Source organism: Pseudomonas sp. HLS-6, assembly GCF_002753995.1.
Taxonomy (GTDB): domain Bacteria; phylum Pseudomonadota; class Gammaproteobacteria; order Pseudomonadales; family Pseudomonadaceae; genus Aquipseudomonas; species Aquipseudomonas defluvii.
Map to the genome: position 1 here is coordinate 57,672 of NZ_CP024478.1, position 113,385 is coordinate 171,056.

Consider the following 113,385-nt stretch of genomic DNA (forward strand, 5'->3'; position numbering starts at 1 on the left):
TGGCAGCAACCTGCTGAAGCGCTTGTCCGCTAACCATGTACCGTCGTTCGCGCTGGTCGTGAGCGGCGTGATGCCGGCGTGTATTGTCTGCCTTGGCCTGTTCATGGCCGATGCCGTGGCAACCATCGTCGGCTTCGCCGCCATTGGCATCTATGTGGCGTTCCAGTTGATTGTGATCGCTGCACTGATCGCCCGTGGCAAGGGCTGGCGCCCGAGCGGCCAGTTCAGCCTCGGTGGCTGGGGGCTGTTGGTGAACATCGCCGCGCTGATCTACGGTGTTGGCGCCATCATCAATATGGTCTGGCCGCGCAGTCCTGATGCGGCCTGGTACATCAACTACTCGATGATTCTGACCACGGTGGTGGTGATGGGCGCAGGCTTCCTCTACATGCTGCTGGCCAAGCCCTATGACAAAGGTACGGCCCCGGCCGGCGACGCCTGGAAGTTCTCCAAGCCTCTGCCCAAGGCCGCTAACGTTGCTGGCGTACCAGTGCGTTAAGCCAACGCCTTTATCAAACCTCCCTACTCATGCTGCCCCCCTTCTCCTTTCAGGGAGAAGGGGCTAAGGCTACCGAAGGACTGAATCATGCAAACCAAACTCCTGATCAACGGCCAACTTGTTGTTGGCGAAGGCCCCAGCATCGCCGTGCTCAACCCGTCCTTGGGGACCGCTCTGGTGGAAATCCCTGAGGCCAGCGCGGCCCAGGTCGATGCTGCCGTGCGCGCCGCCGATGATGCCTTTGCGCTGTGGTCTCAGACTTCGCCGAAGGACCGTTCCACCCTGTTGCTCAAGCTCGCCGATGCCATTGACGCCCATGCCGAGGAACTTGCCCGCCTGGAGTCGCAGAACTGCGGTAAACCCTTCACCGCCGCCTTGAACGACGAGCTGCCGGCCATCGCCGACGTGTTTCGCTTTTTCGCCGGCGCCAGCCGCTGCATGAGCGGTTCGGCAGCAGGCGAGTACCTGCCCGGTCACACCTCCATGATTCGCCGCGACCCGGTGGGCGTGGTTGCCTCCATCGCGCCGTGGAACTACCCGCTGATGATGGCTGCCTGGAAGCTGGGCCCCGCCCTGGCCGCCGGCAACACGGTGGTGCTCAAACCCTCGGAACAGACGCCGTTGACCGCGCTGAAGCTCGCTGAGTTCATCGCCGACATTTTCCCCGCTGGCGTGGTGAACATGGTGTTCGGCCGTGGTCCGAGCGTTGGCGAGCCGCTGGTCACCCACCCTAGGGTGCGTATGGTTTCGCTGACTGGCTCGGTCGCCACCGGCTCGCGGATCATCAGTAGCACTGCCGATAGTGTGAAACGCATGCACATGGAGCTGGGCGGCAAGGCGCCGGTCATCATCTTCGATGATGCTGATATCGACGCCGCCGTAGAAGGCATCCGTACATTCGGCTTCTACAATGCCGGCCAGGACTGCACCGCCGCCTGCCGCATTTATGCACAGAAAGGTATCTACGAGCAGTTCGTGGCCAAGCTTGGCGAAGCGGTGGGCAGCATCCAGCCGGGCCTGCAGGACGACCCGGCCACCGAACTCGGCCCGCTGATTACCGAGCAGCACCTGGAGCGCGTCGAAGGCTTTGTCCAGCGCGCCAGCGCCTTGCCGCACATTCAGGTGGTCACCGGTGGTCATCGCGTCGAAGGCCCTGGCTTCTTCTTTCAACCCACCGTGCTTGCGGGCGCTCGCCAAGACGATGAAATCGTCCGTCGCGAGGTGTTCGGCCCCGTGGTTTCGGTCACGGTGTTCGATGATGAAGAGCAAGTGCTGGGTTGGGCCAACGATTCGGACTACGGTCTGGCTTCGTCGGTCTGGACGTCGGATGTCGGTCGCGCCCATCGCCTGTCTGCGCGCCTGCAATATGGCTGCACCTGGGTGAATACGCATTTCATGCTGACCAGTGAAATGCCTCACGGTGGGGTCAAGCACTCTGGCTACGGTAAGGACATGTCCATGTATGGGCTGGAGGACTACACCGCTGTACGCCATGTGATGTTCAAGCACTGATTGAACTGGTGGTGTCGATAGTGGCCAGCAATGAGGTTGCTGGCCGCTTTCCTTCGTAATTCCGATCTGGAGTGAAGATCATGCAAACAGCATTATCGAGTGCCTGGCATGTTCTCTTGGCCCTCTGGGCTGACCAAGCATTGGTGGCCTGCTGACCATGATGTTGGCCGTGACAAGCAACATGGCGGCGTGCTGCACATTGCCGCCGCTTTCCTCTTTGGCGTAATGCGACCTCTGCAAAATACCCTGTGTTCAAACCGTTTTGGGGCAGGTTGTAGATACGAGGGCGGTCGTCGCGAAGCGATTGTTCCATTTCGCTAAAGAATGCTTTGCCAACATTGGCATTTATCTAAAAGTTCAGCGGAATAGACTGTACACAGCTTCCAAACAAAGCCGCGAAACGCAGACTCCAAAGGGTGTAAGCAAACGACCCTGCCACGTTTCGCAGAGCCTTCAGCCTTACCGATTCCGACTGAAGACGTAGATCGTTTGCATCGTTGGGACACTGTAAAAATGAAACTGTTTACCGCTCTGGTTACCACTGCTTGTGTAATGATCGGCACTCAAATGGCATTCGCTGCCGAAGCACCTGCAGTAGAGCAATACACGTACGGTAGCCACCCTGATATTGCCCACGTGATCCACCAGGATCGTATCCCTGATGTGTGTGGTGTGGTGCAGATGAAAATGACCTACGAAGACCACCAGGGTCAGGTACACACCATGCAGTACGCTGCAATGGGTAACGGTTGCTTTGACAACTAATCGAGTCCCCCGCAAACCCTGAGTTGTTTGCGTGCAAGCAGGATCAAAAAACGCCCCGGTTCAAGGGGCGTTTTTTACTTCGTCAGGAAAACCAAAACGTCCTCGGGTGTGCAGCGATGACGGCTATTACTTCTGGTTCATCCATTCGGTATTAAAGTCTCGCGAGTAAAAGAAACCCAGCGCCCGTGGCTTTTTGTCGCCCTGACCCAGGACGATGAACAGTGACGAGGCATAGGGTGGTTTTTCAGGGGCATGCACATTCAAGTGCTTTTCTATTTCCCGAATGCAATCGCTGTGTGTAACCAGAATCAGGTTGTGTCCCGGGCGCTTAGTTTCAAGCGCGGTCTTAAGCATGATGCCTTTGCAGGCGGCGAGCCACTGCTGCGGCTCGACATCATGGTTAAACATGAAGTTCGCGGTTTGCCGGGTTCTTGTCAGGGGGCTGGTAAAGATATCAGCCTGGTCCAGGCCGAGTGTTTGATAATGCTTGCCCAACTTTACGGCGATGTCTTTACCGCGTTTGGTGATGCCATCTGGGGCATCCAGGCACGGCGCACTGGACAGGTCGCAGCGTTCCGCATGGCGAATCACGACAATAGCGTCACCACTGGCCCATGCCGATTTTAGCGGGGCCAGTTGTGCAGCGTTGCTCTGGGCAAGATTGGTCAGCCGGGGGGTTCTGAATAGAAAGTACGAACCGACAATTACGAGCACGACTGCAAGTACAGTGATAAGCACGTTTCTTGCGCGCTGGTTCGACCCTGTGAAAGACAACGACATAAAGCGGGACCCCATCAAGAGCTAGGCAGATTCAGCCAAGATCTTGCCCGAGGGACCGTGAAGAAACTGTTGTCTCGGCAACTGAAAATCAAGGAATGGTGTTATTGATTTTCTCGCACAGGGTTAAGGGCCGGCATGCCCGGCGCGGCTCACAGCCCCAACTCGCGCAAGCGCCGATACAGTGTTCGCTCACTCATTCCCAACTGTTGGGCCAATTCACTGCGCGAACCTTCAAAGGCTTGGAGTGCTTGTGCCAGTTGGCCAAGGTGATCCTTTTTCCGTCGCTGCGATTGCCCTGCCGTGGCATTGTCAGGTTTCACATCGTCGGGTAAGTGCTCTGCCCTGATGAGGCCATCGTCGGCAAACAAGCGAGCGCGTTCGAGGATGTTTCTCAGCTCGCGAATGTTCCCCGGGTAGGTGTGCAGGCTGAGCCAGTGCATGGCCTGCGGATCTACCCGCGGTGCCTGGGCGCCGGCCATGCGTTGCAACAGGCTGTCGATCAACAGCGGCAGGTCTTCGACCCGCTCGCGCAATGACGGCAGGCGGATCGGAAAGGCACTGATCCGGTAGTAGAGGTCTTCACGGAAGGTGCCGTTGGCAACCATTTCCTTGAGGGGTTTGTGAGTGGCCGAGATCAGGCGGAAGTCCGAGTGAACAGTACGCAGGCTGCCCACCGGGCGGAAGCTGCCTGACTCGATCAGACGCAACAGCTTCACTTGCATTGCCAGTGGTACTTCACCGATCTCATCGAGAAACAGGGTACCGCCATGTGCGGCTTCCGCCAGACCGATCTTGCGTTGCAGAGCGCCGGTAAAGGCGCCCTTTTCATAGCCGAACAGCTCGCTTTCGAACAGTGATTCGGTCAGGCCGGTGCAGTCAACGACCACCAGCGGGCCGTTGGCGCGTGGGCCACTCAGATGCAGCGCACGTGCGAACAGCTCTTTGCCCGTGCCGGACTCACCTTGCAGCAGTACCGGAATCTGTGACGGTGCCGCACGTTGCAGGCTGGCCAGTGCCTGCTTGAACGCTGGCGCCCGGCCAACCAGGCCATGTTGCTGGGGTTGAGCCGAGGCCACGGTGATGCTGGTCAGGCGCTCGACGAACGCGACCACCTCACCCTGCTCATCGAGGATCGGCCGTAGTTCCACATCGACATGTTCCGGACCACGCGGCGTGTGGTGAATATGCAGCATCCGCTCGGGCACACGGCTTTCTCTCGCCTTGCGCATCGGGCAATGCTCGCCGGCCTGATCGCAGGGTACGGCGTAGTGATGGGAGACCTGGTGGCACTTCGCGCCAAGGGTTGATTGGCCTTCTACGCCGAACTGACGTTGGTACGCACTGTTGGCAGCAAGGATGTTGTAGTGAGTATCCAGCACGATGGTGGGCTGAGGGTCATGTTCGAGGTATGACACCAGCGCCTGAACGGCGGGGATTTTCGGGGCAACGGTAATCAACTGAGACATGGCGACACCTGGGCAATCACACCAAGAGCTTACCCGAAGGCGACGAAGACTGCCAAAAACTGCCAGGTACTGCCACGTCACTGCCAAATGGCGCGGCAGTCTGTTCGCTGAGGTACAGCCGGGCCCTGTAAACGCGGGGGCTACGCCTTTCCCGACCGATGGCACATATCTTGATGACAGCCCTGCGACTGCCAGCTATGCCTTACGTTGGCATCAATGGATTTATCGGGAGAAGGTCATGATCATTGGCGGCAACCTGTATGTGGAAGCACTGTTCGACAGCGCGACCTGGACCATCAGTTATCTGGTGATGGATCGCGACAGCGGACACTGTGCACTGATCGACAGTGTGCTGGACTACGATCCCAAGTCTGGCCGTACCGATACGTGCTCGGCGGACAAACTGATTGCGCGGGTGACCGAGTTGGGTGCCAAGGTGCAATGGATTCTGGAAACCCATGTGCATGCTGATCACCTGTCGGCGGCGGCGTACCTGAAAGAGAAGCTCGGTGGGCAGGTCGCCATTGGCAGCCATATCACCCAAGTGCAGAAAGTCTTCGGTGCGCTGTTCAATGCCGATAGTCGATTCGCCCGTGACGGCAGTCAGTTCGACGTGCTCTTTGAGGACGGTAGCGAATTCCTGATTGGCGGCTTACGTGCGCGGGCCATGCATACCCCAGGTCATACCCCGGCCTGCATGACGTATATCGTTGAAGCCGGCGGTGAAATTGCAGCGTTCGTCGGCGATACCTTGTTCATGCCTGACTACGGCACTGCTCGGTGTGATTTCCCCGGTGCAGACGCAGGCACGTTGTACCGCTCGATCAAGCGCATCCTTGCCCTGCCTGACCATACCCGGCTGTTCATGTGCCACGACTACCTGCCAGGCGGTCGCGAGCTGCGTTACATGACCACGGTCGCCGAGCAGCGGGAGAACAACATTCATGTGCATGCAGGTATCAGTGAAGAGGCGTTCGTGGCGATGCGCAAAGCCCGCGACGCGACCCTGGAGATGCCGGTGCTGATCCTGCCCTCGGTGCAGGTCAACATGCGCAGCGGTCAGCTGCCCGAGCCTGAAGACAACGGCGTGCGCTACTTGAAGATCCCGCTCAACGCCATCTGATTCCGGCGCGACAGAATTATTATTTAGGAAACACTGCCATGCTTGCTCAATCATCTTCAACGCCGCCTGCCTGTGCGCACCACAAAGTTCTGATCATAGGTGCCGGCGCAGCAGGCCTTGCCACTGCCTCCAGCCTGATGGCACGCGATTCGTCCCTCGATGTGGCAATCATTGATCCGGCCGAGGTTCATTACTACCAACCTGGCTGGACGCTGGTCGGTGCTGGCGTGTTCCAGCCCAAGAGCACGGTGCGTAGTATGGCCTCGGCTATTCCCAAGGGTGTGACCTGGATCAAGGGTGCCGCACAGTTCTTCGACCCTCAGGCGCAGACGGTGCAGTTGGAGGATGGTCGGCTGATCAGTTATGCACAACTGGTTGTCTGTCCGGGCCTCAAGCTTGACTGGGATGCGATTGAAGGCCTGAGTGAAACCTTGGGGCGCAATGGTGTGACCTCCAACTACCGTTATGACCTGGCGCCTTACACCTGGCAGCTGGTTCAGCAGTTGGAGAAAGGCAAGGCCCTGTTCACCCAGCCACCGATGCCGATCAAGTGTGCTGGCGCACCGCAGAAGGCCCTGTACCTGTCGTGCGATCATTGGTTGCGCAGCGGCCGTCTGGGCAATATCCAGGCACGGTTCTTCAATGCCGGTGCGGTGTTGTTCGGGGTGGCCGACTACGTGCCTGCGCTGATGGAGTACATCGACAAGTATGCGGTCGATCTGAACTACGCCCATCGTCTGGTAGCGGTGGATGGGCCGGCGAAGCAGGCAACCTTTGTGCGCTCCCTGCCTGATGGCAGCAGCGAAACCCTGGTTCAGCCATTCGATATGCTGCATGTGGTGCCCCCGCAAGTGCCGCCGACGTTCATACGTAACAGCCCCTTGTCGGACGCAGCGGGTTGGATCGATGTCGATCCGGCAACCCTGCGCCACCGTCGTTTTGCCAATATCCATGGCCTTGGCGATGCCACCAACACCACGAATGCCAAGACCGCCGCCGCTGCGCGCAAGCAGGCCCCTGTGGTTGCCAATAACGTACTGGTCGCGTTGGGGCGCCTGGCGGATGTCGTGCATTACGACGGATACGGCTCCTGCCCGTTGACCGTGGAGCGCGGCAAGATCGTGTTGGCCGAGTTCACCTATGGCGGCAAGGTTGCCCCAAGCTTCCCTCGTTGGCTGCTTGATGGGCGTAAGCCGACCCGCCTGGCCTGGCTATTGAAGGAGCGTATCCTGCCGCCGCTGTACTGGCGTTGCATGCTCAAAGGCCGTGAGTGGATGGCCAAGCCGTTACCCGCGCCACGTGAGGCCCATCAGTGATCGAGCATGAATTTCTGGGGGCCGGCCTGGGCGCGGTCATTGGGGCCATTCTTGCGCTGACCGGTGCTGGTGGTGGCATTCTTGCCGTGCCGCTTCTGGTGTTCGGTTTGGGCTTGTCGATGGCCGAAGCTGCGCCCGTTGGCTTGCTGGCGGTGGGCCTGGCCGCAGGCGTTGGTGCAGTGCTGGGTTTGCGCCAGGGTGTGGTGCGCTACCGTGCAGCGCTGTTCGTCGCTTCGCTGGGGTTGCTCACGGCGCCACTGGGCTTGCTGCTGGCGCATCGGCTACCCAACGCGCCGTTGGCGTTGGCCTTTGCCGTGGTGCTGATCTATGTCTGCGTGCGGATGTTGCTCAAGGCGCGGCATGAACTGAAAGGGGGGGGTGGATCGCTGCCGCGTGATATTCAGCCCTGTGTCCTGAACCCTCTGCAGGGGCGCCTGCGGTGGACGTTGCCCTGTGCCCGTGCGCTGGCCTTCACGGGCCTGCTCTCCGGGCTACTGTCGGGTTTGCTGGGGGTGGGCGGTGGCTTTGTAATCATCCCGGCCTTGAGCCGCTACACCAACCTGGAGATGAGGAGCATTGTCGCCACTTCACTGGCGGTGATTGCCCTGGTGTCTGTTGGCAGTGTGGTGAGTGCCAGCCTGGCTGGCGTGATGCATTGGAGCGTTGGCCTGCCCTTTGCCATTGGCGCGGTGGTCGGTTTGGTCATCGTCCGGCAGTTTGCACACAAAGTCGCCGGGCCTCGACTTCAGCAGGTGTTTGCTCTGGTCGGCATTGCCGCCGCCCTGCTGCTCATGGTCAAGACCCTGGGCGCCTGATACGGCGCCCTACTCGGCCAGCAAGGCGCTCTGCTCTTCGGCGCAGAGTGCCAGCAGGTAGTCCCAAACCACTCTCAAGCGTACCGACTTGTGCAGCTCGCGACGGGTGCAGATCCAGTAACTGCGCTGGATGGTTTCGCTGGGCAGCACGCGTACCAGCCCCGGGTCGTGACGGGCCATGTAGTTGGGCAGCACAGCGATACCCAACCCCGCCCGTGCAGCTTGATGTTGAGCGATCACACTGGTGCTGCGGAAAACCACATTCGGAGCTCGACAGAAGCTGTTGAGAAACAGCAGCTCCTGGCTGAACAGCAGGTCGTCTACATAACCAATCCAGTTATGCCGAGCCAGGTCTTCGCGGCAGTTCAAAAGCGGCGCCTGTGCCAGGTAATCAGGGCTGGCATACAGCGCCAGGCGGTAATCGGTGAGCTTGCGGGTGATCAGCAGGTCGGCATTGGGGCGTTCCAGGTGAATGCTGATTTCGGCTTCGCGGTTGAGGATGCTGACGAAGCGTGGCACGGCCACCAACTCCACCTCCAGCCCCGGATAGCGCTCGAACAGGCCAGCCATACGTGGGGTGAAGAACATGATGCCGATGCCTTCGGTGACGCCTAGGCGAATCTTGCCCAGCGGCGTCATGGCCTGGGTAATTTCTTCCTGGGCCAGCAGGGCAACGTTTTCCATGGCTTCGGCGTGCTTGAGCAGGGCCTGGCCGGACGGGGTCAGTTCGTAGCCTTGGGCATGTTGCACGAACAAGGGGGTGCCCAGGCTTTGTTCGATGCTTTCAATATGCCGGGCCACCGTGCTGTGGGTAGTGTTGAGGCGCTTGGCGGCGGTCAGTAGCCGGCCACTGCGCTGCAACTCGAGAAAAAACCGCAGATCATTCCAGTCGAACATGCTTTTCCTTGTGAATCAGGTATTCACGTGCGTTGTTCTAAAACGCACAGCACTTGAGCGAAATCTAACGTTTTCATCTCGAAATTAATCAATAACATGGACCGGGACAAGAATAATAAATAGGCGCGAGGTCCCTCATGGCATCAGCCGATCATTCCTACGACTATGTCATCGTCGGCGCTGGCCCTGCCGGCTGTCTCCTGGCCAATCGGCTTTCTGCCGATCCGGGTTGCCGGGTGCTGCTGCTGGAAGCTGGGGGGCGCGATAACTATCCGTGGATTCACATCCCTGTCGGTTACCTCTATTGCATTGGTAACCCGCGCACCGACTGGTGCTTCAAGACCCAGGCTCAACCCGGTTTGCAAGGCCGCAGCCTGGGCTATCCACGTGGCAAGGTACTGGGCGGCTGTTCCTCGATCAACGGCATGATCTACATGCGTGGCCAGGCTCAGGACTATGACCGCTGGGCTGAGGCAGGCAACCCCGGCTGGGCCTGGAAGGATGTCTTGCCACTGTTCAAAACCAGCGAAAAGCATTTTGCCGGTGCCAGCGACGTGCATGGTGCTGACGGTGAGTGGCGAGTCGAGCAACAGCGTTATTCCTGGGCGATTCTCGACGCGTTTCGCGAAGCGGCGGCCCAGAGCGGCATTGCCAGCGTGAGTGATTTCAACGGCGGCGATAACCAAGGTTGTGGATATTTTCAGGTCAACCAGCGCTCCGGTGTGCGTTGGAATGCATCAAAAGCTTTTCTGCGGCCGGTTCAGGCGCGGGCCAACCTGACCGTACTGACCGATGTTCTGGTCGACAACCTGGTACTGGAAGACGGGCGTGCTACGGCAGTCAATGCTCGCTGGCAGGGCCACTGGCAACGCTTTACGGCGCGCCGAGAGATCGTTCTGTGTGCTGGCGCGGTCGGCTCTCCAGGCATTCTCCAACGTTCCGGCATCGGTCCTCGGGCCTTGCTCGAACGCTTGGGCATTGCTGTGCGGCACGAACTTCCAGGGGTTGGCGGCAACCTGCAGGATCACCTGCAGTTGCGCCTGATCTACCAAGTCAGCAATGTCCGAACCCTGAATCAGGTCGCCAACAGCCTGTGGGGCAAGGTCGGCATGGGCTTGCGCTACCTGTACGACCGTAGCGGGCCATTGGCGATGGCGCCGAGCCAATTGGGGGCCTTCGTGCGCTCCGGGCCGGAGCAGGCCAGCGCCAACCTGCAGTATCACGTGCAGCCGTTGTCGCTGGAGCGTTTTGGGGAGCCGCTGCATCGCTTCCCGGCCTTCACTGCATCGGTCTGTAACCTGCGCCCGGCCAGCCGTGGCCGGGTCGACATCGGTTCGGCAGATCCAGCAGCCGCACCAACCATCGATCCCAATTACCTCAGTGACCCGCAGGACCTAAAGGTTGCCGCCCAGGCCATCCGCCTCACCCGGCAGATCGTGCAGGCACCTGCTCTGGCGCCTTTCCAGCCGCGGGAATACCTGCCGGGTTCGGCGTTGCAGACCGAGGAACAGCTGTACGAAGCGGCCGGCAAGATCGGTACCACCATCTTTCATCCGGTCGGTACGTGCCGTATGGGCAGCGGGCCGCTGGATGTAGTGGATGCTCAATTGCGTGTACACGGCGTATCCGGCCTGCGTATCGCCGATGCGTCGATCATGCCGCAGATTGTTTCGGGCAATACCTGCTCGCCGACCCTGATGATCGCCGAGAAGGCGGCACAGCTGATACTCAACAATGCGGTAAGCCCAAGGGGGACCGTTACAGCGGCAGTCGTTACACCCTGATCTGACAGGGTGATGTGGTAAACGGAGCGCCGGATGCAGTCGCCCGGCACCGACAGTGGAACAACAACAATAATCACTGTGGCCTCAAGGCCGAGGACAACAACGATGTCGGACTACATCCAAGAGCGTGGCGCGGCAACGGTGGTTAATAGCCGCCGGGAAGAACGCAAGATCATCTTTGCGTCATCCCTCGGGACGGTTTTCGAGTGGTATGACTTTTTCCTCTATGGCGCCCTGGCGGCCGTCATCAGCAAGCAGTTCTTTGCCGGGGTCAACGACACCACAGCGTTTATCTTCGCCTTGATGGCCTTTGCTGCCGGTTTCCTGGTACGCCCATTCGGGGCGCTGGTGTTCGGCCGCCTGGGTGACATGATCGGGCGCAAGTACACCTTCCTGGTGACCATTGTGCTGATGGGCCTGTCGACCTTTGCCGTCGGCTTGTTGCCGACCTATGCGAGCATTGGCATTGCCGCACCGATCATTCTGGTGGTGTTGCGCATGCTTCAGGGGTTGGCGCTTGGTGGTGAGTATGGCGGCGCCGCGACCTATGTTGCCGAGCACGCCCCGCCCGGCAAGCGTGGTTTCCATACCGGCTTCATCCAGTCCACAGCCACCCTGGGGTTGCTGTTGTCCCTGCTGGTGGTGTTGGCCAGCCGTTACGTCAGTGGTGATCAGTTCGAAGTCTGGGGCTGGCGCCTGCCGTTCCTGCTGTCGATTGTGCTGCTGGCGATCTCCACCTGGATTCGCATGAGCATGCAAGAATCGCCGGCCTTCGTGAAAATGAAGGCTCAGGGCAAAACCAGCCGTGCGCCGATTCGCGAGTCCTTCGGTTCCTGGGAAAACCTCAAGGTGGTCTTCACCGCGCTGTTCAGTATCAATGCCGGGCAGGCCGTGACGTTCTACACCGCGCAGTTCTATGTGCTGTTTTTCCTGACCCAGATGCTCAAGATGGACCCTGGCCAGGCCAACACCTTGTTGATCATCAGCGTGGTCATCGGTGCGCCGTTCTTCGTCTTCTTTGGCTGGCTGTCGGACCGGGTCGGGCGCAAGCCGATCCTGATGACAGGCCTGCTGCTGGCCACCCTGCTCTACTTTCCGTTGTTCAAAGCCCTGAGCCATTACGCCAACCCGCAGATCGACGCAGCCAGCCGCCAGGCGCCGATTGTGGTCATTGCCGATCCACAAGGCTGTACCTTCCAGTTCGATCCGGTGGGCAAGGCGCGTTTCGACAGCCAATGCGACAAGGTCAAGACGTTCCTGGTCAAGCAGGGCCTGCCATACAGTTCCGAGACGGCAGCCGCTGGCAGCCCTGTGGTCGTGTCCATTGGCGATCAGCAAATCAGTGGTTTCGATGAAGCGGCGATGCGTGCAGCCATCGACAAGGCAGGTTACCCGGCCAAGGCAGATGCGGCTTCGGTGAACCAGCCGATGGTGGTTTTGCTGATCGTGGTGATGATCCTGATTGCGACCATGACCTATGGCCCGCTGGCGGCGGTGATGGTCGAGCTGTTCCCGACCCGCATTCGCTACACCTCGATGTCGCTGCCTTACCACATTGGCAACGGTTGGTTTGGTGGCTTCCTGCCGACGGTGTCATTCGCCTTGGTGGTGTACACCGGCGATATCTTCTATGGCCTCTGGTACCCGGTGTTTATTACCGGCATCAGCCTGGTGGTGGGGCTGTTCTGCTTGAAAGAAACCCGCGACGTGGACATCGACAAGGTCTGATCTGATGGCATAAAAAAAACCGGCGTAAACGCCGGTTTTTTTATGCCGTGAAAAAACTTATGCACGATTTTCAGAAAACAGTCATACAGAGAAATAAGTATTTAAATTAAGCACTTAGCTCATCGTAGTGGTGATTTATCAAAATACTGTACACAAGTTATCCACAGATCGTCAGTGTGTGCTCTGGGCTTCATTTTGCGCCACGGGCGGCAGGGAGCCCATGTCGCGTTGGGTCTGCTCGTTCCAGGCTGCTGCGCGGTCATTGAGCTCGGCGATAGCCCGTGGCCCGGTGCCTTCGGCCCACATTGGCGCACCGATGACGACCTCGATGGTGCCGGGCAATTTACCCCAGCCTTCCTTGGGCCAGTACTTGCCAGCGTTGTGGGCGATCGGCAGCACCGGCAGCCCGGCATTTACCGCCAAGGCGGTACCGCCACGGGAGAACTTGCCGATGGTGCCAAATGGCACACGGGTGCCTTCCGGGAAAATCAGAACCCAGATGTTTTGCTTGAGCAGCTTGTCCCCTTCGCTGGCGACCTGTTTCAACGCGGCCTTGGGGTTGTCGCGATCAATGGCAATGGGCTTGAGCATGGCCATCGCCCAGCCAAAGAACGGTACATAAAGCAGTTCGCGCTTGAGCACCTGGCTCAAGGGCTGGAAATAGGCGGAGAGGAAAAAGGTCTCCCAGGTGCTCTGGTGATTGGAAAGAATCACACAGGGCTGTTCAGGAATGTTCTCAGCCCCGGTTACCTTGAACCGTATACCGAGAAAAACCCGAACCAGAAGCAGTGCGAAACGGCACCAATACACGTTGATGAAACGGTATCGGGCGCGGAACGACAGGAACGGCGCAATAAAAAAGCTCAGGGTGCACCAGAGCAAGGAGCTGGTACCCAACAGCAGGTAAAAAAGAAAGATTCTGATCGCCTGCAGGATCGACATAGCGGCATGTACCGTTGCGGGCTCGCCCGCCTGTTGGAGTGCACCGGGGGAACGCTCGTCGCAGAACCACTACTGCGGTCCTGGAGGCGACGAATATTCGGCGGCGCTCTACGTGTGGATAAGTGCTCTGGCGACGGCCGCCAGATCCTCGAAAACCAAGGTGCCTGCTGGTAGCCCTTTGCTCAGGGTCCGTTCACCCTTTCCGGTTTTTACCAGAACGGGTTGTGCATCGACGGCCAGCGCAGCTTCCAAGTCACCCTTGCTGTCACCGACAAACCAAAGTCCGGCCAATTCCACGGCATAGTGCGCAGCAATGGTCTTGAGCATACCCGGCTTCGGCTTGCGACAATCGCAACCGTCATCCGGGCCGTGCGGACAATGGACTATCAGGCCGACCTCGCCACCCTGCTCGGCCACCAGGCCGCGCAAGCGTTCATGCATGGCGTCGAGGGTGGCCGTGGGGTAGTAGCCGCGTGCGATGCCGGACTGGTTGGTGGCGACTGCCACCGTCCAGCCGGCTTTGCTCAACTGCGCGATCGCTTCGATCGAGCCGGGGATCGGTATCCACTCCTCCACCGACTTGATGTACGCGTCGGAGTCCTCGTTGATCACCCCGTCCCGATCGATAATCAGCAGTTTCAAGGCTTACCCCAGCAGCGAGATGTCAGCTACGCCCAGGAACAGACCGCGCAGGCGGCTGAGCAAGGCATAACGGTTGGCCCGCACTTTGGCGTCTTCGGCGTTGACCATCACTGCCTCGAAGAAGGCATCGACCGGTTCACGCAGGGCTGCCAGACGTGCCAGCGACTCGCTGTACTGACGCGCTGCGGCCATTGGCTGCACCGCTTGATCGGCTTGCTGAATCGCCGAGTACAGGGAGAACTCGTTGGCGTTGTCGAAGTACTTCGGCTCGACGTGGTGGGCAACCGTGCCTTCGGCTTTGCTCAGCAGGTTGGAAACCCGCTTGTTCACGGCGGCCAGGGCTTCGGCTTCCGGCAGCTTGCGGAAGGCCTGAACAGCTTGCACGCGCTGGTCGAAGTCCAGTGCGGAACCGGGCTTCAATGCACGGACCGACAGGTAGGTGGCGACGTCGATGCCTTCGTCTTCGTAACGTGCACGCAGGCGGTCGAAGATGAACTCCAGCACCTGATCGGCCAGGCCAGCGGCTTTGACCGTGTGGCCGAACTGGGCCACGGCGAAGGCCACGGCATCGTTCAGGTCCAGGTCCAGCTGCTTCTCGATCAGGATACGCAGCACACCCAGTGCGGCCCGGCGCAGGGCATAGGGGTCCTTGCTGCCGGTTGGCAGCATGCCGATACCGAAGATACCAACCAGGGTGTCGAGCTTGTCGGCGATGGCCACGGCTGCGCCGGTCAGGGTCGACGGCAACTCGGCACCTGCGCCGCGCGGCATGTACTGTTCGTTCAGGGCCAGGGCGACATCTTCCGGCTCACCGTCGTTCAGTGCGTAGTAGTAACCGGCTACGCCTTGCATCTCGGGGAACTCGCCGACCATCTCGGTGGCCAGGTCGCACTTGGACAACAGGCCGGCACGGGCGGCACGCTTGGCATCGCCACCGATGTGCGGGGCGATGAAGGCGGCCAGCTTGGCTACGCGCTCGGCTTTGTCGAAGACACTGCCCAGTTGGGCTTGGAAGACGACGTTCTGCAGGCGCAGGTTGAAGCTTTCCAGGGACTGTTTCTTGTCTTGCTTGAAGAAGAACTCGGCGTCGGTCAGGCGTGGGCGCACGACTTTCTCGTTACCCTGGATGATCTGCTTCGGATCACGGCTCTCGACGTTGGCCACGGTGATGAAGCGCGGCAGCAGCTTGCCGTCGATGTCCAGCAGGCAGAAGTACTTCTGGTTGTCCTGCATGGTGGTGATCAGGGCTTCCTGTGGCACTTCGAGGAAGCGTTCCTCGAACGAGCAGACCAGCGGCACAGGCCATTCAACCAGCGCGGTCACTTCGTCGAGCAGTGCCGGTGGCACGATCGCGGTGCCTTCCTGTTGCATCGCCAGCTCAGCGGTACGTTTGCTGATCAGCTCACGGCGCTCGGCGAAGTCGGCCAGTACGTAGGCCTTGCGCAGGTCTTCCTGGTAGCTGGCCGGCGAGCTGATGCGTACGTTTTCCGGGTGGTGGAAACGGTGGCCTCGGGATTCACGGCCGGCTTTCTGGGCAAGGATGGTGCAATCGACCACTTCATCGCCCAGCAGCATGACCAGCCACTGGGTTGGACGGACGAACTCTTCCTTGCGCGCGCCCCAACGCATGCGCTTGGGAATCGGCAGGTCGTTCAGCGAGTCTTCAACGATGGTCGGCAGCAGGCTGGCGGTGGCCTTGCCCGGAATGTGCTGGGAGAAGCGCAGCTTGGCGCCGCTCTGGTCGATTTGCGCCAGCTCTACGCCGCACTTCTTGGCGAAGCCCAGGGCCGCCTGGGTCGGGTTGCCTTCGGCATCGAACGCGGCCTGGCGCGGTGGGCCATCGACATTGATGCTGCGGTCAGGCTGCTGGGTATCGAGTTGACGGATCAATACCGCCAGGCGACGTGGCGCGGCGAACACGACCTTGTCGCTGTAGTTCAGGCCGGCAGCTTGCAGGCCTTTTTCGATACCGGCGAGGAAAGCGTCGCCCAGGGCGCTCAGGGCCTTGGGTGGCAGTTCTTCGGTGCCCAGTTCAACCAGGAAATCTTGAGCACTCATTGTGCAGCCTCCAGCTTAGCCAACACTTCATCACGCAATTCAGGGGATGCCATCGGGAAGCCCAGCTTGGCGCGGGCTTGCAGGTAGCTTTGTGCCACGGCCCGGGCCAGGGTCCGTACACGCAGGATGTAACGCTGACGCTCGGTTACCGAGATGGCGCGGCGGGCGTCGAGCAGGTTGAAGGTATGCGATGCCTTGAGAACCATTTCATAGGTTGGCAGCGGCAGTTCCAGCTCGATCAGGCGGTTGGCTTCGCTTTCGTAGAAGTCGAACAGCTCGAACAGCTTCTCGACGTTGGCGTGTTCGAAGTTGTAGGTCGACTGCTCCACTTCGTTCTGATGGAACACGTCGCCGTAGGTCACCTTGCCGAACGGGCCGTCGGTCCAGACCAGGTCGTAGACCGAGTCGACACCCTGCAGGTACATCGCCAGACGCTCCAGGCCATAGGTGATCTCACCGGTGACCGGGAAGCACTCGATACCGCCCACTTGCTGGAAGTAGGTGAACTGGGTGACTTCCATGCCGTTGAGCCAGATTTCCCAGCCCAGACCCCAGGCGCCGAGGGTCGGCGATTCCCAGTTGTCTTCAACGAAGCGAATGTCGTGGACCAGTGGGTCAAGACCGATGGCCTTCAGCGAGCCCAGGTACAGTTCCTGGAAGTTCGCCGGGTTCGGCTTGAGCACCACCTGGAATTGGTAGTAGTGCTGCAGGCGGTTAGGGTTTTCGCCATAACGGCCGTCAGCCGGGCGACGGCTTGGCTGTACATAGGCGGCGTTCCAGGTTTCCGGGCCGACGGCGCGCAGGAACGTGGCGGTATGGAAAGTGCCGGCGCCTACTTCCATATCGTAGGGCTGAAGTACCACACAACCTTGCTCGGCCCAGTAGTTCTGCAGGGCGAGAATCAAGTCTTGGAAGGTACGCACGGCTGGCGTAGGCTGGCTCACGAAATTCACCTGTTTCTAGGGCTGCGAATATAAAGAGCGGGAGTATAACCCGATTCTTGCGGGCCTCTACCTCTGGAGCCTTATGCCACGCTGCTTTTGGTGTACCGACGATCCACTTTATCAGGCCTATCACGACCTGGAGTGGGGTGTTCCGCTGCGAGATCCCGGCCGGTTGTTTGAAATGCTGCTGCTTGAAGGCTTTCAGGCAGGGCTTTCGTGGATCACCGTATTGAAGAAGCGAGAGCGCTACCGGCAGGTGCTGTTTGGCTTCGATCCACAGCGACTGGCACAGATGAGCGACGACGAAATCGAGGAGCGCCTGCTTGATCCGGGCATCATTCGCAACCGTCTGAAGCTTAATGCCGCCCGGCGCAATGCCCGGGCCTGGCTTGAACTGGAAAACCCGGCCGACTGGCTCTGGTCGTTCGTCGGCGGTGAGCCGAAGATCAATCATTTCAGCCAGCGCAGTGAGGTGCCCGCAGTGACTGTCGAGGCCCAGGCCATGAGCAAGGCACTGCGGAAAGCCGGGTTCACCTTTGTCGGGCCCACCATCTGTTACGCCTTCATGCAGGCCACGGGCATGGTCATGGATCACACCATCGATTGTGATCGCTACGCCGCCTTGCTGCGCTGAGGGGTACAATGCCCGGCTTGCAGAAGGAGGAACCTGCCTGTGGATAAATTCAAGGGCGCCTTGATGGTCGGGGTGCTGCGGTTGTTTGCCAAGCTGCCATGGGGCGCAGTGCAACGGGTCGGCGCGGCAATCGGCTGGATCATGTGGAAGCTGCCGAACAGCTCGCGCAATGTCGTGCGCATCAACCTGGCCAAGTGTTTTCCGGAGATGGACGCCGCCGAGCGCGAGCGGCTGGTAGGCCGCACGCTGATGGACATCGGCAAGTCGTTCACCGAGAGCGCCTGTGCCTGGATCTGGCCAGCCAAGCGCTCGCTGGCGCTGGTGCGTGAGGTCGAAGGGCTTGAGGTGCTGGAAAAAGCCCTGGCGTCGGGCAAGGGGGTTGTCGGTATCACCAGCCACCTGGGCAACTGGGAAGTGCTCAACCACTTCTACTGCAGCCAGTGCAAACCGATCATTTTCTACCGTCCGCCCAAACTCAAGGCTGTCGATGACCTGCTGCGTGAACAGCGTGTGCAGTTGGGTAACCGTGTCGCGGCGTCGACCAAGGAAGGCATCCTCAGCATCATCAAGGAAGTGCGCAAGGGCGGTCAGGTGGGGATTCCTGCCGACCCTGAGCCAGCCGAATCGGCAGGCATATTCGTACCGTTTTTCGCCACCCAGGCGCTGACCAGCAAGTTCGTGCCGAACATGCTGGCCGGTGGCAAAGCCGTAGGGGTGTTCCTGCATGCGCTGCGCCTGCCGGACGGTTCCGGTTTCAAGGTCATCCTCGAGGCAGCGCCTGAGGCCATGTACAGCGAAGACACTGAAACCTCGGCTGCGGCGATGAGCCAGGTAATCGAGCGTTATGTGCGGGCCTACCCGAGCCAGTACATGTGGAGCATGAAGCGCTTCAAGAAGCGCCCAGCAGGCGAATCACGCTGGTATTGAGGTTGCGTCGCTGGCAAGGTCGGCCCCCGCAGGTGCCGGCCTTGCCTGCGACAAACACGCCTCAGTGTTGCGCTTTGTCGAGCTTTTTCAGAAACACCGTCATCTCTTTTTCCGCCTGCTTGTCGCCATGCGCCTTTGCTGCGTCCAGGCCTTGCTGCCAGGCCTGGCGTGCCGCTGTCAGGTCGCCCTGCGCCTGATGTGCCTTGCCCAGCAGCTTCCACGCCGCGGAATACTTCGGATCGAAATCTATACAGCGTTGCAGGTGTACAGCGGCTTCGGCAGCGTTGCCCTCATCCAGCCAGGATTTGCCCAGACCGAAGCGCAACAGGGCGTTATCCACACCCTTGGCGAGCATTTTTTCCAGTGATTCGCGCATCTGCCGTTCCTCTTAGAAGAAGCTCAAGCCAACGTGGAAGAGTTTCTCGACGTCACGGATGTACTTTTTATCCACAACAAAGAGGATCACCCGGTCACCGGCTTCGATCACGGTGTCGTCGTGGGCGATCAGCACTTCCTCGTCGCGGATGATCGCGCCGATGGTGGTGCCCGGTGGCAGTGCGATGTCTTCGATGGCCTTGCCGATGACCTTGCTCGATTTCGAGTCGCCATGAGCGATGGCCTCGATGGCCTCGGCCGCCCCTCGGCGCAGCGAGTGGACGCTGACGATGTCGCCTCGACGTACGTGGGCCAGCAAGGTACCGATCGTCGCCAGTTGCGGGCTGATGGCGATGTCGATTTCGCCACCTTGCACCAGGTCGACATAGGCCGGGTTGTTGATGATGGTCATCACCTTGCGCGCACCAAGGCGCTTGGCCAGCAGCGAAGACATGATGTTGGCTTCGTCGTCGTTGGTCAGGGCCAGGAAAATGTCGGCTTCGGCGATATTCTCTTCGACCATCAGGTCGCGGTCCGAGGCGCTGCCTTGCAGGACCACTGTGCTGTCCAGAGTGTCGGACAGGTAGCGGCAGCGTGCCGGGTTCATTTCGATGATCTTGACCTGGTAGCGGCTTTCTATGGCCTCCGCCAGGCGCTCACCGATCTGCCCACCACCGGCGATGACCACCCGCTTGTTGGTTTCGTCGATACGCCGCAGCTCGCCCATCACGGCGCGGATGTGCGCCTTGGCGGCGATGAAGAACACTTCGTCGTCGGCCTCGATCACGGTGTCGCCCTGGGGCAGGATTGGCCGGTCACGGCGGAAGATCGCCGCAACGCGAGTATCCACATTCGGCATGTGCGCACGGATCTGGCGCAGTTGCTGGCCCACCAGCGGGCCACCGTAATAGGCCTTGACCGCCACCAGTTGGGCTTTGCCCTCGGCGAAGTCGATCACCTGCAAGGCACCTGGGTGTTCGATCAGGCGCTTGATGTAGTGGGTCACCACCTGTTCGGGGCTGATCAACACATCGACCGGAATGGCCTCGTTATTGAACAGGCCGGCACGGGTCAGGTAGGCCGACTCGCGTACCCGGGCGATTTTGGTCGGGGTATGGAACAGGGTGTAGGCGACCTGACAGGCGACCATGTTGGTCTCGTCACTGTTGGTCACCGCAACCAGCATGTCGGCATCGTCGGCACCGGCCTGACGCAGGACCGTCGGGAACGAACCCCGGCCCTGGACCGTGCGGATATCCAGGCGGTCGCCGAGGTCGCGCAGGCGATCACCATCGGTATCGACCACGGTGATGTCGTTGGCTTCGCTGGCCAGGTGTTCGGCCAGCGTACCGCCAACCTGCCCCGCACCCAGGATGATGATCTTCATCCGCTACTCCCTTTCCATTGTCGTTATCCGCGAGCCGCGGCGATCTTGATCAGCTTGGCGTAATAGAAACCGTCGTGCCCACCCTCTTGCGCCAGCAGCTGGCGACCATGAGGTTGACGCAGCCCAGCGGCAGTCGCCAGGTCCAGCTCGCGGGCACCTGGCGTGCGGGCGAGGAAGGCGTCGATTACTTCCGTGTTTTCCGTTGGCAAACTCGAACAGGTGGCGTAGAGCAGGATCCCGCCGACCTCCAGGGTTGGCCACAGGGCATCGAGCAGTTCGCCCTGCAGGCTGGCCAGGGCCGGAATGTCCTCGGCCTGACGGGTCAGCTTGATGTCCGGGTGGCGGCGGATGACCCCGGTTGCCGAGCAGGGGGCGTCGAGCAGGATGCGCTGGAAGCCCTTGCCGTCCCACCAACTGGCGGTATCCCGTGCGTCGCAGGCGATCAATTGTGCGTCAAGGCCCAGACGGTCAAGGTTTTCCCGTACGCGCGTCAGGCGTTTGGCCTCCAGGTCAATGGCGACCACTTGTTGCAGCCCGGCCTCTGCTTCGAGCAGGTGACAGGTTTTTCCGCCCGGGGCGCAGCAAGCATCCAGCACCCGTTGCCCAGGGGCCAGGTCCATCAGGTCGGCGGCCAGTTGCGCGGCTTCGTCCTGAACGCTGATCCAGCCTTGGTCGAAGCCAGGCAGGTTGCGCACGTCGCTGGCCTCGGCCAGAACGATGCCATCGCGGCTGTACTGACACGGCGCGGCCTGAATACCGGTCTCGGCAAGCAACTGCAGGTAGGCGTCGCGGCTGTGATGACGACGATTCACCCGCAGGATCATCGGAGGGTGCGCGTTGTTGGCGGCGCAGATCGCTTCCCATTGCTCTGGCCAGAAGGCCTTGAGCGACTTCTGCAGCCAGCGCGGGTGGGCGGTACGCACCACCGGGTCGCGCTCCAATGCGCTCAGCAACTCATTGCCTTCACGCTGGGCCCGGCGCAGTACAGCGTTGAGCAGGGCCTTGGCCCAGGGCTTTTTCAGTTTGTCGGCACAGCCAACGGTCTCGCCGATGGCCGCATGCGCGGGGGTACGGGTGTAGAGCAGTTGATACAGACCGACCAGCAACAATGCCTGTACATCGGCATCGGCACTCTTGAAGGGTTTTTGCAGCAACTGTTCGGCCAGCGCCGACAAGCGCGGCTGCCAGCGGGCAGTACCGAAGGCCAGGTCCTGGGTCAGGCCGCGATCACGCGCCTCGACTTTATCCAGTTGTGCCGGGAGCGAGCTGTTCAACGATGCCTTGCCGCTGAGAACGGCGGCCAGGGCACGGGCAGCGGCCAGACGCGGGTTCATTGGCCCAGCACCGTGCCGACGGCGAATTTCTCGCGACGGCTGTTGAACAGGTCGCTGAAGTTCAGCGCTTTGCCCCCGGGCAGTTGCAGGCGGGTCAGGCACAGCGCCTGATCAGCACAGGCGACCACCAGGCCGTCTTTGCTCGCGCTGATGATCTCGCCGGGTTGACCATGGCCTTCAGCCAGGCTTGCCGCGAGCACTTTCACGGCTTCGCCGCTCAGGGTGCTGTGGCACACGGGCCAGGGGTTGAAGGCACGGATCAGGCGTTCCAGCTCAACCGCAGGCCGGTTCCAGTCCAGGCGTGCTTCGTCCTTGTTCAGCTTGTGTGCATAGGTGGCCAGTGCATCGTCCTGCACTTCGCCCTGTAGCGTGCCGTCGGCGAGGCCGGCAATGGCTTGCAGGACGGCGGGCGGGCCCATTTCGGCGAGGCGGTCGTGCAGGCTGCCACCGGTATCGGTGGCACTGATCGGCGTGCTGACCTTGAGCAGCATCGGCCCGGTGTCCAGGCCTGCCTCCATGCGCATGACGGTCACGCCGCTTTCCGGGTCGCCTGCTTCCACGGCCCGTTGGATCGGCGCCGCACCGCGCCAGCGCGGCAGCAAGGAGGCGTGGCTGTTGATGCAACCCAGGCGCGGAATATCCAGCACGACCTGCGGCAGGATCAAACCGTACGCCACCACTACCATCAGGTCCGGTTGCAGCGCGGCCAGTTCGGCCTGGGCGTCGGCATCGCGCAGGGTCGGCGGCTGCAACACAGGGATACCGTGCTGCGCGGCCAATTGTTTGACCGGGCTGGGCATCAGTTTTTGTCCGCGCCCGGCGGGACGGTCCGGCTGGGTGTAGACCGCGACGATGTCGTAGGGGCTGTCGAGCAGGGCTTTGAGGTGTTCGGCGGCAAACTCAGGAGTGCCCGCGAAGACGATGCGCATGGAGTTCTCGCTTAAAAAAGAAAAAGGCTTGCCGGAGCAAGCCTTCTGGATGAGGGGATCAAGCTTGCTGGCGGTGAAGTTTTTCCAGTTTTTTCTTGATCCGGTCGCGTTTCAGGGTCGACAGGTAATCGACGAACAGCTTGCCGTTGAGGTGATCGCACTCATGTTGAATGCACACGGCCAGGAGGTCTTCGGCGATCAGTTCAAACGGTTGGCCATCACGGTCCAGGGCCTTGACCCGGACGCGCAGTGGGCGGTCGACGTTCTCGTAGAAGCCCGGCACCGACAAACAGCCTTCCTGGTACTGGCCCATGTCGTCGGTGAGCATTTCCAGCTCGGGGTTAATGAACACCCGAGGTTCGCTGCGGTCTTCGCTCAGGTCCATGACCACGATGCGCTTGTGTACGTTGACCTGGGTTGCGGCCAAGCCGATACCCGGCGCTTCGTACATGGTTTCAAACATGTCGTCGACCAGCTGGCGTACGGCGTCGTCAACTTCCGTTACCGGTTTGGCAATGGTGCGAAGACGCGGGTCAGGGAATTCGAGGATGTTCAGAATGGCCATAAGCGTATGAGCTGCACTGTGCGAAGTAATACAAACATGAATGCACATAATAAAGGGATTCGACGCGTTCGGCACCTGTGAAAAGGTCAGCTAACGTTTAGCAGCCACCCCCATGCATCGGCCCGGTGAGCGGAGCGGTGTTGACTGACGCACATGTTGTCAATCGATTATCAACAGAGTTATCCACAGCTTGTTGTTGGCTTCGCCGGGCCTCTGAATCAAGGATGATCAGATGATGTGCAATGATTTTTCGACCTGCCCACCCGCCGAACTGGAGGCGCGGCTGCGCTTGCATCGGCTGCCGGAGCTCGGGCCTCGGCGTTTCCGTAAACTGATCGAAGCCTTTGGTAGTGCTTCGGCAGCGCTCAGCGCACCGGCTGCCGCCTGGCGTCCGCTGGGCGTGCCAGCCACCGCAGTGGAGGCGCGGCGCAGCCCGGAGATCCGTGATGGTGCGGCGGCCGCAATGGCCTGGCTAGAGCGCCCAGGCCAGCATTTGCTGATGTGGGACGCCGCCACCTACCCGGCCTTGCTGGCCGAACTGGACGATGCCCCGCCGCTGCTGTTCGTGGCCGGTGACCCGGCCATTCTGGAGAAACCACAGTTGGCCATCGTCGGCAGTCGGCGTGCATCGCCCCCCGCCCTGGCGACAGCGGCGGCGTTTTCCCGCTGCCTGGCACAGGCCGGTTTTGTCGTCACCAGTGGTTTGGCGGCGGGCATTGATGGTGTGGCTCACCAGGCCGCGCTGGACGTCGGTGGACAGACAATCGGGGTGGTCGGAACCGGGCTGCAAAAATGTTATCCACAGCGCCATCGAGCGCTGGCGGCGGCAATGGCGGAGCGCGGTAGCGCGGTGGTGTCAGAGTTTCCGCTGGACGCCGGACCCGTCGCCGGAAATTTTCCCCGGCGCAACCGCATCATCAGCGGCTTGTCGCTGGGTGTGCTGGTGGTTGAGGCCAGCCTGGCCAGTGGTTCGTTGATCACAGCGCGTCTGGCGGCTGAGCAAGGGCGAGAGGTCTATGCCATCCCGGGGTCCATCCATCATCCGGGTGCCAAGGGCTGCCATCAATTGATCCGCGATGGCGCGCTGCTGGTCGAGCGCATTGAGCACATACTGGAAACCCTGAGTGGGTGGCAGAACCTGCCGGTGACCCAGCCAGTGTTGCAGGTACCGTCCAACCCGCTGCTGGCGCTGCTCCTGGCCGCGCCGCAAAGCAGCGAAAGCCTGGCGCACACTAGTGGTTGGCCGTTGTCGCGTGTCTTGGCGGCACTGACTGAACTTGAGCTGGCCGGGCAGGTTTGTAATGAAGCAGGCCGTTGGTTTGCTCGGCCGGGCTAAGTACACTGCTCGTCAGCCTTTTAGCGGAGTGACAGCAATGGTGAGCAATTGGCGCGTGCAACAAGCTGCACGCGAGATTCGGGCGGGTGCGGTGATTGCCTATCCCACCGAAGCCGTCTGGGGTCTGGGCTGTGATCCCTGGAACGAGGAAGCGGTTGATCGGTTACTGGCGATCAAGTCGCGTTCGGTAGACAAGGGGTTGATCCTGATCGCCGACAATATTCGCCAGTTCGATTTTCTGTTCGAGGATTTTCCGGAAACCTGGCTCGACCGCATGGGCAGTACCTGGCCGGGTCCGAACACCTGGTTGGTGCCGCATCAGGGAATGCTCCCGGAGTGGATCACCGGCATGCACGACACCGTCGCCCTGCGTGTCAGCGATCACCCGGTGGTGCGTGACCTGTGTGCGCTGGTCGGGCCGCTGGTGTCGACCTCGGCCAACCCTCAGGGGCGGCCTGCAGCCCGCACGCGGCTGCGGGTTGAGCAGTACTTCCATGGCCAGTTGGATCTGGTGCTTGGTGGTGCCTTGGGCGGTCGCAAGAACCCGAGTGTGATTCGCGACCTGATGACCGGCGATGTTGTCCGACCGGGCTGAGGAGCGCTAAACCGCCCTTGCCAGCGATTCGCGCGCCGTGCAGGAACAGGCACGGCGCTGCGGTTATCGCCGGCAAGGCGGGTGCCTACCGGGTGGTGTCAAGGCAACAGTACCGTGGACCCCACTGTCCGTCGTGCCGACAGCTCGGTTTGGGCCTTGGCCGCTTCGCTCAACGGGTAGCGTTGCTGGATATCCACCGTCAGTTTGCCACTGGCGATCATCCCGAACAGTTCATCGGCCATTGCTTGCGTGTTGGCTGGGGTGTTGGCGTAGCCTGCCAGCGTTGGTCGGGTGACATACAGCGAGCCTTTCTGCGCCAGAATGCCCAGGTTCACGCCGCTGACCGCCCCGGAGGCATTGCCGAAGCTGACCATCAGGCCACGGGGGGCCAGGCAGTCGAGAGACGTCAGCCAGGTATCCTGACCAACGCCGTCATAAACCACCGGGCATTTCTTGCCATCGGTCAGCTCCAGAACCCGTTGCACGACGTCTTCATGGCTGTAGTCGATGGTCGCCCAGGCACCCAGCGCCTTGGCCCGTTCGGCTTTTTCCGCCGAGCTCACGGTACCGATCAGCTTGACCCCAAGGGCCTTGGCCCATTGGCAGGCGAGCGAGCCGACACCGCCGGCGGCGGCGTGGAACAGAATGGTCTGGCCCGGTTGCACGGCGTAGGTTTGGCGTAGCAGGTACTGCACGGTCAGGCCCTTGAGCATCACGGCTGCGGCCTGCTCAAAGCTGATGGCGTCTGGCAGTTTCACCAGGTTGGCCGCTGGCAGCACATGCACCTCGCTGTAGGCGCCCAGCGGGCCGACAGCATAGGCCACGCGGTCGCCGACCTTGAAATGCTCGACGCCCTCGCCAACGGCCTCAACTACGCCTGCCCCTTCCGTGCCCAGGCCCGAAGGCAGTGAGGGCGGTGCATAGAGGCCGCTGCGGAAGTAGGTATCGATGAAGTTCAGGCCAACGGCCTGGTTGCGCACGCTGACCTGCTGTGGTCCGGGTGCCTGTGGCTCGTAATCGACCCACTGCAGGACCTCTGGACCTCCATGCTGGCTGAACTGGATACGCTTGGCCATCTGCTCTCTCCTGTATTGATCCTGGGGAAAGCTGCTATCGGACTCCGTTGCTTGATCGCCGTCAACTGCGGCAGGCCCATGGCCGGTGGTATGCTACGCGCCGAATTTGCCTTAGCCCGTTTCCAGGTGACCTGATGACTAGCCGCACCGAGGCCGTGAAAGCCTACCTGCTTGACCTGCAAGACCGGATTTGTACTGCCCTTGAGAACGAAGACGGCGGTACACGGTTCGTCGAGGACAGCTGGACGCGTGAAGCGGGCGGTGGCGGGCGAACCCGGGTCATCAGCGATGGCAAGGTAATCGAGAAAGGTGGGGTGAACTTCTCCCATGTGTTCGGCAGCGGTTTGCCGCCTTCGGCCAGTGCCCATCGGCCAGAACTGGCGGGGCGTGGCTTTGAAGCGCTGGGTGTGTCGCTGGTGATCCACCCACACAACCCGCATGTACCGACTTCTCACGCCAATGTGCGCTTTTTCATCGCCGAGAAAGAAGGCGAGGAAGCGGTCTGGTGGTTCGGTGGTGGTTTTGACCTGACGCCGTACTACGCCAACGAAGAAGATTGCGTGCATTGGCACCGGGTCGCCGAGCAAGCCTGCGCGCCGTTTGGCGCTGACGTTTACCCGCGTTACAAAGCCTGGTGTGATCGCTATTTCCACCTCAAGCATCGTAATGAGCCTCGCGGCATCGGCGGCCTGTTCTTCGACGACCTGAATGCATGGGACTTCGACACCTGCTTCGCCTTCATGCGGGCTATCGGCGATGCCTACGTCGAGGCTTATCTGCCCATCGTGCAGCGCCGCAAGGCTCAGCCATACACGGCACAGCAGCGTGAATTCCAGGAGTTCCGCCGTGGCCGTTATGTGGAGTTCAACCTGGTCTATGACCGTGGCACCCTGTTCGGCTTGCAGTCGGGTGGGCGTACCGAGTCGATCCTGATGTCGCTGCCGCCGCAGGTTCGCTGGGGCTACGACTGGAAGCCTGAACCTGGCAGCGAGGAAGCACGCTTGACCGAGTACTTCCTGCAGGATCGCGACTGGCTTGGCGAGGCTGCCAAAGCTGGTCATTGAGCCGCGTTGTGGATAACTCGCAGTGGATAACTTGCCCGAGCCTCGGGCCTGACTCAGGAATCGCGTGAATGGACCAGTATGTCGTCTTCGGCAACCCGATTGGCCACAGCAAGTCGCCTTTGATCCACCGGCTGTTTGCCGACCAGACCGGCGAGCACTTGGAATACAGCACCTTGCTTGCGCCGCTGGACGACTTCAGTAACTGTGCTCTGGGCTTCTTCAAGCAGGGGCGTGGGGCCAATGTCACCGTGCCGTTCAAGGAAGAAGCCTTCCGAATGGTCGATAGCCTGACCCCGCGGGCACGCCGGGCTGGTGCGGTGAACACCTTGAGCAAACTGGCTGATGACAGCCTGCAGGGTGACAACACCGACGGTGCCGGGCTGGTCCGTGACCTGACCGTGAATGCCGGTGTACAACTGACGGGCAAGCGCATTTTGCTGCTCGGCGCCGGTGGCGCCGTGCGTGGTGTGCTGGAACCGTTGTTGGCGCACAACCCGGCGTCGCTGGTGATTGCCAACCGTACGGTGGAAAAGGCCGAACAACTGGCGCGTGAGTTCGCTGACCTGGGCCCGGTGGCTGCCAGTGGGTTTACTTGGCTGAAAGAGCCGGTCGACCTGATCATCAATGCCACCTCGGCCAGCCTGGCCGGTGAGGTTCCGCCGATTGACGCCAGCCTGATCCAGCCGGGGCATACAGTGTGCTACGACATGATGTATGGCAAGGAACCGACCCCGTTCTGCCGCTGGGCCAGCGAACAGGGCGCGGCGCAGGTGCTGGACGGCTTGGGTATGCTCGTTGAGCAGGCCGCCGAAGCGTTTTTCATCTGGCGTGGTGTGCACCCTGATACTGCGCCTGTCCTCGACGAGTTGCGCCGTCAGCTGGCGCGCGGCTAATCCTCGAAACGAATGGGGCAGTGCGCTGCCCCTTCCAGCTTGTACAACTCTTCAACCACTTGCGGTCGCGCGCGACGCAGGGTCAGGCTGCCGCCCTGCCGACGCAGGCGGCGGGCTTCGCGGTGCAGCATCTCCACTCCGGAATAGTCGATGAAGTTGATCTGTCGGGCATCGATCACCACCCTCGGGCCTTGGCAGCGTTGCAGGCGCACCTGCAGGTAATGGCTGGCGCCGAAGAAAATCGACCCGCCGACCCGCAGGATATCCACATCACCTTCCCGGCTGTGCTGGACACTAGGCTGCGATGTGCGCTTGAGGTAGAAGAACAGCGATACCAGTACGCCGGCATAGATAGCGGTCTGCAACTCCAGCAGCAGCGTGGCGGCGCAGGTCACTGCCATCACCAGGAATTCCGCCCGGCTGACGCGGAACAGCGCCCGAATCGCCCGGTGGTCAATCAGTCCCCAGCAAATCAGCAGAATACTGCCGGCCATGGCCGGTAGCGGAATGTGGGCGATCAGCGTGGCACCGGTCACGGCGAACAGCGCGACCCACAGCGCGGAAAACACCCCGGCCAACGGCGAGCGGGCACCTGCTTCCAGGCTCAATCCCGAGCGGGTGAAAGAGCCTGAGGACAGGTAACCGGAGAAGAACGCCCCGCCCATGTTCGACAGGCCCTGAGCACGGATTTCCTGATTGACGTCGATCAGTTGCTCCGAGCGTGCTGACAAGGCACGGGCAATCGACAGGCTCGTCACCAGACCGAGCATCCCCACCGCCACGGCACCGGGCAGCAGTCGCAGCAGCAGTTCCAGGTCCCATAGCGGCAGTGGGCTCAAGGGTGGTAGTTGGCCGACGAAACCCTGTACCCGCGCTACCTGACCGAAGACGGAGGGCCATAACGCGCACAGCAGGCTGGCGCTGGTCAGGCTGATCAGCAGGCCCGGCCAGCGCGGTCGCAGCTGCCTCAGGGCAATGCCTAGCAGCAGCGTACCCAGGCCTAGGGCGAGTGAACGCAGGTCGGCGTTTTTCGCATGCTCAAGCAGGCCCTGCAGGGCTTTCAAGGCCGTTGTCTGGCTGGGCAGGTCCAGCCCCAGAAGGCTTGGCAGTTGCCCTAAGGCAATGACCACGGCGGCGCCGAGGGTAAAGCCGAGTACCACAGGCAGGGAGACAAAATTGACCAGCGCACCGAACCTGAGCATGCCCAGCAACCACTGAAACACGCCGGCGAGGAACGTCAGTAGCAGGATAAGCGTGATGTAATCGCTGCTGCCCGCACTGGCCAAAGGGTTGACACTGGCATACAGCACGACCGATATCGCCGCGGTGGGCCCACAGATCAGGTGCCAGGATGAACCCCACAGGCATGCGATCAGTACAGGGACGATGGCTGCATATAGGCCGTACTCGGCGGGCAGTCCAGCGATCAGGGCATACGCAATGGATTGCGGCAGGGCGAGGATTGCCCCGCTCAGGCCCACGTGCAGGTCGCGACCGACGCTGGCACGGGTCTGCCGAGGTAGCCAGGAAAGGAAAGGCAGGAGTGTGTGGCGGTCGGGCCAGGCCATGGGGTTCTCGGTCGGCTGAGCAGTACACAGGGTGCGATTTCCTGCGCGGTGGTGCAAGCCGTTCCTGAGCGGGCGGGTTATAGTTGTGAACGTTCTTTGGGGTCAGGAGTTCGTGTGCAAAGAATCAAGGGCTATCATGCCCATGTCTATTACGATGCCAGCACCATGGCGCAGGCCCGGGCGCTGTGCGAGGAAGCTTCGCAGCTGTTTCCGGTGACGATGGGGCGGATGCATCAGCAACCGGTGGGGCCGCACCCGGACTGGAGTTGCCAGTTGGCGTTTGGTCCGGAAGTGGTTGGCGTAGTGCTGCCTTGGCTAGCGTTGTACCGCAACGGGCTGGTGGTGTTCCTGCACCCGCTGACCGGTGACGAATTGGCCGATCATCGTGATCATGGGATCTGGATGGGGGCGGTGCGACCGCTCGACCTGTCGATCTTCAGCCAAGCCTAAGGTGTCGCAAGCAAGCCCCCACACAAGGTGCAGGAGCAGGCTTGCCTGCGATTGATACTTAGGCCTTGCGCGCTGCCCGCACACCTTCGGCCAGTGCCGAGCACAGCTCCAGCACATCGCCTACGGCTTGTTCAGCACTGGTTGCGTGGGCAATCTTGTCTACCAGTGCCGAGCCTACCACCACGCCGTCTGCGAGACGGGCAATGGCCGCCGCCTGCTCGGGTGTGCGGATACCGAAGCCAACGCTGATTGGCAGGTCGGTATGCCGACGCAGGCGCTCGATGGCGCTGCTGACCTGATCGGTGGTGGCAGAGCCGGCACCGGTCACACCGGCAACCGAGACGTAGTAGACAAAGCCCGAGCTGCGCTCGAGCACGCGTGGCAAACGCGCATCGTCGGTGGTCGGAGTGGTCAGGCGAATGAAGTCGATCCCGGCGGTTTGGGCCGGGGTCGCCAGTTCGGCATCATGCTCTGGCGGCAGGTCAACGATGATCAGGCCATCGACGCCGGCTTCCTTGGCGTCTGCGACGAAGGCTTCGACACCAAAACGGTGGATCGGGTTGTAGTAGCCCATCAGGACGATGGGCGTGGTGCTGTCGTCGACGCGGAACTCGCGCACCATCTGCAGGGTTTTCGCCAGGGTCTGACCAGCGTCCAAGGCACGCAGGGTGGCCAGTTGGATCGCCACACCATCGGCCATCGGGTCGGTGAAGGGCATGCCCAGTTCGATCACGTCGGCGCCAGCGGCGGGCAGGCCCTTGAGGATCGCCAGCGAGGCATCGTAGCCTGGGTCGCCTGCGGTGACGAAGGTGACCAGTGCCGCACGGCCTTCGGCCTTGAGCGTGGCAAAACGTTGTTCAAGACGGCTCATGCCTGCTTCTCCTGCTGTGCGGTCGCGGCCATATGGCTCATTACGGTTTGCATGTCTTTGTCGCCGCGCCCGGACAGGCACACCACCATCAGGTGATCCTTGGGCAGGGTCGGTGCGCGTTTGATTGCTTCAGCCAGGGCGTGGGCGGTCTCCAGCGCCGGGATGATGCCTTCCAGGCGGCAGGTGGTGTGGAACGCCGCCAAGGCTTCGTCATCGGTGATGCTGACGTACTCGACGCGCTTCACTTCGTGCAGGTAAGCGTGTTCCGGACCGATGCCCGGGTAGTCGAGGCCCGCAGAAATCGAGTGGGCGTCGGTGATCTGGCCGTCCGCGTCCTGCAACAGGTAGGTACGGTTGCCGTGCAATACGCCCGGTACACCACCGTTGAGGCTGGCCGCGTGTTTGTCGGTGTCGACGCCATGGCCACCGGCTTCGACGCCGATGATCTGTACGCTGGCGTCATCGAGGAAGTCGTGGAACAGGCCCATGGCGTTCGAGCCACCGCCAACACAGGCGATCAGGCTGTCTGGCAGGCGACCTTCCTTGGCGTTCATCTGTTCACGGGTTTCCTTGCCGATGATCGACTGGAAGTCACGGACCATGGCGGGGTACGGGTGCGGACCTGCAACAGTGCCAATCAGGTAGAAGGTTTCATCAACGTTGGTCACCCAGTCACGCAGGGCTTCGTTCATCGCGTCCTTGAGCGTACCGGTGCCGGCAGTGACCGGGACGATCTCGGCGCCCAGCAGCTTCATGCGGAACACGTTGGCTTGCTGGCGTTCGATGTCGGTGGCGCCCATGTAGATCACGCAAGGCAGGCCAAAGCGTGCCGCTACGGTGGCGGTGGCCACGCCGTGCATGCCGGCGCCGGTTTCAGCGATCAGGCGCTTTTTGCCCATGCGCTTGGCCAGCAGTACCTGGCCGATGCAGTTGTTGATCTTGTGCGCGCCGGTGTGGTTGAGCTCTTCGCGCTTGAAGTAGATCTTCGCGCCGCCGCAGTGCTCGGTCAGGCGTTCTGCGAAGTACAGCGGGTTCGGGCGACCGATGTAATCGCGCTGGAAGTAGGCCAGTTCTTTGATGAACGCCGGGTCGGCCTTGGCAGCTTCATATTCTTTGGCCAGGTCAAGCACCAGTGGCATCAGGGTTTCAGCGACGTAACGGCCGCCGAAATCGCCAAACAGGCCGTTGGCATCAGGGCCGCTGCGGTAGTGGGTCTGGGTCATGAGTCGCTCCAAGGCGTTATCTAGACTGGGATTGGCTCTACTCTAACCACGACACGCGCATCTGAAAACCGATAAGATCGCCATAACCTGTCAGGAAAACTCACAAATCAAATGGCCCACGACTTGCCTCCGTTGAACGCCTTGCGGGCGTTCGAAGCGACCGCCCGGCTGAACAGCGTCAGCCAGGCTGCCGAGCAGCTGCACGTTACCCATGGCGCGGTTAGCCGTCAGCTCAAGGTGTTGGAGGAGCACTTGGGGGTGAGCCTTTTCGTCAAGGATGGGCGTGGCATTAAACTCACAGATGCCGGGGTGCGGCTACGGGATGCCAGTAGCGATGCGTTCGAGCGCCTGCGTGCCGTGTGCGCCGAATTAAGCCGCGACAGTGCCGAGGCGCCCTTCGTTCTGGGCTGTTCGGGCAGCCTGTTGGCGCGTTGGTTCATACCGCGGTTGGGCCGCTTGAAGGCCGACCTGCCGGAATTGCGGCTGCACCTGTCTGCGGGCGAAGGTGACCTTGATCCGCGTCGCCCGGGCCTGGATGCCCTTCTGGTGTTCGCGGAACCGCCGTGGCCAGCCGACATGCAGGTACATGTGTTGGCCGAGGAACGTATCGGCCCGGTGCTTAGCCCGCATTGCAGCGGCTTTGCGCGTTTGCAGCAGGCGCCGGCCAGCGCCTTGTTGGGTGAAGCGTTGCTGCAAACCACCTCGCGCCCACAGGCGTGGCCCAGTTGGGCTCGGCAGCAGGGGCTCGACCCGCAGGCGTTGAGGTATGGGCAGGACTTCGAGCACCTGTATTACCTGCTGGAGGCGGCTGTCGCAGGCCTTGGCGTTGCCATTGCGCCACAACCCCTGGTAGCCGATGACCTGCGTGCCGGGCGTCTGGCTGCGCCGTGGGGCTTTTGTCAGACCCAGGCCGCGTTGGTGCTATGGGTGCCACGCCGCGCCGCCGATGGGCGTGCCGAACAGCTTGCCGGTTGGCTGCGTGCTGAACTGGCACAGCAGGTCGTGCGATAGCCGGGCCTGTTCGGCAGGTAAATCCGTGTGGCGCTGCTAGGCTCTGGAGTCAGGCTAGTCAGGAGAAACGCCATGTCCGATCATCACACCTACAAGAAAATAGAGCTTGTCGGCTCATCCCCCAACAGCATCGAAGAGGCCATCAACAATGCGCTGGCCGAGGCTGGCAAGAGTATTCAGCACCTGGAGTGGTTCGAGGTGGTGGACACCCGTGGGCATATCAAGGACAACAAGGCCGCGCACTTTCAAGTGACGCTCAAGGTGGGCTTTCGGATTGCCAACAGTTGATGCGTCCTGATGCCACAGTGCTGGCTTGAACGCGCAGCTTGGGGTAAATAGGTAATGATGCCGGGCAGCGTCCGGTACCCGTTTCTTTTTGATCTGAACAAGGAATGCGATCGATGAAGAAGGTGGTGATGGCTTTCGGTTTGATGATGCTCGCCGGAACGGCGTTGGCAGCCGGCAAACCGTGCGAAGCGTTGAAAAGCGAGATCGACGCGAAGCTCAAGGCGAAAGGTGTTTCCGGTTATTCGCTGGAGATCGTTGCCAAAGGCGCCGCTGCGGGTGGAAAAGTCGTAGGTACCTGCGAGGGCGGTACCAAGGAAATCGTCTACAAACGCGGTTAAGCCAGTAAGCGTCGGCTCCCGCGGTTTATACCTGCGCAGGAGCCGGCGTTGCCACGCGAATGTCAGGATACCGTTATCGGTCGCCCAGCACCGTCTGCGCCAACAACTCGTAAGACCGTATCCGGTCAGCATGCTCATACAGGTCGCAGGTGAAGATCAGCTCATCGGCCTGGGTCTGCTCCAGCAATACCTCCAGTTTGGCGCGGATTTTCTCCGGCCCACCGACCATTGCCAGCCCAAGGAAACTGCCCACCGCTTCGCGCTCGTGAGGCAACCAGAGGCCGTCCATTGACGCTACCGGTGGGCGTTGCATCAGGCTTTGCCCGCGCATCAACGCCAGGATGCGCTGGTACACCGAGGTGGCCAGGTAGTCGGCCTGCTCGTCGGTATCGGCGGCGACCAGCGGTACGCCGAGCATCACGTAAGGTTTTTCGAGCACCGCAGAGGGCTGGAAATGGTTGCGATACACGCGAATCGCCTCGTGCATGTAGCGGGGGGCGAAATGCGAGGCGAAGGCGTAGGGCAAGCCACGCTGACCGGCTAGCTGGGCGCTGAACAGGCTTGATCCGAGCAGCCAGATCGGCACCTCGGTGCCATAGCCAGGCACGGCGATCACTTTTTGATCAGCCGTACGTGGGCCCAGGTAGCGCACCAGTTCGGCGACATCCTCTGGGAAGTCGTCGGCACTGCCGGAGCGCTCACGGCGCAGGGCACGGGCTGTCAGTTGATCGGAGCCTGGCGCACGCCCCAGGCCCAGGTCGATACGGCCTGGATAGAGGCTGGCCAGGGTGCCGAACTGTTCGGCAATCACCAGTGGCGCGTGGTTTGGCAGCATGACGCCACCGGCACCGACGCGGATCGTCGAGGTGCCTCCCGCCAGGTAACTGAGCAGTACCGCCGTGGCCGAACTGGCAATGCCGTCCATGTTGTGGTGTTCGGCGACCCAAAAGCGGTTATAGCCGAATCTCTCGACGTTACGCGCAAGATCGAGGGAGTTTCTCAGGGCTTGTGCCGGGCCACCGTCCTGGCGTACTGGCACCAGGTCGAGTGTGGAAATCTTGATATCGGCAAGTCGCTTCATGGGCTGTTGGGGCTCCTGGGCAGTCGTTTGGCCGGCGTCGAGCGACGACCCTGCTGGCTCTGTATGGGCATATTCCAGAGATTCAATGCCCGCCTATGAAATCGAGCTGAACTTGCTTGCCGTATCGGCCTCTGAAAGCAGACAAGGCGCGAACCTTCGTGCCACCACCCAGGAGTAGTCCCATGATTCGTTTTGCATTTACTGTACTGGGCATGCTGATGGCATCGGCAGTACTGGCTGCGCCCAAGCCTTGTGAGGAACTCAAGGCCGAAATCGAGGCCAAGATCCAGGCGCGTGGCGTCACCTCCTATACCCTGGAAATCGTCCCCAATAACGAAGTCCACGACCAGAACATGGTGGTGGGTAGTTGCGATGGCGGAACCCGAAAGATCATTTACCAGAAGAATGATCGCTAGGTCTCAAGGAATGCAGTGCACGTCTCGCTCCTCCGCGAGTACCTTGCGGTCGGCGTCGTACAGCCACGCATTGGGGGTCATGCTCAGTGCGCGGGCTTCCAGGCGGTAACGTTGGCCTGCTTGAAAATTATCGTAGCGAACGGTGAGGTAGCAGGTTCTTTCGACCGGTTCGCTGGTGAAACCGCCGGCATAAACCTCGTAGTCGAAGCGCACGATCAACTCGTGGGGCCCTGGCGGTACCTGGAAGTAGCGACCATCGATCAGGCGTGTGCCGTCCAGACGATCAGCCATGACCAGTCGGCCAGGGGTAATAGTGTAGAGGTCGACCCAGGCCTGCTTGGTATCGATGGGGGGCAAGGGATTGCTGCAGGCGGCCAAGGTACTGACGGTGAGCAACATCAGCGGCTGGCGCATGATGGTCTCCAATGGCAGGTTTCAAAGTTCAAGCATAGCGCCATTAGGCACTTCAGGTGCGTTGACAGCCTGCCGGTAGCCCCTTGCCAACCACCCGATGTTGCTCATCATAGAGTTTCACCCAGGGGTTCAAGCCGGTACTCCCCGCCTTTAGCTGGTAGCGCTGACCGGCATTGAAGTCCTTGTATTTCACATTCAGCTGGCAATCGCGCCACAGCGGCTCGCTGACCGGGCCGATGTTACCGGGCGCGACCGGGAACTGATAACGCACCGTCAGCTCATGGCTGCCGGGGGAGACTTCAAAGTAGCGTTTGTCGGCCCAGCTACGCTCGTCCACTTCTACCGCATGCAGTGACTCGTCCGGATGGGGTGTCAGGTCGATCCAGGCCTGGTTGGGGTCGGGTGCGGGAAGGCCTGCGCAACCGGACAGAATCAGCAGGCTGCAGGCAACAAACATCGTACGCATGGCAAAACTCCGGGTTGGCAGGATAGTCTTGGGGCGACAAGGACTTGAGCGGGACGCCTGGCGTCATGATTCGACTGATTTTTTTGCTGCGCTCAGGTCTCCGGGTACTCGACCGCAGCAGCCGACTGTTGGTTCCCCTGTCAGCGCTTTTGCTGCTCAGCGGTTGTTCCAGCCTCGGTTACTACAGCCAGTTGGCCAGCGGCCAGTGGCACCTGCTGCAAGCCCGCGAGCCTGTGGCCGAGATCATCGCCGACCCCGCGCGCGATGCGACCTTGCGCAAGCATCTGGCGCAGGCAGAGCAGGCCCGGGCCTTCGCCAGTACGCAACTGAAGCTGCCGGACAACCGCAGTTATCGGGTGTACGCCGATATTGGTCGGCCGTTTGTGGTGTGGAACGTGTTCGCAACCCCCGAGTTTGACCTCGAACCCCTCACTCATTGTTTTCCTGTTGCCGGTTGTGTGGCCTATCGCGGCTACTACAGCCAGAGCGCGGCGCGCGGTGCTGCGGCACTGGCCCGACAGCAAGGGCAGGATGTCTACATTGGCGGCGTACAAGCCTATTCGACACTGGGCTGGTTCGATGACCCTATCCTCAGTTCGATGATGGGTTGGGGTGATGAGCGTTTGGCCACGTTGATCTTTCATGAACTGGCCCACCAGCGCGTGTATGTGAAGGATGACACCGAGTTCAACGAATCTTTTGCCACCTTCGTCGAGCAGGAAGGCACGCGCCAATGGCGCAAGGCGCGCAACCTGCCGCCGCTGCAGGACAGTGCCAGCCAACAGCGCGACCAGTTCACGGGCCTGGTGTTGGCCAGCCGTGAGCGCTTGAAGGCACTGTACGCTGAACCACTGGCAGTACCGGCCAAACGTGCGGCGAAAGCGGCCGAATTCGAGCGCTTGCGTCGGGAGTACCGGGCGTTGCGCGATACTGCGTGGGGCGGTGTTGGCCGGTTTGATGCCTGGGTTGAATCACCGCTGAACAACGCCAAGCTTTTGCCCTTCGGCCTGTATGACCAGTGGGTGCCGGCGTTTGCCGCGTTGTTCAAGCAGGTGAATGGCGATTGGACGGCCTTTTACGCCGCTGCGGAGGCGTGGGGGCGGTTGCCGCCAGTGCAACGCAAGCAGGCGCTGGTGACTGCCTTGCACTGACGGACACGGCCTTGCCATCTGCGCGCGTTACAGAAAGGCTCGATGCAGTTCGCTCAGCGTGGCGAAGTGGTAGGCCGGTTGTTCGGCGTTGAGCTCCTCGAAGCTACCAAAGCCATACCCCACGGCTGCTGCGTCCAGGCCGTTGCGACGGGCGCCGATCAGGTCGTGTTTGCGGTCACCGATCATCAGGGTTTGCGCCGGCTCCAGTTGCTCTTGCTCAAGCAGGTGGGCGATCAGTTCGATCTTGTCGGTGCGGGTGCCGTCCAGTTCACTGCCGTAGATCACCTTGAAGTGGCGATCGAACTCGAAGTGCCTGGCGATTTCGCGGGCGTACACCCAAGGCTTTGAGGTCGCGATGTACAGCGTCCTGCCCTGTCCTTCCAGCGCCTGCAACAGTTCGCCCACACCCTCGAAGACGCGGTTCTCGTAAAGCCCGGTGACTTTGAAACGCTCGCGGTAGAAATTCACCGCATCCCAGGCGCGCGCTTCGTCAAAGTCATAGAACTGCATGAAGGCCTGCAGCAATGGCGGGCCGATGAAGTGCTCCAGGCGGCTCAAGTCTGGTTCGTCGATGCCCAGTTTGCTCAACGCATACTGGATCGAGCGGGTGATGCCTTCGCGCGGATCGGTCAGGGTGCCGTCCAGGTCGAAGAGAATGTTCTGATAGTGCATGGCAATCTCTGTTGGGCTGTGGATAACGTCATTCCGGGCGATCGTAGCCTTCAGCCAGGTGCTGGTCCTTGAGCTTGACGTAGTTGGCGGCGCTGTAAGGGAAGAAGGCGCGCTCCTTGTCGGTCAGCGGGCGTGCCTGCTTGACCGGGCTGCCAACATAGAGGAAGCCGCTTTCCAGGCGCTTGCCCGGGGGCACCAGGCTGCCTGCCCCGATGATCACCTCATCCTCGACCACCGCACCGTCCATGATCGTGCTGCCCATGCCCACCAGGATCCGGTTGCCAAGTGTGCAGCCGTGCAGCATGACCTTGTGGCCGATGGTCACGTCGTCGCCGATCAGCAGCGGGAAGCCGTCCGGGTTGAAGGGGCCTGCGTGGGTGATATGCAACACGCTGGCATCCTGCACGCTGGTGCGCGCACCGATGCGGATACGATGCATGTCGCCACGAATCACGGTCAGTGGCCAGACAGAGCTGTCGTCGTCGATCTCGACATCACCCAGCACGACCGCCGAGCGGTCGACAAAGGCCCGTTCGCCCAGGCGTGGCGTGTGGTTCTGGAAACTGCGGATGGCCATGATCGTTTCCTTGTATGGCATGTATAACTTTGGATAGCTGCGGGGAGCGCTGATTGTAATTAAGATGGGCCTGTGTTTCTTCTGCCAAGGTGTTTAACCGTGAGTGCGAACAACCCGCTTCTGCAGTCCTACGACCTGCCGCCCTTCTCGGCGATCCGTGCCGAGCATGTGCTGCCGGCGATTGAACAGATCCTGGCCGACAACCGTAGTGCCATCGCCGCCATTCTGAAATCCCAGGGTGAGAACCCCACCTGGGAAGGCCTGGTCTTGGCCATGGATGAACTCAACGACCGTCTGGGCGCGGCCTGGAGCCCGGTCAGCCACCTCAATGCAGTGTGCAACAGTGCCGAACTGCGTGAGGCCTACGAGTCTTGTTTGCCCGCACTTAGCGCCTACGCCACCGAGCTTGGGCAGAACCGCGAGCTGTTCCAGGCTTATCAGGCCCTGGCCGCCAGCCCGGCGGCAGCACACTTCGATGTGGCGCAGAAAACCATCATCGAACACGCCCTGCGTGACTTCCGTCTGTCGGGTATCGACCTGCCTGCAGACAAGCAACAGCGTTATGCCGAGGTCCAGAGCAAGTTGTCGGAACTGGGCAGCCGGTTCTCCAACCAACTGTTGGACGCGACCCAGGCCTGGACCAAGCACGTTACTGACGAAGCGGCTCTGGCTGGCCTGACCGATTCGGCCAAGGCGCAAATGGCCGCAGCAGCCCAGGCCAAGGGCCTCGATGGTTGGCTGATCAGCCTGGAGTTCCCAAGCTATTACGCCGTGATGACCTACGCCCAGGATCGCGCCCTGCGTGAAGAAGTCTACGCCGCGTACTGCACCCGTGCGTCCGACCAGGGCCCGAATGCCGGCCAGTTCGACAATGGCCCGGTGATGAGCGAAATCCTCGACCTGCGTCAGGAGTTGGCCGGCCTGCTTGGTTTCGCCAACTTCGCCGAGTTGAGCCTGGCGACCAAGATGGCCGAGTCCAGCGATCAGGTGTTGAGTTTCCTGCGTGATCTGGCCAAACGCAGCAAGCCGTTCGCGGCTCAGGATCTGGCTCAGCTCAAGGCCTACGCGGCCGAGCAAGGGTGTGCTGATCTGCAGAGCTGGGACAGCGGTTACTTTGGCGAGAAGCTGCGTGAGCAGCGCTACAGCGTTTCCCAGGAAACCCTGCGTGCCTACTTCCCGATCGATAAGGTGCTGACCGGCCTGTTCGCCATCGTTCAGCGTTTGTACGGCATCGAAATTACCGAACTCAAAGGTTTCGACAGCTGGCACCCGGACGTGCGTCTTTTCGAGATCAAGGAGCACGGCCAGCACGTCGGGCGCTTCTTCTTCGACCTGTATGCACGCGCCAACAAGCGCGGCGGCGCCTGGATGGACGGCGCTCGCGACCGTCGGCGCACCGCGACGGGTGATCTGCAGAACCCGGTCGCCAACCTGGTGTGCAACTTCACCCCGGCAGCGCCCGGCAAGCCAGCGTTGCTGACCCACGATGAAGTTACCACGCTGTTCCACGAGTTCGGCCACGGCCTGCACCACCTGTTGACGCGCATCGAGCATGCAGGTGTTTCCGGTATCAATGGTGTGGCGTGGGATGCTGTCGAGTTGCCGAGCCAGTTCATGGAAAACTGGTGCTGGGATCCTGAAAGCCTGGCGCTGATTTCAGGGCATTACGAAACCGGCGAAGCACTGCCCAAGGACCTGCTGGAGAAAATGCTGGCGGCGAAGAACTTCCAGTCCGGTCTGATGATGCTGCGCCAACTGGAGTTCTCGCTGTTCGACTTTGAACTGCATGCTCACCATGGCGATGGTCGCAGCGTGATGGACGTACTTGAAAGCATCCGTGACGAAGTCTCGGTCATGCGTCCTCCAGCGTATAACCGCTTCCCCAACAGCTTTGCGCACATCTTTGCTGGCGGCTATGCCGCGGGTTACTACAGCTACAAGTGGGCCGAAGTGCTCTCGGCGGACGCGTTTTCGCGTTTTGAAGAGGAAGGTGTACTGAACGCTGAAACCGGACGTGCTTTCCGTGAGGCGGTGCTGGCGCGCGGTGGTTCGCAGGAGCCGATGCTGCTGTTCGTCGACTTCCGTGGCCGTGAGCCGTCAATCGATGCACTCTTGCGTCACAGTGGTCTGAGTGAGGATGTGGCGGCATGAGCGAAGCGCATGTGAATGTGAATGTAACGAAACGACGCTTTATCGCCGGTGCTGTTTGCCCGGCATGCAGTGAGCCGGACAAGTTGATGATGTGGAGCGAAGACAGCGTCCCACACCGTGAGTGTGTAGCCTGCGGTTTCACCGATACCCTCAATGAACAGGGCTTGTCGGTACCGAAGGAGCTCGGCACGCGGGTCAATCATGTCGAGCTCAAGCCGGCCAGGCCTGCGGTGCAGACGGTTCAGTTCTTTCCGAACCCGAAGCTGAAGAAGCCAGCCGAGTAATCGGCTCGGCAGTGCCAGGCGCCAGACGGCTCTGGTAATTGGTTATCGCCCTCTATACTGTATATAAAAACAGTATAGAGGGCGTTTTTATGTCCACTCCACTCCCCGTGCGTGGCCGCGGTACTGCGAGCAATCCGCACAACCGCTTCGCGCTGAACCGCTCGGTGGTCGAGGATGACGGCTGGTATCAGGAAGTCCCGCTCACGCAGAGTACTGAAGTCCGCATCGAAACAGCCAAGACCATCATCACCCGCAACAGCTCGCCAGACCTGCCCTTCGACCGCTCTATCAACCCTTACCGGGGCTGTGAGCATGGTTGCATCTACTGCTATGCAAGGCCCAGTCATGCGTATTGGGACCTGTCGCCAGGGCTGGACTTCGAGACCAAGTTGATCGCCAAGACCAATGCGGCTGCTGTGCTGGAACAGCAACTCTCCAAGCCGGGTTACGTCTGTGCGCCGATCAACCTGGGTTCCAATACCGACCCCTATCAGCCGATCGAACGCGAGCAGAAGCTGACTCGTCGCCTGCTGGAGGTGCTGTTGCGCTACCGCCATCCGGTCACGATAGTGACCAAGGGTTCGCTGATCCTGCGTGACCTGGACCTGTTGGCCGAGCTGGCCCAGCAGCGATTGGTGAGGGTAATGATCAGCCTCACCACGCTCGACGATGAGCTCAAGCGTGTTCTGGAACCCCGGGCGGCGGCACCGAAGGCCCGCTTGCGGGCCATTCGGGTCATGCGCGAGGCAGGTGTTCCGGTGGGCGTGCTGTGCTCGCCAATGATTCCGATGATCAATGACAGTGAGCTTGAACGGCTGCTGGAAGCGGCCAAGGGTGCGGGGGCCTTGAGCGCTGCGTACATGCTGTTGCGCTTGCCTTTGGAGGTCGCGCCGCTGTTCGAGCACTGGCTGCTCGACCACTACCCGCAACGGGCTGCCCATGTGCTCAGCCTGATTCGTCAGAGTCGAGGCGGTGACTTGTACGACAGCCGATTCGGTGCGCGGATGCGTGGTGAGGGGGTGTTTGCCGAACTGTTGGCGCAACGCTTCAGCACGGCGATCCGTCGTCTGGGGCTGAACCGGCGCGAAGGGCCTGGGCTGGATTGCAGCGCGTTTTTCCCACCGGGGGGGCAATTGTCTTTGCTGTGAATGAGGCTTGCGGTTGTGATGGGTGAGTCAGTGACGTCATCTAATCGTCACGCTTTGCCTGAATCAATATCCCGTTAATATGGCATTAACGTTCAAACCGTCACAGAGGATAAATCATGCAAGACAAGGAACCCTCTCCGTCCGGCCCGGTGGTTGATGCCAACGATGCCGACGCTGCACTCAAGCATATCGTCGACGGCTTTCTGCGTTTTCATCATGAGGTCTTTCCGCAACAGGAAGAGCTGTTCAAGAAGCTCGCCACCGCGCAGAAACCACGAGCGATGTTCATCACCTGTGCAGACTCGCGGATTGTCCCTGAACTGATCACTCAGAGCTCGCCGGGCGACCTGTTCGTAACCCGTAATGTTGGTAACGTGGTGCCGCCCTACGGGCAAATGAACGGCGGTGTTTCCACCGCGATCGAATACGCTGTCATGGCGCTTGGTGTGCACCACATCATCGTCTGTGGCCACTCTGATTGTGGTGCGATGCGTGCGGTACTGAACCCGCAGAGCCTGGAGAAAATGCCGACCGTAAAGGCCTGGTTGCGCCATGCCGAGGTCGCCAGGACGGTTGTCGAGGACAACTGCCATTGCAGCACTGAGCATGAAAGCATGCAGGTGCTGACCAAGGAAAACGTGATTGCGCAATTGCAGCATTTGCGCACACATCCTTCGGTAGCCTCGCGCATGGCGGCCGGCCAGCTGTTCATCCATGGCTGGATTTACAACATCGAGACCAGCGAGATCAGTGCTTACGATGCCGAGCACGACGCGTTCCTGCCGTTGACCGTCGGGCAACCTATTCCCTGCGCGACCCCCAAGGGGCGTTTCTAGCTACGTGCGCCTGACCCTGCCGGCAAGTCCGGCAGCTCAGGCGTGTGTTCAGGCTGATTGGTCGAGATCCAGGCCCACGCCCAATTGGCGAGACAGGCATGGCCAGCGCTTCCAGGCGGCACCGGTATCCGGGCTGCTGAGTTTCTCTCGGTAGGCTTCCACCGACTCCAGGGCGAAGCTTTCCTCATTGAGCAGGTTATCCACAGAGTGGTGTACCACTTCGTCCAATTGGTTGGCGAAGCTTTCGCCGATCAGTTGGTGGGCGATCAGGTTGGCGACCGTGGTGTCCAGCGGAATCAGTGGCTGCTGGAAGTGCTTGATGTAGACGTCGTTCACTTCCTCGACCAGGCGATGGGCCAGGTAGGCTTCATCGAGCAGGCTGTCGAGGCCGACATGGCCCTCCAGGATCGTTGGCGGCGTGACGAAATACGCCTCGGCAATCATCAACACCGGTTTGATCTGCGATTCGATGCCCGCTTCACGAGCAACGTCGTGGGCGGCTTCCAATACCTCTGGCACCTGATCGATGTAGGCGCTGACGAAACGTGTCAGTACGCCTTGAGCATCCTGTTCCGGCAGTTGGATCGCCGGGTGCAGGTGTGGCAGTTGTTGTGCGAGTTGCTGTTTCAGCTGGCCGGTTTCGGCTTCATGTTGATGGGCACGGGTGATCTGCTCGCGCAATGCGGCGATGTTCATGACAACTCCAGGGACAAAGGATTACAAACGGAAGACATAAGGTAGCTCGGTTCTGCGAGCGATTAAGACGCATTTTTCATAATCAGAGGACACTTATAGTCTGAGGTTATATTGACCTGCCAACACGCTGGTATTGGTCGTTGGTTGTGGACGACACGCCGATCATTTGCCCCTTGTGCTGAATTTTTCCTGTCGATTGCGCGGTCAGGGTCGCTGTCTATACTCCGGTTGAAAGTGATTGGCTGACGAGGCCCGACTGCATTGCAGCAGGGGCTCGGCCCCAAAGTGTGCAGTCTTGGCCGCCGTACCCTTAGCCGTAGGTCCATGCCTCCGGGATAACAAGAACGATAAGGGGAACCCGCAATGATGCGACATCCACATGTCTGGATGGGCCTCCTGTTGTGGTCGGTATTCGGTCAGGCACACGCCGCCTGGACTGTGAATATGGCGCCGGGTGCGACTGAGGTCAGCAACGCAGTCTTCGACCTGCACATGACCATCTTCTGGATCTGCGTGATCATCGGCCTGGTGGTCTTCGGCGCGATGTTCTGGTCGATGATCATCCACCGTCGTTCCACCGGGCAGGAGCCGGCTCATTTCCATGAGCACACCTGGGTGGAGATCCTCTGGACCGTAGTGCCCTTTCTGATTCTCGTGGCCATGGCCATTCCGGCCACGAAAACGCTGATCGATATCTACGATGCCAGTGAGTCAGACCTGGATGTTCAGGTCACCGGCTACCAGTGGAAATGGCATTACAAGTACCTGGGCCAGGATGTCGAGTTCTTCAGCAACCTGGCCACGCCCGCCGATCAAATCCATAACAAGTCACACAAGGACGAGCATTACCTGCTCGAAGTGGATCAGCCGCTGGTGCTGCCGGTCGACGCCAAGGTGCGCTTTCTGGTGACCGCAGCCGATGTCATTCACTCCTGGTGGATGCCGGCTTTCGCCGTGAAGCGTGATGCGATTCCGGGCTTCGTCAACGAGGCCTGGACCCGGGTCAAGAAGCCCGGAATCTACCGGGGCCAATGCACGGAGCTGTGTGGCAAGGACCATGGCTTCATGCCGATCGTGGTCGAGGTCAAGTCCAAGCCCGACTTCGATGCCTGGCTGGCCGAACGCAAGGCTGAGAGCGCCAAGCTTAAGGAGCTGACCAGTAAGGAATGGACGCTGCAGGAACTGGTGGAGCGCGGCGACAAGGTTTACCACACCACCTGCGTGGCCTGTCACCAGGCCGAGGGGCAAGGCCTGCCGCCGATGTTCCCGGCGCTCAAGGGCTCGAAAATCGCCACCGGGCCTAAGGAGGGGCACTTGAATATCGTGTTCCACGGCAAGCCCGGCACGGCGATGGCTGCGTTCGGCAAGCAGCTGTCGGAAGTGGATATTGCTGCGGTGGTGACCTACGAGCGCAACGCCTGGGGCAACAACAAGGGCGACATGGTCACACCCAAGGATGTACTGGCGCTCAAGCAGGCAGAAAGCCAATGAACCGGCCCTTCGTCGGAACTCGCGTTGGCCGCGTGGCCAGCCACGTACAGCGGATTGCAGGAGACAGGACATGAGTGCAGTGATCGACGACCACGGTCATGCCGGCGCTGACCACGCCCACGGCCCGGCCAAGGGCCTGATGCGTTGGGTGCTGACCACCAACCATAAAGACATCGGCACGATGTACCTGTGGTTCAGCTTCTGCGCATTCCTGTTGGGCGGCTCGTTTGCCATGGTGATCCGCGCCGAACTGTTCCAGCCGGGTCTGCAGATCGTCCAGCCGGAGTTCTTCAACCAGATGACCACCATGCACGGCCTGGTGATGGTCTTCGGTGCCGTGATGCCGGCCTTCGTCGGGTTGGCCAACTGGATGATTCCGCTGATGATCGGTGCGCCGGACATGGCGCTGCCGCGGATGAACAACTTCAGCTTCTGGCTGTTGCCCGCGGCCTTTCTGCTGCTGGTCTCGACCCTGTTCATGCCGGGTGGCGGACCGAACTTCGGTTGGACCTTCTACGCGCCGCTGTCGACCACCTATGCGCCAGAGAGTGTGACCTTCTTCATCTTCGCTATCCACCTGATGGGTATCAGCTCGATCATGGGGGCGATCAACGTCATCGCGACCATTCTCAACTTGCGCGCACCCGGCATGACCCTGATGAAAATGCCGTTGTTCGTCTGGACCTGGCTGATTACCGCGTTCTTGCTGATCGCCGTGATGCCGGTGCTGGCCGGGGTGGTGACGATGATGCTGATGGACATCCATTTTGGCACCAGCTTCTTCAGCGCCGCTGGCGGTGGCGATCCGGTGCTGTTCCAGCACGTGTTCTGGTTCTTCGGCCATCCCGAGGTGTACATCATGATCCTGCCGGCTTTCGGCGCGGTCAGTTCGATCATTCCGGCGTTCTCGCGCAAACCGCTGTTCGGGTACACCTCGATGGTCTACGCCACCGGTGCGATTGCCTTCCTGTCCTTCATTGTCTGGGCGCACCACATGTTCGTGGTCGGTATTCCGGTGGTCGGCGAGCTGTTCTTCATGTACGCCACCATGTTGATCGCAGTGCCTACCGGGGTGAAGGTGTTCAACTGGGTGAGCACCATGTGGCAGGGCTCGCTGACCTTCGAGACGCCCATGCTGTTTGCCGTGGCCTTCGTGATTCTGTTCACCATCGGTGGTTTCTCCGGGCTGATGCTGGCCATTGCCCCGGCGGACTTCCAATACCACGACACGTACTTTGTGGTCGCGCATTTCCACTACGTGCTGGTGCCGGGGGCGATCTTCGGGATCTTCGCCTCGGCCTACTACTGGCTGCCGAAGTGGACCGGGCACATGTATGACGAGACGCTGGGCAAGCTGCACTTCTGGCTGTCGTTCATTGGCATGAACATGGCCTTCTTCCCGATGCATTTTGTTGGCCTAGCGGGCATGCCTCGGCGGATCCCGGACTACAACCTGCAGTTCGCCGACTTCAACATGATCTCCTCGATTGGTGCGTTCACCTTCGGCGCCACGCAGCTGTTCTTCCTGTTCATCGTCATCAAGTGCATTCGGGGCGGCAAACCGGCCCCGGCCAAACCCTGGGACGGAGCGGATGGCCTGGAGTGGACGATTCCTTCGCCTGCGCCTTACCACACGTTCGTAACCCCGCCGGAGGTCAAATGAACAGTGCCTTGGGCGGTTCAGGGAGCGAGCCATGAGCGGGCAAATCGCCATGCGGACACTGATCGTCCGGCTGATGCTGCTGGCGGTGGTGATGTTCGTCTTTGGTTTTGCCCTGGTGCCGATCTACGACGTCATGTGCAAGGCCTTTGGCATCAACGGCAAGACCGGCGGGCAGTACGAGGGCAGCCAGGTCAGTGATCCGAGCCGTACGGTGAAGGTGCAGTTCATGTCGACCAATGCCAGCGACATGGTCTGGGACTTCTATTCCAAGTCAGATCAGTTGGATGTGCACCCTGGTGCGGTGAACCAGATGATTTTCGTGGCCCGCAACCCCAGCAACCGGCCGATGACGGCCCAGGCGATTCCGAGTATTTCGCCGGCCGAGGCGGCGGCGTATTTCCACAAGACCGAGTGCTTCTGTTTCAGTCAGCAGGTGTTGCAACCGGGTGAACGCATCGAAATGCCGGTGCGGTTCATTGTTGACCGTGACCTGCCCAAGGATGTGAAGCACCTGACACTGGCGTACACGCTGTTCGATATCACCGCTCGTCAGCCGCCGGTGGCTCAGGTGGCCGGCCAGGCTTCCAAGGGCGCTCGATAAGGAGAACACCCCATGGCTTCACATCAGCACTACTACGTACCGGCGCAGAGCAAGTGGCCGATCATTGCCACGATCGGGATGTTGATCACCATGTTCGGCCTGGGTACCTGGTTCAACGACATGAAGGCTGGTCGTCCCGATTCCCATGGGCCGCTGATCTTCTTCGTCGGGGCGCTGTTTCTGGCCTACATGCTGTTTGGCTGGTTCGGTTCGGTGGTCAGGGAAAGTCGAGCGGGGCTATACAGCCCACAATTGGACCGCTCATTCCGCTGGGGAATGTCCTGGTTCATCTTCTCTGAAGTGATGTTTTTCCTCGCCTTCTTCGGCGCATTGTTCTACGTGCGCACGCTGGCCGGGCCATGGTTGGGCGGTGATGGCGCCAAGGGCGTGGCACACATGCTGTGGCCAAACTTCGAGTTTGCCTGGCCGTTGCTGCAGACCCCTGATCCGAAATTGTTTCCACCGCCGAGGGAGGTCATCGACCCTTGGCATCTGCCGCTGATCAACACCATCTTGCTGGTCAGCTCGAGTGTCACCGTCACCATCGCTCACCACGCGTTGAGGAAGGACCATCGTGGGCCACTCAAACTGTGGCTTGGCCTGACCATCCTGTTGGGGATCTCTTTCCTGATACTGCAGGCCTACGAGTATCACGAGGCCTACACCAAGCTCGGTTTGACACTGGGTTCGGGGATCTACGGCGCAACCTTTTTCATGCTCACCGGTTTCCATGGTGCCCACGTGACACTGGGCACGGTGATCCTGCTGGTGATGTTCATCCGCATCCTGCGTGGGCACTTCAATGCCGACAAGCACTTCGGGTTCGAGGCCGCCAGCTGGTACTGGCACTTCGTCGATGTGGTCTGGGTGGGTCTGTTTATCTTCGTGTACGTGCTTTAGTCGGGCTTACCAAGGGGCGTGGGAAACCAGTTGGCCGCTATAGAGGCCCCATGTGATGAGCAGCAGGGTGGCGGCGGCCAGGCTCACCCGAATGGTGAGTGCTTTGAGCAGGCGGGTCGAGTGTCCTTCGTCCTTGACCAGAAAGACCAGGCCGCTGAACAGGCTGGCGATGGTCGCCAGCAGCATCAGGACAATCGCGGCTTTTAGCATGGCGAAACTCCGGGGGGATGCGATGACTTTCAGTATAGCGACTGACCGTGGGGTGGCCGGGTGAAGCCGTTCCGGCCCGGTGTACTGCCGACCCTGGTAGTGCTTTTGCTACTGCCCGGTCTGGTGGCGCTTGGCTGTTGGCAATTGAGCCGTGCCGAGCAGAAGCGTCAGTTGCTGGCCACGTATGCCGAGCGCCGCAGCGCCGATCTGGTGGCCGCTGCGCGGTTGCCGCTGATTGAGGATGCAGCCTATCGGCGGGTCAGGCTCTATGGCCGTTTCGACGCGCAGTACAGCCTGTTGCTGGATAACCGGATGCGTGATGGCCGCCCGGGCGTCGAGGTGCTGCAACCGTTCCATGACCAGCCCAGTGGGCTGTGGCTGCTGGTCAACCGTGGCTGGTTGCCGTGGCCTGATCGACGCACGCCCGTGCCCTTCAGTACGCCGGATCAACCCTTGAGTCTGGAGGCTTGGGTCTATGTGTCGCCCGGTGCGGCATTTCAACTGCAGGTCGATCCACAGGGCGGTGCCTGGCCGCATTTGGTGACCGCCGTAGACGCCACGCAGTTCTGGTCACAACTGCAACGCGAAGGTTTTGCCCACGAATTACGCCTTGAGCCTGGTCCGGCAGCCTTCAGGCTGGACTGGCCGGTGGTTGTCATGGGCCCGGAAAAACACCTGGGCTACGCCGTGCAGTGGTTTGCCCTGGCGCTGGCCTTGATCGCGCTCTACCTCTACTTCGGCTGGCATAACAACAAGGAGAAACGCCATGGGGACCATCATGAATCCATCCAGCACCTCTGACCTCAAGGCTCCGCAAGGGCGTGGTCGTGGTCGGTTGCAACTGCTGGTGATCCTGTTGCTGACGATCGGGCCGATGATTCTCGCTACCGGCATGTACAAGTTTCAGTTTTGGGTGCCCGACAGCCGTATCTACCACGGGGAGCTGATCGGCAATGGTCAGAGTCGCGCCGACCTTGGCGTGCAGGCTGACGAGCAACGCTGGCAGCTATTGGTCAGCGCGCCGAATGATTGCGCCATGGACTGCCAGCAACTGGTCTATCTGGCCCGGCAGATTCAAATTGGCCTGGGGCGCGATGCCAGCCGCGCAAGCCATGCCTTGGCCGTCGGACAAGCGTTGGCATCGGACTATCAGGCCAAGCTTGCACGTGAATACCCGCAACTGCAGCGCTACCCGCTGGACCTTGCCCAGTATGGCCGGATGAGCCAGGGCAAACCGGACGCTCAACTGTGGATTATCGATCCTCACGGCAACCTTGTGCTGCGTTACGACGCCAGGGCCAACGGCAAGGACGTGCTCAACGACCTGCGCCAGTTGTTGAAGCTTTCTAACATTGGTTAGGAGATGGTCATGGCCAGACCCGGTTATCGCCTTGCAGTGTTTGCTACGTTGTTGGCACTGGTGGTCATCTTGCTCGGTGCCTATACCCGCCTGACCCATGCCGGGCTTGGTTGCCCTGACTGGCCGGGTTGTTACGGTTTTCTCAGCGTGCCGAAGACCGAAGCGCAGTTGGCGCATGCCGAGTTGCATTATCCCGATGCGCCGGTGGAGGCCCATAAGGGCTGGAACGAAATGATCCACCGCTATTTTGCCGGGACCCTGGCGCTGGTGATTTCGATGCTTGCTGTGCAGGCGATCCGTCGTCATGGGCGCGATGGCCAGCCTTTCAAACTGCCCTTGGTGCTGCTTGGGGTGGTGGTGGCACAGGCGGCGTTTGGCATGTGGACCGTCACCCTCAAGTTATGGCCGCAGGTCGTGACGGCGCATCTGCTGGGCGGTTTCACCACCCTTGGCCTGTTGTTTCTGTTGAGCCTGCGCCTGTCACACGCGTTTGCCCCGTTACCGCTTTTGCCCGTGCGTTTACGCCGTCTTGCGGCCTTGTCGTTGTTGATGGTGATAGGCCAGATTGCCCTGGGGGGCTGGGTCAGTGCCAACTATGCGGCCGTGGCGTGTATCGATGTGCCCACCTGTCATGGTCAGTGGTGGCCGACGGCCGACTTCGCCAATGGTTTCCACCTGACCCAGCATATCGGTCCGAATTACCTGGGTGGGCAGCTGGACAGCGATGCGCGCACGGCCATCCATATCACCCACCGCCTCGGCGCCTTGTTGGTGACCGGTACACTGCTGGCACTGGCCTGGCAATTGCGCCGGTTTGGCCTCAAGCGGTTGGCGGCACTGGTGCTGGCGGTGCTGGCGGTACAGATCAGCCTGGGTATCAGTAACGTACTGCTCCATCTGCCATTGGCCGTGGCCGTGGCCCATAACGCTGGGGGGGCAGCCCTGCTTCTGACCCTGGTTCTGGTCAACTACAGCACCCGCCGTGTGGCTCAACCGAAAGTGCGTCGTGTGGGCCGCGAATGGCGACTGCGGCCTCTCAGTGCCGGGGGCGTTGTGCACTATCTGGGGGATAATCCATGGCAACGCTTCTGACTGAGGGTCGTAGCCAGGCAGGTTGGCGTGACTACCTTGAGTTGACCAAACCCAAGGTTGTGCTGCTGATGCTGATCACCTCGCTGGTCGGCATGTTTCTGGCCACCCGGGCAGGCGTACCGTGGACGGTGCTGATCTTTGGCAATCTCGGAATTGCGTTTTGTGCGGGTGCAGCGGCAGCGGTCAATCAAGTGCTGGACCGGCGCATTGATGCATTGATGGCCCGCACCCATAAACGTCCGCTGGTTGCGGGACGCGTGGCGCCTACCGCCGCACTGGCATTTGCCCTCTTGCTCGGCGTGCTGGGCATGGTCCTGCTGTTGACCTTTACCAATGCCCTCACCGCTTGGCTCACCCTGGCCTCACTGTTGGGGTATGCCGTGATCTATACCGGCTTTCTGAAGCGCGCAACACCGCAGAACATTGTTATCGGCGGCCTGGCCGGTGCGGCGCCACCGTTGCTGGGCTGGGTGGCCGTCAGTGGGCACCTCAGTGCTGAGCCCCTGCTGCTGGTACTGATCATCTTCGCTTGGACCCCGCCGCATTTCTGGGCCTTGGCCATTCACCGCAAGCACGAGTACGCCTTGGCAGATATTCCCATGCTGCCCGTGACCCATGGCGAGCACTACACCAAGGTTCACATCGTGCTCTACACCTTGATGCTACTGGCGGTCAGCCTGCTGCCCTATGCCATCCATATGAGTGGGCCGCTCTATCTCGGTTGTGCCCTGCTGTTGGGCGCGCGCTTCCTGCAGTGGGCGTGGGTGTTGTACCGTGGCAGTCGGCCGCACGCGGCGATCAAGACCTTCAAGTACTCTATCTACTACTTGTTCCTGTTGTTCATCGCGCTGCTTGTAGACCATTACCTACTGTTGAACCTATGACCCGAACCCAGAAAACAGTCTTTATCCTCGTTGCCCTGGTTGCCATCGTACTGGGGCTTACCATCAACAAAGTGATCACTACCAAAGGCCAGGCCAACCCCGCCGAGCTGATTGATGCCGGGATCATTCTGTTGCCGCAAAGTCGCAGTGTGCCTGCGCTGGAAATGACCGACCAGAATGGCCAGCCTGTGACGATGGACCAGTTGAAAGGCAAATGGTCATTGCTGTTCTTCGGCTACACCTTCTGCCCGGACGTTTGCCCGACCACCTTGGCGCAACTGCGTCAGGTAAAGAGCGAATTGCCAAAAGAAGCGGCCGAGCGCTTGCAGGTGGTTCTGGTCAGTGTTGATCCGAACCGCGACACGCCAACTCAGCTCAAGCAGTACCTGGGGTACTTCGATACGGAGTTTCGTGGCGTGACAGGCTCATTGGATACGACCCAGAAGCTGGCCAATGCGCTGAGCATTCCGTTCATTCCGGCCGACACCAGCAAGCCGAACTACACGGTTGACCACAGCGGCAACCTGGCCCTGCTGGGGCCGGACGGGAAGCAACGTGGTTTCATTCGTGCGCCCTTCAACAACCAGAAACTGATTGTCCAGTTGCCGGGGTTGGTCAAGCGTGATTGAGGGGGGATGTGCTGGAGCCGGTCAAACCGGCTCCAGCAGGTAGGTCTTAGAACGCTGGAACGACAGCGCCTTTGTACTTATCAAGGATGAACTGCTTCACCTCTGGGCTATGCAGTGCGCCAACCAGTTTCTTCATGGCGTCGGAGTCCTTGTTGTCCGGGCGGGCAACCAGAATGTTGACGTAAGGCGAGTCGCTGCCTTCGATGATCAGCGCATCCTTGGCCGGGTCCAGCTTGGCTTCCAGCGCGTAGTTGGTGTTGATCAGCGCCAGGTCGACCTGGGTCAGGACGCGCGGCAGGGTCGCGGCTTCCAGTTCGCGGATCTTCAGGCCTTTCGGGTTCTCGGCGATGTCTTTCGGCGTGGACAGGATGTTCTTGGCATCCTTGAGCTTGATCAGGCCCGCTTTCTCCAGCAGCAGCAATGCACGGCCGCCGTTAGTGGCGTCGTTAGGGATCACCACGTTGGCGCCCGACGGGATCTCGTCCAGCTTCTTGTATTTGCTCGAGTAGGCGCCCAGTGGCTCCAGGTGCACGCCGGCGACGCTGACCAGGTTGGTGCCCTTGCCCTTGTTGAATTCATCCAGGTACGGCTGATGCTGGAAGAAGTTGGCGTCCAGACGCTTCTCGGCAACCTGTACGTTAGGCTGGATGTAGTCGGTGAAGACCTTCACTTTCAGGTCCACGCCGTCTTTGGCCAGGCTCGGTTTGACGAACTCAAGGATCTCGGCGTGCGGCACGGCGGTCGCAGCGACGGTCAGGGTTTCGGCCGCCTGGGCGGAGAAGGCCGCAACGGCGGCGACAACAGCAAGCAGTTTTTTCATTCATCACTCCTTGTGAGGGCCGTTACGGCCCCCGGGTGTCGGCATGGCCGACCCATGGGGTTATTTACGGGAAAAATGCACAACCAGTTTGTCGCCGACGCTCTGCAGTACTTGAACCAGTACCAGCAACAGGACCACGGTGACCACCATGACATCAGTCTGGAACCGCTGATAGCCAAAGCGGATAGCCAGGTCACCCAGCCCACCAGCGCCGACGACGCCGGCCATGGCGGTGTACGACACCAGGGTGATGGCGGTGACGGTGATTGCCGCGAAAATACCTGGCCGAGCTTCTGGCAGCAGCGCGTTGACGATGATCTGTCGCGTGGTGGCACCCATGGCTTGCGTGGCTTCGATAATGCCCCGGTCTACTTCACGCAAGGCGGTTTCCACCAGGCGCGCGAAGAACGGTGTGGCTCCGACCACCAGCGGTGGAATGGCCCCGGCGACGCCCAGCGAGGTGCCGGTAATCAGTACGGTGATCGGGATCATCACGATCAGCAGAATGATGAATGGCAGCGAACGCAGGATGTTGACGATCAGCGACAACAGCGCATACACGCGCTTTTCTTCAAACAGCTGGCGCGGGCCGCAGAGAAACAGCAGCACGCCCAGCGGCAGGCCGAGCAGCACAGTGAAGAACAGCGAACCGCCGAGCATGATCATGGTGTCGACGGTGGCCAACCAGATTTCACTCCAGTCGACGTTGGCAAAGAAATTCAGGGCGTCCATTAACGCAGTACCTCCATATGAACGTCAGCCGCGTGGAAGCGGGCAAACGCCGCGTCCATGTCACCACCGGTGATGGCCAGGGTCAGTTGCCCATAGGGAGTGTCCTTGATGCGGTCGATACGTCCGGCCAGGATGCTGTAGTCCACCCCGGTTTCACGGGCGACGGTACCCAGCAGCGGCGCATAGGTGGCATCGCCCTGGAAGGTCAATCGCACGATCCGGCCCGGTACATGGGCAAAGTCGTCGCGCTGTTCGTTTTCGTCGATCTGTTCGTCTTCTTGAACGAAACGCTTTGTGGTCGGGTGCTTGGGGTGCAGGAACACGTCTGCCACCGGGCCATGCTCGACGATCTGCCCGGCGTCCATAACGGCCACCTGATCGCAGACGCGACGGATTACATCCATTTCATGGGTAATCAGGACGATGGTCAGGTTCAGCTCACGGTTGATCTCGGCCAGCAGTTGCAGCACCGAGGCGGTGGTCTGCGGGTCGAGGGCACTGGTGGCTTCGTCGCACAGCAGGATCTTCGGCTTGGTCGCCAGGGCGCGGGCAATGCCAACGCGCTGCTTTTGCCCGCCAGACAGTTGCGCCGGGTATTTCCTGGCGTGTTCGCTCAGGCCGACACGGGCCAGCAGCTCGCTGACGCGGGTGTCGATTTCACTGCGCGATAGCTCACCGGCCAAGGTCAATGGCAGGGCAACGTTGTCAGCAACCGTCTTGGACGCCAGCAGGTTGAAGTGCTGGAAGATCATCCCGACCTGTTGCCGGAAGCGGCGCAGCTCGTTGGCATTGAACGCGGTGACATCTTCACCGTCGACGATGATTTTCCCGCCGCTAGGGGCTTCCAGGCGGTTGATCAGGCGCAGCAAGGTACTTTTGCCTGCACCGGAATGGCCGATCAGGCCGAATACCTGCCCGTTCTCGACTCGCAGGTCGGTCGAATGCAGGGCGGGGATATCCTTACCGGCAACGCGGTAGGTTTTATGGACGTTTTGAAACTCGATCACGTAGCGAACCTTGTGGGGCGCATGAATTAGGGTCAGCGGATGGCCGGGCGCGCATTTTAGCCTGTTCACATAGAGGTTCTTAGCATTTATTTCGTAAACAACCAACGATACGGGAATAACGCGATCAGTGGTCAGTTGAGCGAAATGCTTGCCAAGACGGTCCGTGAGCCTGGGCGGGCCCGGAGCCGGCCGGGATACCCGAGGGGCGGCCCGGCAGCTGGTCTTAGGGGCGGCGCGGTGTCAGTACAACCTGGGCCGGCTGATTGCGGTGTATCTCATGGCGCTGCTGCAGCGCGAAGTCAGGTGCAAGCTTGTGCACGCGTTTGCTGAGCAGGGTGGCAAGCCACGGATAGTCCTGCTTGCGCGGTACCTGAAACAGCACGTCGCAGTCATAGTTGACGGTATCGCTGGCAATATCATCGAGTTGGCGGCGAAGTTCGCTCATCTTGCCAATCTTCAGGGCGATGACCGTGCTGGCTGCAGACGGGTCGATGAGCTTGGCCGCAGGGCGTGCTTCTGCGGCCTTGAGGGCGGCTTCGGCCTTGTCGAGCTCAGCTCTTCGCGCCTGGGTAATGGCACCGTTGACGCCGCCGGTCAGGGCTGGCGCCTTGGGCATCAGCGCACGGGCGCGGCTAAGGGCTGTGGCGGCAGCATTCACATCACCTTTCTGCAGTACGATCTGGCTGCGTTGCAGGTAGGCTTCGGCCAGTTGCCGCTGATATTGCTCCAGGCGACTGTCGCCCGGTGCTTGAGTTTGTAGCGCTGCGAGTTGATCTTCGGCGGTGGCCAGTTCGCTGCTGGCGATGCTTTGTTCCAGCTGCTGCCAGGCGTCTGGCGCCGCAGGCACGGCGGTGCTCTGCGCCGGGTTGCTTGAGCATGCGGCCAAGGCCAGGGAAAACGCGGCAAGGAGCAGATAACGGGAGGCGAACGGCTTCATTCCTGCGACTCTCTATTTGCGCAAAAAACGAGCAAGTCTACACCCAGCTCGCTGACTCGAAAATAACTCTTCAGAGTGTATGCGCGATTAAAATGTCGCAGGGTGCAACCTGTGTGGTTGTACCCTGCGCGACTGCGCCGCCGTTCAGCGCCGGGGAAGCGCCAGGCTAATCAAGAATAGCACTGCAGCGCAGACCACGATTGACGGCCCGGCCGGCGTGTCCTTGAACCAGGACAGGGCGAGCCCGCTGCATACCGCCACCACGCCTAGCAGGCTGGCACCCAGGGCCATCTGCTCGGGTGAGCGGGCGTGACGCTGGGCAGCGGCTGCCGGGATGATCAGCAGTGATGTGATCAACAGCACGCCGACGATCTTCATGGCCACGGCAATGACTACCGCGATCAGCAGCATCAGGGCCAGGCGCAACGCGGCCACCGGCAAGCCTTCGACCATGGCCAGCTCCTCGTGGACGGTCACGGCCAGCAAGGGCCGCCACAGGGCCACGATCAGCAGCAAGGCCACGCTGCTGCCGCCGAGTATCCAGGCAAGATCGCCCGGGCTGATCGCCAGCAGATCACCGAACAGGTAGGCCATCAGGTCGATTCGCACATCGTGCATGAAGCTGAGCACGACCAGGCCGAGGGACAGGGTGCTGGGTGCGAGAATCCCCAACAGGGTGTCGGACGCTAGCGGCTGGCGCTGTTGCAGGGTGACCAGCAGCAACGCCAACAGCAGACAACCCACCGTAACCGCCAGGGCGGGGCTGATGTCGAGTACGAAGCCCAGTGCCACACCCAGCAGTGCCGCGTGGGACAGCGTGTCGCCAAAGTAGGCCATGCGCCGCCAGACCACGAACGATCCCAAGGGGCCTGCAACCAGCGCCAGCGCCAAACCTGCAAGCAGGGCGTAGAGCAGAAAATCAGCCATGCTTGCAGTGGTCTCCGTGTACATGACCGGCTTTGGCCGGGGCAACCACGGAACCGTGCAGGTCGTGGGCGTGGTCGTGGTGATGGTGGTAGATCGCCAGGCTTGGCGCGTTGTTGCCGAACAGCTCGACAAAGGCCGGGTCGCCGCTGACTTGCTCGGGATGCCCGGAGCAGCAGACATGCCGGTTCAGGCAGACAACCTGATCGGTGGTGCTCATTACCAGGTGCAGGTCATGGGAGACCATCAGTACACCGCAACCGTGGCGGTCGCGCAGCCGGGTGATCAGGCTGTACAGCTCGGCCTGGCCCGCCACGTCGACGCCCTGTACCGGTTCATCGAGCACCAGCAGCTCGGGCTCGCGCAGCAGCGCCCGGGCCAGCAGTACGCGCTGCATTTCACCGCCGGAAATGCTCTGGACAGGGCTGTCGATCACCTGCTCGGCACCCACTTCCTTGAGGGCTGCCAAGGCTGTATTGCGGTCTACGCCGGGCACCAGGCGCAGAAACCGTAGAACCGAAAGCGGCAAGGTCGCATCGACGTGCAGCTTCTGTGGCATGTAGCCAATACGCAGCTTGGGTTTGCGCCAGACTTTGCCGCTGTCGGGCTTGAGCAGCCCGAGCACCGCGCGTACGAGGGTCGTTTTGCCTGCGCCGTTGGGGCCGATCAGGGTGACGATCTGGCCAGGCTCGACACTGAGGTCGATGTTGTCGAGCACCGACTGGCTAGCGAAGCCGACGCTCACCTGCTCCAGGCGAATCAGGGCATTGCTCATCACGCGCTCCGGCAACTGGCGCAGAGCCCAACCACTTCGACGGTCTGCGTTTCAACCGTGAAACCGACCTCCTTGGCGCTGGCAACGATGGCATCGCTGATCGACGACTGTTCCAGTTCGAGCGCGACATGGCATTCGCGGCAAATCAGGAACTGCCCTTGATGGACATGCTCTGGATGGCTGCAGCCCATGAAGGCATTGAGCGACGCAATTCGGTGAACCAGGCCGTTTTCCAGGAGGAAATCCAGTGCCCGGTACACCGTCGGTGGCGCGGCGCGGCGACCGTCTTGCTCACTCAGCACGGCCAGGATGTCGTAGGCGCCCAAGGGTTTATGGCTCTGCCAGACCAACTCCAGCACGCGTCGACGCAAGGCGGTCAGGCGCAGGCCCTGGCGGACACACAGCGCGTCGGCCTCGGCCAGGGCGCTGTGGACGCAGTGGGAGTGGTCGTGGGGGCGATTGGCCAGCGGTGTAGTAGGCATGAGCAGCGACGGTTCTTGTGAGAGACGTTATTATGTTACCTGTTCCTGAACCGTTGAGTGGCTATCGTGTCCCGATTTTTTGCCCTTTTTGTCGCTTTTGTCTCCAGTCTTGTCGTCTTGGCGCCAGCGCAGGCCGAGGTCCGTGTATTGACCAGCATCAAGCCGCTGCAGTTGATTGCGGCTGCGGTCCAGGACGGTGTTGGTACGCCCGAGGTGCTGCTTCCACCGGGCGCTTCGCCTCACCATTACGCCCTTCGTCCCTCGGACGTGCGGCGGGTTGCCGAGGTCGACCTGCTTTACTGGATTGGCCCTGATATGGAAGGTTTTCTGCCGCGCGTGCTGAGCAGCCGCAACAAGCCCAGCGTGGCCTTGCAGGCTGTGCCGGGGTTGCAGTTGCGCCATTTTGGCGAAGACAGCCACTCCCACGAGTCGACGGACGAGCATGATCACGATCATCGTCCGGGTAGCCTGGATGCGCACCTGTGGTTAGCACCGGCCAATGCCCGGGTGATCGCCGCGAAAATGGCGGCTGACCTTGTGGCCGCCGATCCGGCCAATGCTGCCCGCTATCAGAGCAACCTGAGCGCGTTCGAGCAGCGCCTGGATGCCCTCGACCTGCGCTTGAAGGCTCGATTGGCGGGTGTTTCCGGCAGGCCGTACTTTGTTTTCCACGAAGCGTTTGATTACTTCGAGGCGGCGTACGGCTTGCAGCATACTGGCGTATTCAGTGTCGCCGCCGAAGTGCAGCCCGGTGCCCAGCACGTTGCTGCCATGCGCAAGCGTTTGCAGGAAGTCGGCAAGACGTGCGTCTTCAGTGAGCCGCCGCTGCGCCCACGACTGGCCGAGACCTTGACGGCCGGCTTGCCGGTACGTCTGGCCGAACTGGATGCACTAGGGGGCAATACCCCAGTGACCGCCCAGGGCTATGAGCAGGTGCTGGAGAAGCTTGGCAATGACCTGGCGGGTTGCCTGGAGGCGCTCTAGACAGCCGCCTCCGTGCAATAACCGGCTTAGAGCGCGAACGGCAACGCCACGCTGACTTGCTGGCGCGCTGCCAGGCGCACTTCGAAATCGGCAGGGTCGTGAATCAATACATCCATGCCCGCGAAGGACTCTGCCGCAATAAGCCGTGACAGCCAGAAGCGTACACAGGCTATCCGCAGCATGACCGGCCAGAGTTGCGCTTCTGCCGCCGTGAAGGGGCGCAGTGCCGCATAGGCACCCAGCAGCGCCCTGGAGCGCGCACCGTCGAGCTGCCCGGCATCGTCACAGCACCAGTCGTTCAGGGTAATGGCCAGGTCGTAGAGCATCGGCCCGGAGCAGGCGTTGTAGAAGTCGATCAGGCCCGTCAGGTGCGTGCCTTCGAACAGCGCATTGTCACGGAACAGGTCTGCGTGCAGGTTGGCGCGCGGCAAGGCCATGATCTGCGCGTGGTGCGTTCTGATTTCCTCCAGGCAGGCTTGCAGCAGCTGGCGTTGATCCGCGTTCAGGCGCGGCATCAGCTCGGCACCGGTTTGCAGCATCCAGTCCAGGCCGCGGTCGGTTTTACGCTCCAGCACATGCTCGCAGGTCGCCACATGCAGGTGGCCAAGCAGTTCGCCAACCTGATGGCAATGCTGGTTGTTCGGCTCCTTGATGTGCTTGCCTGGCAGTCGCGGTTGCAGCAAGGCCGGCTTGCCGGCCAACTCGCGCAATGCCACGCCGTCCGTGGTCCGCAATGCGTATGGCACAGGCAGGTTGGCTTCGTGCAGGACGTCCAGCAGTTCAATAAAGAACGGCAGGTCCTGGATTGGCCCGCGCTCGACCAGCGTCAGCACAAACTCACCCTGTTCGAGGCTGACGAAGAAGTTGCTGTTTTCGGTTCCGGCGGCAATGCCCTGGAAATCCCGAAGGCGGCCCAGGCCATAAGGGGCCAGAAAGGTTTCCAGCTCAGGCCGGGTCAAAGGGGTGAACACAGACATGGTCAAAACTGCTCGTTCGGGCACTTCGGCCAGGAAGTGCCGGGTTGATGTTAGAGGTCGCGCGTTACCACTCGAAAATCTTCCAGGATGGAATCAGCATGTCCGGTTGATCTGAGCGGATAAAGTTGGCTTCGGTGCCGTCGGCGCGAACCAGAAAGTAAGGTTTGCCATGCTTGGGGGTAATCTTGATGGCATACAGAAAACCATTCTGGCGGTACTCCTGAATGGTTTTATCGCCTTCCTGGCGAATGGTGACGTCCGGATCGGGCGACGGTGCATCATCCGCAGCCATCGACGCGAACGGAGTAGCCAGGAGCCCTAGCAGCAACAGGCGATTTAGTGTGCGCATGATAACCTTGTCCCTTTGTCGTCAATGATCCGGACATTCTAGCGCCGGGCCCGCCGAAAAGGTTGATTCTGCTCATGAGCCAAGCTCCCCTCGTCCTGGTGGACGGTTCTTCCTACCTGTACCGCGCCTTCCATGCGCTGCCGCCACTGACCACCTCCAAGGGCCTGCCAACCGGTGCGGTCAAGGGCGTGCTGAACATGCTGAAGAGCCTGCGCAAGCAGTATCCCGGCAGCCTGTTTGCAGTTGTTTTCGATGCAAAAGGCGGCACGTTTCGCGACGAAATGTTCGCCGAGTACAAGGCCAATCGGCCCAGTATGCCGGATGACTTGCGGGTGCAGATCGAACCGCTGCATGCCAGCGTGCGTGCACTGGGGTATCCGCTGCTTTGTGTAGAGGGCGTCGAAGCCGATGACGTGATTGGCACCCTGGCCCGCAGCAGCGCGGCTGCCGGACGTCCGGTGATCATCTCCACAGGCGACAAGGACATGGCGCAACTGGTCGATGGCCACATTACGCTGGTCAACACCATGACCGGTAGTGTGCTGGACGTGGCTGGCGTGAAGGAGAAATTCGGCGTCGGTCCCGAACACATCATCGACTTCCTGGCTCTTATGGGTGACAAGGTCGATAACATTCCTGGCGTGCCAGGGGTGGGCGAGAAAACCGCGTTGGGCCTGCTGACTGGTGTTGGTGGCGGTCTGCGCGATCTCTACGACAACCTCGACAAGGTGCCCAGCCTGGCTATCCGGGGGGCCAAGACCCTGCCGGCCAAGCTTGAGGAGCACCGCGACGCCGCGTTCCTCTCGTATGAACTGGCGACGATCAAGCTCGACGTCCCGCTGGATATCGAGGTTGACGCACTGGTGTGCGGTGAACCCGACCGCGAAGCCTTGCTGGCGCTGTACACCGAGTTGGAGTTCAAGAGCTGGGTCGAGGAGCTTCAGCGTGAGGCCAAGCGTGAAGGCGTGGCGGTTGCCGAGGTGGCAGAGCAGCCAGCGGTCGAAGTGAAGTATGAGACCATCCTTGACCAAGCGCGCTTTGACGTCTGGCTGGAAAAACTGAAGAAGGCCACGCTGATTGCTTTCGACACCGAGACCACAGGTCTTGATGCTCAGCAGGCGCAAATTGTCGGTGTGTCGTTTGCTGTGGAGCCCTTTGAGGCGGCCTATGTTCCGTTGACTCACTCCTACATGGGTGTGCCCGAGCAACTTGATCGAGACGCCGTGTTGTTGGCGCTCAAGCCGATCCTGGAAGACCCGAATACACTGAAAGTCGGCCAAAACGCCAAATATGACATGAATATTCTGGCCAATTGCGCGATTGGCGGTGATCAGGCAAACGGTATCGCGCTGCGTGGTGTGGCCTTCGACACCATGCTGGAGTCCTACGTGCTGGATTCCACCGCGACCCGTCATGACATGGACAGCCTGGCGCTCAAGTACCTGGACTACACCACTATTTCCTTTGAGGACATTGCCGGGAAAGGTGCCAAGCAACTGACCTTCGACCAGATTTCGCTTGAAACGGCCGGCCCCTACGCGGCCGAAGATGCCGATGTGACGTTGCGTCTGCATCAGGCATTGCAGGCACGCTTGGCCAAGACACCGAGCGTGCTGCCGGTGTTGAACGAGATCGAGATGCCGCTGGTGCCGGTGCTGGCGAAGATCGAGCGTCAGGGGGCACTGGTCGATGCCAAGCTGCTCGGTGCTCAGAGCCTTGAGCTGGGCGAGAAACTGGTCGCGCTGGAGCGTGAAGCCTTTGCGATCGCGGGTGAAGAGTTCAACCTGGGCTCGCCTAAGCAGTTGGGGGTGATTCTGTACGAAAAGCTCGGCCTGCCGATCCTCAGCAAGACCGCCAAGGGCCAGGCTTCCACGGCTGAGGCTGTGCTGGCGGAACTGGCCGAACAGGACTACCCACTGCCCAAGGTGCTGATGCAGTACCGCTCGCTGAGCAAGCTGAAAAGCACCTACACCGACCGTCTGCCCGAGCAGATCAACCCGCGCACCGGGCGTATCCATACCTCGTATCATCAGGCCGTGGCGGCCACCGGTCGTTTGTCCTCAAGTGATCCAAACCTGCAGAACATTCCGATTCGCACCCCAGAGGGGCGGCGTATTCGCCAGGCGTTTGTTGCTGCACCCGGTTACCGTCTGTTGGCTGCGGACTATTCGCAGATCGAGTTGCGCATCATGGCTCATCTGGCCAAGGACGAAGGCCTGTTGCATGCGTTCCGGCACAACCTGGACGTTCACCGGGCTACGGCCTCCGAGGTCTTCGGCGTTGCCTTGGAAGACGTTACAAGCGACCAGCGGCGCAGTGCCAAGGCGATCAACTTCGGCTTGATCTACGGTATGAGCGCTTTCGGTCTGGCCAAGCAGATTGGTGTCGATCGCAAGCAGTCCCAGGCCTATATCGACCGCTATTTCTCACAGTACCCAGGCGTGCTGGCGTACATGGAGCGCACGCGTGCTCAGGCTGCCGAGCAAGGGTTTGTCGAAACCCTGTTCGGTCGCCGCCTGTACCTGCCGGACATCAATGCAAAGAACCCGGCACTGCGCAAAGGCGCGGAGCGCACGGCGATCAACGCACCAATGCAGGGTACTGCAGCCGACATCATCAAGCGGGCCATGGTGGCGGTAGACAACTGGCTGAACGATTCCGGACTGGATGCTCGGGTGATCCTGCAGGTTCACGATGAATTGGTGCTGGAAGTACGTGAAGACCTGGTCGATCAGGTGCGTGAACAGATCCGTCCGTACATGAGCAGCGCCGCGCAGTTGGATGTTCCGCTGCTGGTGGAGGTAGGTGTGGGCTCGAATTGGGATGAAGCGCACTAAATAACCCTGAAAAAGCTGCGGCATATCGTCGCGGCTTTTTGGCTGGGTACACGCTGTTAGTCGTGGAAATTCTATGTGCTATCGCAAATAGTTTCTAAACGCCCGGAACTAATCGGGTGAACCACGACTCAGAGTAACTGAATGGGTGGTGAAGCCCTTCGATGCTCCTATGTTGTGTTAAGTGTTGGCAGATATCTGGACCCCGCCCTAGCGGTCCGGAACTTGAACCCCGAACTTCCCCCTCCCCATACGAAGTCCGGGGTTTTTTTTGCCTTGCGTTTGGCGCCTGGCCCTTATTCTGCGGGCTTGTCGGCCAACTCCATCCAGTTCGCCAGAACGCCGTAGGCTTCTTCCAGCCCTTGGCGCTTAGGGGCGGAGAACAGCTGAATGGTCACCCCTTCGCCCCAGCCCTTGCGGATTTCCGCTTGCACCTTGAGCAGGGTGTTTTTTGCCGCGCCATAGGTGAGTTTGTCGGCTTTGGTCAGAAGAATATGCATCGGCATGTTACTGGCCACTGACCAGTCGAGCATCATCTGGTCGAAGTCGGTCATGGGGTGACGCACATCCATCATCAGAATCACGCCCCGCAGGCTTTCGCGGCTGCCCAAGTAGGCCTCCAGGTGGCGCTGCCAGTGCTGTTTGAGCGGGATTGGGACCTTTGCATAGCCATAGCCTGGCAGGTCGACCAAACGCCGTTCTTCGTCCAGACTGAAAAAATTGAGTAACTGGGTGCGACCGGGTGTTTTCGAGGTGCGTGCCAGGCTGGCGTGGGTCAGCGTGTTTAGAGCGCTGGACTTGCCGGCGTTGGAGCGCCCGGCAAAGGCCACTTCATAGCCCTGGTCGTCTGGGCACTGGTCGACTTTGGCGGCGCTGAGCGCAAATTTGGCCTGTTGGCAGAGGCCGAGAATGGGGTTTTTTACGTGCATGGGGTATCCGCTTGGGGGCTTGTCCGAGGCAGGCTCGGCAAGGGGTGTCGTTTCCGTTTCGATAACGGGAGTATATAATGCCGCAGATTTTGTGTGCGCTTTATCCCAGCGTAGGATGAGGTTCACGGGGGGACCCGATTCAAGCTTGCGCGTTAGAACGCAGTGCAGGCCCCCAGCCCTGAAAGGTCGTTCGCATGACGAAATGGCTGTTGGTTACCGTTGTCTTGGTACCGTTTTTCAGCGCTCAGGCTACACAGGATCCCGAGGCGTTGTACAACCGCGCATGCGCGGCGTGTCATGCCGGTCAGCTGCCACAGGCACCGAAACCAGGTGATCGTGCAGCCTGGGAACCGAGACTGGCGCAGGGTATGGAGACGTTGGTGGTGCATGTCACCCAGGGTTTCAAGGCTATGCCGCCGCGTGGATTGTGCATGGACTGCAGTGCCGAAGACTACCGGGCGATCATTCAGTGGATGATCCGATAGTATCGATACATAACTCTTTCACCCTTAGCCGTAGTTGGATTAGCTGATGAACAAACTACTCGTGAGTCTGCTGTTGACCTTGGGCGTCACCGGCGCTGCAAATGCCGCTGGCAATCTTGTTGGCGATGCCGCTGCCGGTCAGGGCAAAACTGCTGTATGTGGCGCTTGTCACGGTCCAGACGGTAACAGCATGGCGCCGAACTTCCCGAAACTGGCTGGCCAGGGTGAGAAATACCTGGAGAAACAGCTGCATGATATCAAGTCGGGTAAGCGCACCGTGCTGGAAATGACCGGTCTGCTGACCAACCTGAGTGATCAGGACATGGCAGATATCGCGGCCTACTTCGCTAGCCAGAAAGGCAGTGTCGGCGCCGCCGATCCAAAACTGGTCGCGGCCGGTGAAGCCCTGTTCCGCGGTGGCAACCTTGAAAAAGGCATGCCAGCCTGCACCGGTTGCCACTCGCCTAATGGCGCTGGCCTGGCTGCTGCCGGTTTCCCGCACCTGGGTGGCCAGCATGCGCAGTACGTCGCCAAGCAATTGACCGACTTCCGTGAAGGCAACCGTACCAACGACGGCGACGCGATGACCATGCGTTCCATCGCTGCCAAGCTGAGCAACAAGGACATCGAGGCAGTATCGAGCTACATTCAGGGTCTGCACTGATCCTTGCGGCGTAACGTTGTGCGGGGCTACATCTCTCGCAATGTTAACGTGCCGTTAATGCAGCTGCGAAAGCATGAAAAGGGTGGCTAGGGCCGCCCTTTTTTGTACCTGCTACCGTTACACTATCGAACTCAGGCCTGTGTCGATCTGTCTGAAGGCAGGTCGCGTTGTGGCGACTCATCACTGCTCAGGAGTAAAGCATGCGTAATCTGATTCTCAGCGCCGCGTTGGTCGCCGCCAGCGTCTTTGGCATGTCCGTCCAGGCCGCCGAGCCGCCTGCAGACGGTAAGTATGTCGAGCTGAACAATCCTGTGCCGGTTGCTGTGCCTGGCAAGATCGAGGTGGTGGAGCTGTTCTGGTACGGCTGCCCGCATTGCTACAGCTTTGAGCCGACCATCAACCCATGGGTCGAGAAGCTGCCAAAGGACGTCAACTTTGTGCGCGTACCTGCCATGTTTGGCGGCGCCTGGGATGCCCATGGCCAGATGTTCCTGACCCTGGAAGCCATGGGTGTCGAGGGTAAGGTGCACAGTGCTGTATTCAACGCGATCCAAGTGGAACACAAGCGTCTGACCAAGCCTGAGGAAATGGCCGACTTCCTAGCGACTCAGGGCGTCGACAAGGACAAGTTCCTGGCGACATTCAATTCCTTTGCGATCAAGGGCCAGGTTCAGAAAGCTCGCGATCTGGCCAAAAAATATGAAATCAGCGGTGTTCCGACCATGGTTGTCAACGGTAAGTACCGTTTTGACCTGGGCTCTGCCGGCGGTCCAGAGGAAACCATCAACGTGGCTGACCAGTTGATTGCCAAGGAGCGCGCCGCCCAGTAAGCGGCGATTGCCATGCGGCGTTGGAAAACTGAACGGTGTGTTGGCCTGCATGATCCGCAGGTCAACGAACACCATTTGCAGACCAGTAGCCTCCCGAAGGACGGTCGTCTGCGCCTGCTCAGTTTCAATATCCAGGTGGGGATCAGTACCGAGCGCTACCGCCACTACCTGACGCGTAGTTGGCAGCACCTTTTGCCTACCACCGGCCGTGCCGGTAACTTGCAGAAAATTGGTGACCTGCTCAGCGACTTTGATCTCGTCGCCCTGCAGGAGGCCGATGGTGGCAGCTTGCGTTCAGGTTTCGTCAATCAGGTCGAGTACCTGGCGCAACTGGGTGCCTTCCCTTACTGGTATCAACAGCTCAATCGCAACCTTGGCCGTTTCGCTCAGCACAGCAATGGCGTACTCAGTCGCCTGAAGCCGCAGTTGCTGGAAGACCATCCGCTGCCCGGTCCTTCGGGTCGTGGTGCGATTCTGGTGCGTTTTGGTGAAGGGGACGATGCGTTGGTCGTGGTGATGATGCACCTGGCACTGGGTGCACGGACCCGTGCGCGTCAACTCGCCTACATTCGTGAACTGATTGGTGGTTATCGTCATCAGGTATTGATGGGCGACATGAATACCCATGCCAGCGACCTGCTGGAACACTCGCCATTGCGTGATCTCGGTTTGGTTGCCCCGCAGGTGCAAGCCACGTTCCCCAGTTGGCGGCCGCAGCGTTGTCTTGATCATATCTTGCTCAGCCCCAGCCTCACGCTGGAGCGCTTCGAGGTGCTTGCCCAGCCCATTTCCGATCATCTTCCGGTCGCGGTTGAGATTCGTTTGCCTGATGCCCTTGCGATGGATACGCTTCCGGCCGTGAGCTAACTGCCCCTACTCCTTTGCGAAATCAGGCATGACCGAAGAAGCCCAGCGCTGGAAAGAGAAATACCTCAAGAGTATTGAGCAACAAGAAAAGCTCGAGCGCCGCTGGGAAGCTCGCCTTGACCTTCTGCGCCGGGGCTTGGTACGCAGCACATTGGCGGCCGAAGGCAGCGATCTGGCTGTTGATAAGTGCATGAAAGAGATGCGCGATGTCATCCGCACCGACAATATGGACGCTGCACTGGCAGGCTTGATTCCGCGGTTGGAAAAAGCCGTATTGGACTCCGAGCAGCGTCGGGAAACCCGAACGGCACAGATCGGCACAGCGCTGGCGGCATTAGTGAGCCAGTTGCAAGCATTGCCGTTGCCGAGTGAGGTCACTCGGCCGCTGAAAAAATTTGCCAAACAACTGGATGCTCGCGCGAGTCAGCCTCGTGAGATGCCTTTGCTGCTGGGCGAGCTGAGTAGCTTGCAAGGCCAGGCGATTGCTGCGCTGGACAAGCCAGAAGAAGCCGGCCGCCCAGGTTTTTTGCAGCGGTTGTTCGGTAACCGCGAAGCGGCATCAGAGGCGCCCGCAGTACCGACAACGGTTGCCAGCACAGCCTCTAAGGCCGTTGAGGTTGAGTTCGAGGCCGCTGTTGTTGAATCAGCGCCTGTTGCATCGCCTGCCGAGGTTGATGCAGATGAGCTGCATCCGCTGCCTGAGCCCGTTGCCGAGGCGGCCAGCGAGGCGGTGATGTCCGTGCAGGTCGAACCCGCGGCCGCCGAGCCTGTGCATGTGCCCTCTCCTCCAGTCGCTGCGCCGCTTGAGGCATTGGCAGCGGAGCCAGCATCTGAACCTGAGCGTCCTGAAGCACCGGAGACCGGGGCCGATGTTCCACCGCTCGCTGCCGATATCCCGGAGGATCAGGCCACTCCCGCCGAAGAGGCGTACGCACTGCCCGAAAACACCGAGCCTAGCTACAGTTCGGTCGCCAGTCATATTGAAGAGACCCTGCTGGGCTTGCTGGATGATCTGACGCTTCCCGAGCGGCACAAGGCCCAGGCGCAATCCATGCGCGAGCGCCTGCAGCATGGCCTGAACTGGTATGAGCTGTTGCCGGTCCTGGACGATCTGGTCGTGCTCATGCTGGCTATCACCAGCAGTGGCCAGCATGAGTTTGAAGCCTATCTGCAGCAGGTCAATGAACGCCTTGAGTCTTTCCAGAGTCATCTGCAGGAAGCCAGTGAAGGGCATGCCGATAGCCGGACAGCTGCCCGCGATCTGGATAGCCAGTTGCGTGAACAGGTTGATGGCCTGCAAAGCAGCGTGCAGGGGGCTGCGGATCTGGAGAGCCTCAAACACATTCTGGATAACCGCCTGGAAGGATTGCTGGGAACGATTGACATACACCAGCAGCAGCGCGATCAGCGTGAACAGGAAATGGCCGAGCGGTTGCGTGGCTTGGCTGAACGGGTCACGCATATGGAGCAGGAAGCCCAAGGCTATCGTGAGCACCTGGAAGAGCAGCGGCAGAAGGCCTTGATCGACCCGCTGACCGGCCTGCCCAACCGTGCGGCCTGGTCCGAGCATCTGGAGCGTGAGATGCAGGCTTGGCAGGCACAGGGTGGCCACCTGTTGGTCGCGATGCTTGATCTGGACCATTTCAAAAGGATCAATGATAACTACGGGCATCTCGCTGGCGACAAGGTGCTAAAGATCGTTGCCAACGAACTGCGCAAGCGCTTGCGCGGGCGTGACTTTATCGCCCGGTTTGGTGGTGAAGAGTTTGTGTTGTTGATGCCGCAGAGCAATCTGCTCAGTGGATGCCAGCAGGCCGAAATCCTGCGGGCGGCGGTCGAGGCCTGCCCATTCCACTTCAAGGGCGAGCGGGTAACGATCACCCTCTCGATAGGCGTCACTGCGCTACGTGATGGAGAGCGCAGCGACATTGCTCTCAAGCGCGCCGACGAGGCGTTGTATCGCGCCAAGCACCAAGGCCGTAACCGCGTCGAACAAGGATGAGCACTATATAGTTATCACCGTTTGCGCCATCGCTAGAGAGGGTACGTTATGCTATTGCATTACTGATACCCATAGATGTGCCCTCTTGCCATGAAAGCCTTCTTCTGCGCCCTGCTGCTTCTGTCTCTGGCCGGTTGTGCAAACACCCTCCAGATTGACCGAAGCCACCCATCCGTCAACCAGGACAGTCGTATCCAGTTTGTTGTCCTGCACTACACCAACGCTTCGCTGGAGCGTTCACTGGCGTTGTTGACCCATGGTGAAGTCAGCAGCCACTACCTGATCGGTGATAAACCAGCGACCATCTACCAACTGGTAGACGAGAACCGCCGTGCCTGGCACGCCGGTGACAGTCAATGGCAGGGGCGTACCTGGCTCAACTCGAGCTCTATTGGCATTGAGATCGTAAACCCAGGTTTTACCGATACACCGTCTGGACGTGTCTGGCACCCCTACTCCGAGGCGCAAATACAGGCGCTGATCCTGTTGCTCAAGGACATCGTAAAACGCAATAACATCGACCCACGGCATATCATTGGGCATAGCGATATAGCGCCATCACGCAAACTCGACCCCGGCCCTCTGTTTCCCTGGAAGCGCCTGGCCGATGCCGGTGTTGGTGTATGGCCTGATGCCGCTGCCGTTGCACAGCAGCGTGCCCGTTTCGATGTGAGCCCGCCGAGTATTGCCTGGTACCAGCAGCAACTGGCACGTTTCGGCTATGCCATCGAGCAAACCGGGGTCAATGATGTCAGTACCCGGCACGTGTTGGCTGCCTTCCAGATGCGATTCCGCCCGCAACGTTTTGATGGCGTGCCCGATGCGCAGACGGCGGCAATCTTGCAGGTGCTCAACCGCTCCCGCTGATGGGCGCCGCCCAACGGGCAGGCTGATTCGTCAGGCAGTTGCTATACCTTGTGGTATTCAACGGGATATCGCCTGATGTCATCTGCCTTCGCCGCGTTGCGCAGCTTTTTCCTTCGCCCCTGGCTACTGGCCGCTCTCGCGGCCTCGGCCAGTGCGATCCTGTTGCTGAGTGCCAGCCTTGGTGTGGCCATGCACCAGATTCAGCAAAGTGAAAGCGAGCAGATGAATGCGAAGGGGGAGCGCTTTCTGGAGCGGCTGGAGCAGATCTTCAGTCAGCTGCGTGAAGGTGTGGATCATCTTCAGGCTCAACCGCTGCGAGGGTGCACTCCGCAGATGTTGGCAGCCTTGCAGCAGGTTGGCTTCAACAATCGCTTTGTCTTTGAAGCCGCCTATATAGATGGAGACACCCGCTGCTCCAACCGCTTGGGCGAGCACAGCACAGAGCCTGTACGGCCCCCGGACATTCAGGGGCCGACCTACAGCTATTGGTTGAACACCAGTGCCGAACCGAACGATAACCTGGCGGCATTGATGCTGGGGCGTGGGCATTTCCGTATCTCGACTTCTCGTGGGCACCTGAGCGATGTTGTTGATCTGCCACCAGGCGGCAGCCTGTTGGTGGTGCTCGACAACGGCATGCGCGCAGTACCCGTGTTGGGGCCGGCGCAGGCATGGCCACCCTCCTCTGATGGGGCACTCGACGTTGCAAACGCCATGCTGGAGTTGCCCGATCATCTGGTCTATCGGATGCCGACCAAGTCTCCGGACTATCAACTGGTGCTGATTACCCCCAAAACCAGCCTGCCGCTGAAAATGAATGGCGTCATCTGGTTGTTGTTCCCAGGTAGCCTGCTGCTGGCCTGGTGCATCGGCTGGTTGGTACTGCAGCTGGTACGTCAACGTCAATCAATGAGTTCGGAGCTGCAGGGGGCGTTGCGGCGAGGTGAGTTGCAGGTGCTCTATCAGCCAATTCTCGAACTCAACAGCCGACGATGCGTGGGGGCCGAGGCGCTGGTACGGTGGCGCCATCCCGATGGCACGTTGACCAGTCCGGACTTATTCATTCCTTTGGCGGAAAACACCGGCCAAATTCGCCAGATCACCGACTTTGTGTTGCAGCGCGTGCTGGAGCAGTTGGGGCAGTTGTTGCGCGCCAACCCTCAGTTGTACATCTCGATTAACCTGGCAGCGTGCGATGTGATGGTGCCACGCATTGGTCGTGTGGCTGCTCGTTTACTGGCACTGCACCGCGTCGCGGCCAGCCAGATCGCTTTCGAGGTGACTGAGCGCGGGCTGATTGATGTGGTAGTCGCACGGGATAACCTGCAAGCACTGCGCTCGGTTGGTCACCAAGTGTTGATCGATGATTTTGGCACGGGCTACTGCAGCCTGGCCTACCTGCAGACACTGCCGGTCGACTGCCTGAAGATCGACAAGGCGTTCATCGATGCTCTGGGCCACGATGCCGCCAGTAGCGGGGTTGCGCCGCATATCATTCGCATGGCGCATGCCTTGCAGTTGCGGGTTATCGCCGAAGGTATCGAGTATGAGGATCAGGCGCTGTTGCTGAACAGCGAGGGTGTGAACTACGGACAGGGTTGGCTGTTTGCGCACCCCCTCAGCGCCAGGCAATTTGCCGAGTTGGTGACCCGAGGTCGGCGCAGGGGGCCGCGACGGATCGATGATGAGGCCTGAACCTCCTCCAATATACGACGGAGAATCATCATGTTGAGTTGGGCTATTACTTTCCTGATTATCGCCATTGTCGCTGCTGTACTGGGCTTCGGTGGTATCGCGGGTGCAGCGACCGGCATCGCCAAGATCCTCTTCATCATTTTCCTTGTGCTGTTCGCTGTGTCCCTGTTTTTCGGTCGACGTGGATGACGAAGCCAGTCAGGCGCTCTGTTTAGGGTTCTGTACGTTTCAGTGTTGGCCCGGGTACTGAGTGGATATCCGAAATGCCTGTAGAGGTAATGGGCATCACTTTGGCTTTTTTGGGTTGTTTCCTACAGCGGATGTCGAAGTGTGTGTCTTGTTGACCGTACATCGATATTTTTTTAGCTGACCCCTCCGACAAATTTGGAGCGTTTCACGCATTCGGATTGTCGAACAACGGCATTCATCACCCAAGCGGATATGGCTGAATTGGCCTAAATATGGCGCTTTGGCCATCTTCGGAATTCCGAACGCCTCTATTTCAACCCTTTCAGACGTTCGTTTTTAGCCTTAATCATCATGCCGATTCGGCATAGGGCAATCGTTTACGGCATTAGACGTTACCCTCTCGCGTCGGAATAGTTGCGCCTTTTTTCGCTGACCCGAGCGTTCTTTCGCTCGCCTGCGGTGACCTTCTACGGCGCTATTGCCTGCTGCGATCAATCGACTCTTGAAGGCTTTCAATAGCTCTAGGTCGGGGTTTTCAGCGCAATGCCCGTGACCACTTGAAGAAAGGGTAACGACATGAAGAAGGCAAAACTAAGCCTCGCTTGGCAGATCCTCATCGGTTTGATTCTCGGGATTGCAATCGGTGCAGTGCTGAATCATTTCAGTGCAGAAAAGGCATGGTGGATCAGTAACGTTCTTCAGCCAGCCGGTGACATCTTCATTCGCCTGATCAAGATGATTGTTATCCCGATCGTGATCTCTTCACTGGTCGTGGGTATCGCCGGGGTTGGCGATGCGAAAAAACTGGGCAGTATTGGCCTGAAAACCATCATCTACTTCGAGGTGGTCACCACCATCGCGATCGTGGTCGGCCTGCTGTTGGCCAACCTGTTCCACCCAGGCGCCGGCATCGACATGAGCACGCTGGGTACGGTGGATATCTCCAAGTACCAGGCAACCGCTGCTGAAGTGCAGCATGAGCACGCGTTCATCGAGACGATCCTCAACCTGATTCCGTCGAACATTTTCGCAGCGCTGATGCGCGGTGAAATGCTGCCGATCATTTTCTTCTCCGTGCTCTTCGGTCTGGGCCTTTCGAGCTTGCAGGCGGATATCCGTGATCCGTTGGTGAAAACCTTCCAGGGCGTGTCCGAAGCCATGTTCAAGGTCACTCACATGATCATGAACTACGCGCCAATCGGTGTGTTTGCGCTGATCGCGGTCACTGTTGCCAACTTCGGCTTTGCTTCGCTGCTGCCGCTGGCCAAGCTGGTACTGCTGGTTTACTTCGCGATTGCCTTCTTCGGCTTCATGGTGCTGGGCCTGATCGCTCGTTTGTTCGGCTTTTCGATCCTGAAGCTGATGCGCATTTTCAAGGATGAGCTGGTTCTGGCTTACTCCACTGCCAGCTCTGAAACGGTATTGCCGCGCGTAATCGAGAAGATGGAGGCCTACGGTGCACCGAAGGCCATCTGCAGCTTCGTCGTCCCGACTGGCTACTCGTTCAACCTCGACGGTTCGACCTTGTACCAGAGCATTGCTGCGATTTTCATCGCTCAGCTCTACGGCATCGACCTTTCGATCAGCCAGCAACTGCTGCTGGTACTGACCTTGATGGTCACCTCCAAAGGTATTGCTGGCGTTCCGGGCGTATCTTTCGTGGTACTGCTGGCCACCTTGGGCAGTGTCGGTATTCCGCTGGAAGGCTTGGCTTTCATCGCCGGTGTAGACCGCATCATGGACATGGCCCGTACCGCGCTGAACGTGATCGGCAACGCTCTGGCGGTACTGGTTATCGCTCGCTGGGAAGGCATGTACGACGATGCCAAAGGCCAGCGCTACTGGAACTCGCTGCCGCACTGGCGCAGCAAGGAAGCAGTACCTGTCGGCAAAGTGGCGACCAAGTAAGTCGCTGCATGATCTGATTAAAAGCCCCGACGTGTCGGGGCTTTTGCTTTTCTGGCGTGCCCCCAGCCTGGCCCGCTATCATTCGGCCCACTGTGTGGGGGAATAACTGATGCTCAACGGCCTCTGGCTTGGATTTTTCGTGGTCGCTGCCGTGTCGGCGCTGGCGCAATGGTTAGTGGGCGGCAACGCCGGGATCTTTGCCTCCATGGTCGAGAGCATCTTTGCCATGGCCAAATTGTCGGTCGAGGTCATGGTGTTGTTGTTTGGTACCCTCACCCTCTGGCTGGGCTTTCTGAAAATTGCCGAGAAAGCCGGTGTGGTCGAATGGCTGGCCAAAGTACTAGGCCCATTGTTCCAGCGCCTGATGCCGGAGGTTCCCCCCGGCCACCCGGCATTAGGTTTGATCACCCTGAACTTTGCCGCCAACGGCTTGGGCCTGGATAACGCAGCCACGCCGATCGGGCTCAAGGCCATGCGGGCGCTACAGGAGCTCAACCCCAGCTCAACCACCGCCAGTAATGCGCAGATTCTCTTTTTGGTACTCAACGCCTCTTCGCTGACGTTGTTGCCCGTCACCATCTTCATGTACCGCGCACAGCAGGGGGCGCTGGACCCGACGCTGGTGTTCCTGCCGATCCTGCTGGCGACCAGTGCATCAACGCTGGTCGGCCTGCTTTCTGTGGCGGTCATGCAACGACTGCGGCTATGGGACCCGGTGGTCCTGGCCTACCTGGTGCCTGGCGCGCTGCTGCTCGGTGGGTTCATGGCGCTGCTGGCTGGGCTTTCGGCTACAGCCCTGGCGACCCTCTCGTCAATCATGGGCAACTTGACCTTGTTCGGACTGATCATGCTCTTTTTGCTGATTGGCGCTTTCAAGCGGGTCAAGGTGTATGAAACCTTCGTTGAGGGCGCCAAAGAAGGGTTTGACGTCGCCAAGAGCCTGTTGCCCTATCTGGTGGCAATGCTCTGCGCCGTCGGCGTATTGCGTGCCTCTGGAGCCCTTGAGTTCGGTCTGGACGGTATTCGCTATGCGTTTGACTGGTTTGGCTGGGATACCCGCTTTGTCGATGCGTTGCCGACCGCGCTGGTCAAGCCATTCTCTGGCAGTGCTGCCCGCGCGATGTTGATCGAGACCATGCAAAGCCATGGGGTAGACAGTTTCCCTGCGTTGGTGGCTGCCACGGTTCAGGGCAGCACCGAAACCACATTCTATGTACTGGCCGTGTATTTTGGCGCAGTGGGTATCCAGCGGGCCCGACATGCCGTGGGTTGTGCGCTGCTCGCCGAATTGGCCGGTGTACTGGCGGCCATTGGCGTCTGCTACTGGTTCTTTGCCTGAGCTTGTGCGGCTTGGCGCACGGTCCAATCAACCAGTTGCGCCATCAGTCGGTCGCTGGCCTGGCCAAAGCCTTCGACGACAGCGGGTATCTGTTTATCGCTTAGCGGTTGACGCACCTCGAAGCGTTGGCTGGCCAAAATTCGCTGGGTGTGCCCTTGTACCAGGCGCGCATCAAAGCGGATCACCACGTTGAGCCCCTGCGCGCCATACTCGCTCTGGAACGATTGCAGCTCGCCGGCCAGCTCGTAGTCGGCTTGCAGGTTGCTATCGTCTGCGCTGAGCCGCTGTACCCGACCATCGCGCTGGAAAGCATCGAGCATGCGGTTGCGCAGCAATGTGGGCGCCGGGTCACTCCAGCGGGCGCCCTTGTAGCTGCTGATCAGATCACCTTGAGGCACCACAGCAATACGCGGGCTGTTCAGCACTTCACTGGTGAGCGGTTTGTTCAGACGCAGCGACCAGTCTAGTGGCGCAACGCCGCTGGTGCCGTGCTGGACCTGGTGGGTCGGCAGGCGGTAGACATCGGATGGGTCGGCCTGGGGCAGAATCGAGCAGGCACTGCTCAGGCTTAGCGCTAATGCCAGTACCAGGCGGTTACGCTTCATGGCTCGAACTCCTTGTTTTTGTCACGGCCCAACAGATAGCCACTGGGGTTGGCTTCCAGGCGCCGGGAGATTGCCTTCAATGCGGTCAGGGTGTCTCGCAGTTCTCGAATGGCCGGTGCCAGTTCATGCAGGCCCTGCGCACCCTCATTGATGGCTTCGCGATTGTCGTTGAGCATGGCGTTGAGGGTTGTGGTACTGCTGGCCAACGACTGCATTGCCTGTTGGGCATTACCGACGATTTGTGTGCCATGGCTGCTGAGCAGGCCATTGGCATTGCGCATCAGTTGGCTGGTTTGCTCCAGCGTGGCGCTGGCCTGCTTGCTCACCTGTGCCAATTGCTGGATGGCGAGGCGAATGTCGTCGCGCTGCTCGGCAACCGAACCGGTGGTTTGCTCCAGATGCGCCAAGGTATTGCTCAGCCTTGCGGCATTCTCCTCGGAAAACAGCTGGTTAGCATTGTGCAGCAGTTGGTTGATGCTGCTCATCAGGTCATTGCTGTTGCTCATAAGACGTGCAATCGGTGATGGCGAGGCGATGATCACCGGGAGTTTGTGCCCTACCCCTTCCAATGCTGGGCTCTGTGGCGTACCGCCACTGAGCTGGATGATCGAGGTACCGGTGATACCGGTCAGGGCCAGCTTGGCCTGGGTGTCTTCCTTGATCGGGGTGTCGGCGCTCAGCCGGATGCGAGCCAGTACACGGCGAGGATCCTTTGGGTCGAGGCGCAGGTTGATGACATCGCCAACCTTGATCCCGCTGTATTGCACCGAACTGCCTTTGGACAAGCCGGAAACGGTCTCGTTGAACACCACTTCATAGTCCTTGAAGGTGTTATCGACACTGGATTTGGCCAGCCACAGGCCGAACAGCATGGCGCCAGCCACGACCAGCACGGTGATCAGCCCGATCAATACATGGTGTGCACGGGTTTCCATCTCAATCCTCCTTGAGCGCTGTGGCGGCCTGGTAGGCCGCACGGCCACGGGGGCCATGGAAGTAGTCTTGAACCCAGGCGTCCTCGGTATCGGCAACTTGAGCGATTGGCGCGGCAACCAGTACTTTTTTCTGTGCCAGCACCGCGACGCGATCGGTGATGGTGTAGAGGGTGTCCAGGTCGTGAGTGATCAGAAACACGCTCAAGCCCAAGGCGTCACGCAAGGTCAGGATCAATTGGTCGAAGGCCGCCGCACCAATAGGGTCGAGCCCTGCGGTAGGTTCGTCGAGAAAAAGGATATCGGGGTCCAGGGCCAGTGCCCGTGCCAGTGCTGCGCGCTTGATCATGCCGCCAGAAAGAGAGGCCGGGTACTTGTCTGCAGCCGACAAGGGCAGCCCGGCCAGAGCCAGCTTGACGCCCGCGAGCTGTTCGGCATCTGCGCGGCACAGGCCGGCATGTTCGATCAGCGGCAAGGCGACGTTCTCAGTGACCGTCAGCGAGGAGAACAAGGCCCCTTTCTGGAACAGTACGCCAAACCGTCGTTCGACCTGGGAGCGCTGCGCTTCGTCCAACTGGTTCAGGTGCTGCCCGAACACCCTTACATCGCCTTCGTCGGGACGCCGCAGGCCGATGATGCTGCGCAGCAGGACGGATTTGCCACTGCCTGAGCCTCCGACCACAGCAAGGATTTCGCCACGGTACAGATCGAGGTCGAGGTGTTCATGCACGCTCTGGCTGCCAAAGCGATTGCACAGGCCCCGGGCTTCAATCACGGTTTCGCGTGGTGGCGTACTCACCAGCCCATCTCCATGTAAAACAGGGCCGCAATGGCATCCAGCACAATGACTACAAAGATCGACTGAACCACGCTGGAGGTTGTGTGCGCACCTACCGATTCGGCACTGCCGGAGACCTTGAGGCCTTCCAGGCAACCAATTGCAGCGATCAGGAAAGCAAAAAACGGGGCCTTGGCCAACCCGACCAGAAAGTGTCGTACATCGATATCGTTTTGCATCATCGAAAGGAACATGGCCGGCGAGATGTCCAGGGACAAGGCGCAAACCAGCCCGCCGCCGACGATGCCGCAGAGCATTGCAAGAAAAGTGAGTAGTGGCAGTGCGATCAACAAGGCCAACACCCGTGGGATGACCAGAATCTCGATGGGGTCCAGCCCCAGCGTGCGAATGGCATCGATTTCTTCGTTGGCCTTCATCGAGCCAATCTGAGCGGTGAACGCACTTGCGGTACGCCCCGCCATCAGGATGGCGGTCAACAACACACCGAACTCTCGCAGGAAAGAGAACGCCACCAGGTCGACGGTAAAAATGCTGGCGCCGAACTTGACCAGCACTGTTGCCCCAAGAAAGGCCACCACGGCGCCAACCAGAAAGGTCAACAGTGCGACGATCGGCGCGGCGTTAAGGCCGGTTTGCTCAATGTGTGCGACCACCGAGGTGAGCCGCCAGCGTTTTGGCTGTAACAGTAGGCGTCCGAAGGTGGCGAGAATAAGGCCAACGAACCCGAGCAGGTGCAGGGTATCTTGTTTGAGGGTATCGACGGCACGACCGATGCGTTCAAGCAGTTGCACCAGCACGTTCCGCTCGGGTGTTTTCACCGGTATGCAGTAGTCTTGCAGCGAGCAGTAGACCGTTTTCAACAGGGCGCGGTTGGCCGCTGGCAAGTGCGTGGCGGTTTCGGTCAGTTGGGCCAGGCGCTGGGTACCCAGCAACTCGACCAGCAGTGCGGCACCTGCGGTATCCAGCTTGCCGAGTTGATCAAGCTCGATCCGCGTTGTGCTGTCGTACTGCCCTGCCAGGCTTGCAGTGTGCTGCTTCAGGCTGGCGTAGTTGGCCAGCGTCCAGTCACCCGTGATCCGCAGACAAGCTGGGCTGCTGGTGGTGTCCAAGGTGGCATTGGCAGTACTGGTCATAAGCTCCATGTGATCCGAGAGGCGCTCCAATGCGCAGCCTCAGAGCATAGCGCTACTGAGCGGTGCTCGCTTGACCGTCGTCAACTACCCGGAAGCGCAGCACGCCGATGAGCTGACCATCTTCGGTCAACACCCTCACCTGCCAGCGCCCGATGGGGTTGCTCGGGAAGTTCTGCTTGTGGGTCCAGGCACGGTAGCCTTCCTTGCGCCCGCCATGAATGTCCAGCGCGATGCGGTCGATCTCGTTGCCGTTGAACTGCCAGACATGGTAGATCCGCTCATTCAAGCCCCGTGGGGCATTGATCGCTGTGTAGGCATACAGACCGCTGCTGCGGATCTGACTGGCACTCACTTGTTTGAGGCTGGCGCCGGGGGTGCGGTTTTGCACCTCGGTGCTTATCGCGACATCGTTCAGCCATAGCGTGGCAGGCGGCACCCACGAGCGCAGTAGCCAACCGCTGCCACCCACGGCCAGTGTCACGGCTACCAGCATGACCGCGCGGCGCCAGTGGTTGATCGGAAAACTGCTGGCCAGGCTGGGGAACGACAGCAGCATGGCCGCACCCAGTGCCAGCTTGAAGCTCTGTGCTGTGGTGAGGTGCAGGATGATGGGCAGCGCAGTAAGCAGCGCCGCGAACAAGGTCAGGGTGTGCAGAGCAAGAAACAGTGAGCGCCGTGGCGCCAGCCACTTGTAGTACAACGGATCGATGATCGAAATCAGCCCGGCTGCGGTCAGTAGCCCGGTGAATACCAGTTGGCCGCTGTTCCAGGTTGTGGTGATGAAAAAGAACGGCAGTACGAAGAACAGGCTTTCCTGGTGGATCATCTGCGTGGCATAGCGCAGCAGTGGCTGCGGAATTTCGCGCTTGAAGACCTTGGCGAACAGCTGGGTGAAGGTGTTCTCCAGCATCAGCCAGACCCAGCTGACCAGCATCAGAATGGCAATCCAGCTGGCCAGGCCTGCTTGGCGGTCGACCAGAATGAAACTGGCAATACCGGAAATGAAACCGCCAAGGGCAATAACCCCTGGGTAGCGCTTGAACAGTTCGATCAGGCGCTGGATGACGTGAGGCATGCGGGTATTCGCTGAAGTCAGGTAAAAACCCGCACAGGATAACGCTGTTTATCCGTAATGGCTTGTTGTCATCCCCCTTGAGAGGGCCTTTGTCGCGCCTATTGGCCGCGGCGGCGTTTATGCCAGACAAACCCAGCCAGCAGGATCAGCCCGAGCAACCCGGCCAACAGGCGGTAAATGCTTTCGTAACCCAACGCCGGCTTTTCAATGCGCAGGTACCCAGGGTCGGCAAACAGTTGGCGCATGGCCTGGTTGGTATCCTCCAGGCTGACCTGGCGCAACTTGCTTACCGGGTCTGCAAAGCGCCCATCGGCATAAGCGCTCAATGCACTCCAGTAGTAGTCGGCCAAGGCTGCATTACCCTGAGTGGTCCATGCTTCACGGTCGATGGCTGCCTGTTTGATGCGTTCAAACGTTGCAGGATCCAGTCCATTCTGACGCAGTCGCTCGATCAGTTTTTGGAGCAGCACCTCTGCTTCATCGACGCTCTCGCGATCAAGGTCGGCATTCAGGCTCATTACACTGCTATTGCCGAGCATTTCACGCTGGCTGGAAGGGCCATAGGACAGGCTGTGTTTGAGGCGTAGTTCGCTGTACAGCGCCCAGTCCAGGTAGCGTTGTAGCAGGTTGAACGTTTGCTCGCTGTCACCCTCAAGCACTGGCTCAAGGAACATCCAGTGCAGTTTGGCGCTGTTACCGAGCCACCCGCTGGTCAGCACGCGCTTTGCCTCGGCCTTGTGTACAACGGTCTCCAGGCCCCGTCGCTCGCTGGGGTCGACCGGGTCGACCGGGTCGAGCTGGCCATAGGTCCGTTCCAGATAGGCCGGCAGCAGGCGGTCGAGGCCACCGACCATGATCAGGGTCATGTTGTTGGGCGCATACCAGCGCGCACGCACGTCATCGACCTCTTCCAGTGTCAGGTCGTCTATAGCGGAGCGCTCAGCGCAGGTAAGTCCCAGTTCAACTGCCAATTGTTCGCTGGGCCCGTGGCCGAGGTCCTGACGGTCGAGCCAGCGTTGCAGGTGCGAGTAATGCCCGCCATCTTCGCGTTCGACGATTTTTTTCGACAGTTCAAGTGCATTCTCGTCGAGCTGAGACTGGCTGAGAATCGCCAGCAACAGATCAAGGACCTTGCGTTGATTGCGGGCCGGCGCCTCGATTACGAAGGTCGTGTCGGCGCTGCTGGTGTAAGCATTCCACTCGCCACCAAGCGCTTGCATGCGTTCCTCAAGACCACCCTCGCCGCTGTCGTCGATACCGCTGAACAACAGGTGTTCCAGCAGGTGCGGCAGTTCCCGGCGGTCGCATGGGAAATCGTCGAAGCCGACGCCCACGACCAGGCGGATCGACACATGGTCGCGTTCATAACCCGGCTTGAGTATGACCTGCAGACCATTGGGCAGCAGGTAACCTTCTACCTGGGAGCGATCAAGGGCGAAGCTGGGCGTGCAACCCAACAGTAGGCAAACAAACAACAGGCAACGCATGGCGAGCTTCCTTGCGGGAGTTCTTGGATCGTTCAAGGCGAATGGGCGTCGTCAGGTACGCTATCGATCAACAGGGCATCAGTGTCTGAACCACCCAATACCACATAGGCACTACTGCAGAACAGCGAGTTCAGGCGCTTCATGTCGGCGATCAGTTCCAGGTGCAACGAACTGGTTTCGATACTTTGCACCACTTTATGTTGCAGTCGGCTGACATGGGCGTGTGCGAGGCGGCGCTCCTGGGCGCGGAATCGACGTTTTTCCCGTAACAACTGGCGCGCACTTTCCGGGTCGGCGCTGAGAAACACCGACAGGCCCAAGCGCAAGTTGGCCAGCAACTGAGTGTGTAGCCCCGTCAATTCTTCCAGGCCAACCTCGGAAAATTCACGGCGCTGCGCGGTCTTTTGTTGCTGCACCTTGCGCAGCATGCGCTCGATCAGATCGCTGGCCAGCTTGAGGTTGATTGCCAATTCGATGATTTCCGCCCAGCGTCGACTGTCTTGTTCGCCCAGGTCTTCGCGGGGCATTTGCGCCAGGTACAGTTTGATGGCGTTGTAGAGCCCCTCAACATCTTCGCCCAGGCTGCGCATCTGTTGGGTCATTGCCGTTTGGGTACCGCGCAGAACGCCGAGCATGGCATCAAGCATGCTGTCGACCAGATCACCCATGCGCAGGGTTTCGCGTACCGCGTTGGCCAGTGCCAGGCTGGGGGTGGCGAGTGCGGTGGGATCCAGGTGACGGGGCTGGGCATGGCCGTTAGTTTCCTCGCGAAGTGGCAACAGCCAGCTACACACGCTTGCCATGGGCTTCACAGTCGGCAGCATCAACAGGCACCGCACGCTGTTGTAGAGCAGGTGGAAACCGATCACCAGTTCCTGAGGACTGAAATTCAGACTGTCCATCCATTTCACCAGCGGGCCTAATGCTGGAATGATCAGAAGCAGCCCGATCAGCTTGTACAGCAGGCTGCCCAGGGCAACCTGGCGACCTGCAGCGTTCTGCATACTGGTGCTGAGAAAGGCCAGCAGGCCACTACCGATGTTGGCGCCAATCACCAGGCCGATGGCGACAGGCAGGCTGATCAGTTCTGCACCCGCCAGGGTTGCCGTCAACAGTACGGCCGCCAGGCTGGAGTAAGACACCAGGGCAAACAGGGCCCCGACCAGAGCGTCGAGCAAGATATCGCCGGTCAGCGAGGCAAACAGCACCTTTACGCCTTGGGCATGAGTGATCGGCGCCGCTGCTTCGACAATCAGTTGAAGGGCCAGGATGATCAGCCCAAGGCCAATGCCGACGCGTCCCAACTGGCCGGCTCGGGTCTGTTTGCGCGACAGGAAGAAAATCACGCCAAGAAAGATCAGCAGGGGTGACAGCCAGGACAGGTCGAATGTCAGTACGCGGGCCATCAGGGCTGTGCCGACGTCGGCACCCAGCATGATCGCCAGTGCCGGGGTCAGTGTCATCAGGCCTTGCCCAACGAATGATGTCACCAGCATGGCCGTGGCGTTGCTGCTTTGCACCAGGGCGGTGACCAGAATACCGGCAATGAAAGCTAACGGGCGTCTGGCCATGTTCTGGCTCAGCACCCGGCGCAGGTTGGAGCCGTACACGCGCAGAATGCCGGTACGCACGATGTGTGTGCCCCAAATCAGCAAGGCCACGGCCGACAGCAAATTGAGCAGGGTCAGCATGTGAAAAGGCCCCCTGTTGAATGTGCCCCAAAGGAGGCAAGTGGATGATGCCGTGAGCCTGGCCTGGTTGCAGGCGGTTCTTTTCCAGTACTCACTTAAGCGTTAGTCGGCTAGAAGCCCTGGCGCCAGCATCGCATAGCCTGCACAGGCTTGAAACTAAACCCTCAGGCTGGAGCATGAAAAAGGGCCCGCGTGGGGCCCTTTCATAACCGCACCAGGATTACTGACCCGGAATGTCCTTGCGAAGTTTCACGGGATCGTTCTGTTGCTGTTTCTTTTTTGCTATCGCCGTACGCATACGGATGTTGATGGCTTCTACCGCCAGCGAGAACGCCATGGCGAAGTAGACATAGCCTTTTGGTACATGCACATCGAACGACTCGGCGATCAGCACGGTACCCACCACGATCAGGAACGACAGCGCCAACATCTTCAGTGATGGGTGCTTGTCGATAAATTCGCTGATGGCGCCAGCGCAGAGCATCATCACCAGCACGGCGACAATGATTGCCGCGATCATTACCGGCACATGGGAAACCATGCCGACGGCTGTAATCACCGAATCCAGAGAGAAGACAATGTCGATGATCGCGATCTGGATGATGGTGTAGAGGAACTGGCCACCTTTGCCAGCAGGTTCTTCGTGTGTTTCATCCTCGCCTTCCAGGCCGTGGAAGATCTCCTGAGAGCTTTTCCAGAGCAGGAACAGGCCACCGAAGAACAGAATCAGGTCGCGTCCAGAGATCCCTTGTCCGAATACTTCGAACAAATCATTGGTCAGGCGCATGACCCAGGTGATCGACAGCAGCAACATGATCCGAGTAACCATGGCCAGTGCCAGACCGAAGATCCGGGTACGTGGCTGCATGTGTTTGGGCATGCGGCTGACAAGGATCGAGATCATGATGATGTTGTCGATGCCGAGAACGATCTCAAGGGCCGTCAGAGTAAAAAAGGCAACCCAGATCTCTGGGTTGGTCAGCCATTCCATGTGTATTCCTTCAATCGTTGAATGCGATGCACCCGGGCAAAGAGCGTGATCGCAGTGGTTGGATCTGTAGTCTTAAAGGTTGCTGAATAGTGGGAAAATTCCCATCAGCAGCGCAGCCAACATTATGCACAGGCAAACCAGTACTGCCCATTTCAAGGTGAAGCGCTGGTGGTCGCCAAATTCGATGCCGGCCAGTGCCACCAGCAGGTACGTTGAGGGTACCAGTGGGCTTAGCAGGTGTACGGGCTGCCCGACGATCGACGCGCGGGCCATCTCCACTGGCGAGATACCGTAGTGGCTGGCAGCCTCCGACAGTACCGGCAGTACGCCGTAATAGAAGGCGTCGTTGGACATGAAAAAGGTGAATGGCATGCTAACGACTGCTGTAATCACCGCCAGGTAAGGGCCCATGGCCTCCGGGATCACGGCCAGCAGGCTCTTGGACATGGCTTCAACCATACCGGTGCCAGAGAGAATGCCGGTAAAAATACCTGCCGCAAAAATCAGCCCGACCACGGCCAGCACACTGCCGGCATGTGCGGCGACACGCTCTTTCTGCTGTTTCAGGCATGGGTAATTGACCACCATGGCAATACTGAACGCGATCATGAACAGCACCGGCAATGGCAGTAAGCCGGCGATCAGGGCGACCATCAGGGCAAAGGTCAGGGCCCCGTTGAACCAAAGCAGCTTGGGCCGACGTGCATCGGGGAACTGCGAAACACTGATCTCGCTGTGATCGATCTCGTCCCCCGGCAAGTGCAGTTCACCGAGGCGAGCCCGTTCGCGCTTGCCATACAGGTAGGCGATGGCGAGGATCGCCAAGACGCCGAACAGCATGGCCGGGATCATGGGCACGAAAATATCCGAAGGGTCTACGTGCAATGCACTGGCAGCACGGGCCGTTGGGCCACCCCATGGCGTCATGTTCATGACCCCGCCCGCCAGAATGATCAGGCCAGCCATGATTCGTGGGTTCATGCCCAGACGGCTGTACAGCGGCAGCATTGCGGCAACACAGATCATGTAAGTGGTGGCACCGTCACCATCGAGCGAAACAACCAAGGCCAGCGCGGCGGTGCCAACGGAGACTTTCAGCGGGTCGCCTTTGACCAGCTTGAGGATCTTGCGTACGGCCGGGTCGAACAGGCCAGAGTCGATCATCAGGGCGAAGTAGAGAATGGCGAACATCAGCATGACGCCGGTTGGCGCCAGTTTGCTGATGCCTTCCAGCATCATCGGGCCGATTTTGCTGGAAAAGCCTCCAAACAGTGCGAACAGGATTGGAACCAGAATCAATGCAATCAACGCCGACAGACGTTTGGTCATGATCAGGTACATGAAGGTGATGACCATGGCAAAGCCGAGGAAGGTCAGCATGGGAGTACTCCAGGCGTGGCGCGTCGTGGGAAAATCGAGTCGGACGAATCAGCGTGCGGTCAGCAGCGTTCGGACTTTCGGCGGGCGTGGAGTCGCAAGGCGGGCGTAGAAGGACATCAGAATCACCATTGTTGTTGTTAAATTGGCCTGATGTACGCTGAATCTCAGGTACACCGGCTGACCGGTCTAATGCCGGTGGTGGGCTGATGCTAAAAGCGAAAGCTTTCAGCCAGCTTTCGCAGGCTGAAAGACGACCAACGGCGTGGGTTGAATGACCCATGGGCCATGAAGGTGCCTGCCACGCTGGGGCTCTGCGCTGGTCTCAGGGGAGCTGTAAGCCGCCGGCAGCCTTGTGTAGCTCGCGCAGGTGTTTGCCAATCTGATCGATGTTGGCTTCAACCGCTGCAATCTCGGCGGCGCGTGACGGCTCGAGCAACGCCCTGACCTCTTTATCGAGGGCTGCGGTAAGGTGTTGCAGCTGTTGCTGGCGCTGGCCGCTAGTCTGTTCCAGTTGTTGGCGTTCGGCTGCCTGTGGCACGCCATAACCCTTGCTGTCGATCAACTCGGCCGGGCGACTGAGAAAGCCACTGTTGGCAAGTATCTGCTGCAACGTGCCGTTCGCTTTGGCCACACTTGCATCATTTAATGCGCGACCGCTGAGATAGCGCTGCTTGACCTCATCCTGAGCCAGCAGTAGTTGGCGGCGCAGGCTCGCCTGCTCCAACAGCAACAGGGCGGCACTGGTGCGCAGGTCCGCTCGGTCGAACCATTGCTGGCGCTCCTGCGCGGGTTGTTCGAGCCAGGTCTCAACGCTGTCCTGGGCAACGGGCAGGTGCTTCTTCAATACCTGAAACATGGCTTCATATCGGTCTCGATAGGAGTCGAAACGGTAGCCCAGGCGCAGGGCTTCACGCGGATCGTCGAGGACGCTGACGTCCGCCAGGCCACGTCCGTTGAGCACTTCCAGCAAGCCATTGGGCATGATGCTGTCCAGTCCCGCCAGCTGTTGCTTGCCCGTGCCGCTGCGCAGCAGTTTGAGTGTTTCGACTGCACAGTTGTTGGAAAGGAAATAGTAGTTGCCGTCGTAGCTCCAGTGCATTTCCGCGGCCTGGCGCACCAGGCTCTCCAGCTCGGATCGATCCAGCTTGAGCGGTACTGAAGCCAGGCTGCGCAGTTCGGTCTTGGTGTACTCATCGATCACCTGGCCCAAGGGCAGGATGAACAAGCGCGAGGGGTAGGCACCCGTCAGGCCGCCCCAACTGGAGAGTTGCACATCATTGACGAAGGCTCGGTAAGACAGCACCAGATGTTGGTCGAGGTCCAGCCGGCAGTCAGGGCCACGTGGCCTGCCAGGGGCGCAGATTACCAGGCGCAGCATGCTGTGCCCCCAGCGGCTGACCCAGTTCTGGTTGGCCTCGGCCAGCAGGTAATCGACCGCATAGACTCGCTCCGGGTCGATCTGGCCCAGCGGTTGGCGGGCAAAATCGTTTCCGGCATTCAGGAACGGTAATGTCTGTTGGCAGGTCGGGTGTGCCGGGGCCCAGTCAAAGTGCGCTTGCAGGTAGGCGTGCAGTGCGGGCCGTCTACAGGCATAGCTTGGGTCAAGGAGAAAGTACTCCATGTTGACCGCAATGAATTCTTTCGGGCTGCTCAGCTCGTAGCTATCTGGGCTGCGGGCGATTTGCCGATTGTGTTGTTCGCGCTCTCCGCGTCGGCCGACGTACTGCGGCCAGCCGGCAAGGTCCAGCAGACGAGGGTCATCGCTGAGGGTAAAGCGGCGTTTGGTTTGTCCGCGGCAGCCGTCTGGAAGGCCAACCTCGCCTTTGCTGGACGCATACCGGGTACAGGCCTGGATCTCTTTGCGCTCGGCTGTGGGCCATAGGCGGGCACGATCATACAGATGGGTCAGTTCATGCAGTACGGTCGCCAGCAGCTCCTGACGTACCGTGCCGTGTGGTCGATCCGTCTTCGTAGTCGCAGCGGTGCCGTCCACAAGGCTTGGCAGCAAGCGACGATTGAGTTCGAGGCTGGACACCAGCGAGGCCTGCCCATAAGCCTCGTCTGGCATCTTTGTGCTCCAGCTGACGTCGATACGTCGATCCAGCCGGGATTTGAACTGTGGTGGAAGCGCTTGCAGCGCCTCATCCAGCAATGCCTGGCTGGCCCTTTGTTGTTGCGAATCAAGGCCATCGTGTTCGAGGACCAGTTGCAGATCCGCTAACACGGGGGGAGCGAGCAGCGTCAGCGCGCAGCCCAGCAGCCAGGCACGCATGGGATTCACAGGGCCAGGATAGCTTCGGCCAGGGCTTGGTCGCTGGCGTCACGTGCCTCAGGTACACGCTGGCGTAGGGTATCGAACGCTGCTTCGAGCTGTGCACCGCGGATTTCACCGTTGCTGGCGACGTAGCTGGCGGCATCGTCATGGGCTTCGCGGACTACTTTGGCGTCGCGGATAGACGTTGTCGTGTCGGAGGTGAAGTCGATCGAGCGGCCAAATGCACGAACGATAATGTTGCTGGTGGCCACCAGGGTGTGTGCCTGGGCCAGATCGGCCATCAGCATTAGGCCGAGGGTGGCGGCAATCAGCGGGTTACGCATGGAACATCTCCGGTAATACAGGTGTGGTCATTGGACGAGAATTGCCTGCGCCAGTTCAAGGTCGCTGGCATGAAGTTTGGGGTGAGTTTCACGCAGTCGGTCCAGCGCAGCCTGCAGGTGAGCACCGCGCAACATGCCGGCGCTGGCGACGAATGCTGCCGCATCGTCCTTGGCTGCCAGTATCAATTTACGGTCGAAGGGTGCCGAGGTGACCTTGCTGGTGGCATAGCCGCTGGCGACGAGACTCTGGGTGGTCAGGTCAAGGGCTTGGACGGTGCCGGCCCAGCACAACGCAAGCAACAGCAATAATGGATAACGCATGGTTCTCTAGGGGCTGGTGAATCAGGCGGCAAAGGCTATCCCAATGCGTCGGTCTGAACCAGCCTGAAGAGTCCGGCTGTTTTGCATGTTGTTACATAACTGTGCCGGACTCCAATCACGGTCAAATGGCCAGAATGGCTTGTGCCAACTCTGCGTCGCTGGCTTGAAGTGCCGGTGTTTGTTGGCGGATATGCGCCAGTGCGCTTTCCAGTTTTACACCGCGGATTTCGCCTTGGCTGGCAACGAAGCTGGCAGCGTCGTCACGGGCAGCACGAACGATTTTATCGTCACGGAAGGATGAGGTGACATCGGAGGTGGCGTCGGTGGAGGCCCCTAAGCCCCGAACCACGGTATCGGTGGTGACGACGAAACTGGTTGCATTGGCTGTCGAAGCCAGGGCCAGCATCAGCGCGGTGCCAAGCATGCGTGAACGGAACATGAGGTCTATCTCCTTTAGAGAGCAGTATTGGGTAGCTGTTTAAGCGTACCACGACGACGCAACCTGCGAGGCGTACGTGGGGAACCAGCGTTCTTAGCAATAGGACCGTTACCGTGCCATTTCGTTGCGCGGTATCTGTATCTCGAACGCCTAGATGAAACTGTACCTGTCGTTTTTAATATTTTTATAACTGTGCATTTCTGCGCTGCAGGCGCTCTAGCCCGGGCCTCAGAACGAAAAAACCCGTCAGCAGTCTCCTGCGACGGGTTTTGATAAATTCGAGGTGCCGGCGTGGCCGGCGAGCACTGCATTAGCGCCAGAAAGGCTTGCTCAGCTCTTCGTAGCGTTGTGCTTCGCTGATGCCAGCATCGGCCAGAAGGCGCGAATCCAAGCGAGCCAACTGGTGGCGGCTGGAGATACGGCGTTGCCACAGCAACAGGTTCGACAGCAAACGCAGCGGCAAAGAAGCGTTGGATTTTTCGGCGCTGTTTTCAAAAACCAGATCGGAACTGAGGGTACGTTCCATGATGTCATCCTTCCGCTTATGGCGGCATTAGGTAGTGATTTAACTGATGCCAATGATCCTCCTCTTCGGTCGATTCCTCTAGATACAGTTCATATGGATTGTGATGGTCCAGTTAACTGTTTTAGAGGACTGTTGCACTCGAAATGGACGCAACTGTACCGGTCTGCACTGGTATGGTGCGATTGATCTTGGGGAAGGGGGTAAAAGCGAGGAAATTCCCGGAAAATAACCGGTACAGTAGAACAGTTTTATTGATTAGTGCGCTGTAGCTGTTCAGCTGGCGTGCATTGCGCCACACCAACTGAACAGCTGCGCTAGGGATTAACCGACGAGCATGCGACCGGTTTCTTCCAGGTTTTCGTGCCAAGACAGGGCTTCACGCAGGATATGCGGGGTATGACCACCGCGCTCGCAGGCGCGTGTGAAGTAGTCATTCAGCGCTTCGCGGTAGTCCGGATGCACACAGTTGTCGATGATCACGCGGGCGCGCTCACGTGGCGCGAGGCCGCGCAGGTCGGCCAGACCCTGCTCAGTGACCAGAATGTCGACGTCATGCTCGGTGTGGTCGACGTGGCTGACCATTGGAACAACGCTGGAAATCGCGCCGCCTTTGGCAATGGACTTGGTCACGAAGATCGCCAGGTGGGCGTTACGTGCGAAGTCGCCGGAGCCACCGATACCGTTCATCATGCGGGTGCCACAGACGTGAGTCGAGTTGACGTTGCCGTACAGGTCGAACTCCAGTGCAGTGTTGATACCGATGATGCCCAGGCGGCGAACCACTTCAGGGTGGTTGGAGATTTCCTGTGGACGCAGTACCAACTTGTCCTTGTACTTCTCCAGGTGGCCAAACACGTCGGCATTGCGGCGGCTCGACAGGGTGATCGAGCTGCCCGACGCGAAGTTCAACTTGCCTGCGTCGATCAGGTCGAAGGTCGAGTCCTGCAGTACTTCGGAGTACATGGTCAGGTCTTCGAACGGCGAGTCGATCAGACCGCACATTACTGCGTTGGCGATGCTGCCGATACCGGCCTGCAGCGGGCCAAGCTTGTTGGTCATGCGCCCGGCATCAACTTCCTGCTTGAGGAAGTTGATCAGGTGGTTGGCGATGCCCTGAGTTTCGCTGTCCGGCGGCAGTACCGTGGACGGGGAGTCTGGCTTGTCAGTGATAACGATGGCGACAATTTTTGCCGGGTCGATCGGGATCGCGGTGCTACCGATACGGTCGTCAACCTTAACCAGCGGGATCGGTGTACGGGTTGGACGATAGGTCGGGATGTAGATGTCGTGCAGACCTTCCAGGTTCGGATTGTGCGCCAGGTTGATCTCGACGATCACATGTTTGGCGAAAATCGCGAAGCTGGCCGAGTTACCCACGGACGTGGTCGGAACGATATGGCCTTGCTCGGTGATCGCCACGGCTTCGATAACCGCGATGTCTGGCAGCTTGAGCTGCTGGTTACGCAGTTGCTCAACCGTTTCCGACAGGTGTTGGTCGATGAACATCACCTGGCCTTCGTTGATGGCCTTGCGCAATGTGTTATCAACTTGGAACGGCATGCGTCGAGCGAGTACGCCAGCTTCGGTGAGCTGCTTGTCGAGATCATTGCCCAGGCTGGCGCCGGTCATCAGGCTGATCTTCAGCGGCGAATTCTTGGCGCGTTCGGCCAGCGCTTGAGGAACGGCTTTGGCTTCACCGGCACGGGTGAAACCGCTCATGCCGACGGTCATGCCGTCCTGAATCAGGCCAGCGGCATCAGCCGCACTCATTACTTTGCTGTGCAGGGAGGATAAGCGAATTCGATCACGGTACATGGATTGTTATCTCGATCTCGGGCTACTAAAGCTAGGCCTCCAGTCTAGTGATTTAGAAAGGGTTCGTCCCACGACCAAGGTCGAATGCCCGGGCTATAAACAGGGCCTTTTGTCGGTGATATCGGGCAGCAAAAAGCCCCAGCCGAACCGCGCTGGGGCTTCTGTGGTTTTGCCTCGGGGTCAGTCGACGGCTTTGACCATGTCTTCAATGACTTTCTTGGCGTCGCCGAAGACCATCATGGTCTTGTCGAGGTAGAACAGTTCATTGTCCAGGCCTGCATAACCACTGGCCATGGAGCGCTTGTTGACGATGATGGTCTTGGCCTTGAAGGCTTCGAGGATCGGCATGCCAGCAATGGGTGACTTTGGATCGTTCTTCGCCGCCGGGTTGACCACGTCGTTGGCACCCAGCACCAGCACCACGTCGGCCTGGCCGAATTCGGAGTTGATATCCTCCATCTCAAAGACCTGGTCGTAAGGCACTTCGGCTTCGGCCAGCAGTACGTTCATGTGTCCAGGCATCCGACCGGCTACCGGGTGGATCGCGTACTTAACGGTAACGCCATTGTGGGTCAGCTTCTCGGTCAGTTCCTTGAGGGCATGCTGGGCACGCGCAACAGCCAGGCCGTAGCCAGGCACAATGATGACCGTGTCGGCGTTGCTCAGCAGGAAGGTAGCGTCGTCTGCCGAACCGGACTTCACTGGGCGGGCCTCCTTCGCTCCAGCCGGACCAGCAGCATCCGTTGCCCCGCCGAAGCCGCCGAGGATTACGTTGAAGAACGAGCGGTTCATCGCTTTGCACATGATGTACGAGAGGATCGCACCCGAAGACCCTACCAGCGAACCTGCGATGATCAGCATTGAGTTGTTCAGCGAGAAGCCGATGCCCGCTGCCGCCCAGCCCGAGTAGCTGTTGAGCATCGACACCACTACCGGCATGTCGGCACCGCCGATCGGGATGATGATCAGCACGCCCATCACGAACGCCAGGATCAACATCAGGGCGAATGCGCTGTAGTTGCCGGTGAAGGTGAAGACCAGGCCCAGGCCAATGGTGGTCAGGCCCAGTATCAGGTTCAGCTTGTGTTGACCGCTGAACTGCACAGGTGCGCCCTGGAACAGGCGGAACTTGTACTTGCCGGAGAGCTTGCCGAAGGCGATGACCGAACCGGAAAACGTAATTGCACCGATGGCTGCACCAAGGAACAGCTCCAGGCGGTTACCGGTAGGGATCGGCTCGCTGATGCTGCTGACGATGCCCAGCGATTGCGGTTCAACCACTGCCGCAATGGCAATGAATACCGCAGCCAGGCCGATCATGCTGTGCATGAACGCGACCAGCTCGGGCATCTTGGTCATTTCTACTCGTTTGGCCATGATCGAACCCGCAGTACCGCCAATCAGCAGGCCTACGATCACGTAGCCAATACCGGCAGTCGCCAGTTCCGCGCCCAACTTGTAGATGAGGCCAATGGTGGTGACCACGGCCAGCGCCATGCCGAGCATGCCGAACAGATTACCGCGGCGCGACGTGGTCGGGTGCGACAGGCCTTTGAGGGCCTGGATGAAACATACCGAGGCGACAAGGTAGAGAAGTGTTACCAGGTTCATGCTCATGTTTACTTCTGCCCCTCTGCCTTCGCTGCTTTCTTCTTGAACATCTCCAGCATGCGCCGGGTGACCAGGAAACCGCCGAACACGTTGACCGCTGCCAGGGCGACCGCGAGGGTACCCATGATCTTGCCCAGCGGGGTTACCGTCAGGGCTGCGGCGAGCATTGCGCCAACGATGACGATGGCGGAAATGGCGTTGGTAACCGCCATCAATGGGGTATGCAGCGCCGGGGTGACGTTCCAGACCACGTGGTAACCGACATAGATGGCCAGCACGAAGATGATCAGGTTGTAGACGCCATGGGAAATCAGCATGTCTTCCATTGTCGTGCTCCTTATCCGTTCTTGCGGATGACCTGACCGTCGCGGCACATCAGGCACGCGGCGACAATGTCGTCTTCGAGGTTGATCGTGAACTGGCCATCCTTGTCGAACAGCAGTTTCATGAAGTCCAGCAGGTTGCGTGCATAGAGCGCCGAGGCATCGGCGCCGACCATTGCTGGCAGGTTGGTTGGCCCGACGATAGTCACACCGTTTTCAATAACCACTTGATCGGCAACCGTAAGCGGGCAGTTACCGCCTTGAGCCGCCGCCAAGTCGATGACCACCGATCCCGGCTTCATCTGCGCAACGGTTTCGGCGCTGAGCAGCGTGGGTGCCTTACGGCCGGGGATCAGTGCGGTGGTGATGACGATATCGGCCTGTTTGGCGCGCTCATGCACGGCCAGGGCCTGGCGTTGCATCCAGCTCGCCGGCATTGGTCGGGCATAGCCGCCAACGCCTTCGGCGCATTCGCGCTCCTCGTCGGTTTCATACGGCACATCAATGAACTTGGCGCCGAGCGATTCGATCTGCTCTTTAACGGCAGGCCGTACATCCGAAGCCTCAATCACCGCACCCAGGCGTTTGGCTGTGGCGATTGCCTGCAGCCCGGCCACACCTGCGCCGAGAATCAGCACGCGTGCGGCTTTTACCGTACCGGCAGCGGTCATCAGCATCGGCATGAAGCGAGGGTAATAGTGCGCTGCCAGCAGGACAGCCTTGTAACCGGCGATGTTGGCCTGTGACGACAACACATCCAGGCTTTGCGCGCGGGAAGTGCGCGGGGCCGCCTCCAGGGCAAAGGCTGTAATGCCGCACTCGGCCATCTTGGCGATGACATCGTTGTTGAAGGGATTGAGCATACCCAACAGCACGGAGCCGCTCTTGATCTGACCCAGTTCACTATCGTTGGGCGCCACAACTTTCAGAATCAGTTGTGCGCCAAACGCATCGGAAGCGCTGCCAATAGTGGCGCCTGCTGCTTCGTAGGCACTGTCCGGTACGCTGGCGTTAACCCCAGCGCCGCTTTGAACGGTGACCTGGTGACCCTGGCCAATCAGTTTTTTGATGGTTTCCGGGGTTGCAGCGACGCGTGTCTCGCCCGTCTGCGTTTCGAGAGGAACACCAATGTGCACGTCAATTTCTCCTGCGTGATCTTTTGTTAGTAAACCAGTGCACTACGGATGGTGCGTCTGGGGCGGCCGATCAGCACGATCCCGCGTGAATTCAGGCGGGGCTGGGCATTTTGCTGGCGATCCTGAATCGCTTCAACAGATTTTGAAGGGTGACGATAAACAAACTACAAGTCACCCTGTGACCGTATGTCGCAACAATCGGCCTTCAGCCCGTCAGCCGTGGGCTTCAGGGAGATTACGGCAAAATTTGAAAATTTTCCGTTGAAATCACTGTACGAGAGAAAATGCACCCTATTTATAGCGTCAAAGCCACGTAAACAGCAGGGTTAGGGGGTGTTGATGAGGGTGTTGGCAGGTTTTAACTAATTGCGACATTTACGTATATTTGTAGGTGTTCAGAATATTGCACTACGTAGTTAATTTCGAACACTCTCGCTGTGGCTGGCGATGTAGTTGCGGGCTTGTTCTACCAGCCAGTCGCGGAAGGCGCGCAGTGACGCAGACTCCACTTTGCGCTCGGGAATCATCAGGTAATAGGCCTTGATGCTCGACAGTGCATGGGGGTTGGCGATAACCAGGCGCCCTTCTGCCAGCTCGCGCTGAATCAGAAATGGAGGTATCAGTGCTATGCCCATTTCATGTATCGCAGCCTGGGCAAGCATCGAGAATAGCTCATAGCGTGGCCCCGTCATGTCGCGAGCAACATTCATGTTCAGGCTGTCAAACCACTGTCGCCAAGCATATGGTCGGGTGGTTTGCTGCAGCAGAGGCAGGCTGGCGATGGTCTTCGCCGTGAGCTGTTGCTGGGCGCCGAGCAGTGCCGGGCTGCATACCGGGACCGGGTTCTCGCCCATCAGGCGGTGGAACTGTGTACCTGGCCAGTCGGCATCGCCGAAATAGATCGCCGCGTCGAAATGCGTATCGGCGAACAGAAAAGGCCGCGTGCGGTTGGTCAAGTTGACGGTGACTTCTGGATGGCGGTGCTGGAACTCCTTCAGGCGAGGCAGCAACCACTGGGTGCCAAAGGTTGGCACCACGGCCAGTTCAATGACATTGGCCCCCTGTTGGCCCATGACCGACAACGTGTCGCGCTCTACGGCATCCAACTGTGTCGCTACCCGACGGCTATAGGAAAGCCCTGCTTCGGTCAGTTTTACCCCGCGGCGTGAACGGCGAAACAGTTCGACATTGAGGAAGTCTTCCAGCCCCGCTATCTGTCGACAGACGGCACCCTGCGTCAGGGACAGCTCTTGGGCCGCCTTTGTAAAGCTCTCGTGGCGCGCGGCTGCTTCAAAGCAAACCAGGGCCGTGGTGCTGGGTATCTTGCGCCTCATATACGTTGATCTCACTAATAGAACGCAGGAATGGGCTTTTTTCCATTACGGAGTGAAAAATTATCACAAGTTTATGCGCAATCCTCGTTTGTCCCTCTGGGCTTTCCGGCCTAGGATCAAAGGACAAAAAACCTGAACCCATTTCTTGAGGATTCGCCCATGGCTGGCAAAGCAAGCTTCAACTGGATCGACCCCCTGTTGCTCGATCAGCAGCTCACTGAAGAAGAGCGCATGGTGCGTGACAGTGCTTTCCAGTTTGCTCAGGACAAGTTGGCACCGCGTGTACTGGAAGCCTTTCGTCACGAACAGACGGATCCTGCGATCTTCCGTGAGATGGGAGAAATCGGCCTGCTCGGTGCGACCATTCCTGAGCAGTACGGTGGTAGTGGCCTCAACTACGTGTGCTACGGCTTGATCGCCCGTGAAGTGGAGCGAATCGACTCCGGCTATCGTTCGATGATGAGTGTGCAGTCGTCACTGGTGATGGTGCCGATCAACGAGTTTGGTACTGAAGCCCAGAAGCAGAAGTACCTGCCCAAGCTGGCCAGTGGTGAATGGATTGGTTGTTTTGGCCTGACTGAGCCCAACTATGGCTCTGACCCAGGCTCGATGATCACCCGTGCCCGCAAGGTCGAGGGTGGCTACAGCCTGACTGGCAGCAAGATGTGGATCACCAACAGCCCTATCGCTGATGTGTTTGTGGTTTGGGCCAAGGATGATGCCGGTGATATCCGAGGCTTCGTCCTGGAAAAAGGCTGGAAAGGCCTGAGTGCGCCGGCCATTCACGGTAAGGTGGGTCTGCGCGCGTCGATCACTGGCGAGATCGTGATGGACAATGTGTTCGTTCCCGAAGAGAACATCTTCCCCGACGTGCGTGGCCTGAAGGGCCCCTTCACCTGCTTGAACTCTGCGCGTTATGGGATCTCTTGGGGTGCGCTGGGGGCCGCTGAAGCCTGCTGGCACACCGCGCGGCAATATACCCTCGACCGTCAGCAGTTCGGTCGTCCGCTGGCTGCAAACCAGCTGATCCAGAAAAAACTGGCCGACATGCAGACCGAGATCACCCTCGCCTTGCAAGGTTGCCTGCGTCTGGGGCGGATGAAGGATGAAGGTACTGCTGCGGTTGAGATTACCTCGATCATGAAGCGTAACTCCTGCGGCAAGGCCTTGGACATCGCCCGTATGGCGCGCGACATGCTGGGCGGCAATGGCATCTCCGACGAGTTCGGTGTTGCGCGGCATCTGGTCAACCTTGAAGTGGTCAACACCTATGAAGGGACCCATGACGTGCATGCATTGATCCTTGGGCGTGCGCAAACCGGCATTCAGGCGTTCTACTAATAGGGAGCCAGACCATGGGCGCGCTATCTCATCTGCGGGTGCTGGATCTGTCGCGAGTATTGGCTGGGCCGTGGTCTGGGCAAATCCTTGCGGACCTGGGTGCCGAGGTGATCAAGGTGGAGCGCCCTGGTGTGGGTGATGACACCCGCGCCTGGGGGCCGCCCTACCTCAAGGATGCACGGGGTGAGAATACCAGTGAGGCAGCCTATTACCTGTCTGCCAACCGCAACAAGCGCTCGCTGACCATAGACTTCACTCAGGCTGAAGGTCAGCGCTTGGTGCGTGAACTGGCAGCCAAATCGGACATTCTCATCGAGAACTTCAAGGTGGGCGGGCTGGCGTCTTATGGCCTCGACTATGAAAGCCTGAAGGCGATCAATCCTAACCTTGTCTACTGTTCTATTACTGGCTTCGGTCAAACCGGCCCTTACGCCAAGCGTGCGGGTTACGACTTCATGATTCAGGGGTTGGGTGGGCTCATGAGTCTGACCGGCCGCCCTGAAGGTGACGAAGGGGCTGGTCCGATGAAGGTTGGGGTCGCCCTCACCGACATCCTTACCGGGCTTTACTCGACTGTTGCGATACTAGCCGCCCTCGCCCACCGTGAGCACGGTGGCGGTGGGCAGCGCATTGATATGGCGTTGCTCGACGTACAGGTCGCCTGCCTGGCCAATCAGGCAATGAATTACCTGACTACTGGGGTGGCGCCCCGTCGGCTGGGTAATGCGCATCCGAATATCGTGCCTTATCAGGACTTCCCCACGGCGGATGGCGACTTCATCCTTACGGTTGGTAATGATGGTCAGTTTCGCAAGTTCGCTGAAGTGGCTGGGCAGCCTCAGTGGGCGGATGACCCACGATTTGCGACTAACAAGCAAAGAGTGGCGAATCGCGCCGAGTTGATTCCTTTGATTCGTCAAGTAACGGTATTCAAGACCACAGCCGAATGGATCAGCTTGCTGGAGCAGGCCAGTGTTCCTTGTGGGCCAATCAATGACCTGGCAAAGATGTTCGAGGACCCTCAGGTGAAGGCCCGTGGCCTTGCCATTGAATTGGCCCACCCCTTGGCTGGGCGTGTGCCGCAAGTGGCGAGCCCTATTCGGCTGTCGGAGACGCCAGTCGAGTATCGCAATGCGCCGCCATTGCTGGGTGAGCATACTGATCAGATTCTCTCTGAGGTATTGGCGTTGACAGCGGATGAGATCCAGCGCTTGCGCACTGCTGGCGTGTTGTAGTGTTTGCGCCCTTCTATATAGAGGGGCGTTTTGGGTTGTTTTGAGAAAGGTTGGAATTAACCCTTGACGCCCCGTTTCATCTCTCTATAATGCGCACCTCTTCCGGCGCAGTCGAAACGGAAAACTCCTTGTTAATCAATGAGTTAGATGTTTAGTGATGGTGCTGGAAGTGCCTCGGTCGAATAGATCGGCAGCGGTGAAAAAGGTGGTTGACAGCGAGTTGAAACGCTGTAGAATTCGCCTCCCGCTAACGAGAGATCGAAGCGAGTCAAGTGGTTGAAGTTGAACGGAAAATTCTGAAAAACTTCAAAATAAACGCTTGACAGAGACAGAGGAAAGCGTAGAATGCGCGCCTCGGTTGAGACGAAAAGCTCTTAACCAACCGCTCTTTAACAATTGAATCAAGCAATTCGTGTGGGTGCTTGTGAAATCAGACTGATAGTCAAAAAGATTATCAGCATCACAAGTGACTACACGAGAAATCGAAATAGTCATTTGAGATTGCTGAGCCAAGTTTAGGGTTTTCTCAAAACCCAAGCAGTATTGAACTGAAGAGTTTGATCATGGCTCAGATTGAACGCTGGCGGCAGGCCTAACACATGCAAGTCGAGCGGATGACGGGAGCTTGCTCCTCGATTCAGCGGCGGACGGGTGAGTAATACCTAGGAATCTGCCTGATAGTGGGGGACAACGTTTCGAAAGGAACGCTAATACCGCATACGTCCTACGGGAGAAAGCAGGGGACCTTCGGGCCTTGCGCTATCAGATGAGCCTAGGTCGGATTAGCTAGTTGGTGAGGTAATGGCTCACCAAGGCGACGATCCGTAACTGGTCTGAGAGGATGATCAGTCACACTGGAACTGAGACACGGTCCAGACTCCTACGGGAGGCAGCAGTGGGGAATATTGGACAATGGGCGAAAGCCTGATCCAGCCATGCCGCGTGTGTGAAGAAGGTCTTCGGATTGTAAAGCACTTTAAGTTGGGAGGAAGGGCAGTAAGCTAATACCTTGCTGTTTTGACGTTACCGACAGAATAAGCACCGGCTAACTCTGTGCCAGCAGCCGCGGTAATACAGAGGGTGCAAGCGTTAATCGGAATTACTGGGCGTAAAGCGCGCGTAGGTGGTTCGTTAAGTTGGATGTGAAATCCCCGGGCTCAACCTGGGAACTGCATCCAAAACTGGCGAGCTAGAGTAGGGCAGAGGGTGGTGGAATTTCCTGTGTAGCGGTGAAATGCGTAGATATAGGAAGGAACACCAGTGGCGAAGGCGACCACCTGGGCTCATACTGACACTGAGGTGCGAAAGCGTGGGGAGCAAACAGGATTAGATACCCTGGTAGTCCACGCCGTAAACGATGTCAACTAGCCGTTGGAATCCTTGAGATTTTAGTGGCGCAGCTAACGCATTAAGTTGACCGCCTGGGGAGTACGGCCGCAAGGTTAAAACTCAAATGAATTGACGGGGGCCCGCACAAGCGGTGGAGCATGTGGTTTAATTCGAAGCAACGCGAAGAACCTTACCAGGCCTTGACATCCAATGAACTTTCCAGAGATGGATTGGTGCCTTCGGGAACATTGAGACAGGTGCTGCATGGCTGTCGTCAGCTCGTGTCGTGAGATGTTGGGTTAAGTCCCGTAACGAGCGCAACCCTTGTCCTTAGTTACCAGCACGTAATGGTGGGCACTCTAAGGAGACTGCCGGTGACAAACCGGAGGAAGGTGGGGATGACGTCAAGTCATCATGGCCCTTACGGCCTGGGCTACACACGTGCTACAATGGTCGGTACAGAGGGTTGCCAAGCCGCGAGGTGGAGCTAATCTCACAAAACCGATCGTAGTCCGGATCGCAGTCTGCAACTCGACTGCGTGAAGTCGGAATCGCTAGTAATCGCGAATCAGAATGTCGCGGTGAATACGTTCCCGGGCCTTGTACACACCGCCCGTCACACCATGGGAGTGGGTTGCACCAGAAGTAGCTAGTCTAACCTTCGGGAGGACGGTTACCACGGTGTGATTCATGACTGGGGTGAAGTCGTAACAAGGTAGCCGTAGGGGAACCTGCGGCTGGATCACCTCCTTAATCGACGACATCAGCTGCTTCATAAGCTCCCACACGAATTGCTTGATTCATTGAAGAAGACGATTGGGTCTGTAGCTCAGTTGGTTAGAGCGCACCCCTGATAAGGGTGAGGTCGGCAGTTCGAATCTGCCCAGACCCACCAATTACTTGTGGTGAAAGCCTGTAGCAATACGGGGCCATAGCTCAGCTGGGAGAGCGCCTGCCTTGCACGCAGGAGGTCAGCGGTTCGATCCCGCTTGGCTCCACCATCTCCACTTGCTTACCACGTCAAAGCTTAGAAATGAATATTCGCGTCGAATATTGATTTCTGAACTTTTTCAGAATCGTTCTTTAAAAATTTGGGTATGTGATAGAAATAGACTGAATAGCACTTTCACTGGTGTTTATTCAGGCTAAGGTAAAATTTGTGAGTGTCTCTTAAGTCTTAAGAGTATTGCGAATTTTCGGCGAATGTCGTCTTCACAGTATAACCAGATTGCTTGGGGTTATATGGTCAAGTGAAGAAGCGCATACGGTGGATGCCTTGGCAGTCAGAGGCGATGAAAGACGTGGTAGCCTGCGATAAGCTTCGGGGAGTCGGCAAACAGACTTTGATCCGGAGATCTCTGAATGGGGGAACCCACCTAGGATAACCTAGGTATCTTGTACTGAATACATAGGTGCAAGAGGCGAACCAGGGGAACTGAAACATCTAAGTACCCTGAGGAAAAGAAATCAACCGAGATTCCCTTAGTAGTGGCGAGCGAACGGGGACTAGCCCTTAAGTTGATTTGAGATTAGCGGAACGCTCTGGAAAGTGCGGCCATAGTGGGTGATAGCCCTGTACGCGAAAATCTCTTATCAATGAAATCGAGTAGGACGGAGCACGAGAAACTTTGTCTGAATATGGGGGGACCATCCTCCAAGGCTAAATACTACTGACTGACCGATAGTGAACTAGTACCGTGAGGGAAAGGCGAAAAGAACCCCGGAGAGGGGAGTGAAATAGATCCTGAAACCGTATGCGTACAAGCAGTGGGAGCCTACTTTGTTAGGTGACTGCGTACCTTTTGTATAATGGGTCAGCGACTTATATTCAGTGGCGAGCTTAACCGAATAGGGGAGGCGTAGCGAAAGCGAGTCTTAATAGGGCGTTTAGTCGCTGGGTATAGACCCGAAACCGGGCGATCTATCCATGGGCAGGTTGAAGGTTAGGTAACACTGACTGGAGGACCGAACCGACTACCGTTGAAAAGTTAGCGGATGACCTGTGGATCGGAGTGAAAGGCTAATCAAGCTCGGAGATAGCTGGTTCTCCTCGAAAGCTATTTAGGTAGCGCCTCATGTATCACTGTAGGGGGTAGAGCACTGTTTCGGCTAGGGGGTCATCCCGACTTACCAAACCGATGCAAACTCCGAATACCTACAAGTGCCGAGCATGGGAGACACACGGCGGGTGCTAACGTCCGTCGTGAAAAGGGAAACAACCCAGACCGTCAGCTAAGGTCCCAAAGTCATGGTTAAGTGGGAAACGATGTGGGAAGGCTTAGACAGCTAGGAGGTTGGCTTAGAAGCAGCCACCCTTTAAAGAAAGCGTAATAGCTCACTAGTCGAGTCGGCCTGCGCGGAAGATGTAACGGGGCTCAAACCATGCACCGAAGCTACGGGTGTCACTTAGGTGACGCGGTAGAGGAGCGTTCTGTAAGCCTGTGAAGGTGAGTTGAGAAGCTTGCTGGAGGTATCAGAAGTGCGAATGCTGACATGAGTAACGACAATGGGAGTGAAAAACTCCCACGCCGAAAGACCAAGGTTTCCTGCGCAACGTTAATCGACGCAGGGTTAGTCGGTCCCTAAGGCGAGGCTGAAAAGCGTAGTCGATGGAAAACAGGTTAATATTCCTGTACTTCTGGTTATTGCGATGGAGGGACGGAGAAGGCTAGGCCAGCTTGGCGTTGGTTGTCCAAGTTTAAGGTGGTAGGCTGAGATCTTAGGTAAATCCGGGATCTTAAGGCCGAGAGCTGATGACGAGTGCTCTTTAGAGCGCGAAGTGGTTGATGCCATGCTTCCAAGAAAAGCTTCTAAGCTTCAGATAACCAGGAACCGTACCCCAAACCGACACAGGTGGTTGGGTAGAGAATACCAAGGCGCTTGAGAGAACTCGGGTGAAGGAACTAGGCAAAATGGCACCGTAACTTCGGGAGAAGGTGCGCCGGTGAGGGTGAAGGACTTGCTCCGTAAGCCCATGCCGGTCGAAGATACCAGGCCGCTGCGACTGTTTATTAAAAACACAGCACTCTGCAAACACGAAAGTGGACGTATAGGGTGTGACGCCTGCCCGGTGCCGGAAGGTTAATTGATGGGGTTAGCTAACGCGAAGCTCTTGATCGAAGCCCCGGTAAACGGCGGCCGTAACTATAACGGTCCTAAGGTAGCGAAATTCCTTGTCGGGTAAGTTCCGACCTGCACGAATGGCGTAACGATGGCGGCGCTGTCTCCACCCGAGACTCAGTGAAATTGAAATCGCTGTGAAGATGCAGTGTATCCGCGGCTAGACGGAAAGACCCCGTGAACCTTTACTATAGCTTTGCACTGGACTTTGAATTTGCTTGTGTAGGATAGGTGGGAGGCTTTGAAGCGTGGACGCCAGTTCGCGTGGAGCCATCCTTGAAATACCACCCTGGCAACTTTGAGGTTCTAACTCAGGTCCGTCATCCGGATCGAGGACAGTGTATGGTGGGTAGTTTGACTGGGGCGGTCTCCTCCTAAAGAGTAACGGAGGAGTACGAAGGTGCGCTCAGACCGGTCGGAAATCGGTCGTAGAGTATAAAGGCAAAAGCGCGCTTGACTGCGAGACAGACACGTCGAGCAGGTACGAAAGTAGGTCTTAGTGATCCGGTGGTTCTGTATGGAAGGGCCATCGCTCAACGGATAAAAGGTACTCCGGGGATAACAGGCTGATACCGCCCAAGAGTTCATATCGACGGCGGTGTTTGGCACCTCGATGTCGGCTCATCACATCCTGGGGCTGAAGCCGGTCCCAAGGGTATGGCTGTTCGCCATTTAAAGTGGTACGCGAGCTGGGTTTAGAACGTCGTGAGACAGTTCGGTCCCTATCTGCCGTGGACGTTTGAGATTTGAGAGGGGCTGCTCCTAGTACGAGAGGACCGGAGTGGACGAACCTCTGGTGTTCCGGTTGTCACGCCAGTGGCATTGCCGGGTAGCTATGTTCGGAAGAGATAACCGCTGAAAGCATCTAAGCGGGAAACTTGCCTCAAGATGAGATCTCACTGGAGCCTTGAGCTCCCTGAAGGGCCGTCGAAGACTACGACGTTGATAGGTTGGGTGTGTAAGTGCTGTGAGGCATTGAGCTAACCAATACTAATTGCCCGTGAGGCTTGACCATATAACACCCAAGCAATTTGCGTCGAAATGACCAGATTGCGGTGTTGTGAAGACGAAACGAACCGAAAGTTTGCGACTCACAACTATCACATACCCGATTTGCTGGAGCGTCGAAAGACGGTCTGGTACACAGAATTTCTTGACGACCATAGAGCATTGGAACCACCTGATCCCATCCCGAACTCAGCAGTGAAACGATGCATCGCCGATGGTAGTGTGGGGTTTCCCCATGTGAGAGTAGGTCATCGTCAAGATTAAATTCCGAAACCCCTATCTGCACACGCAGGTAGGGGTTTTGTCTTTAGGTAGAAGTATCAAGAATTTCGCTGGAGCGTCTGCACAAGACGTTTTGGCAACAGAATTTCTTGACGACCATAGAGCATTGGAACCACCTGATCCCATCCCGAACTCAGCAGTGAAACGATGCATCGCCGATGGTAGTGTGGGGTTTCCCCATGTGAGAGTAGGTCATCGTCAAGATTAAATTCCAAAACCCCAGTCTGCGCGGCAGACTGGGGTTTTGTCTTTTCTGGGTCTGTACTTTGCTGCAGACAAGCTACAGAGATTGGTTGCGGTAGAGGCATGACATACGGTCACGCCCCGCCCGGGGCTGGTGCTCAGGTGAGCAGGTTGCGGACATTGCTCATGGCGTTATCGGCAAAGCCCTGTAGAAAGGCCTGGAACGCTGGTAGCGCTTCGGCACCACCTTCATGAGGCTCTGCCTGGATAGTCCAGGTCGCGCGACTGTGCTGCTCTCCCAGGGCCTCCACCTGCATGGCTGCCCAGAGGTTACCAATGTTCAGGCTGGTGTAGATCAGGCTCCAGGTCATGCACATTGCTTGGTCGTCGTGTGAGTTGAGTTGCTCGATGACCACATTACCGTCCTTGAACAGCTTCTTGCGTACGGATCGCACACCACTGCCGGTCATATCGATATGTGCCAGGGCAGGGATGAACACCGGGAAGCCGGCGAAGTTACCAACGATGTTCCAGACGCTGGTGGCGGCGGCGGGGATCTCGACGCTAGAAACAACGCGGCAGCCATCGGGATTGTGGATCAGGGTGTCAGGTTGCAGTTGCATGGTTGTGTACTCCTGTTTGGCTTGGGTGATTCAGATGAACTGGATGTCCTGGAGATAGCGGCAGCCGCGTTGCAGCAGCGCCGGGTTTTTTGCTGGGTAGCGCTCGCCCATGCGCCACACCCCTTCGCGGGCGTTGTCATGGTCGATGCGTGAGGTATCGCCGATGTCTTCCTCAAAACCGTTCAGGTAGAAGCCGAGCACCTCGAACAGCGCGTTGTCGCAGTCGACCCGCTGCAGTTGCTGCTGCCACTGCTCGACCTCGACCAGCTCAAAGGGCCGCCCAATGTCACGGAACGACGCGACATAGGCTTGCCAGCTCAGTGGCTCGGGATTGTGCAGGTTGAACACCGCCTGCTCGGGTCGGTAGCGGCTGGTGTGGAAGGCGATAAAGCGGGCGAGGAAGTCCACTGGCATCAGGTCGAAGTTGAGCTCCAGTGCTGGCACCTGGCCCAGTTGCAACGACCCCTTGAGCATCAGCATCAAGCGATTCTTGTGTGGCTGGCAGACACCGTTACGGCTGTCGAAGGTGATGTTGCCCGGCCGGTACAGATTGACCCAGACACCCTGCGCCCGTGCCCGTTCCAGGATCCGCTCGCCGACCCACTTGCTCAGGTTGTAGCCGTTGCGGATGTAGATCGGTGGCGTTTGTGCAGGTGGTTGCTCAAGCACCTTCCCGTCATCGTCGATGGCACTGCACGCTGAGAGCGTTGAGACAAAGTTGAAGATCTTTTTTCGTTGCCCTTCGCACAAGCGCAGGCAGGCAAACAAGGGTTCGACGTTGTCTGCGGCCAGCGCCTGATAATCAAGCACATGGTTGACGTGCGCGCCGTTGTGGATCAAAGCCCCGTAATGGCGGTCAAGGTAGTCGTAGTCCGCCTCATTAAGTCCAAGCTTCGGTTGGCGCAGGTCGGCTTCAAAAACCCTCACGCGGTTCAGGTCCAAGCCTTGTAGCTGGTTCTCGGTCACGGCCTGAGTAAAACGTTCCTCCGCTGAGTGGGTTGCGTTACGTCTCACAAGGCAGGCCACTTCGCTAGCGCCCCAGTCCAGGAGGGCCTCGACGATATGCACACCAAGGAAGCTGTTGGCACCGGTGACGACGACCTTGTGTACATCGCCAAGGCAGTCTATTGGTTGCACCTGAAGGTCTAGCGCACGTTCAGCATCGGACCGTGCTTGAGGGTCAAGCGTGCTGGTCTCGTTATCTTCGTCGCCTAGCAGCATTGCCATGCGTTGCAAGGTTGGCATTTCGATAAAACGGTTGATTGGGATACTGCGACCAAACGTTTCGCGAACTTCCAATAGCAGGCGCGACAACAGAATCGAATGGCCACCCAGGTTGAAGAAACTGTCGGTGCAGGAGATATGGTCTGCGGGCAACTCCAGTAGCGCGCTCCAGATCCTGAGTACACGCTGTTCACAATCGTTTCGCGGTGCCACATGGGTGTTTTGCGGCCCCAGTTGAACAGGGCGCACACGCAGGGCCTGACGGTCTATTTTGCCGTTGGCCGTATAGGGCATGTTTGGCAGTTCCTGATAGAACGCTGGACACATGTAATCAGGTAGTTGCTGCTCGGCGTATCTGCGCAACGCCACCTTGGCGTCTGCCTGCCGTGGCTGGGCGGCAAAAGCCAGCAAGCGGCGTTGCTGATCGACCACGACGGCAACCTGACGGTAGAGCTTGCTGGCACGCAGGCAATGCTCGACCTCTTCCGGTTCAACGCGGAAGCCGCGGATCTTTACCTGATTGTCCCGGCGACCGCAGATTTCGATACCGTGCTCCGTCCACTTGCCCACATCGCCCGTGCGATAGACGCGCAGTTGTCTGCCGTCGGGCAGGTCCAGCAGCAGAAAGCGTTCGGCGTTTAACTGCGGATTACCCAAGTAACCTAAGCCCACGCCCGGTCCTGCGATGTACAACTCACCTGGTGTTTGCTCGGCCACGGGTTGCAGGTGTTCGTCGAGGATGAAAATTTCACAGTTGGCGATGGGGCGACCCAAGTTGCGGTTGTTGTCCCGGCAGGCGAATACACGCGTAGTTGCCAGTACGGTGGTTTCGGTTGGCCCGTAGATGTTGTGGAAACAGCACTGTTCGGCCAGGTGCTCGATCACTTCTGGTTCGCAGACATCGCCACCGGTTATCAGGTGGCTCACGCCCCTCATCTGCTTCAGCGGCAGGATGCTCAGTAAAGCCGGTGGCAGAAAGGCATGAGTGACAGCTTCTCGCTGTATCAGCTCAAGCAGGCGTTGTGGGTCACGCCGCTGGTCTTCATCAGGGATGACCAATTCGGCGCCACAGGCCCACGTAGGCAGGATGTCCAGTAACGATGCATCGAAGTTGATGGTCGAAAATTGCAGCACTCGGCTGTGTGTCTCGAGTTGCACATGCTCGGCATACCAATGCTGGAAGTGGCTCAGATTACGTTGGCTGAGTAGAACCCCTTTTGGGTGGCCGGTGGTACCTGAGGTGTAAATGGCCACACTGGGTGCTTCGCTCTGTGCGCGTATGCGTATCAGGCTGGACAGGGGCGTTTGCGGTGCCGCGGGTAATTGGCTCAGATCCAGTGTGGGTAGGCCCGCCCGGTTGGGACTGAAGCTGGCATCGTGAATCAGCAGTGTTGCGCCGGCATTGTCGAGAATGTACTGAAGACGCTCGGCAGGGTGGTTGGGGTCCATCGGCAGGTACACCGCCGCGCAGCCCAATACGGCGAGCAAACTGGCATAGAGTGCCAGTGACTTGGGCAAGCAGATGGCGATCACCGGTGGTTGCGCCCAGTGCGCTGGCAGGTGAGGGATCAACTGCTGTTGAATGGCCAATGCCTGAGCGTGCAACTGGGCATAACTGAGACGATGACCATTGAGGTTCAGCGCCGGGTTATCGGCAAAGACCTTAAAACTGCGCTCCAGCCGTTCGATGACAGGCACATCCGCGCGCTTGAGTAACTGTTCATCCCGGGTGCTATTGAAGAGATGAACAAATGCCAGTTGTTCCAGCCACATCAGGCCGTGTTCATGGGCGAACTGAGCACCACTGATGGTGGGCGTTTCAAGCAAGTAGTCGGGGTTGCGCGAGAGGCGCCCGACCTGCAGCGCAACCAGTGACTGAAGGCGGGCAATGGCTTGCAGACGCAGTTGCTGACCATTGCCTGAAGGCTCCATCGGCAGCACTTCGTGTGCAATCAGCCGTTGGGCTTTGCGGCTGCCTGTCCAGCAGCGCAGCTCCAGGCCCGGTAGCAGGTCCTGTGTGTCAGTGCTGCTACCCAGCCGCAGGCTCAGGAAGGTGCAACCGGAAACACCTGTTTCTGCAGCATACGGAAGGGGCAAGCTGCCATCTTCGATGACCAATTGTGGAGCCACCTGTAACGGCTGCTCTGGTGTAGACAGATCTGTCGCCAGGTAAAGGACGTGACCATGTTGCTCCAGCTCAGCGTGCAGTGCAGCCAGTGCCGGGCTGGTGCCTACCAGTAAAATATCGAGGCGTTTCATGACGGTCTCCTTGTCTCGACGTGGTAATCGGCCAGCGCGTGTTGCACGCACGGCGAGTCGAGCATTGAGCTGCTGCGGAAAAAGCGCAGGATGTTGCCCAGTAGTGGGTGTTGCTGATTGATCGGATAAACCATGCTCAGCACCTCCTCGTTAAGCGCTGTGCGCACGCTTTCAGACACCTGAAGGTGTTTAATCACGTTGAAGTCGAAGGCCTTTTGGATCTCGTTGGTGAGGTACTGGCGAATGAACACCGGCAGTATCTGGGCGATACAGTTACGGTCCTCTTCCGGTGCGCTCTGCCAGTAGAGGCGTACCAGCCGCGCCCAGAACGTCGAATGACGGCCTTCGTCGAGCAGGTGATCCGCCATCAGGCCCTTGATTGATGGCTTGACCGTGTCGTCGCGGGCAAAGGCCGCCACATCATTGGTCAGCGTGTTCTCGGCGATGGCCACGCAAATCAGTTCAAGCGCATCTCGCAGGTGTTCTGGCACCAGGGTCAGGGCCGCCGGAATAGCGCGGCTCAGTTCAATTTCGTTGGGTAGATCGATCGGCTCAATGCCGGTCAGCGCCACGGTCTGTTGCATGAAATCCATTGCCACCAGAGCGTGGTAGTCCTCATCAACGACCACCGTCATGGCGTCGTAGCGGCAGGCAAAAGGAAAGCGGATCGCGAAGCGGTTCTTGGCAATGGCGCGCGCTGTGCGGTCGACGATCTCGGTTTCGAAGATCACTACATCGTTGATGAACTTGTAGAGACTTTGCACCAGCACGAAGTCGCGCCATTGCGAGCACTCGCGCATGAACGTGGCACCCAGCACCAGTGGCTGACGGCTCAACGGATAAATCAGTCGGTCGTCGTTCTCCAGTATTCGCCGTGGGCGGGTGCGTATCGTTGCTCGGTCTTCCCAGACCGTAGCGAACGACTGGTAGTCGATAGCATTCATACGCTGGCCTCGGCAGTTTCAGCGTGCATCGCGTCACGCAGGCGGTCCCAGAGGGCAATGCGACTCTCCACTGCAGCAATGGCAGCTTCATACATCTCGCTCTCATGTCGGGGGTCGTTGTTTACTAACCGCGCGAGCAACTGCTTGGCTGCTGGCCCGTGGTCTTCCGAGTCCACTTCGATATGCCGTTGCAGGTAGTAACGGAAGGTCGGGGCCTGTTCTGCAGTAATTCCCCAATCATCCAGAATTCGCTGGAACATACCTGGAATCACGCTTTCGCGGCCATGCAGGAACGCTGCTGCGACTGCATGGGCGGGGGCATTCATGGCGGTTTCGAGGGTGTTGCAGACGAACTGCTTGGCGGCATCGCTGGCAGCGACACGGCCCAAGGCACTGGCATAACCCATGCCCTCGCGCTGCAGGCGCACGAACTGCTCGATAGCGAGCGTGCTGGCGCCGACTTCGCGCATGGCGTCCAGATACAGCTCAAAGTGGCTGTAATGACCGTGCACCAGCCGGTTATCGGACTCCTCGCCTAAAACGATTTCATTGATCAGGCGAGCCGCCTTGGGGTCAGCGGGTGGTAACCAGGGTAGTTGTACACAGGTCAGTTCTTGTTGTAGCCGCTTGGTGAGTGACATGAAGTCCCAGACGGCAAAGACATGGGTTTCCATGAACCGTTGTAACACGGGTAATGAGTCTATTTCGGCGAAGATGGGGTGCGCGGCAAGCACGGCCTTCTTTTCACTGAGTAAACATTTGAGTGGGGTCATGATGGTTCCTTAATTGGACAATGTTGTGAGTGGGGCATGAATTGTTTTCTTCAGGCCGAGCGAGGCCGTCGAACGAAAAGTCCGATAATGGCGATCGCTGTATATAAGCCCGTCGTGGCTTTATTCAGGCCCTTGTGGGCCCACAGTGCCAACGCTTATGCAGTTGGCAGGGAAAAAACTAAAGCAACTTCAAAGTTGTCTGCAAGTGTTTTTTAAATTAATTAATGGCGCGCTTATTATTTGCAAATAAGGTCTTCTATAAAACTTTTAAGTTAAGTTTTATTTGGATGAGTGCGATCCTTTCGATGCAGTTGGATCGAAATAAAGTTATTGAGCGATTGTTTCGCTCGACGCACTGATGTGGTGGGGAAGTTACATATGAACTATGAGGGGCGGCTGATCGGTATCGGTCCTTGCCCGTGGTCGAACTCCTTCTGTTGATCCATAACGCACAGACGACCAGGTCCACCCTTGGCGATCAGCGGCCGTCTGCTGCTAAGAGTGTGCTCAAAATGGCGGCACTGCCATGTCTGGCTGCCGGCCTGGAGGAAAAGGAGGTGTAAGAGGGGATGTCGTTGATGGGTGACAGCGAAGCAGGATTAGAGGCTGAGCAGCCCCAAGTGGGTATTGATGATTTGCATCAGACGCTGCTGCAGCTTCGGATCGTCGAGTTGCGTGCTGGGCAACTCGATAAGTTCCAGCTCACGGCAAATGTAGTCTCGCCAGCCCAGTATGCGTTTCAGACTGCCTGGCGGATAAAGCGCAGTGACGGGTACTTGAAGGCTATGCGCGGTCTGGCATGGCGAGGTTGCTGGGCTATCGCACATTGAAACGAACAGATGACGGGTCAAGCGCGGACTGACGTGTTGCATTCGCTTGGCGATCTCGAAGGCCAGGTGCGCGCCGTCATTATGACCAAACAGCGCATGAGGTCGGCGTAGATAGGCCTGCAAACGCTCAAACAATTGCTCGCAAAGGTCCTCAGTGCCAGAGCCGCCTGCGGTCGCACCGTAGCCTGATACATCTATTGGCGCCAGCTCAATGTGATCGTTCAGGTCGTTCTGCCAGCGCTGATAGTGCACCAGGCTACTCGCGCTGTTGGCGAAGCAGATCAGCACAATTGAGCCGGGCTGTGCGCACGGTAGGGGCGTAAGCTGTTGTGGCGTATGGGCGTGCACTGCATTTCCTTGCGCTCAAGACTTCCCTGAAGCAGTACTGCAGCCCCGCGCCAGTCTCTGTAAGGCGCACGCTGCGGGATCAATCGTTTCGTTGCTTGCTCAGGTAGTTTTTCATTGTTACGGCGGCTTTGTTCAAGTGCTTCTGCAGAATACTGACGGCCTCTTCAACGGCTTTGTCATTGGCCGCTTCCACTAACCCGCGGTGATCGTCCTGGGTCAGTTTGCCCAGCCCCATGGACGAAAGATGGAAACGCAGGAAGCGTTCTTCTTCATTGAGTTCGTTTTCAATCAGGCGCAGCAGTTTCTGGTTGGGTGCCTTGTGGTAGAGAGACATGTGAAACAGGCGGTTCAGACGACCGATCTCTGCATATCGGGTTTCGGTCTCCAACAGTTCGATGTAGTGACGTGCCTGCGCGATATCGTCGGCATCAAGCAGTGGGATCGACTGGCGTAACGCCTCAGCTTCCAGAATGACCCGTAGCGCATAGGTGTCCACCGCATCCTCACCGATCAACGGTGCAACCACGGCCCCCTTATGGGCTACCACCTGCAACAATGACTGTGCTTCCAATTGGCGTAATGCCTCGCGAACGGGCATGCGGCTGACGCCGAACAACGTTGCCAGTTCCTGTTGGCGCAAGGCCACTCCGGGTGCGAGTCGCCCTTCGATGATGGCGCTGCGCAGCCGTTCTTCGATCACACTGCGAGCGAGATGCGGCGGAACCTGCTCGCCACCGAGTATTTCACTCAAGAGTTTGGACTTTTCGGCCACGCGGACTCTACCCTGATGTCGGTGTGCTTTTTTGGATCTTGGATCCAATCTACACTAGTGATTGAAAATTTACTTGTCAAACCGGCTGTGAACCACAGCGACAACACTTTATGCGGCCCTGCAACAAGTGCGCTGTTGCCGATTCAACGACTATCGTGAATGAAGTTTTTGCCCAAGGGAAGCGGACAGAATGCCGGTATTTTCTGGGTAGTTGCACAGTAATAGCAGTGTGATCTCAGTCGGCCATTGTTTTTTCATCGAGCAAGTCGCACCATCCGGTTCCCTCAGGTCTGCACGGGTTATTCGCATTGGCGAAACGTTGGGCTTTTCATCTGATCATGCGCCGGTTTGGTCTGGCCTTGCTGCTTGGCTGCATGTTGCTGGGCGGCTTGCGTGCGGACTGGGATTTCTCCCAGATCAGTCGACGAGCTCAGGCCTTGTACGGCCCACTGGGGGCAGGCCAAGGGCGTATCGATGCCTGGCAACAGTTGTTGGCTACGCAGAAGCAACTGAGTGAGGTCGAGCGCCTCAATGTGGTCAATCAGTTCTTCAACCGTCAGCTGCGCTATGAGGAAGATATCGACCTTTGGCGTGAAGTGGATTATTGGGCTACCCCAATCCAGTCGCTGATCAAGGGTGCCGGTGATTGCGAGGACTATGCGATTGCCAAGTATTTCAGCTTGCGCCGGCTTGGGGTTCCCAGCGAAAAGCTGCGTATTACCTACGTCAAGGCGCTGCGCCAGAACCGCGCGCATATGGTTTTGACCTATTATTCGAACCCAGACGCCATGCCGCTGGTACTGGATAGCCTGATCGATGCGATCAAGCCCGCCAGCCAGCGTGCCGACCTGTTGCCGGTCTATGCATTCAACGGCGAGGGGCTCTGGCTGGCGGGGGCCAAGGGTAACAAGAAGGTGGGCGATACCAAGCGTTTGTCCCGTTGGCAGGATCTATTGAAGAAGATGCAGGCCGAAGGTTTCCCGGCCGAGCCGGTTTACTAAGGAGCGTAGATGTCACTGTTCAAACAATTGTTGCTTGCCATCTGCCTGTTCCTGGTGGTCGCCTTCACCGGCAGTTTCATGGTTAGTCTGGAAAGCTCGCGCAGTCAGTACGTCAACCAACTGCGCTCGCATGCCCAGGATGCGGCGACGGCGTTGGCATTGTCGCTGACACCGAACATTGATGACCCGGCAATGGTCGAGTTGATGGTCAGCTCGATATTCGACAGTGGTTACTATTCCAGCATCCGGGTAGTAGACCTGACCTCTGACGCCCTGTTGGTTGAGCGCCATGCCGAGCCGGAAGCTGGCAGCGTGCCACGCTGGTTCATCCGTCTCATAGGCCTGGAGGCTGCGGGCGGCGATGCGATCGTCAGCCGGGGTTGGCAGCAGGCGGCGCGTGTCGAGGTGGTCAGTCACCCGATGTTTGCCCTGGCCAAGCTCTGGCAGAGTGCATTGGGTAGCCT

107 protein-coding genes, 2 tRNA genes and 4 rRNA genes (2 of these 113 running past the window's edge) are annotated in these 113,385 nt (G+C 59.2%); 55 read left to right on the plus strand and 58 right to left on the minus strand.

Features of this window, described 5'->3' with window-relative positions:
* The 3 genes from CS390_RS00240 to CS390_RS00250 all read left to right on the plus strand — a co-directional run.
* A protein-coding gene (locus CS390_RS00240) for an APC family permease (protein WP_065760503.1) crosses the window boundary here: on the plus strand, positions 1-499 show its 3' portion. The gene continues 1,028 nt to the left of window position 1, outside the view; the window shows 499 of its 1,527 coding nt (coding positions 1,029-1,527); its start codon lies beyond the left edge, outside the window; the stop codon is at positions 497-499.
* Between the two features lie 87 nt (positions 500-586).
* Positions 587-2,011, plus strand: coding sequence for a gamma-aminobutyraldehyde dehydrogenase (locus tag CS390_RS00245; RefSeq protein WP_065760502.1), 1,425 nt, complete (start codon positions 587-589; stop codon positions 2,009-2,011).
* Between the two features lie 513 nt (positions 2,012-2,524).
* A complete protein-coding gene (locus tag CS390_RS00250) occupies positions 2,525-2,776 on the plus strand; it encodes a DUF2790 domain-containing protein (protein WP_065760494.1) in 252 nt (83 codons plus the stop codon).
* A gap of 126 nt (positions 2,777-2,902) precedes the next feature.
* Here the strand turns inward: CS390_RS00250 and CS390_RS00255 are convergent, their stop codons facing one another.
* Together CS390_RS00255 and CS390_RS00260 are read right to left on the minus strand one after the other, a co-directional pair.
* Entirely contained in the window at positions 2,903-3,556 is a 654-nt protein-coding gene (locus CS390_RS00255; RefSeq protein WP_157767106.1) for a histidine phosphatase family protein, read from the minus strand.
* A gap of 149 nt (positions 3,557-3,705) precedes the next feature.
* Positions 3,706-5,022, minus strand: a complete 1,317-nt coding sequence (locus tag CS390_RS00260) for a sigma-54-dependent Fis family transcriptional regulator (RefSeq protein ID WP_099773219.1) — start codon at positions 5,020-5,022, stop codon at positions 3,706-3,708.
* A gap of 238 nt (positions 5,023-5,260) precedes the next feature.
* Here CS390_RS00260 and CS390_RS00265 point away from each other — a divergent pair, with 238 nt between their 5' ends.
* From CS390_RS00265 to CS390_RS00275, 3 genes are read left to right on the plus strand one after another with little or no spacing between them, the layout of a single operon-like run.
* Positions 5,261-6,145 carry an MBL fold metallo-hydrolase gene (locus tag CS390_RS00265; protein ID WP_065760491.1) on the plus strand — a complete coding sequence of 295 codons (885 nt, stop codon included), beginning with the start codon at positions 5,261-5,263 and terminating at the stop codon, positions 6,143-6,145.
* A 38-nt stretch (positions 6,146-6,183) separates the two neighbouring features.
* Positions 6,184-7,461 carry an FAD/NAD(P)-binding oxidoreductase gene (locus tag CS390_RS00270; RefSeq protein WP_099773220.1) on the plus strand — a complete coding sequence of 426 codons (1,278 nt, stop codon included), beginning with the start codon at positions 6,184-6,186 and terminating at the stop codon, positions 7,459-7,461.
* Positions 7,458-8,276 (plus strand): sulfite exporter TauE/SafE family protein, encoded by an 819-nt coding sequence (locus tag CS390_RS00275; RefSeq protein WP_099773221.1) that lies wholly within the window; start codon positions 7,458-7,460, stop codon positions 8,274-8,276. Before CS390_RS00270 ends, CS390_RS00275 begins: the two co-directional genes overlap by 4 nt.
* Positions 8,277-8,285: 9 nt before the next feature.
* Here CS390_RS00275 and CS390_RS00280 read toward each other — a convergent pair whose 3' ends face one another.
* Entirely contained in the window at positions 8,286-9,173 is an 888-nt protein-coding gene (locus CS390_RS00280) for a LysR family transcriptional regulator (protein ID WP_065760488.1), read from the minus strand.
* A gap of 137 nt (positions 9,174-9,310) precedes the next feature.
* Here CS390_RS00280 and CS390_RS00285 point away from each other — a divergent pair, with 137 nt between their 5' ends.
* Together CS390_RS00285 and CS390_RS00290 are read left to right on the plus strand one after the other, a co-directional pair.
* Positions 9,311-10,957, plus strand: a complete 1,647-nt coding sequence (locus tag CS390_RS00285) for a GMC family oxidoreductase (protein WP_099773222.1) — start codon at positions 9,311-9,313, stop codon at positions 10,955-10,957.
* A gap of 105 nt (positions 10,958-11,062) precedes the next feature.
* Positions 11,063-12,685: an MFS transporter gene (locus tag CS390_RS00290; RefSeq protein ID WP_099773223.1), complete on the plus strand. Its 1,623-nt coding sequence runs from the start codon at positions 11,063-11,065 to the stop codon at positions 12,683-12,685.
* 171 nt (positions 12,686-12,856) lie between these two features.
* Here CS390_RS00290 and CS390_RS00295 read toward each other — a convergent pair whose 3' ends face one another.
* The 4 genes from CS390_RS00295 to glyQ form a co-directional block, all read right to left on the minus strand.
* Complete coding sequence (locus CS390_RS00295) at positions 12,857-13,627, minus strand: 1-acyl-sn-glycerol-3-phosphate acyltransferase (RefSeq protein ID WP_065760485.1); 771 nt, start codon at positions 13,625-13,627, stop codon at positions 12,857-12,859.
* A gap of 108 nt (positions 13,628-13,735) precedes the next feature.
* A complete protein-coding gene (gene gmhB, locus CS390_RS00300) occupies positions 13,736-14,269 on the minus strand; it encodes a D-glycero-beta-D-manno-heptose 1,7-bisphosphate 7-phosphatase (RefSeq protein ID WP_065760484.1) in 534 nt (177 codons plus the stop codon).
* A gap of 3 nt (positions 14,270-14,272) precedes the next feature.
* Positions 14,273-16,327 carry a glycine--tRNA ligase subunit beta gene (glyS, locus tag CS390_RS00305; RefSeq protein WP_065760483.1) on the minus strand — a complete coding sequence of 685 codons (2,055 nt, stop codon included), beginning with the start codon at positions 16,325-16,327 and terminating at the stop codon, positions 14,273-14,275.
* Positions 16,324-17,271 (minus strand): glycine--tRNA ligase subunit alpha, encoded by a 948-nt coding sequence (glyQ, locus tag CS390_RS00310; RefSeq protein WP_099773224.1) that lies wholly within the window; start codon positions 17,269-17,271, stop codon positions 16,324-16,326. The genes glyS and glyQ overlap by 4 nt, the downstream gene beginning before the upstream one ends.
* Positions 17,272-17,353: 82 nt before the next feature.
* On the opposite strand from glyQ, the gene CS390_RS00315 reads away from it, so the two are divergent.
* Together CS390_RS00315 and CS390_RS00320 are read left to right on the plus strand one after the other, a co-directional pair.
* A complete protein-coding gene (locus tag CS390_RS00315) occupies positions 17,354-17,905 on the plus strand; it encodes a DNA-3-methyladenine glycosylase I (RefSeq protein ID WP_065759110.1) in 552 nt (183 codons plus the stop codon).
* Between the two features lie 39 nt (positions 17,906-17,944).
* A complete protein-coding gene (locus CS390_RS00320; RefSeq protein WP_065759109.1) occupies positions 17,945-18,832 on the plus strand; it encodes a lysophospholipid acyltransferase in 888 nt (295 codons plus the stop codon).
* 61 nt (positions 18,833-18,893) lie between these two features.
* Here CS390_RS00320 and CS390_RS00325 read toward each other — a convergent pair whose 3' ends face one another.
* From CS390_RS00325 to def, 5 genes are read right to left on the minus strand one after another with little or no spacing between them, the layout of a single operon-like run.
* Positions 18,894-19,208: a tetratricopeptide repeat protein gene (locus CS390_RS00325; protein ID WP_065759108.1), complete on the minus strand. Its 315-nt coding sequence runs from the start codon at positions 19,206-19,208 to the stop codon at positions 18,894-18,896.
* 12 nt (positions 19,209-19,220) lie between these two features.
* The gene (trkA, locus tag CS390_RS00330) at positions 19,221-20,594 is read right to left on the minus strand and encodes a Trk system potassium transporter TrkA (protein ID WP_065759107.1); all 1,374 of its coding nucleotides are present in this window, start codon (positions 20,592-20,594) and stop codon (positions 19,221-19,223) included.
* Between the two features lie 23 nt (positions 20,595-20,617).
* A complete protein-coding gene (rsmB, locus tag CS390_RS00335; RefSeq protein WP_065759106.1) occupies positions 20,618-21,928 on the minus strand; it encodes a 16S rRNA (cytosine(967)-C(5))-methyltransferase RsmB in 1,311 nt (436 codons plus the stop codon).
* A complete protein-coding gene (fmt, locus tag CS390_RS00340; RefSeq protein ID WP_099773225.1) occupies positions 21,925-22,857 on the minus strand; it encodes a methionyl-tRNA formyltransferase in 933 nt (310 codons plus the stop codon). The genes rsmB and fmt overlap by 4 nt, the downstream gene beginning before the upstream one ends.
* Positions 22,858-22,915: 58 nt before the next feature.
* Positions 22,916-23,422, minus strand: a complete 507-nt coding sequence (def, locus tag CS390_RS00345; protein WP_065759104.1) for a peptide deformylase — start codon at positions 23,420-23,422, stop codon at positions 22,916-22,918.
* A 232-nt stretch (positions 23,423-23,654) separates the two neighbouring features.
* Here def and dprA point away from each other — a divergent pair, with 232 nt between their 5' ends.
* Positions 23,655-24,758, plus strand: coding sequence for a DNA-processing protein DprA (gene dprA, locus CS390_RS00350; RefSeq protein ID WP_099773226.1), 1,104 nt, complete (start codon positions 23,655-23,657; stop codon positions 24,756-24,758).
* A gap of 37 nt (positions 24,759-24,795) precedes the next feature.
* Entirely contained in the window at positions 24,796-25,353 is a 558-nt protein-coding gene (locus CS390_RS00355; protein ID WP_065759102.1) for an L-threonylcarbamoyladenylate synthase, read from the plus strand.
* Between the two features lie 98 nt (positions 25,354-25,451).
* Here CS390_RS00355 and CS390_RS00360 read toward each other — a convergent pair whose 3' ends face one another.
* On the minus strand, positions 25,452-26,429 hold the full coding sequence (locus CS390_RS00360) for an NADPH:quinone reductase (protein ID WP_065759101.1): 978 nt from the start codon (positions 26,427-26,429) through the stop codon (positions 25,452-25,454).
* 134 nt (positions 26,430-26,563) lie between these two features.
* Here CS390_RS00360 and hemF point away from each other — a divergent pair, with 134 nt between their 5' ends.
* Together hemF and aroE are read left to right on the plus strand one after the other, a co-directional pair.
* Entirely contained in the window at positions 26,564-27,493 is a 930-nt protein-coding gene (gene hemF / locus CS390_RS00365) for an oxygen-dependent coproporphyrinogen oxidase (protein WP_065759100.1), read from the plus strand.
* A 68-nt stretch (positions 27,494-27,561) separates the two neighbouring features.
* A complete protein-coding gene (gene aroE / locus CS390_RS00370) occupies positions 27,562-28,386 on the plus strand; it encodes a shikimate dehydrogenase (protein ID WP_065759099.1) in 825 nt (274 codons plus the stop codon).
* Here the strand turns inward: aroE and CS390_RS00375 are convergent.
* Positions 28,383-29,954 (minus strand): SulP family inorganic anion transporter, encoded by a 1,572-nt coding sequence (locus CS390_RS00375; RefSeq protein WP_099773227.1) that lies wholly within the window; start codon positions 29,952-29,954, stop codon positions 28,383-28,385. The genes aroE and CS390_RS00375 overlap by 4 nt on opposite strands.
* A 114-nt stretch (positions 29,955-30,068) precedes the next feature.
* Between CS390_RS00375 and CS390_RS00380 the strand changes: the two genes are divergently transcribed.
* Positions 30,069-30,404 (plus strand): DOPA 4,5-dioxygenase family protein, encoded by a 336-nt coding sequence (locus CS390_RS00380; RefSeq protein WP_065759097.1) that lies wholly within the window; start codon positions 30,069-30,071, stop codon positions 30,402-30,404.
* A 58-nt stretch (positions 30,405-30,462) separates the two neighbouring features.
* Here CS390_RS00380 and trpA read toward each other — a convergent pair whose 3' ends face one another.
* A complete protein-coding gene (trpA, locus tag CS390_RS00385) occupies positions 30,463-31,275 on the minus strand; it encodes a tryptophan synthase subunit alpha (protein ID WP_099773228.1) in 813 nt (270 codons plus the stop codon).
* On the minus strand, positions 31,272-32,498 hold the full coding sequence (trpB, locus tag CS390_RS00390; RefSeq protein WP_099773229.1) for a tryptophan synthase subunit beta: 1,227 nt from the start codon (positions 32,496-32,498) through the stop codon (positions 31,272-31,274). The genes trpA and trpB overlap by 4 nt, the downstream gene beginning before the upstream one ends.
* A 111-nt stretch (positions 32,499-32,609) precedes the next feature.
* Between trpB and CS390_RS00395 the strand changes: the two genes are divergently transcribed.
* From CS390_RS00395 to CS390_RS00405, 3 genes are all read left to right on the plus strand, one after another.
* A complete protein-coding gene (locus CS390_RS00395; RefSeq protein WP_065759094.1) occupies positions 32,610-33,509 on the plus strand; it encodes a LysR family transcriptional regulator in 900 nt (299 codons plus the stop codon).
* A gap of 72 nt (positions 33,510-33,581) precedes the next feature.
* Positions 33,582-33,797 (plus strand): dodecin, encoded by a 216-nt coding sequence (locus CS390_RS00400; RefSeq protein WP_065759093.1) that lies wholly within the window; start codon positions 33,582-33,584, stop codon positions 33,795-33,797.
* Positions 33,798-33,910: 113 nt separating this feature from the next.
* Complete coding sequence (locus tag CS390_RS00405; protein WP_065759092.1) at positions 33,911-34,135, plus strand: DUF1161 domain-containing protein; 225 nt, start codon at positions 33,911-33,913, stop codon at positions 34,133-34,135.
* A 73-nt stretch (positions 34,136-34,208) separates the two neighbouring features.
* Here the strand turns inward: CS390_RS00405 and CS390_RS00410 are convergent, their stop codons facing one another.
* Positions 34,209-35,216: an LLM class flavin-dependent oxidoreductase gene (locus CS390_RS00410; RefSeq protein WP_099773230.1), complete on the minus strand. Its 1,008-nt coding sequence runs from the start codon at positions 35,214-35,216 to the stop codon at positions 34,209-34,211.
* 182 nt (positions 35,217-35,398) lie between these two features.
* On the opposite strand from CS390_RS00410, the gene CS390_RS00415 reads away from it, so the two are divergent.
* The gene (locus CS390_RS00415) at positions 35,399-35,632 is read left to right on the plus strand and encodes a DUF1161 domain-containing protein (protein WP_065759090.1); all 234 of its coding nucleotides are present in this window, start codon (positions 35,399-35,401) and stop codon (positions 35,630-35,632) included.
* A gap of 3 nt (positions 35,633-35,635) precedes the next feature.
* Here the strand turns inward: CS390_RS00415 and CS390_RS00420 are convergent, their stop codons facing one another.
* Both CS390_RS00420 and CS390_RS00425 read right to left on the minus strand, forming a co-directional pair.
* Positions 35,636-36,046 (minus strand): hypothetical protein, encoded by a 411-nt coding sequence (locus CS390_RS00420; RefSeq protein ID WP_065759089.1) that lies wholly within the window; start codon positions 36,044-36,046, stop codon positions 35,636-35,638.
* Between the two features lie 52 nt (positions 36,047-36,098).
* A complete protein-coding gene (locus tag CS390_RS00425; RefSeq protein WP_065759088.1) occupies positions 36,099-36,512 on the minus strand; it encodes a hypothetical protein in 414 nt (137 codons plus the stop codon).
* A 65-nt stretch (positions 36,513-36,577) separates the two neighbouring features.
* Between CS390_RS00425 and CS390_RS00430 the strand changes: the two genes are divergently transcribed.
* Positions 36,578-37,663, plus strand: coding sequence for an aminopeptidase (locus CS390_RS00430; RefSeq protein ID WP_177442387.1), 1,086 nt, complete (start codon positions 36,578-36,580; stop codon positions 37,661-37,663).
* A 27-nt stretch (positions 37,664-37,690) separates the two neighbouring features.
* Here CS390_RS00430 and CS390_RS00435 read toward each other — a convergent pair whose 3' ends face one another.
* Together CS390_RS00435 and CS390_RS00440 are read right to left on the minus strand one after the other, a co-directional pair.
* A complete protein-coding gene (locus tag CS390_RS00435; RefSeq protein WP_065759087.1) occupies positions 37,691-38,335 on the minus strand; it encodes an HAD family hydrolase in 645 nt (214 codons plus the stop codon).
* A gap of 28 nt (positions 38,336-38,363) precedes the next feature.
* Positions 38,364-38,912 carry a gamma carbonic anhydrase family protein gene (locus tag CS390_RS00440; protein ID WP_099773231.1) on the minus strand — a complete coding sequence of 183 codons (549 nt, stop codon included), beginning with the start codon at positions 38,910-38,912 and terminating at the stop codon, positions 38,364-38,366.
* Between the two features lie 99 nt (positions 38,913-39,011).
* Here CS390_RS00440 and prlC point away from each other — a divergent pair, with 99 nt between their 5' ends.
* The 4 genes from prlC (at position 39,012) to CS390_RS00460 (ending at position 43,331) form a co-directional block, all read left to right on the plus strand.
* Positions 39,012-41,063, plus strand: a complete 2,052-nt coding sequence (prlC, locus tag CS390_RS00445) for an oligopeptidase A (protein ID WP_099773232.1) — start codon at positions 39,012-39,014, stop codon at positions 41,061-41,063.
* Positions 41,060-41,347 carry a YheV family putative zinc ribbon protein gene (locus tag CS390_RS00450; RefSeq protein WP_065759084.1) on the plus strand — a complete coding sequence of 96 codons (288 nt, stop codon included), beginning with the start codon at positions 41,060-41,062 and terminating at the stop codon, positions 41,345-41,347. The genes prlC and CS390_RS00450 overlap by 4 nt, the downstream gene beginning before the upstream one ends.
* An 89-nt stretch (positions 41,348-41,436) precedes the next feature.
* Complete coding sequence (locus CS390_RS00455) at positions 41,437-42,495, plus strand: PA0069 family radical SAM protein (RefSeq protein ID WP_099773233.1); 1,059 nt, start codon at positions 41,437-41,439, stop codon at positions 42,493-42,495.
* 116 nt (positions 42,496-42,611) lie between these two features.
* A complete protein-coding gene (locus CS390_RS00460) occupies positions 42,612-43,331 on the plus strand; it encodes a carbonic anhydrase (protein WP_065759082.1) in 720 nt (239 codons plus the stop codon).
* A 48-nt stretch (positions 43,332-43,379) separates the two neighbouring features.
* Here the strand turns inward: CS390_RS00460 and CS390_RS00465 are convergent, their stop codons facing one another.
* Complete coding sequence (locus CS390_RS00465) at positions 43,380-44,027, minus strand: hypothetical protein (RefSeq protein WP_065759081.1); 648 nt, start codon at positions 44,025-44,027, stop codon at positions 43,380-43,382.
* A gap of 363 nt (positions 44,028-44,390) precedes the next feature.
* Between CS390_RS00465 and coxB the strand changes: the two genes are divergently transcribed.
* The 4 genes from coxB to CS390_RS00485 all read left to right on the plus strand — a co-directional run bounded on the left by coxB (position 44,391) and on the right by CS390_RS00485 (position 48,682).
* Positions 44,391-45,518 (plus strand): cytochrome c oxidase subunit II, encoded by a 1,128-nt coding sequence (gene coxB / locus CS390_RS00470; protein ID WP_099773234.1) that lies wholly within the window; start codon positions 44,391-44,393, stop codon positions 45,516-45,518.
* 70 nt (positions 45,519-45,588) lie between these two features.
* On the plus strand, positions 45,589-47,181 hold the full coding sequence (gene ctaD, locus CS390_RS00475) for a cytochrome c oxidase subunit I (protein ID WP_065759079.1): 1,593 nt from the start codon (positions 45,589-45,591) through the stop codon (positions 47,179-47,181).
* A 31-nt stretch (positions 47,182-47,212) separates the two neighbouring features.
* Complete coding sequence (locus CS390_RS00480) at positions 47,213-47,782, plus strand: cytochrome c oxidase assembly protein (RefSeq protein ID WP_099773235.1); 570 nt, start codon at positions 47,213-47,215, stop codon at positions 47,780-47,782.
* Between the two features lie 12 nt (positions 47,783-47,794).
* Positions 47,795-48,682 (plus strand): cytochrome c oxidase subunit 3, encoded by an 888-nt coding sequence (locus CS390_RS00485; protein WP_099773236.1) that lies wholly within the window; start codon positions 47,795-47,797, stop codon positions 48,680-48,682.
* Positions 48,683-48,688: 6 nt separating this feature from the next.
* On the opposite strand, the gene CS390_RS00490 is transcribed toward CS390_RS00485, so the two are convergent.
* Entirely contained in the window at positions 48,689-48,892 is a 204-nt protein-coding gene (locus tag CS390_RS00490; RefSeq protein ID WP_065759076.1) for a twin transmembrane helix small protein, read from the minus strand.
* Positions 48,893-48,952: 60 nt separating this feature from the next.
* Between CS390_RS00490 and CS390_RS00495 the strand changes: the two genes are divergently transcribed.
* The 5 genes from CS390_RS00495 to CS390_RS00515 are packed head-to-tail and all read left to right on the plus strand — an operon-like array spanning position 48,953 to position 52,857.
* Positions 48,953-49,693: an SURF1 family protein gene (locus tag CS390_RS00495; protein WP_099773237.1), complete on the plus strand. Its 741-nt coding sequence runs from the start codon at positions 48,953-48,955 to the stop codon at positions 49,691-49,693.
* A complete protein-coding gene (locus CS390_RS00500) occupies positions 49,659-50,252 on the plus strand; it encodes a hypothetical protein (protein WP_099773238.1) in 594 nt (197 codons plus the stop codon). Before CS390_RS00495 ends, CS390_RS00500 begins: the two co-directional genes overlap by 35 nt.
* Before the next feature lie 9 nt (positions 50,253-50,261).
* Complete coding sequence (locus CS390_RS00505; RefSeq protein WP_099773239.1) at positions 50,262-51,344, plus strand: heme A synthase; 1,083 nt, start codon at positions 50,262-50,264, stop codon at positions 51,342-51,344.
* Positions 51,329-52,228, plus strand: coding sequence for a heme o synthase (gene cyoE / locus CS390_RS00510; protein ID WP_099773240.1), 900 nt, complete (start codon positions 51,329-51,331; stop codon positions 52,226-52,228). The genes CS390_RS00505 and cyoE overlap by 16 nt, the downstream gene beginning before the upstream one ends.
* Complete coding sequence (locus CS390_RS00515) at positions 52,225-52,857, plus strand: SCO family protein (RefSeq protein ID WP_065759071.1); 633 nt, start codon at positions 52,225-52,227, stop codon at positions 52,855-52,857. The genes cyoE and CS390_RS00515 overlap by 4 nt, the downstream gene beginning before the upstream one ends.
* Before the next feature lie 46 nt (positions 52,858-52,903).
* Here CS390_RS00515 and CS390_RS00520 read toward each other — a convergent pair whose 3' ends face one another.
* The 7 genes from CS390_RS00520 to zur form a co-directional block, all read right to left on the minus strand.
* Positions 52,904-53,677, minus strand: a complete 774-nt coding sequence (locus tag CS390_RS00520; protein WP_065759070.1) for a MetQ/NlpA family ABC transporter substrate-binding protein — start codon at positions 53,675-53,677, stop codon at positions 52,904-52,906.
* Positions 53,678-53,737: 60 nt separating this feature from the next.
* Positions 53,738-54,409 carry a methionine ABC transporter permease gene (locus tag CS390_RS00525; RefSeq protein ID WP_099773241.1) on the minus strand — a complete coding sequence of 224 codons (672 nt, stop codon included), beginning with the start codon at positions 54,407-54,409 and terminating at the stop codon, positions 53,738-53,740.
* On the minus strand, positions 54,409-55,416 hold the full coding sequence (locus tag CS390_RS00530; RefSeq protein ID WP_065759068.1) for a methionine ABC transporter ATP-binding protein: 1,008 nt from the start codon (positions 55,414-55,416) through the stop codon (positions 54,409-54,411). The genes CS390_RS00525 and CS390_RS00530 overlap by 1 nt, the downstream gene beginning before the upstream one ends.
* A 223-nt stretch (positions 55,417-55,639) precedes the next feature.
* The gene (locus tag CS390_RS00535; RefSeq protein ID WP_065759067.1) at positions 55,640-56,353 is read right to left on the minus strand and encodes a PA5502 family lipoprotein; all 714 of its coding nucleotides are present in this window, start codon (positions 56,351-56,353) and stop codon (positions 55,640-55,642) included.
* A 144-nt stretch (positions 56,354-56,497) separates the two neighbouring features.
* Complete coding sequence (gene znuB, locus CS390_RS00540) at positions 56,498-57,280, minus strand: zinc ABC transporter permease subunit ZnuB (protein WP_065759066.1); 783 nt, start codon at positions 57,278-57,280, stop codon at positions 56,498-56,500.
* Positions 57,273-58,052 (minus strand): zinc ABC transporter ATP-binding protein ZnuC, encoded by a 780-nt coding sequence (znuC, locus tag CS390_RS00545; protein ID WP_065759065.1) that lies wholly within the window; start codon positions 58,050-58,052, stop codon positions 57,273-57,275. The genes znuB and znuC overlap by 8 nt, the downstream gene beginning before the upstream one ends.
* A complete protein-coding gene (zur, locus tag CS390_RS00550; RefSeq protein WP_065759064.1) occupies positions 58,052-58,534 on the minus strand; it encodes a zinc uptake transcriptional repressor Zur in 483 nt (160 codons plus the stop codon). The genes znuC and zur overlap by 1 nt, the downstream gene beginning before the upstream one ends.
* Positions 58,535-58,600: 66 nt before the next feature.
* On the opposite strand from zur, the gene CS390_RS00555 reads away from it, so the two are divergent.
* Positions 58,601-59,518 carry a zinc ABC transporter substrate-binding protein ZnuA gene (locus tag CS390_RS00555; protein WP_065759111.1) on the plus strand — a complete coding sequence of 306 codons (918 nt, stop codon included), beginning with the start codon at positions 58,601-58,603 and terminating at the stop codon, positions 59,516-59,518.
* Between the two features lie 26 nt (positions 59,519-59,544).
* Here CS390_RS00555 and CS390_RS00560 read toward each other — a convergent pair whose 3' ends face one another.
* Together CS390_RS00560 and CS390_RS00565 are read right to left on the minus strand one after the other, a co-directional pair.
* On the minus strand, positions 59,545-60,495 hold the full coding sequence (locus tag CS390_RS00560) for a homoserine kinase (RefSeq protein WP_065759063.1): 951 nt from the start codon (positions 60,493-60,495) through the stop codon (positions 59,545-59,547).
* Positions 60,496-60,559: 64 nt separating this feature from the next.
* Positions 60,560-60,844, minus strand: a complete 285-nt coding sequence (locus CS390_RS00565; protein ID WP_099773242.1) for a DUF2782 domain-containing protein — start codon at positions 60,842-60,844, stop codon at positions 60,560-60,562.
* 74 nt (positions 60,845-60,918) lie between these two features.
* On the opposite strand from CS390_RS00565, the gene polA reads away from it, so the two are divergent.
* Positions 60,919-63,681: a DNA polymerase I gene (gene polA / locus CS390_RS00570; protein ID WP_099773243.1), complete on the plus strand. Its 2,763-nt coding sequence runs from the start codon at positions 60,919-60,921 to the stop codon at positions 63,679-63,681.
* A 293-nt stretch (positions 63,682-63,974) separates the two neighbouring features.
* On the opposite strand, the gene yihA is transcribed toward polA, so the two are convergent.
* Positions 63,975-64,607, minus strand: a complete 633-nt coding sequence (gene yihA, locus CS390_RS00575; RefSeq protein WP_065759060.1) for a ribosome biogenesis GTP-binding protein YihA/YsxC — start codon at positions 64,605-64,607, stop codon at positions 63,975-63,977.
* Between the two features lie 194 nt (positions 64,608-64,801).
* Here yihA and CS390_RS00580 point away from each other — a divergent pair, with 194 nt between their 5' ends.
* The 10 genes from CS390_RS00580 to CS390_RS00625 all read left to right on the plus strand — a co-directional run bounded on the left by CS390_RS00580 (position 64,802) and on the right by CS390_RS00625 (position 75,453).
* Positions 64,802-65,092: a cytochrome c5 family protein gene (locus CS390_RS00580; RefSeq protein ID WP_065759059.1), complete on the plus strand. Its 291-nt coding sequence runs from the start codon at positions 64,802-64,804 to the stop codon at positions 65,090-65,092.
* 46 nt (positions 65,093-65,138) lie between these two features.
* Positions 65,139-65,756, plus strand: a complete 618-nt coding sequence (locus CS390_RS00585; RefSeq protein ID WP_065759058.1) for a cytochrome c — start codon at positions 65,139-65,141, stop codon at positions 65,754-65,756.
* A 200-nt stretch (positions 65,757-65,956) separates the two neighbouring features.
* Entirely contained in the window at positions 65,957-66,586 is a 630-nt protein-coding gene (gene dsbA / locus CS390_RS00590; RefSeq protein ID WP_065759057.1) for a thiol:disulfide interchange protein DsbA, read from the plus strand.
* 12 nt (positions 66,587-66,598) lie between these two features.
* The gene (locus CS390_RS00595; protein ID WP_065759056.1) at positions 66,599-67,453 is read left to right on the plus strand and encodes an endonuclease/exonuclease/phosphatase family protein; all 855 of its coding nucleotides are present in this window, start codon (positions 66,599-66,601) and stop codon (positions 67,451-67,453) included.
* Positions 67,454-67,481: 28 nt separating this feature from the next.
* Positions 67,482-69,455, plus strand: coding sequence for a GGDEF domain-containing protein (locus tag CS390_RS00600; protein ID WP_099773244.1), 1,974 nt, complete (start codon positions 67,482-67,484; stop codon positions 69,453-69,455).
* A gap of 90 nt (positions 69,456-69,545) precedes the next feature.
* On the plus strand, positions 69,546-70,322 hold the full coding sequence (locus CS390_RS00605; RefSeq protein WP_065759054.1) for an N-acetylmuramoyl-L-alanine amidase: 777 nt from the start codon (positions 69,546-69,548) through the stop codon (positions 70,320-70,322).
* Between the two features lie 75 nt (positions 70,323-70,397).
* A complete protein-coding gene (locus tag CS390_RS00610) occupies positions 70,398-72,017 on the plus strand; it encodes an EAL domain-containing protein (RefSeq protein ID WP_065759053.1) in 1,620 nt (539 codons plus the stop codon).
* 30 nt (positions 72,018-72,047) lie between these two features.
* Positions 72,048-72,206, plus strand: a complete 159-nt coding sequence (locus tag CS390_RS00615; RefSeq protein WP_065759052.1) for a DUF1328 domain-containing protein — start codon at positions 72,048-72,050, stop codon at positions 72,204-72,206.
* A gap of 576 nt (positions 72,207-72,782) precedes the next feature.
* Entirely contained in the window at positions 72,783-74,114 is a 1,332-nt protein-coding gene (gltP, locus tag CS390_RS00620; protein WP_065759051.1) for a glutamate/aspartate:proton symporter GltP, read from the plus strand.
* Between the two features lie 109 nt (positions 74,115-74,223).
* Positions 74,224-75,453 carry a nucleoside recognition domain-containing protein gene (locus CS390_RS00625; protein WP_099773245.1) on the plus strand — a complete coding sequence of 410 codons (1,230 nt, stop codon included), beginning with the start codon at positions 74,224-74,226 and terminating at the stop codon, positions 75,451-75,453.
* Here CS390_RS00625 and CS390_RS00630 read toward each other — a convergent pair.
* The 19 genes from CS390_RS00630 to CS390_RS00720 form a co-directional block, all read right to left on the minus strand.
* Positions 75,435-76,058 carry an ABC-type transport auxiliary lipoprotein family protein gene (locus CS390_RS00630; RefSeq protein ID WP_065761304.1) on the minus strand — a complete coding sequence of 208 codons (624 nt, stop codon included), beginning with the start codon at positions 76,056-76,058 and terminating at the stop codon, positions 75,435-75,437. The genes CS390_RS00625 and CS390_RS00630 overlap by 19 nt on opposite strands.
* Complete coding sequence (locus tag CS390_RS00635; RefSeq protein WP_065761303.1) at positions 76,055-76,993, minus strand: MlaD family protein; 939 nt, start codon at positions 76,991-76,993, stop codon at positions 76,055-76,057. Before CS390_RS00635 ends, CS390_RS00630 begins: the two co-directional genes overlap by 4 nt.
* A gap of 1 nt (position 76,994) precedes the next feature.
* Positions 76,995-77,789: an ABC transporter ATP-binding protein gene (locus CS390_RS00640; protein WP_065761302.1), complete on the minus strand. Its 795-nt coding sequence runs from the start codon at positions 77,787-77,789 to the stop codon at positions 76,995-76,997.
* Complete coding sequence (locus CS390_RS00645; protein ID WP_099773246.1) at positions 77,786-78,931, minus strand: ABC transporter permease; 1,146 nt, start codon at positions 78,929-78,931, stop codon at positions 77,786-77,788. Before CS390_RS00645 ends, CS390_RS00640 begins: the two co-directional genes overlap by 4 nt.
* 43 nt (positions 78,932-78,974) lie before the next feature.
* Complete coding sequence (locus CS390_RS00650) at positions 78,975-79,997, minus strand: DUF5924 family protein (protein WP_065761300.1); 1,023 nt, start codon at positions 79,995-79,997, stop codon at positions 78,975-78,977.
* Between the two features lie 98 nt (positions 79,998-80,095).
* A complete protein-coding gene (locus tag CS390_RS00655; protein ID WP_099773247.1) occupies positions 80,096-81,484 on the minus strand; it encodes a pitrilysin family protein in 1,389 nt (462 codons plus the stop codon).
* A gap of 32 nt (positions 81,485-81,516) precedes the next feature.
* Positions 81,517-83,175: a Na/Pi cotransporter family protein gene (locus tag CS390_RS00660; RefSeq protein ID WP_065761298.1), complete on the minus strand. Its 1,659-nt coding sequence runs from the start codon at positions 83,173-83,175 to the stop codon at positions 81,517-81,519.
* A 220-nt stretch (positions 83,176-83,395) separates the two neighbouring features.
* On the minus strand, positions 83,396-84,166 hold the full coding sequence (locus CS390_RS00665) for a TerC family protein (RefSeq protein WP_065761297.1): 771 nt from the start codon (positions 84,164-84,166) through the stop codon (positions 83,396-83,398).
* A gap of 72 nt (positions 84,167-84,238) precedes the next feature.
* Positions 84,239-85,546, minus strand: coding sequence for a CitMHS family transporter (locus CS390_RS00670; protein WP_099773248.1), 1,308 nt, complete (start codon positions 85,544-85,546; stop codon positions 84,239-84,241).
* 322 nt (positions 85,547-85,868) lie between these two features.
* Entirely contained in the window at positions 85,869-87,827 is a 1,959-nt protein-coding gene (locus CS390_RS00675) for a DUF4105 domain-containing protein (protein WP_099773249.1), read from the minus strand.
* Complete coding sequence (locus tag CS390_RS00680) at positions 87,824-88,144, minus strand: DUF2388 domain-containing protein (RefSeq protein WP_065761294.1); 321 nt, start codon at positions 88,142-88,144, stop codon at positions 87,824-87,826. The genes CS390_RS00675 and CS390_RS00680 overlap by 4 nt, the downstream gene beginning before the upstream one ends.
* Positions 88,145-88,171: 27 nt before the next feature.
* Positions 88,172-88,465, minus strand: coding sequence for a DUF2388 domain-containing protein (locus tag CS390_RS00685; RefSeq protein WP_099773250.1), 294 nt, complete (start codon positions 88,463-88,465; stop codon positions 88,172-88,174).
* A 121-nt stretch (positions 88,466-88,586) separates the two neighbouring features.
* The gene (locus tag CS390_RS00690; protein ID WP_099773251.1) at positions 88,587-88,904 is read right to left on the minus strand and encodes a DUF2388 domain-containing protein; all 318 of its coding nucleotides are present in this window, start codon (positions 88,902-88,904) and stop codon (positions 88,587-88,589) included.
* Between the two features lie 310 nt (positions 88,905-89,214).
* Complete coding sequence (locus CS390_RS00695; protein ID WP_065761291.1) at positions 89,215-89,430, minus strand: DUF1127 domain-containing protein; 216 nt, start codon at positions 89,428-89,430, stop codon at positions 89,215-89,217.
* A 321-nt stretch (positions 89,431-89,751) separates the two neighbouring features.
* Complete coding sequence (locus CS390_RS00700) at positions 89,752-91,245, minus strand: acetyl-CoA hydrolase/transferase family protein (RefSeq protein ID WP_065761290.1); 1,494 nt, start codon at positions 91,243-91,245, stop codon at positions 89,752-89,754.
* 180 nt (positions 91,246-91,425) lie between these two features.
* Positions 91,426-92,862 carry an NAD(P)(+) transhydrogenase (Re/Si-specific) subunit beta gene (locus tag CS390_RS00705; protein ID WP_099773252.1) on the minus strand — a complete coding sequence of 479 codons (1,437 nt, stop codon included), beginning with the start codon at positions 92,860-92,862 and terminating at the stop codon, positions 91,426-91,428.
* 2 nt (positions 92,863-92,864) lie between these two features.
* Positions 92,865-93,182 carry an NAD(P) transhydrogenase subunit alpha gene (locus CS390_RS00710; RefSeq protein ID WP_042127705.1) on the minus strand — a complete coding sequence of 106 codons (318 nt, stop codon included), beginning with the start codon at positions 93,180-93,182 and terminating at the stop codon, positions 92,865-92,867.
* An 11-nt stretch (positions 93,183-93,193) separates the two neighbouring features.
* Positions 93,194-94,315, minus strand: a complete 1,122-nt coding sequence (locus tag CS390_RS00715) for a Re/Si-specific NAD(P)(+) transhydrogenase subunit alpha (RefSeq protein ID WP_065761870.1) — start codon at positions 94,313-94,315, stop codon at positions 93,194-93,196.
* A gap of 416 nt (positions 94,316-94,731) precedes the next feature.
* Complete coding sequence (locus tag CS390_RS00720) at positions 94,732-95,649, minus strand: LysR family transcriptional regulator (protein ID WP_065761869.1); 918 nt, start codon at positions 95,647-95,649, stop codon at positions 94,732-94,734.
* A 159-nt stretch (positions 95,650-95,808) separates the two neighbouring features.
* On the opposite strand from CS390_RS00720, the gene CS390_RS00725 reads away from it, so the two are divergent.
* The 8 genes from CS390_RS00725 to rrf (CS390_RS00765) all read left to right on the plus strand — a co-directional run bounded on the left by CS390_RS00725 (position 95,809) and on the right by rrf (CS390_RS00765) (position 104,168).
* Positions 95,809-96,990, plus strand: a complete 1,182-nt coding sequence (locus CS390_RS00725) for an acyl-CoA dehydrogenase (protein ID WP_065761868.1) — start codon at positions 95,809-95,811, stop codon at positions 96,988-96,990.
* 14 nt (positions 96,991-97,004) lie between these two features.
* Positions 97,005-98,225: a CaiB/BaiF CoA-transferase family protein gene (locus CS390_RS00730; protein WP_065761867.1), complete on the plus strand. Its 1,221-nt coding sequence runs from the start codon at positions 97,005-97,007 to the stop codon at positions 98,223-98,225.
* Between the two features lie 545 nt (positions 98,226-98,770).
* Positions 98,771-100,307 (plus strand): 16S ribosomal RNA (locus CS390_RS00740).
* A gap of 65 nt (positions 100,308-100,372) precedes the next feature.
* Positions 100,373-100,449: transfer RNA gene (locus CS390_RS00745), tRNA-Ile, on the plus strand.
* A 30-nt stretch (positions 100,450-100,479) separates the two neighbouring features.
* Positions 100,480-100,555 (plus strand) — tRNA-Ala (locus CS390_RS00750).
* 243 nt (positions 100,556-100,798) lie between these two features.
* Positions 100,799-103,689, plus strand: a 23S ribosomal RNA gene (locus CS390_RS00755).
* A gap of 137 nt (positions 103,690-103,826) precedes the next feature.
* Positions 103,827-103,942: ribosomal RNA gene (gene rrf, locus CS390_RS00760) — 5S ribosomal RNA — on the plus strand.
* Between the two features lie 110 nt (positions 103,943-104,052).
* Positions 104,053-104,168 (plus strand): 5S ribosomal RNA (rrf, locus tag CS390_RS00765).
* Together the 16S, 23S and 5S rRNA genes with 2 tRNA genes alongside form the textbook arrangement of a ribosomal RNA operon.
* Positions 104,169-104,305: 137 nt before the next feature.
* Here the strand turns inward: rrf (CS390_RS00765) and CS390_RS00770 are convergent.
* The 6 genes from CS390_RS00770 to CS390_RS00795 form a co-directional block, all read right to left on the minus strand.
* Complete coding sequence (locus CS390_RS00770; protein WP_065762018.1) at positions 104,306-104,770, minus strand: SRPBCC family protein; 465 nt, start codon at positions 104,768-104,770, stop codon at positions 104,306-104,308.
* Between the two features lie 30 nt (positions 104,771-104,800).
* A complete protein-coding gene (locus CS390_RS00775) occupies positions 104,801-108,253 on the minus strand; it encodes an amino acid adenylation domain-containing protein (RefSeq protein WP_099773253.1) in 3,453 nt (1,150 codons plus the stop codon).
* Entirely contained in the window at positions 108,250-109,197 is a 948-nt protein-coding gene (locus CS390_RS00780; RefSeq protein ID WP_065761596.1) for a diiron oxygenase, read from the minus strand. Before CS390_RS00780 ends, CS390_RS00775 begins: the two co-directional genes overlap by 4 nt.
* Positions 109,194-109,970: a DUF3050 domain-containing protein gene (locus CS390_RS00785; protein ID WP_099773254.1), complete on the minus strand. Its 777-nt coding sequence runs from the start codon at positions 109,968-109,970 to the stop codon at positions 109,194-109,196. Before CS390_RS00785 ends, CS390_RS00780 begins: the two co-directional genes overlap by 4 nt.
* Positions 109,971-110,569: 599 nt before the next feature.
* Entirely contained in the window at positions 110,570-111,148 is a 579-nt protein-coding gene (locus CS390_RS00790; RefSeq protein WP_099773255.1) for a thioesterase domain-containing protein, read from the minus strand.
* A 79-nt stretch (positions 111,149-111,227) separates the two neighbouring features.
* Positions 111,228-111,920, minus strand: a complete 693-nt coding sequence (locus CS390_RS00795) for a GntR family transcriptional regulator (RefSeq protein WP_065761599.1) — start codon at positions 111,918-111,920, stop codon at positions 111,228-111,230.
* 338 nt (positions 111,921-112,258) lie between these two features.
* Between CS390_RS00795 and lapG the strand changes: the two genes are divergently transcribed.
* The gene (gene lapG, locus CS390_RS00800; protein WP_065761604.1) at positions 112,259-112,921 is read left to right on the plus strand and encodes a cysteine protease LapG; all 663 of its coding nucleotides are present in this window, start codon (positions 112,259-112,261) and stop codon (positions 112,919-112,921) included.
* A 9-nt stretch (positions 112,922-112,930) separates the two neighbouring features.
* Positions 112,931-113,385 carry the 5' portion of a cyclic di-GMP receptor LapD gene (gene lapD / locus CS390_RS00805; protein WP_099773256.1) on the plus strand. The gene runs 1,492 nt beyond the window's last position, so 455 of the gene's 1,947 nt are visible here — the first part of the coding sequence; the start codon lies at positions 112,931-112,933; its stop codon lies beyond the right edge, outside the window.

Coding starts and splice junctions, on each gene's coding strand:
- CS390_RS00245 (WP_065760502.1), top strand. CDS start 587: ATGCAAACCAAACTCCTGATCAACGGCCAACTTGTTGTTGGCGAAGGC.
- CS390_RS00250 (WP_065760494.1), top strand. CDS start 2,525: ATGAAACTGTTTACCGCTCTGGTTACCACTGCTTGTGTAATGATCGGC.
- CS390_RS00255 (WP_157767106.1), bottom strand. CDS start 3,556: ATGTCGTTGTCTTTCACAGGGTCGAACCAGCGCGCAAGAAACGTGCTT.
- CS390_RS00260 (WP_099773219.1), bottom strand. CDS start 5,022: ATGTCTCAGTTGATTACCGTTGCCCCGAAAATCCCCGCCGTTCAGGCG.
- CS390_RS00265 (WP_065760491.1), top strand. CDS start 5,261: ATGATCATTGGCGGCAACCTGTATGTGGAAGCACTGTTCGACAGCGCG.
- CS390_RS00270 (WP_099773220.1), top strand. CDS start 6,184: ATGCTTGCTCAATCATCTTCAACGCCGCCTGCCTGTGCGCACCACAAA.
- CS390_RS00280 (WP_065760488.1), bottom strand. CDS start 9,173: ATGTTCGACTGGAATGATCTGCGGTTTTTTCTCGAGTTGCAGCGCAGT.
- CS390_RS00285 (WP_099773222.1), top strand. CDS start 9,311: ATGGCATCAGCCGATCATTCCTACGACTATGTCATCGTCGGCGCTGGC.
- CS390_RS00290 (WP_099773223.1), top strand. CDS start 11,063: ATGTCGGACTACATCCAAGAGCGTGGCGCGGCAACGGTGGTTAATAGC.
- CS390_RS00295 (WP_065760485.1), bottom strand. CDS start 13,627: ATGTCGATCCTGCAGGCGATCAGAATCTTTCTTTTTTACCTGCTGTTG.
- glyS (WP_065760483.1), bottom strand. CDS start 16,327: ATGAGTGCTCAAGATTTCCTGGTTGAACTGGGCACCGAAGAACTGCCA.
- CS390_RS00315 (WP_065759110.1), top strand. CDS start 17,354: ATGCCACGCTGCTTTTGGTGTACCGACGATCCACTTTATCAGGCCTAT.
- CS390_RS00325 (WP_065759108.1), bottom strand. CDS start 19,208: ATGCGCGAATCACTGGAAAAAATGCTCGCCAAGGGTGTGGATAACGCC.
- trkA (WP_065759107.1), bottom strand. CDS start 20,594: ATGAAGATCATCATCCTGGGTGCGGGGCAGGTTGGCGGTACGCTGGCC.
- rsmB (WP_065759106.1), bottom strand. CDS start 21,928: ATGAACCCGCGTCTGGCCGCTGCCCGTGCCCTGGCCGCCGTTCTCAGC.
- fmt (WP_099773225.1), bottom strand. CDS start 22,857: ATGCGCATCGTCTTCGCGGGCACTCCTGAGTTTGCCGCCGAACACCTC.
- def (WP_065759104.1), bottom strand. CDS start 23,422: ATGGCCATTCTGAACATCCTCGAATTCCCTGACCCGCGTCTTCGCACC.
- dprA (WP_099773226.1), top strand. CDS start 23,655: ATGATGTGCAATGATTTTTCGACCTGCCCACCCGCCGAACTGGAGGCG.
- CS390_RS00355 (WP_065759102.1), top strand. CDS start 24,796: ATGGTGAGCAATTGGCGCGTGCAACAAGCTGCACGCGAGATTCGGGCG.
- CS390_RS00360 (WP_065759101.1), bottom strand. CDS start 26,429: ATGGCCAAGCGTATCCAGTTCAGCCAGCATGGAGGTCCAGAGGTCCTG.
- hemF (WP_065759100.1), top strand. CDS start 26,564: ATGACTAGCCGCACCGAGGCCGTGAAAGCCTACCTGCTTGACCTGCAA.
- aroE (WP_065759099.1), top strand. CDS start 27,562: ATGGACCAGTATGTCGTCTTCGGCAACCCGATTGGCCACAGCAAGTCG.
- CS390_RS00375 (WP_099773227.1), bottom strand. CDS start 29,954: ATGGCCTGGCCCGACCGCCACACACTCCTGCCTTTCCTTTCCTGGCTA.
- trpA (WP_099773228.1), bottom strand. CDS start 31,275: ATGAGCCGTCTTGAACAACGTTTTGCCACGCTCAAGGCCGAAGGCCGT.
- trpB (WP_099773229.1), bottom strand. CDS start 32,498: ATGACCCAGACCCACTACCGCAGCGGCCCTGATGCCAACGGCCTGTTT.
- CS390_RS00395 (WP_065759094.1), top strand. CDS start 32,610: ATGGCCCACGACTTGCCTCCGTTGAACGCCTTGCGGGCGTTCGAAGCG.
- CS390_RS00400 (WP_065759093.1), top strand. CDS start 33,582: ATGTCCGATCATCACACCTACAAGAAAATAGAGCTTGTCGGCTCATCC.
- CS390_RS00405 (WP_065759092.1), top strand. CDS start 33,911: ATGAAGAAGGTGGTGATGGCTTTCGGTTTGATGATGCTCGCCGGAACG.
- CS390_RS00410 (WP_099773230.1), bottom strand. CDS start 35,216: ATGAAGCGACTTGCCGATATCAAGATTTCCACACTCGACCTGGTGCCA.
- CS390_RS00415 (WP_065759090.1), top strand. CDS start 35,399: ATGATTCGTTTTGCATTTACTGTACTGGGCATGCTGATGGCATCGGCA.
- CS390_RS00420 (WP_065759089.1), bottom strand. CDS start 36,046: ATGCGCCAGCCGCTGATGTTGCTCACCGTCAGTACCTTGGCCGCCTGC.
- CS390_RS00425 (WP_065759088.1), bottom strand. CDS start 36,512: ATGCGTACGATGTTTGTTGCCTGCAGCCTGCTGATTCTGTCCGGTTGC.
- CS390_RS00430 (WP_177442387.1), top strand. CDS start 36,578: ATGATTCGACTGATTTTTTTGCTGCGCTCAGGTCTCCGGGTACTCGAC.
- CS390_RS00435 (WP_065759087.1), bottom strand. CDS start 38,335: ATGCACTATCAGAACATTCTCTTCGACCTGGACGGCACCCTGACCGAT.
- CS390_RS00440 (WP_099773231.1), bottom strand. CDS start 38,912: ATGGCCATCCGCAGTTTCCAGAACCACACGCCACGCCTGGGCGAACGG.
- CS390_RS00450 (WP_065759084.1), top strand. CDS start 41,060: ATGAGCGAAGCGCATGTGAATGTGAATGTAACGAAACGACGCTTTATC.
- CS390_RS00455 (WP_099773233.1), top strand. CDS start 41,437: ATGTCCACTCCACTCCCCGTGCGTGGCCGCGGTACTGCGAGCAATCCG.
- CS390_RS00460 (WP_065759082.1), top strand. CDS start 42,612: ATGCAAGACAAGGAACCCTCTCCGTCCGGCCCGGTGGTTGATGCCAAC.
- CS390_RS00465 (WP_065759081.1), bottom strand. CDS start 44,027: ATGAACATCGCCGCATTGCGCGAGCAGATCACCCGTGCCCATCAACAT.
- coxB (WP_099773234.1), top strand. CDS start 44,391: ATGATGCGACATCCACATGTCTGGATGGGCCTCCTGTTGTGGTCGGTA.
- ctaD (WP_065759079.1), top strand. CDS start 45,589: ATGAGTGCAGTGATCGACGACCACGGTCATGCCGGCGCTGACCACGCC.
- CS390_RS00480 (WP_099773235.1), top strand. CDS start 47,213: ATGAGCGGGCAAATCGCCATGCGGACACTGATCGTCCGGCTGATGCTG.
- CS390_RS00485 (WP_099773236.1), top strand. CDS start 47,795: ATGGCTTCACATCAGCACTACTACGTACCGGCGCAGAGCAAGTGGCCG.
- CS390_RS00490 (WP_065759076.1), bottom strand. CDS start 48,892: ATGCTAAAAGCCGCGATTGTCCTGATGCTGCTGGCGACCATCGCCAGC.
- CS390_RS00500 (WP_099773238.1), top strand. CDS start 49,659: ATGGGGACCATCATGAATCCATCCAGCACCTCTGACCTCAAGGCTCCG.
- CS390_RS00505 (WP_099773239.1), top strand. CDS start 50,262: ATGGCCAGACCCGGTTATCGCCTTGCAGTGTTTGCTACGTTGTTGGCA.
- cyoE (WP_099773240.1), top strand. CDS start 51,329: ATGGCAACGCTTCTGACTGAGGGTCGTAGCCAGGCAGGTTGGCGTGAC.
- CS390_RS00515 (WP_065759071.1), top strand. CDS start 52,225: ATGACCCGAACCCAGAAAACAGTCTTTATCCTCGTTGCCCTGGTTGCC.
- CS390_RS00520 (WP_065759070.1), bottom strand. CDS start 53,677: ATGAAAAAACTGCTTGCTGTTGTCGCCGCCGTTGCGGCCTTCTCCGCC.
- CS390_RS00525 (WP_099773241.1), bottom strand. CDS start 54,409: ATGGACGCCCTGAATTTCTTTGCCAACGTCGACTGGAGTGAAATCTGG.
- CS390_RS00535 (WP_065759067.1), bottom strand. CDS start 56,353: ATGAAGCCGTTCGCCTCCCGTTATCTGCTCCTTGCCGCGTTTTCCCTG.
- znuB (WP_065759066.1), bottom strand. CDS start 57,280: ATGGCTGATTTTCTGCTCTACGCCCTGCTTGCAGGTTTGGCGCTGGCG.
- znuC (WP_065759065.1), bottom strand. CDS start 58,052: ATGAGCAATGCCCTGATTCGCCTGGAGCAGGTGAGCGTCGGCTTCGCT.
- zur (WP_065759064.1), bottom strand. CDS start 58,534: ATGCCTACTACACCGCTGGCCAATCGCCCCCACGACCACTCCCACTGC.
- CS390_RS00560 (WP_065759063.1), bottom strand. CDS start 60,495: ATGTCTGTGTTCACCCCTTTGACCCGGCCTGAGCTGGAAACCTTTCTG.
- CS390_RS00565 (WP_099773242.1), bottom strand. CDS start 60,844: ATGCGCACACTAAATCGCCTGTTGCTGCTAGGGCTCCTGGCTACTCCG.
- polA (WP_099773243.1), top strand. CDS start 60,919: ATGAGCCAAGCTCCCCTCGTCCTGGTGGACGGTTCTTCCTACCTGTAC.
- yihA (WP_065759060.1), bottom strand. CDS start 64,607: ATGCACGTAAAAAACCCCATTCTCGGCCTCTGCCAACAGGCCAAATTT.
- CS390_RS00580 (WP_065759059.1), top strand. CDS start 64,802: ATGACGAAATGGCTGTTGGTTACCGTTGTCTTGGTACCGTTTTTCAGC.
- CS390_RS00585 (WP_065759058.1), top strand. CDS start 65,139: ATGAACAAACTACTCGTGAGTCTGCTGTTGACCTTGGGCGTCACCGGC.
- dsbA (WP_065759057.1), top strand. CDS start 65,957: ATGCGTAATCTGATTCTCAGCGCCGCGTTGGTCGCCGCCAGCGTCTTT.
- CS390_RS00595 (WP_065759056.1), top strand. CDS start 66,599: ATGCGGCGTTGGAAAACTGAACGGTGTGTTGGCCTGCATGATCCGCAG.
- CS390_RS00600 (WP_099773244.1), top strand. CDS start 67,482: ATGACCGAAGAAGCCCAGCGCTGGAAAGAGAAATACCTCAAGAGTATT.
- CS390_RS00605 (WP_065759054.1), top strand. CDS start 69,546: ATGAAAGCCTTCTTCTGCGCCCTGCTGCTTCTGTCTCTGGCCGGTTGT.
- CS390_RS00610 (WP_065759053.1), top strand. CDS start 70,398: ATGTCATCTGCCTTCGCCGCGTTGCGCAGCTTTTTCCTTCGCCCCTGG.
- CS390_RS00615 (WP_065759052.1), top strand. CDS start 72,048: ATGTTGAGTTGGGCTATTACTTTCCTGATTATCGCCATTGTCGCTGCT.
- gltP (WP_065759051.1), top strand. CDS start 72,783: ATGAAGAAGGCAAAACTAAGCCTCGCTTGGCAGATCCTCATCGGTTTG.
- CS390_RS00625 (WP_099773245.1), top strand. CDS start 74,224: ATGCTCAACGGCCTCTGGCTTGGATTTTTCGTGGTCGCTGCCGTGTCG.
- CS390_RS00630 (WP_065761304.1), bottom strand. CDS start 76,058: ATGAAGCGTAACCGCCTGGTACTGGCATTAGCGCTAAGCCTGAGCAGT.
- CS390_RS00635 (WP_065761303.1), bottom strand. CDS start 76,993: ATGGAAACCCGTGCACACCATGTATTGATCGGGCTGATCACCGTGCTG.
- CS390_RS00645 (WP_099773246.1), bottom strand. CDS start 78,931: ATGGAGCTTATGACCAGTACTGCCAATGCCACCTTGGACACCACCAGC.
- CS390_RS00650 (WP_065761300.1), bottom strand. CDS start 79,997: ATGCCTCACGTCATCCAGCGCCTGATCGAACTGTTCAAGCGCTACCCA.
- CS390_RS00655 (WP_099773247.1), bottom strand. CDS start 81,484: ATGCGTTGCCTGTTGTTTGTTTGCCTACTGTTGGGTTGCACGCCCAGC.
- CS390_RS00660 (WP_065761298.1), bottom strand. CDS start 83,175: ATGCTGACCCTGCTCAATTTGCTGTCGGCCGTGGCCTTGCTGATTTGG.
- CS390_RS00665 (WP_065761297.1), bottom strand. CDS start 84,166: ATGGAATGGCTGACCAACCCAGAGATCTGGGTTGCCTTTTTTACTCTG.
- CS390_RS00670 (WP_099773248.1), bottom strand. CDS start 85,546: ATGCTGACCTTCCTCGGCTTTGCCATGGTCATCACCTTCATGTACCTG.
- CS390_RS00680 (WP_065761294.1), bottom strand. CDS start 88,144: ATGCGTAACCCGCTGATTGCCGCCACCCTCGGCCTAATGCTGATGGCC.
- CS390_RS00685 (WP_099773250.1), bottom strand. CDS start 88,465: ATGCGTTATCCATTATTGCTGTTGCTTGCGTTGTGCTGGGCCGGCACC.
- CS390_RS00690 (WP_099773251.1), bottom strand. CDS start 88,904: ATGTTCCGTTCACGCATGCTTGGCACCGCGCTGATGCTGGCCCTGGCT.
- CS390_RS00695 (WP_065761291.1), bottom strand. CDS start 89,430: ATGGAACGTACCCTCAGTTCCGATCTGGTTTTTGAAAACAGCGCCGAA.
- CS390_RS00700 (WP_065761290.1), bottom strand. CDS start 91,245: ATGTACCGTGATCGAATTCGCTTATCCTCCCTGCACAGCAAAGTAATG.
- CS390_RS00705 (WP_099773252.1), bottom strand. CDS start 92,862: ATGAGCATGAACCTGGTAACACTTCTCTACCTTGTCGCCTCGGTATGT.
- CS390_RS00710 (WP_042127705.1), bottom strand. CDS start 93,182: ATGGAAGACATGCTGATTTCCCATGGCGTCTACAACCTGATCATCTTC.
- CS390_RS00720 (WP_065761869.1), bottom strand. CDS start 95,649: ATGAGGCGCAAGATACCCAGCACCACGGCCCTGGTTTGCTTTGAAGCA.
- CS390_RS00725 (WP_065761868.1), top strand. CDS start 95,809: ATGGCTGGCAAAGCAAGCTTCAACTGGATCGACCCCCTGTTGCTCGAT.
- CS390_RS00730 (WP_065761867.1), top strand. CDS start 97,005: ATGGGCGCGCTATCTCATCTGCGGGTGCTGGATCTGTCGCGAGTATTG.
- CS390_RS00770 (WP_065762018.1), bottom strand. CDS start 104,770: ATGCAACTGCAACCTGACACCCTGATCCACAATCCCGATGGCTGCCGC.
- CS390_RS00775 (WP_099773253.1), bottom strand. CDS start 108,253: ATGAAACGCCTCGATATTTTACTGGTAGGCACCAGCCCGGCACTGGCT.
- CS390_RS00780 (WP_065761596.1), bottom strand. CDS start 109,197: ATGAATGCTATCGACTACCAGTCGTTCGCTACGGTCTGGGAAGACCGA.
- CS390_RS00785 (WP_099773254.1), bottom strand. CDS start 109,970: ATGACCCCACTCAAATGTTTACTCAGTGAAAAGAAGGCCGTGCTTGCC.
- lapG (WP_065761604.1), top strand. CDS start 112,259: ATGCGCCGGTTTGGTCTGGCCTTGCTGCTTGGCTGCATGTTGCTGGGC.